The sequence below is a fragment of the Photobacterium lutimaris genome, assembly GCF_003025555.1.
GTDB lineage: Bacteria > Pseudomonadota > Gammaproteobacteria > Enterobacterales > Vibrionaceae > Photobacterium > Photobacterium lutimaris.
This window is the reverse complement of sequence record NZ_PYMH01000018.1, coordinates 1-92,588: the sequence shown is the minus strand read 5'-3', so window position 1 is coordinate 92,588 and position 92,588 is coordinate 1. Positions and strand designations below refer to the sequence as shown.

General features: G+C 46.3%; 88 protein-coding genes and 2 pseudogenes. 74 read left to right on the top strand and 16 right to left on the bottom strand.

Features of this window, described 5'->3' with window-relative positions; translation table 11 throughout:
• Positions 1-80: pseudogene (locus C9I99_RS27735) on the bottom strand (hypothetical protein); the annotation flags it as partial.
• 78 nt (positions 81-158) lie between these two features.
• Here C9I99_RS27735 and flgB point away from each other — a divergent pair.
• The 9 genes from flgB to flgJ all read left to right on the top strand — a co-directional run bounded on the left by flgB (position 159) and on the right by flgJ (position 7,850).
• A complete protein-coding gene (gene flgB / locus C9I99_RS24630; protein ID WP_107351476.1) occupies positions 159-554 on the top strand; it encodes a flagellar basal body rod protein FlgB in 396 nt (131 codons plus the stop codon).
• Positions 555-557: 3 nt separating this feature from the next.
• On the top strand, positions 558-974 hold the full coding sequence (gene flgC, locus C9I99_RS24625) for a flagellar basal body rod protein FlgC (protein ID WP_107351475.1): 417 nt from the start codon (positions 558-560) through the stop codon (positions 972-974).
• Between the two features lie 17 nt (positions 975-991).
• Entirely contained in the window at positions 992-1,717 is a 726-nt protein-coding gene (locus C9I99_RS24620) for a flagellar hook assembly protein FlgD (RefSeq protein ID WP_107351474.1), read from the top strand.
• Positions 1,718-1,723: 6 nt separating this feature from the next.
• Positions 1,724-3,016 carry a flagellar hook protein FlgE gene (flgE, locus tag C9I99_RS24615; protein ID WP_107351473.1) on the top strand — a complete coding sequence of 431 codons (1,293 nt, stop codon included), beginning with the start codon at positions 1,724-1,726 and terminating at the stop codon, positions 3,014-3,016.
• 259 nt (positions 3,017-3,275) lie between these two features.
• Positions 3,276-4,028 carry a flagellar basal-body rod protein FlgF gene (flgF, locus tag C9I99_RS24610; protein WP_107351472.1) on the top strand — a complete coding sequence of 251 codons (753 nt, stop codon included), beginning with the start codon at positions 3,276-3,278 and terminating at the stop codon, positions 4,026-4,028.
• Between the two features lie 17 nt (positions 4,029-4,045).
• Positions 4,046-4,834, top strand: coding sequence for a flagellar basal-body rod protein FlgG (gene flgG, locus C9I99_RS24605; protein ID WP_107351471.1), 789 nt, complete (start codon positions 4,046-4,048; stop codon positions 4,832-4,834).
• Positions 4,835-4,847: 13 nt separating this feature from the next.
• A complete protein-coding gene (locus C9I99_RS24600; protein ID WP_107351470.1) occupies positions 4,848-5,627 on the top strand; it encodes a flagellar basal body L-ring protein FlgH in 780 nt (259 codons plus the stop codon).
• Between the two features lie 3 nt (positions 5,628-5,630).
• Positions 5,631-6,749 (top strand): flagellar basal body P-ring protein FlgI, encoded by a 1,119-nt coding sequence (locus C9I99_RS24595; protein ID WP_107351469.1) that lies wholly within the window; start codon positions 5,631-5,633, stop codon positions 6,747-6,749.
• Between the two features lie 12 nt (positions 6,750-6,761).
• Complete coding sequence (flgJ, locus tag C9I99_RS24590) at positions 6,762-7,850, top strand: flagellar assembly peptidoglycan hydrolase FlgJ (RefSeq protein ID WP_107351468.1); 1,089 nt, start codon at positions 6,762-6,764, stop codon at positions 7,848-7,850.
• Positions 7,851-7,870: 20 nt separating this feature from the next.
• On the opposite strand, the gene C9I99_RS24585 is transcribed toward flgJ, so the two are convergent.
• The 7 genes from C9I99_RS24585 to C9I99_RS24555 form a co-directional block, all read right to left on the bottom strand.
• Positions 7,871-8,053 (bottom strand): hypothetical protein, encoded by a 183-nt coding sequence (locus tag C9I99_RS24585; protein WP_107351467.1) that lies wholly within the window; start codon positions 8,051-8,053, stop codon positions 7,871-7,873.
• 291 nt (positions 8,054-8,344) lie between these two features.
• Positions 8,345-9,466 (bottom strand): polysaccharide pyruvyl transferase family protein, encoded by a 1,122-nt coding sequence (locus C9I99_RS24580; protein WP_107351466.1) that lies wholly within the window; start codon positions 9,464-9,466, stop codon positions 8,345-8,347.
• A 24-nt stretch (positions 9,467-9,490) separates the two neighbouring features.
• On the bottom strand, positions 9,491-10,651 hold the full coding sequence (gene neuC, locus C9I99_RS24575; protein ID WP_107351465.1) for a UDP-N-acetylglucosamine 2-epimerase: 1,161 nt from the start codon (positions 10,649-10,651) through the stop codon (positions 9,491-9,493).
• Entirely contained in the window at positions 10,648-11,901 is a 1,254-nt protein-coding gene (locus C9I99_RS24570) for a cytidylyltransferase domain-containing protein (protein WP_107351464.1), read from the bottom strand. Before C9I99_RS24570 ends, neuC begins: the two co-directional genes overlap by 4 nt.
• Before the next feature lie 5 nt (positions 11,902-11,906).
• The gene (gene neuB / locus C9I99_RS24565) at positions 11,907-12,947 is read right to left on the bottom strand and encodes an N-acetylneuraminate synthase (protein WP_107351463.1); all 1,041 of its coding nucleotides are present in this window, start codon (positions 12,945-12,947) and stop codon (positions 11,907-11,909) included.
• Positions 12,944-13,576, bottom strand: a complete 633-nt coding sequence (locus C9I99_RS24560) for a NeuD/PglB/VioB family sugar acetyltransferase (protein ID WP_208113405.1) — start codon at positions 13,574-13,576, stop codon at positions 12,944-12,946. The genes neuB and C9I99_RS24560 overlap by 4 nt, the downstream gene beginning before the upstream one ends.
• Positions 13,577-13,657: 81 nt before the next feature.
• Entirely contained in the window at positions 13,658-15,781 is a 2,124-nt protein-coding gene (locus C9I99_RS24555) for a tetratricopeptide repeat protein (RefSeq protein ID WP_107351462.1), read from the bottom strand.
• Between C9I99_RS24555 and flgK the strand changes: the two genes are divergently transcribed.
• From flgK to C9I99_RS24280, 55 genes are all read left to right on the top strand, one after another.
• Positions 15,747-17,900, top strand: a complete 2,154-nt coding sequence (gene flgK / locus C9I99_RS24550) for a flagellar hook-associated protein FlgK (RefSeq protein WP_243734549.1) — start codon at positions 15,747-15,749, stop codon at positions 17,898-17,900. The genes C9I99_RS24555 and flgK overlap by 35 nt on opposite strands.
• A gap of 14 nt (positions 17,901-17,914) precedes the next feature.
• Entirely contained in the window at positions 17,915-19,135 is a 1,221-nt protein-coding gene (gene flgL / locus C9I99_RS24545; RefSeq protein WP_107351461.1) for a flagellar hook-associated protein FlgL, read from the top strand.
• Positions 19,136-19,422: 287 nt separating this feature from the next.
• Positions 19,423-20,616, top strand: coding sequence for a flagellin (locus C9I99_RS24540; protein ID WP_107351460.1), 1,194 nt, complete (start codon positions 19,423-19,425; stop codon positions 20,614-20,616).
• Positions 20,617-20,684: 68 nt separating this feature from the next.
• On the top strand, positions 20,685-21,098 hold the full coding sequence (locus C9I99_RS24535) for a flagellar protein FlaG (RefSeq protein ID WP_107351459.1): 414 nt from the start codon (positions 20,685-20,687) through the stop codon (positions 21,096-21,098).
• Positions 21,099-21,107: 9 nt separating this feature from the next.
• On the top strand, positions 21,108-22,505 hold the full coding sequence (fliD, locus tag C9I99_RS24530; protein WP_107351458.1) for a flagellar filament capping protein FliD: 1,398 nt from the start codon (positions 21,108-21,110) through the stop codon (positions 22,503-22,505).
• Positions 22,506-22,514: 9 nt separating this feature from the next.
• Complete coding sequence (locus C9I99_RS24525; protein WP_107351457.1) at positions 22,515-22,808, top strand: flagellar biosynthesis protein FliS; 294 nt, start codon at positions 22,515-22,517, stop codon at positions 22,806-22,808.
• A gap of 13 nt (positions 22,809-22,821) precedes the next feature.
• Positions 22,822-23,223 carry a flagellar export chaperone FliS gene (gene fliS / locus C9I99_RS24520; RefSeq protein WP_107351456.1) on the top strand — a complete coding sequence of 134 codons (402 nt, stop codon included), beginning with the start codon at positions 22,822-22,824 and terminating at the stop codon, positions 23,221-23,223.
• Between the two features lie 266 nt (positions 23,224-23,489).
• On the top strand, positions 23,490-24,929 hold the full coding sequence (locus C9I99_RS24515) for a sigma-54 dependent transcriptional regulator (protein WP_107351455.1): 1,440 nt from the start codon (positions 23,490-23,492) through the stop codon (positions 24,927-24,929).
• A gap of 231 nt (positions 24,930-25,160) precedes the next feature.
• Positions 25,161-26,252, top strand: a complete 1,092-nt coding sequence (locus C9I99_RS24510) for a sensor histidine kinase (protein ID WP_107351454.1) — start codon at positions 25,161-25,163, stop codon at positions 26,250-26,252.
• Entirely contained in the window at positions 26,249-27,691 is a 1,443-nt protein-coding gene (locus tag C9I99_RS24505) for a sigma-54-dependent transcriptional regulator (RefSeq protein WP_107351453.1), read from the top strand. Before C9I99_RS24510 ends, C9I99_RS24505 begins: the two co-directional genes overlap by 4 nt.
• Before the next feature lie 84 nt (positions 27,692-27,775).
• Positions 27,776-28,087, top strand: coding sequence for a flagellar hook-basal body complex protein FliE (gene fliE / locus C9I99_RS24500; RefSeq protein WP_107351452.1), 312 nt, complete (start codon positions 27,776-27,778; stop codon positions 28,085-28,087).
• 16 nt (positions 28,088-28,103) lie between these two features.
• Positions 28,104-29,855, top strand: coding sequence for a flagellar basal-body MS-ring/collar protein FliF (gene fliF, locus C9I99_RS24495; protein ID WP_107351451.1), 1,752 nt, complete (start codon positions 28,104-28,106; stop codon positions 29,853-29,855).
• The gene (gene fliG / locus C9I99_RS24490; RefSeq protein WP_107351450.1) at positions 29,848-30,888 is read left to right on the top strand and encodes a flagellar motor switch protein FliG; all 1,041 of its coding nucleotides are present in this window, start codon (positions 29,848-29,850) and stop codon (positions 30,886-30,888) included. The genes fliF and fliG overlap by 8 nt, the downstream gene beginning before the upstream one ends.
• 35 nt (positions 30,889-30,923) lie before the next feature.
• Positions 30,924-31,778: a flagellar assembly protein FliH gene (gene fliH / locus C9I99_RS24485; protein WP_107351449.1), complete on the top strand. Its 855-nt coding sequence runs from the start codon at positions 30,924-30,926 to the stop codon at positions 31,776-31,778.
• Positions 31,778-33,100, top strand: coding sequence for a flagellar protein export ATPase FliI (fliI, locus tag C9I99_RS24480; protein ID WP_107351448.1), 1,323 nt, complete (start codon positions 31,778-31,780; stop codon positions 33,098-33,100). Before fliH ends, fliI begins: the two co-directional genes overlap by 1 nt.
• A gap of 66 nt (positions 33,101-33,166) precedes the next feature.
• Positions 33,167-33,616, top strand: coding sequence for a flagellar export protein FliJ (gene fliJ, locus C9I99_RS24475; RefSeq protein ID WP_107351447.1), 450 nt, complete (start codon positions 33,167-33,169; stop codon positions 33,614-33,616).
• A 111-nt stretch (positions 33,617-33,727) separates the two neighbouring features.
• Positions 33,728-35,308: a flagellar hook-length control protein FliK gene (locus C9I99_RS24470; protein WP_107351446.1), complete on the top strand. Its 1,581-nt coding sequence runs from the start codon at positions 33,728-33,730 to the stop codon at positions 35,306-35,308.
• A gap of 58 nt (positions 35,309-35,366) precedes the next feature.
• On the top strand, positions 35,367-35,891 hold the full coding sequence (gene fliL / locus C9I99_RS24465; RefSeq protein WP_275937925.1) for a flagellar basal body-associated protein FliL: 525 nt from the start codon (positions 35,367-35,369) through the stop codon (positions 35,889-35,891).
• Between the two features lie 7 nt (positions 35,892-35,898).
• Complete coding sequence (gene fliM / locus C9I99_RS24460) at positions 35,899-36,951, top strand: flagellar motor switch protein FliM (protein ID WP_107351444.1); 1,053 nt, start codon at positions 35,899-35,901, stop codon at positions 36,949-36,951.
• Between the two features lie 25 nt (positions 36,952-36,976).
• Entirely contained in the window at positions 36,977-37,369 is a 393-nt protein-coding gene (gene fliN, locus C9I99_RS24455) for a flagellar motor switch protein FliN (protein ID WP_107351443.1), read from the top strand.
• Positions 37,370-37,371: 2 nt separating this feature from the next.
• On the top strand, positions 37,372-37,707 hold the full coding sequence (fliO, locus tag C9I99_RS24450) for a flagellar biosynthetic protein FliO (protein WP_107351442.1): 336 nt from the start codon (positions 37,372-37,374) through the stop codon (positions 37,705-37,707).
• On the top strand, positions 37,694-38,551 hold the full coding sequence (fliP, locus tag C9I99_RS24445; protein ID WP_107351441.1) for a flagellar type III secretion system pore protein FliP: 858 nt from the start codon (positions 37,694-37,696) through the stop codon (positions 38,549-38,551). Before fliO ends, fliP begins: the two co-directional genes overlap by 14 nt.
• On the top strand, positions 38,548-38,817 hold the full coding sequence (gene fliQ / locus C9I99_RS24440; RefSeq protein WP_107351440.1) for a flagellar biosynthesis protein FliQ: 270 nt from the start codon (positions 38,548-38,550) through the stop codon (positions 38,815-38,817). The genes fliP and fliQ overlap by 4 nt, the downstream gene beginning before the upstream one ends.
• A 2-nt stretch (positions 38,818-38,819) precedes the next feature.
• Positions 38,820-39,602, top strand: a complete 783-nt coding sequence (gene fliR / locus C9I99_RS24435) for a flagellar biosynthetic protein FliR (RefSeq protein WP_107351439.1) — start codon at positions 38,820-38,822, stop codon at positions 39,600-39,602.
• Positions 39,602-40,732 (top strand): flagellar biosynthesis protein FlhB, encoded by a 1,131-nt coding sequence (flhB, locus tag C9I99_RS24430; RefSeq protein WP_107351438.1) that lies wholly within the window; start codon positions 39,602-39,604, stop codon positions 40,730-40,732. The genes fliR and flhB overlap by 1 nt, the downstream gene beginning before the upstream one ends.
• 270 nt (positions 40,733-41,002) lie before the next feature.
• Entirely contained in the window at positions 41,003-43,102 is a 2,100-nt protein-coding gene (gene flhA, locus C9I99_RS24425; RefSeq protein ID WP_107351437.1) for a flagellar biosynthesis protein FlhA, read from the top strand.
• An 81-nt stretch (positions 43,103-43,183) separates the two neighbouring features.
• On the top strand, positions 43,184-44,899 hold the full coding sequence (gene flhF, locus C9I99_RS24420; RefSeq protein ID WP_107351436.1) for a flagellar biosynthesis GTPase FlhF: 1,716 nt from the start codon (positions 43,184-43,186) through the stop codon (positions 44,897-44,899).
• A complete protein-coding gene (locus C9I99_RS24415; protein ID WP_107351435.1) occupies positions 44,892-45,782 on the top strand; it encodes a MinD/ParA family protein in 891 nt (296 codons plus the stop codon). Before flhF ends, C9I99_RS24415 begins: the two co-directional genes overlap by 8 nt.
• Positions 45,775-46,497, top strand: coding sequence for an RNA polymerase sigma factor FliA (locus C9I99_RS24410; protein WP_107351434.1), 723 nt, complete (start codon positions 45,775-45,777; stop codon positions 46,495-46,497). Before C9I99_RS24415 ends, C9I99_RS24410 begins: the two co-directional genes overlap by 8 nt.
• Before the next feature lie 53 nt (positions 46,498-46,550).
• Positions 46,551-46,922: a chemotaxis response regulator CheY gene (gene cheY, locus C9I99_RS24405; RefSeq protein WP_166645442.1), complete on the top strand. Its 372-nt coding sequence runs from the start codon at positions 46,551-46,553 to the stop codon at positions 46,920-46,922.
• 34 nt (positions 46,923-46,956) lie between these two features.
• Complete coding sequence (locus tag C9I99_RS24400; protein ID WP_107351433.1) at positions 46,957-47,676, top strand: protein phosphatase CheZ; 720 nt, start codon at positions 46,957-46,959, stop codon at positions 47,674-47,676.
• Between the two features lie 9 nt (positions 47,677-47,685).
• A complete protein-coding gene (locus tag C9I99_RS24395; protein WP_107351432.1) occupies positions 47,686-50,001 on the top strand; it encodes a chemotaxis protein CheA in 2,316 nt (771 codons plus the stop codon).
• 117 nt (positions 50,002-50,118) lie between these two features.
• The gene (locus tag C9I99_RS24390) at positions 50,119-51,327 is read left to right on the top strand and encodes a protein-glutamate methylesterase/protein-glutamine glutaminase (RefSeq protein ID WP_107351431.1); all 1,209 of its coding nucleotides are present in this window, start codon (positions 50,119-50,121) and stop codon (positions 51,325-51,327) included.
• Between the two features lie 10 nt (positions 51,328-51,337).
• Positions 51,338-52,117: a ParA family protein gene (locus C9I99_RS24385; RefSeq protein ID WP_107351430.1), complete on the top strand. Its 780-nt coding sequence runs from the start codon at positions 51,338-51,340 to the stop codon at positions 52,115-52,117.
• On the top strand, positions 52,107-53,195 hold the full coding sequence (locus C9I99_RS24380; protein ID WP_107351429.1) for a chemotaxis protein CheW: 1,089 nt from the start codon (positions 52,107-52,109) through the stop codon (positions 53,193-53,195). Before C9I99_RS24385 ends, C9I99_RS24380 begins: the two co-directional genes overlap by 11 nt.
• A gap of 63 nt (positions 53,196-53,258) precedes the next feature.
• Positions 53,259-53,753: a chemotaxis protein CheW gene (locus C9I99_RS24375; protein WP_107299340.1), complete on the top strand. Its 495-nt coding sequence runs from the start codon at positions 53,259-53,261 to the stop codon at positions 53,751-53,753.
• The gene (locus tag C9I99_RS24370) at positions 53,753-54,181 is read left to right on the top strand and encodes a DUF2802 domain-containing protein (protein ID WP_107351428.1); all 429 of its coding nucleotides are present in this window, start codon (positions 53,753-53,755) and stop codon (positions 54,179-54,181) included. The genes C9I99_RS24375 and C9I99_RS24370 overlap by 1 nt, the downstream gene beginning before the upstream one ends.
• Positions 54,182-54,852: 671 nt before the next feature.
• Complete coding sequence (gene ccmA / locus C9I99_RS24365) at positions 54,853-55,503, top strand: cytochrome c biogenesis heme-transporting ATPase CcmA (protein ID WP_107351427.1); 651 nt, start codon at positions 54,853-54,855, stop codon at positions 55,501-55,503.
• A 6-nt stretch (positions 55,504-55,509) separates the two neighbouring features.
• A complete protein-coding gene (ccmB, locus tag C9I99_RS24360) occupies positions 55,510-56,175 on the top strand; it encodes a heme exporter protein CcmB (protein ID WP_107351426.1) in 666 nt (221 codons plus the stop codon).
• A 567-nt stretch (positions 56,176-56,742) separates the two neighbouring features.
• On the top strand, positions 56,743-57,474 hold the full coding sequence (locus C9I99_RS24355; protein WP_107351425.1) for a heme ABC transporter permease: 732 nt from the start codon (positions 56,743-56,745) through the stop codon (positions 57,472-57,474).
• A 7-nt stretch (positions 57,475-57,481) separates the two neighbouring features.
• Complete coding sequence (gene ccmD, locus C9I99_RS24350) at positions 57,482-57,688, top strand: heme exporter protein CcmD (protein WP_107351424.1); 207 nt, start codon at positions 57,482-57,484, stop codon at positions 57,686-57,688.
• Entirely contained in the window at positions 57,685-58,170 is a 486-nt protein-coding gene (gene ccmE, locus C9I99_RS24345; protein WP_107351423.1) for a cytochrome c maturation protein CcmE, read from the top strand. Before ccmD ends, ccmE begins: the two co-directional genes overlap by 4 nt.
• Positions 58,170-60,173 (top strand): heme lyase CcmF/NrfE family subunit, encoded by a 2,004-nt coding sequence (locus C9I99_RS24340; RefSeq protein ID WP_107351422.1) that lies wholly within the window; start codon positions 58,170-58,172, stop codon positions 60,171-60,173. The genes ccmE and C9I99_RS24340 overlap by 1 nt, the downstream gene beginning before the upstream one ends.
• Complete coding sequence (locus tag C9I99_RS24335) at positions 60,173-60,727, top strand: DsbE family thiol:disulfide interchange protein (protein ID WP_107351421.1); 555 nt, start codon at positions 60,173-60,175, stop codon at positions 60,725-60,727. The genes C9I99_RS24340 and C9I99_RS24335 overlap by 1 nt, the downstream gene beginning before the upstream one ends.
• Positions 60,728-60,783: 56 nt before the next feature.
• On the top strand, positions 60,784-61,287 hold the full coding sequence (locus tag C9I99_RS24330) for a cytochrome c-type biogenesis protein (protein WP_107351477.1): 504 nt from the start codon (positions 60,784-60,786) through the stop codon (positions 61,285-61,287).
• Positions 61,287-62,498 carry a c-type cytochrome biogenesis protein CcmI gene (ccmI, locus tag C9I99_RS24325; RefSeq protein ID WP_107351420.1) on the top strand — a complete coding sequence of 404 codons (1,212 nt, stop codon included), beginning with the start codon at positions 61,287-61,289 and terminating at the stop codon, positions 62,496-62,498. Before C9I99_RS24330 ends, ccmI begins: the two co-directional genes overlap by 1 nt.
• Positions 62,499-62,756: 258 nt before the next feature.
• Positions 62,757-63,728, top strand: a complete 972-nt coding sequence (locus C9I99_RS24320; protein WP_243734542.1) for an MlaA family lipoprotein — start codon at positions 62,757-62,759, stop codon at positions 63,726-63,728.
• Positions 63,729-63,815: 87 nt separating this feature from the next.
• Positions 63,816-64,973 carry a CDP-glycerol glycerophosphotransferase family protein gene (locus C9I99_RS24315; protein ID WP_107351418.1) on the top strand — a complete coding sequence of 386 codons (1,158 nt, stop codon included), beginning with the start codon at positions 63,816-63,818 and terminating at the stop codon, positions 64,971-64,973.
• On the top strand, positions 64,970-66,079 hold the full coding sequence (locus tag C9I99_RS24310) for a glycosyltransferase family 4 protein (protein ID WP_107351417.1): 1,110 nt from the start codon (positions 64,970-64,972) through the stop codon (positions 66,077-66,079). Before C9I99_RS24315 ends, C9I99_RS24310 begins: the two co-directional genes overlap by 4 nt.
• A gap of 14 nt (positions 66,080-66,093) precedes the next feature.
• Positions 66,094-66,489: an FAD synthase family protein gene (locus C9I99_RS24305; RefSeq protein WP_107351416.1), complete on the top strand. Its 396-nt coding sequence runs from the start codon at positions 66,094-66,096 to the stop codon at positions 66,487-66,489.
• 5 nt (positions 66,490-66,494) lie between these two features.
• Positions 66,495-67,262 (top strand): ABC transporter permease, encoded by a 768-nt coding sequence (locus C9I99_RS24300; protein WP_107351415.1) that lies wholly within the window; start codon positions 66,495-66,497, stop codon positions 67,260-67,262.
• A complete protein-coding gene (locus C9I99_RS24295; RefSeq protein WP_243734540.1) occupies positions 67,259-67,999 on the top strand; it encodes an ABC transporter ATP-binding protein in 741 nt (246 codons plus the stop codon). The genes C9I99_RS24300 and C9I99_RS24295 overlap by 4 nt, the downstream gene beginning before the upstream one ends.
• A complete protein-coding gene (locus tag C9I99_RS24290) occupies positions 67,999-68,994 on the top strand; it encodes a glycosyltransferase family 2 protein (protein WP_107351413.1) in 996 nt (331 codons plus the stop codon). Before C9I99_RS24295 ends, C9I99_RS24290 begins: the two co-directional genes overlap by 1 nt.
• Positions 68,991-70,151, top strand: coding sequence for a CDP-glycerol glycerophosphotransferase family protein (locus C9I99_RS24285; RefSeq protein ID WP_166645441.1), 1,161 nt, complete (start codon positions 68,991-68,993; stop codon positions 70,149-70,151). The genes C9I99_RS24290 and C9I99_RS24285 overlap by 4 nt, the downstream gene beginning before the upstream one ends.
• Positions 70,152-70,179: 28 nt before the next feature.
• Complete coding sequence (locus C9I99_RS24280; RefSeq protein ID WP_107351411.1) at positions 70,180-72,825, top strand: bifunctional glycosyltransferase/CDP-glycerol:glycerophosphate glycerophosphotransferase; 2,646 nt, start codon at positions 70,180-70,182, stop codon at positions 72,823-72,825.
• A gap of 82 nt (positions 72,826-72,907) precedes the next feature.
• Here C9I99_RS24280 and C9I99_RS24275 read toward each other — a convergent pair whose 3' ends face one another.
• From C9I99_RS24275 to C9I99_RS24270, 3 genes and pseudogenes are all read right to left on the bottom strand, one after another.
• Entirely contained in the window at positions 72,908-73,570 is a 663-nt protein-coding gene (locus tag C9I99_RS24275; RefSeq protein WP_476742304.1) for an SGNH hydrolase domain-containing protein, read from the bottom strand.
• A 405-nt stretch (positions 73,571-73,975) separates the two neighbouring features.
• Positions 73,976-74,077: pseudogene (locus tag C9I99_RS27485) on the bottom strand (acyltransferase family protein); the annotation flags it as partial.
• A 38-nt stretch (positions 74,078-74,115) separates the two neighbouring features.
• The gene (locus C9I99_RS24270) at positions 74,116-75,987 is read right to left on the bottom strand and encodes a polysaccharide biosynthesis protein (protein WP_107351409.1); all 1,872 of its coding nucleotides are present in this window, start codon (positions 75,985-75,987) and stop codon (positions 74,116-74,118) included.
• 136 nt (positions 75,988-76,123) lie between these two features.
• Between C9I99_RS24270 and C9I99_RS24265 the strand changes: the two genes are divergently transcribed.
• Genes C9I99_RS24265 through C9I99_RS24250 form a run of 4 tightly spaced genes read left to right on the top strand, consistent with a single transcriptional unit; the run spans position 76,124 to position 78,508 of the window.
• The gene (locus C9I99_RS24265; protein ID WP_243734538.1) at positions 76,124-77,065 is read left to right on the top strand and encodes a UDP-glucose 4-epimerase family protein; all 942 of its coding nucleotides are present in this window, start codon (positions 76,124-76,126) and stop codon (positions 77,063-77,065) included.
• 1 nt (position 77,066) lies between these two features.
• Entirely contained in the window at positions 77,067-77,639 is a 573-nt protein-coding gene (locus C9I99_RS24260) for a sugar transferase (protein ID WP_107351407.1), read from the top strand.
• Between the two features lie 17 nt (positions 77,640-77,656).
• Positions 77,657-78,181 carry an elongation factor P hydroxylase gene (locus C9I99_RS24255; RefSeq protein ID WP_107351406.1) on the top strand — a complete coding sequence of 175 codons (525 nt, stop codon included), beginning with the start codon at positions 77,657-77,659 and terminating at the stop codon, positions 78,179-78,181.
• 60 nt (positions 78,182-78,241) lie between these two features.
• Entirely contained in the window at positions 78,242-78,508 is a 267-nt protein-coding gene (locus tag C9I99_RS24250) for a YfcL family protein (protein ID WP_107351405.1), read from the top strand.
• An 81-nt stretch (positions 78,509-78,589) separates the two neighbouring features.
• On the opposite strand, the gene C9I99_RS24245 is transcribed toward C9I99_RS24250, so the two are convergent.
• The 5 genes from C9I99_RS24245 to C9I99_RS24220 all read right to left on the bottom strand — a co-directional run bounded on the left by C9I99_RS24245 (position 78,590) and on the right by C9I99_RS24220 (position 83,676).
• A complete protein-coding gene (locus C9I99_RS24245) occupies positions 78,590-78,805 on the bottom strand; it encodes a hypothetical protein (protein WP_107351404.1) in 216 nt (71 codons plus the stop codon).
• A gap of 608 nt (positions 78,806-79,413) precedes the next feature.
• The gene (locus C9I99_RS24235; RefSeq protein WP_107351402.1) at positions 79,414-81,630 is read right to left on the bottom strand and encodes a YjbH domain-containing protein; all 2,217 of its coding nucleotides are present in this window, start codon (positions 81,628-81,630) and stop codon (positions 79,414-79,416) included.
• A complete protein-coding gene (locus C9I99_RS24230) occupies positions 81,630-82,472 on the bottom strand; it encodes a capsule biosynthesis GfcC family protein (RefSeq protein WP_107351401.1) in 843 nt (280 codons plus the stop codon). Before C9I99_RS24230 ends, C9I99_RS24235 begins: the two co-directional genes overlap by 1 nt.
• An 11-nt stretch (positions 82,473-82,483) precedes the next feature.
• Entirely contained in the window at positions 82,484-83,221 is a 738-nt protein-coding gene (locus C9I99_RS24225) for a YjbF family lipoprotein (RefSeq protein WP_107351400.1), read from the bottom strand.
• A gap of 143 nt (positions 83,222-83,364) precedes the next feature.
• Positions 83,365-83,676, bottom strand: coding sequence for a hypothetical protein (locus C9I99_RS24220; protein WP_107351399.1), 312 nt, complete (start codon positions 83,674-83,676; stop codon positions 83,365-83,367).
• A gap of 722 nt (positions 83,677-84,398) precedes the next feature.
• Here C9I99_RS24220 and C9I99_RS24215 point away from each other — a divergent pair.
• Genes C9I99_RS24215 through C9I99_RS24190 form a run of 6 tightly spaced genes read left to right on the top strand, consistent with a single transcriptional unit; the run spans position 84,399 to position 92,447 of the window.
• On the top strand, positions 84,399-85,547 hold the full coding sequence (locus C9I99_RS24215) for a polysaccharide export protein (RefSeq protein ID WP_107351398.1): 1,149 nt from the start codon (positions 84,399-84,401) through the stop codon (positions 85,545-85,547).
• A gap of 52 nt (positions 85,548-85,599) precedes the next feature.
• Positions 85,600-87,768 carry a polysaccharide biosynthesis tyrosine autokinase gene (locus C9I99_RS24210; RefSeq protein WP_107351397.1) on the top strand — a complete coding sequence of 723 codons (2,169 nt, stop codon included), beginning with the start codon at positions 85,600-85,602 and terminating at the stop codon, positions 87,766-87,768.
• A gap of 2 nt (positions 87,769-87,770) precedes the next feature.
• A complete protein-coding gene (locus C9I99_RS24205; RefSeq protein WP_107351396.1) occupies positions 87,771-89,066 on the top strand; it encodes an oligosaccharide flippase family protein in 1,296 nt (431 codons plus the stop codon).
• Positions 89,059-90,012: a nitroreductase family protein gene (locus tag C9I99_RS24200; RefSeq protein ID WP_107351395.1), complete on the top strand. Its 954-nt coding sequence runs from the start codon at positions 89,059-89,061 to the stop codon at positions 90,010-90,012. The genes C9I99_RS24205 and C9I99_RS24200 overlap by 8 nt, the downstream gene beginning before the upstream one ends.
• A 3-nt stretch (positions 90,013-90,015) precedes the next feature.
• Complete coding sequence (locus C9I99_RS24195; protein WP_107351394.1) at positions 90,016-91,149, top strand: polysaccharide pyruvyl transferase family protein; 1,134 nt, start codon at positions 90,016-90,018, stop codon at positions 91,147-91,149.
• A 2-nt stretch (positions 91,150-91,151) separates the two neighbouring features.
• Positions 91,152-92,447, top strand: a complete 1,296-nt coding sequence (locus tag C9I99_RS24190) for an O-antigen polymerase (protein ID WP_107351393.1) — start codon at positions 91,152-91,154, stop codon at positions 92,445-92,447.
• Positions 92,448-92,588 lie beyond the last annotated feature (141 nt).

The window sequence follows — 92,588 nt, the reverse complement described above, 5'->3', positions numbered from 1 at the left end:
CCCATCGCCCATCGCCCATCGCCCATCGCCCATCGCCCATCGCCCATCGCCCATCGCCCATCGCCCATCGCCCATCGCCCAAGTACCTAATTTTCTTCCCCCTCACATTTTTGGCACACCCTTTGCTTTCTATTCGATAACGAATTTCGGAGGCAGACATGTCCATTTCTTTTGATAAAGCATTAGGTGTTCACCAGCATACCGTTGGCGTACGCGCCAAGCGTGCAGAAACGCTGGCGAGTAACCTTGCCAATGCCAATACGCCGGGGTACAAGGCGAAAGATATCGACTTTCAGCGGGCTCTCAATGCGGCAACCTCGGAGGCAAAAGTTGGCCTCAGCCGCACAGATGGTCGGCACATTTCTGCCTCCAGTCAGGTTATGGGTGAGCAAAAGTACCGAGTACCCACCCAGCCGGATACTGGTGACGGCAATACCGTTGATTCCCAGTTGGAGCAGAATCTGTTTATGCAGAACTCGATTGAGTATCAAGCATCACTGGATTTCCTTGGATCAAAATTCAAAAACCTGAGCAAGGCACTGAGAGGGGATTAATGAATGAGCTTGTTTAATATTTTCAATGTATCGGGATCGGCCATGAGTGCTGAATCGGTACGCCTTAATACCACTTCCAGTAACCTTGCCAATGCCAACAGCGTTAGCAGTTCGGCAGAAGAAACGTATAAGGCTAGGCATCCGGTATTTGCCGCTGAGCTCCAAAGTGCCAGCTACAAGCGTAGCGACAGTGTGCCGGTTCAGGTCAAAGGGATTGTTGAGAGCGAGAAACCGCTGAGTGCCGAGTACAACCCGGATCACCCGTTGGCTAACGCCGAGGGCTATATCTATAAGCCGAATGTCAATGTGATGGAAGAAATGGCCAACATGATTTCGGCATCGCGTTCCTACCAGAACAATGTACAAGTGGCTGATGCCAGCAAACAGATGCTGATGAAAACACTGCAGATGGGTAAGTAGGCTAGGGAGTGATGACAATGAGCAGTATTAATGGTGCGGGTTCCAACAACCTTTCCTACCTCGACCAGCTAAAGTCGATGCAGGAAAAGAAGGTTCAGGAAGATCAAAAAGTAACCGGCCAGAACCAGTTGAAACAAGAAGACTTCCTGTCTTTGCTTACCAAGCAGCTATCGCAGCAGGACCCGTTTGAGCCGGTCGGCAATGATAAAATGATTGCCCAGATGGCATCGTTTGCCACCGTTGACGGCATCGGCCAGATGAACGAGCAGTTCGGTCTGCTAAATACCGCCATGACGTCTAACCAGGCGCTGCAGGCATCGACCTTGGTTGGTCAGGATGTACTGGTGCCGAGTGCGACCGGGATGAAAGCAGAAGAAGGCGGGTTAAGCGGCCGTGTACGCCTGAGCAACTCGCTTGACCAAGCCATGATGCGTGTTGAAACCCCACAGGGTGAGCTGGTGAAAACCATTAATCTTGGTGCCAAAGCAGCCGGTGACCACGATATCGAGTGGGATGGCAAGAACGAGCAAGGCAAAGTGATGCCGGAAGGACAATATACTATCCGGGTATCGGGTCTGGTCGGTGGCGAAACACAGAACTACGACGTATTCACCCATGCCAACGTTAACAGTGTGGTGATGGGGCAGGGGGATGGTCAGGTTCTATTGAACCTCGCCGGTCTCGATAAACAATTTAATTTGGCTGATGTACTTCAGGTCGGAAAAGCACAAGCGAAAGGATAATCAACTATGAGCATGAATATTGCCTTGAGTGGCCTGGGTGCAGCTCAGAAAGATCTCAATACTACCAGTAACAACATCGCCAACTCCAATACCTACGGTTTCAAGGAGTCGCGGGCCGAGTTTTCCGACGTGTACTCGAATTCGATTTTCTCTAACTCGAAAACCACAACCGGTGGCGGTGTACAAACGGCAACGGTTGCCCAGCAGTTCCATGAAGGCTCCAGTATTTACACCAATAACCCATTGGATTTACGGGTATCAGGTACCGGTTTTTTCGCCGTTGCGCCTAATAAGGCAGAGCCGGCGAACAACAACCTGACACGTAACGGTGCTTTTCATCTAAATAACAACAACGAGATTGTCAACTCCGACAACAATTACCTGCTTGGCTACGAAGTAAACCAGGATACCAATACGGTTACTTCCTATGAGCCGAAACCGATGACCATTGATGACACGTTTGGCCAGCCGAACATGTCGAAGAACATGAGCATTGCGATGAACTTACCAAGTGGGGAAACTCCGCCAAAGGTAACGCCGTTCGATTTCAATGACCCGGATTCTTATAACAAATCAACCTCTTCGACTATCTATGACTCCTTGGGTAATCCGTTGAAAATGTCAGCATATTACGTAAAAGCGCCGATTGATAATACATGGCAGGTGTATTATACGGTCAGTGACAGCGGCGGTGAAAAAGCCCTCGATGCTGTGAACGGTGTGGATAACGGTGCTGGCCACCTAGGTCATAATCTACAGTTTGATGCGGGAGGTCAGCTGGTAACTAATCCGCCAAACTTCCAAACCGTTGATTTCCAAACTGCCGGTATTCAATTAGGCGGTGCCGACGGCAGCCAGAGCCTGACGTTCAATTATGATGAACCAACCCAGTACGCCTCACCATTTGAAATTCGTAAGCTGGAAGATGAGGATGGAGCCACCACGGGTTACTTATCGAATGTTGATATCGACTCAGACGGTAACATCTTAGCTTCTTATTCAAACGGTAAAGATAAAGTGATTGGCCGGGTGGCGATGGCCCGTGTTGCCAACGAGCAGGGGCTAGCCCAGCTTGGTGGTACATTGTGGAACGTCACTCAAGATTCGGGCTCAGCCGTTTGGGGAGATGCCTCGCAAGGGTCATTCGGCTCGATCAAGAACGGTACCTTGGAGCAATCCAATATCGATATGACTCAGGAGCTGGTGGATTTGATCACTGCCCAGCGTAATTTCCAGGCCAGCTCCCGTGCCTTGGATGTGAACAACCAGCTACAGCAGAACATCTTGCAGATTCGCTAACGTTCTCTCCTTAAGCACAAAGCCCATAATACCAAGTGTTATGGGCTTTCGTCGGTTTATTGACGCTATCACTCCCATATTAAAAGCGATTGATTGTTTACTGAGCATAACCGCCAGTTAAGCGGCAACGTTTGTCCCCTTTATCTCCGTTACACTCCCTTTTTAGCTGCACATCTTTTAGAATCAACGACCTAACTAAATTTTTATTGATGGTATGCTTTTTGCATTAAAAATGCCTATCGATAGAGGGGACTGACAGATGGATCGCGCATTATTTCTAGCCATGAGTGGCGCCAAGCAAGACATGTACGGCATGCAGGTTGCGGCCAACAATTTGGCGAACGTGAACACCACCGGTTTTCGTGCTGATTTGCAGCAGGCGAGAAGTATGCAAGCGTATGGCGAAGGTTTGCCAAGCCGCGTATTTGCCATGACCGAACGTCCGGGCAATAACTTCGAGCAGGGCTCGGTAAAAATGACCGGCCGTGCCATGGATGTCGCCATTGAAGGTAACGGTTGGTTGGCTGTGCAAGATGCGTCGGGTCAAGAAGCTTATACCCGCGCTGGGCATTTGAAGATTGATGAGATGGGTATGCTGCAAAACAGCAACGGCCAGCTTATTTTGGGCGATGCCGATGCACCGATCTTTGTGCCGCTCCCTATCAACAAAATTGAAATTCAAAAAGACGGCACCGTCAGTATCTTGCCGCAGGGGGCACCACCGGAAGCCATGGTGGCAGTCAACCGGATCAAACTGGTCAGCCCCAACAACAGTGACTTGTTTAAGGATGTCGATGGTTTGTTCAAACCAACGACTCCTAACCCCCAGGGCTTGGAAGCCGATGCCGGTGTGAGCTTGCTCAGTGGTGCATTGGAAGGCAGCAACGTGAATGCTGTAGGTGAGATGGTCAGTATGATTGATCTTCAGCGCCACTTTGAAATGCAAGTCAAATTGATGAAAACCGCAGAAGACATGGATAAATCGTCTTCATCTTTAATGCGCATCGGATAATAGCGAGGAGTTAACGTATGCATCCAGCTCTATGGGTTAGTAAGACTGGTCTTGATGCCCAGCAAACCAATATTTCAACGGTTTCAAATAACCTAGCTAACGCCTCGACGATAGGCTTTAAGAAAAGCCGGCCGGTTTTTGAAGACCTTTTCTACCAGAATATTAACCAGCCTGGCGGTCAGGCAACGCAAGATACCACCTTGCCATCCGGCTTGATGCTGGGTGCCGGTTCAAAAGTGGTCGCGACCCAGAAAGTCTTTACCCAAGGTAATACCCAAACCACTGACAATGCGCTCGATATGATGGTCGAGGGCGATGGATTCTTCCAGGTGATGCTGCCAGACGGCAACATAGGCTATACCCGTAACGGCCAATTCACCGTGAGCAACGAAGGCCAGATTGTGACGTCTGGCGCAGGTTATGTGCTGGAGCCTGAAATTGTAGTGCCGGACAACGCGGTTGCGATTACGGTCGGTACCGACGGTGAAGTTTCTGCCCGTATTCGTGATCAGCAAGAAAATCAGGTGCTGGGTCAGATCAACCTGACCAACTTCATTAATCCAGGCGGCATGGAACCCATTGGCCAGAACCTTTATCTGCCGACAGGTGCAAGTGGTGATCCACAAGAGGGGATCCCGGGCCTTGATGGTTTTGGTAGCGTCCGCCAGTCAATGCTGGAAACATCCAATGTGAATGTTACCGAAGAGTTGGTCAACATGATTGAGGCACAGCGGGTTTACGAGATGAACTCCAAGGTGATTTCAACGGTGGATCAGATGCTGAGCTACGTCAACCAGCAGCTATAACAGGGAGTAGGGTATGGGTAAGTATTGGCCAGTATTTTGGGTGGCAGTGCTGGTGGCGGTTTTATCGGGCTGTGCGCAGAATTTTGATACCGGCTCTGATCTCGACAGCGCCGTCAGTGATGTTGATGCGGTTGAAGGCACGACTGAGCAAAGCGATGGTATTATTGGTTTGGTCAGGCAGCGGGAAGACGCGGTACAGGGTGATCCTAGTTGGTCTTCTGTTCGTCCGCCGGAAAAACCGGAGCACTACGCCACTTCTACCGGCTCACTATTTAATACCACCAACGCCATGGGGCTCTATAACGATTCACGCCCAACAGGGCTTGGTGATATTGTCACTGTTCTGCTTGAGGAGAAGACTCAGGCAAGAAAGAGTGCCAGCTCTGATTTAGGCAAATCGACGGATATGAGTATGGAGCCGATCATGATGGGCGGTCGCCCATTGAATATTGGTAGCTATGATCTGTCTTATGCCCTGACCAACGACAACTCATTCTCTGGTAGCCTTTCCTCGGATCAAAGCAACAGTTTTTCCGGCTCTATTTCGGTCGAGGTGATTGAGGTGTTACCCAATGGTAACTTGTTGGTACGAGGGGAAAAGTGGTTGACGCTGAACAGCGGTGATGAATATATCCGAGTGAGTGGAACCATTCGCCCCGATGATATCGATTCAGAAAACTCTATCCCATCCACACGTATCTCCAATGCGCGAATTCAATACTCGGCGACTGGCGATCGTCAGGATACCCAAGACCCAAGCTGGTTTGCTCGATTCTTCAATGCGGCGATGTAAGATATGAAAACGTTAATCCCGACCCTGTTATTTAGCCTATTGCTGGTCTCTGTTTTACCGGCAGTATCACCGCAAGCCCATGCCGCCCGTATTAAAGATGTTGCCAGCGTTGCCGGTGTCAGGGATAACCAATTGGTCGGCTACGGTTTGGTGGTTGGCCTGCCAGGAACCGGTGAGTCATCCTCGGCGTATTATACCGAACAAAGCTTTCGTGCCATGTTGAATAACTTTGGGATCAATATTCCTGAAGGCGAGCGATTCCGTACCCGAAATGTCGCCGCGGTTGCGGTTCATGCAACGCTGCCTCCTTTTTCCAAGCAGGGGCAGCAAATTGATATCACCGTATCGTCAGTCGGCTCGGCCAAGAGCCTGCGCGGCGGCACACTACTGCAGACCTTCCTCAAAGGTTTGGATGGCAATATTTATGCGGTTGCTCAAGGCAGTCTGGTGGTCGGTGGTTTTACCGCCGATGGTGCCGATGGCTCGCGAATTGTCAGCAATACCCCAACCGTGGGGACGATCCCTTCTGGCGCGATTGTCGAACAAGAGGTGCCAAATCCGTTTGGCCGTGGTGACTTTCTAACATTTAACCTCTTCGAGCCGGATTTCTCCACTGCGCAGAACATGGTGGATGCCATCAACAATTTCCTTGGCCCTGATGTGGCTTCGGCGATGGATGCCGCGTCGGTGCGTGTTCGTGCCCCGCGTGATGTCAGTCAGCGTGTTGCTTTTCTATCAACCATTGAAAATGTTGAATTTGAAACCGCTGACTCCGGGGCGCAAATCATCGTAAACTCCCGCACCGGCACCATTGTTATCGGCCAGCATGTTCGGTTGAAACCTGCCGCGATTACCCATGGTGGTATGACGGTATCCATCAAAGAAAACTTGTCGGCCAGCCAGCCGAATGCCTTTGCCGGTGGCCAAACTGTGGTCGTGCCCGATAGCGAAATTACCGTTACCGAAGAAGATTCGCGGATGTTCTTGTTTGAGCCGGGAGTGAGTCTTGATGATTTAGTCCGTGCTGTGAATCAGGTAGGGGCTGCGCCGTCAGATCTGATGGCCATTTTGCAAGCACTCAAACAAGCTGGTGCCATTGAAGGCCAGCTGATCATTATCTAACGGGAGAGCAAGATGAAAAGTCCGACTGACACCAGTTTTGTTCTTGATATCTCAAGCCTTGATCGCTTACGTGCTGGGGTGAAAACCGGTAAAGAAGGCGAGAAAGCGAGCCTGCAGGCTGCCGCCGAACAGTTCGAAGCTATCTTTACCCAGATGATGTTCAAATCGATGCGAGAGGCAAACTCTGCCTTTGAGTCGGACTTGATGAGTAGCCGTAACGCAAAATTCTTCGAGCAAATGCATGATGAGCAGATGGCCAGTGAGCTGAGCCGCAGCAATTCGCTTGGGCTGGCTGATATGATTGTTCAGCAACTCGGTGCCCACCAAGATGATAGCTCTCCTCAACTGAGTGATGGTACGCTAGCAAAAGAGCAACGATTTGTTGAGTTAGACAACGGTGGCAAGTATCTGCCGTTTGAGCGGCAAGAGTTTAATCCGGATAATTACACTGAGCTTAGTAAGCCACATTTTTCACCGGTAGCGCATCAGCATGAAGCGGCAAAGCCGGCGATGAGTGAAGAGCAAATCACCCAGATTGCCAATAAAGCCATCGCGCAGCGTCATGCTGCCAATAATGGCGTTTCTGCACCTTCAGTGCACGTACCGTCATCCCCACGGCCTGAGAGCTTTGATTCCCCGCAAGCCTTTGTTTCACATATGGCGCCTTATGCCCGTCGAACTGCGAGCGCATTAGGGGTAGATCCTGCCGTATTGATCGCCCAAGCCGCCCTTGAAACAGGGTGGGGTAAGAAAGTGATCAGCAATGCTGGCGGTAACAGTAATAACCTGTTTAATATCAAGGCTGATCCGAGCTGGAAAGGAGAAAAGATGGCAACGCAAACCTTGGAGTACCATCAAGGCATTGCGGTTCAGGAGCGTGCCGCATTTCGTTCTTATGATTCTTTCGATGCGAGCTTCAATGATTACGCACAGTTTTTAAAACAGAACCCGAGGTATTCGGTCGCGCTGGAAAATACGCAAGATCCGAAAGCGTTTATTAATGAGATCCATAAAGCCGGTTATGCAACCGATCCAAGATACAGCGAGAAAGTAATGCGGGTATTTGATCAGGTGAACGATTTAATGAGTAAAGAGCAGTAAAAGAAGAGGTCGAAAGTAAACTATACAAACACGTCAATAATTGATGAAATAATGTTCAGTGTGTCTTCGCTTTCAGACAATGCTGATTGAATTTCATTAGCTTGGACTTTTTCCTGATTTCCTTCCCGAATATTATCCAGCACCACAGGTGCAATGATCTCTTTGATGGCATAACCCAGCAATGTTGCAATACCAATGTTCATAATTACCACCAATGATTTTTATCGATTAGATATATCAATTATATATACAAGTTATACTGTTTATCTAGTGTAAATCGAAATAAATTATAAATGTTAGATATGGTTATCAGTTGTGGGTGGGGATGTTGATTTTTTGTGTTAGTGCATATAGGTGGTTGTCAAGCAATTGACGATATAGGACGTAAATCGATATGTATCGTAATCATTATTGTTTAATGAGTAATAACGCTTGTAACATAAGGTGCTATCTGGTAGGTCACAAGCGCTCTCTTTTATGATACTGGTTTATAGTTACTTATTGTTTTTTATATATGAAAAATATTCACGGTAAAAATCAATAGTCTGCTTTTTAAGATCTTCTAAAGTTTGAGAGTTAATCGATGTGGCATCATTCATGAGAGAAAGTACTTTATCTTTGAAGCCGGTTTCTATTGGAACATAGGTTTCAGAAGTTGATAATTGATTATGGATAAACTCAATTCTTTTCAGAGGTGAAAGGCCTATTGTTGGGCAATTTGCATTCATTGAACACACGTTAGCGTGATAGCGAGAACCAATCACATACTTACTATCGTGATATATTGAGAATAAATAGTCCGTTGCTAAATCTCCTTGAATGTAGGGTGCAACGATGATCTTACTTCGCTTGTATCTATCAGGAATAATATTGAGTAGTTCAGCGATAGCTTCCACATCACTATGTATATGAGGGACTAGAACGACTTTATATTTTTTTGAGTCTATAATTTCAATGACAAGTTGACTTAACTCATCGATATAAGCCGATTTGTCATAGATCTTTCTATCATTGTTGTACATCTCTATTTGGTCCGCCGTAATATTCAGAGCGACATATTCGCCAGAGATTGGCAGGTTACTTCTATGCTGTGGTTTATAAAAAAAACCATGATCAAGTATTTGAGTGATATGGGTAAGATAACTCTTTCCAAAGTTTTCACACAAAACGTCTGCTGAGCCATCATTTCTGATTGCAATCTGAATATTGGGGGCTGTCTTAGCGTAATCTAAGAAGGCTTTGAATTTTTCTTTATTTCCTTCAGGAACGACTCGGTGGGGATGGCAACCAATACTCGTAATTAAAATAGGCACTTTTATTTGCTTGAGGATATCTTCGCTAATATTAATTGTTGTACCATTTACACTATTTTCCACCCAATAATCAAGGAATCCACCACCCCCAAATACCACACAGTCATATTGGTTACATTCATTTGCAAATCGAGTATCAAAAACAAATTTGTCTTCTTGATTATAGTTGTTATATGATTTTCTTATCTCGATTTTTTTTATTGTTGTATTGATGTTTAAGTCTTTCAGTATAGATAGAAAACCCAAGTGACTCGCATTATCACCGATGTTTCCTTCAAATGCTGCAATATGTAATATTTTCATTGTTTAGCCTATGGATTAAGTTATTCATGATGGTTGTAAATCATAAAAATCTTTATATTTAATTTGTTCGCTTAATATGAATTTCTTGATTGTTAAATAGGCGTTCTTGAGTGAATCTTTTTGGTGATATGGGTTGATATATGTCTTGATTAAAGCTTGGAAAGCGTCTGACTGGGATATAATTAGTGACTTGTAAATCTCCTCGTTATTACAGTGGCAGTCAATAACTGTATTACCTCGAACTCGTCCTTTTTGGCGGTCTCCGATATTAACAGTAGGTACAAATAATGAAGGAACCTCAATGAGGCCAGAAGACGAGTTACCTACAAGCCCTTGTGAGTACTTGATTAACGATAAGTACTCCTCAGGGGCAACGGATGTCATGTACCTTAATTGATATTTTTCGCAGAAGATATGGATTTGATTGGTGATTTCATCTGAGCCGGTATCGGAGTTTGAGCCGATAAACACAAAATCGTAGTTTTCCTTTAACCGCTTGAGGGCTGTAAGTAGTTCTTTGATTTGCAGGCCAACAGGGAAGTCATTGAGTGTTTCTGGATGAAAAACAACCATGAAATAGGGTTTATCAAATGAACCAAATTTTTCGCTTAGTTCAAATTTGGTTGGCAGTGGTAAAGATAAGCTATTTTCAGCGCCAAGGGCTCCTATATTAAATACCGTTGCAGGGTTTTCGCCAAGTTGGATGATGCGGTTACGATAAACCTCGGTTGAGGCGAGGTGGAGTTTGCTCATTTTTGTTATAGCATGCCGAATAAATTCATCATAGTTACCTAGTGTTTTTTCACCACCATGTAAGTGAATAATTGGAATGTTATACATAGCAGCGGCAATGGCAACAGGTAAAATTTCGTATCTGTCGCCAAGTAGCATCACGGCATCATAATGGTGTTCATGAAAGTAGTGGCCAAAATGTGTCTGGCATAGAGACATTGATGACAAAATAGCAGCATTGCTTTTTGTATTTATATTTATATTGAAGCACTTGTGAAGAGGGAAACCATCGCTTTCAATTTGCTTGTATGTCGATCCGAATTTTTCTTCACAGTGCATGCCAGTTGCAACGATGGATAAATCAATGTCCTTATCTTGGTTAAGGACTGTCAGCAGGCGCTTCATGATCCCATATTCAGCACGAGACCCCGTGACATACAATAATTTTTTCATTGAAGGTGTTCCGTCAATTCAGTTTCTAATTGTTGATAAGCAGCAGGTGAAAAATGCAAACCATCAACGGTATATTCAGCTGGTAAATTTCCAAATGGGTCATAAAACTTATTACTAAGCGAAATCCACTTAGCATCTTGTATGTTATCTTTCAAATATGAATTAAGTTGCTGGATGACATGGTTGTTTCGGTCTATACGGCCTCTAACTGGTGGAACTGAAATAATATATATTTTTGTATGTGAGTGGATTTTTTTTATTTTTTCTATTGTCAGGGTTACCCATTTCAGAGTATCTTGCTGTTTCCACCCTTCTATAACGATGTCATTAGTTCCTGCAAAGAGGATGACATGCTCTCCTAGTGTTGTTAGGAGGCCCGCCTCTAAAATGATATCTAAATACTGTTTGGTACTGATACCTGCAATACCGAGGTTATTTACTGGTAGCCCGTTGAGAGTTTTGATATCCCAATAGTCAAAAATGGAATGGCCTAGCAAGGTTACGGGAAGTTTGCCAATTGGGTGCGAGAACTTTTCATCTATGCGATAGTTAATGGCATCCAATAATTGTACCTCTTTGTTTTTCTTATTTTGGATTGTAATTGCCAGCTCAAAGTCTAACTTGTCATCGATATCAACAGAGTCTTCTTTCGACATGATGTACGCGACGCTGTCTTTGCCGAAAAAGTGTTTTTTATCAATATACTGATTACAGTTAGCAATGAAGATTGCCCCATTAGGTGAGTATTCGCGTTTAGTTTGGCGGCGATATTGACTGAAATCCTCATTAAAATATTTTAGACTCAGATCGTCATCAATCGGTTTGATTAGAGCCGAGCATTTTTCCGTTTTTGCTACGGATACAAGAAAATTTGCTTCAGGGTGTTTTTCGAACTGGGTGACAGCTTCTTTGATGTGATCTGAAGTTCTAAATGGTGATGTTGGTTGAAGAAGGGCAAAGTAGTCATAGCCAGGGACTTTTTCTAATACGTCTTCGATAACCATAAAAGAGCTAGCAGTATCTGAAGCTAGGGCCTTATTTCGTAGAATAACTTCAGCGCCAAACTGCTCAGCAATAGCTTTATATTCAAGTGAATCAGTAGATACAATAATGCGCTCAAATTCTTCGGATTGAATCGCAGCCTCGATGGTGTAAGCCAGTACAGGCTTATCCAAAAGCATGAGAATATTTTTATTTGGCAACCCTTTAGAACCAGAGCGTGCTGGAATAATGGCAATTTTATTAGGCATAATATTCAAATTTCTTGTGCGGTAAAGCCCGTATGTTCAATTAACTGATCTTCTGAAAAGTCTCGTTCTGCATGTCGACCCAAGATGTCATACCAAGCCATTGGACTGATTCCATTGCCCGGCCGCTTGGTTGTAATATTTTCTAACGTGAAAAGCTCGCCTTTTTGGATGTTTGATTTGGCAACGATAGACTTTCTTGCCACAACCTTGTTCTTGCGTTCAGAATTTGTGACTTGTTTTATGTGGGAGCCCAGGGACTTTTCGACGGCACGGATCCCTTTGCATAACAGACTAAGCTCATCAGGGGTAACGGAGGCTTTGTGATCCGGACCATCGAAGTTTTTATCTAATGTAAAGTGCTTTTCAATTAATGAAATACCAAAAGGGACTGAGGCAATACCAGCAAAGTAACCGGGAGAGTGATCAGAGAAGCCAATTTTGTACTCGCTGAAAGTTTGCTTGAGCCCTGCAATACAATTTAAGTTCACGTCTTCAAATGGTGTTGGGTATTCAGTGTTACAGTGCAATATGGTGATGTCTGTTTGAGACATACCGTTTAGGTTTAAAACCTCAAGCGCCAAAGTAATTTCTTCAATAGTCGCCATCCCGGTAGACAGAATGATTTTTTTCCCAACAATCGGGAGACGAGCGATTTTTTCTAAATAAGGTAGGTTGAGCAATTCCCCAGAAGGAATTTTCCAGGTTTTCTGCTGCCTTGAAGCAAGAAAATCAATGGAATCCAAATCAAACGGTGTCGAGAACACATCTAGACCAAGTGATTTGGCATACTCTTCGAGCTTGATAAATTCTTCGTAGGGAAGCTCAAGCTTTCGCGTCATTTCCAGTTGAGATTCGGCATTGCCAGTCTGTTTAATTTGATATTCCGCTTTCGGTGCAATGCTCGAGATGAGTAAATCAGCCTTGAAAGTTTGGAACTTCACAGCATTGACTCCGGCTTTATGCGCTTCGTCGACCATTCGTTTAGCGAGTAGAAAGTCACCATTATGGTTACAGCCAATTTCGGCAACAATGTATACAGGGGTCATTCTGTTATTTCTCTTATTAGTCGTGTTGGTGAGCCAGCTACCACTATGTTATCGCCGATATTTCGAATAACAACAGAGCCAGAACCGATAATAGTGTTAGCACCGATAGTTATTTGGCCGTTGACGACAGTACAACTTCCGACGAAGGTACGTTTGCCGACAGTCACATCACCATTCAGTACGACATTTGTCGTAATATTTGAGCAGCATTGAATATCATTGCCATGCTCGATAAGGGAGCGGGTATTAACAACGACCCCATCGGCAAGTGTCGTCCCACTGTTGATAATGCACATTTTTCCTATATAAATACCGTTACCCAATTTTACGTCTTTGGCTAGCATGGCTGATGGATCGATAATATTGATTTGCTCAAGCCCCCTTTCGTTTAATTGTGTATAGAACTGATGGCGAGTATTAGGATCGCCAACGCCGATAAAATAGACATAATCATCTGGGAAGGCGATATCATCGATATTGTTGGCGATAATATCAAAACCAATATGCTGTCCTTTTTTGAAGGAGTCGATGAAACCGACAAGGTTATAGCTTTGGTGATCGAGGCTATCGACGATTGATTTAGTAAACCCGCCAGCGCCAATAATTATTAGCTGTTTAATTTGATTCATCGTGTTGCACTTCATGTTATTACCTGGCGACAGCAACAGTAGTGTCACCGTAGCTGTCGATTAGCACTTATAACTTTGTACTTACAAACCAAAGTCTCGCTTCATGTAGTTTGATATTGCTTCAACAATAGGGTATTTATTTTCGATAAGAGGAGGATAAGCGAACATTTTTTCATGGCGCTTATCTTTTCCTTTACCATAAAACTCTATTGGTTTCATGAAGTTATCACTCTGCTCTCGTGCTACGTAGACATAGCACGGTTTTCCGACTGCAACGGTTAAGCGGAAGACGGAACTACCAGAAGTGAAAACACCATCCAACGAGTTTATCAGTGCTGCAGTTGATAAGAAGTCATCTTTAAGATCCAATTCTGCAAAGGTGATGACGTCTATACCGGTCAGTTTTTTCAGCTTTTTGAGCTCTTTATCGCAATCGCCGTACTGCAAGTTGTAAAAGGTTGCGCCTGGAAATTGTTTCATGAAGTGTGCAACATCATTGATGGATAAGTAGTTTCGGTTTCGTGCACCAGAACGTAAGCCACTTCGCCAGCTAATACCAATTTTTAGAGAATGCTCATTTGAATGGTCATTGACTTTACATAGCCAAGTTTGCTGCATCTCTTTAGGCAGTCGAACAAATTTTTCATCATGCCAGTGAAGGCTGGTCTCATTGTATATGTGTTGACCAATACTTCCCATCGGAAGCCAGCTGTCAATATCTTCGAGTAGCTTGAGTTTTATTTGGTTCTGGATAGTTGATGAATTGGCTTTGATAGGAATTAACTCTAAGGATGGAAAAGCTAATTGCATCATAGGTACAAGACGTTCATCACAGGCAAGATAAACTTTATTAACTTTTTCAATTATATAGTTTAAATTGTGGCCAAATAGCAATTCATCACCTACCCCTTGTTCTCGAACGATTAATACGTTGTCAGATGAAGGGCGTTCGGGTGTCCAATAGGGCTTATTGGGGGAATAGCTAATTCTGTCTCCGCTGGCAATACCGCTTTCATAGGCTTGATAGTATTGATCCCAGTCTTTTTTGTAGCGAAGCAAAAACTGTTTGTTCCAAAGTACTTTATGATCTGCTGGATAGTGTTCGGATATTGAATCCAGATACTCTCCGGCTTGCTGGAAGTCACCATTATAATATGTCAAATCAAACAGTCCTTTTGATAAGCGAACTGCTCGTTCATGATCGTGAATATTCGCGTCTAGGGCTGTGGTCAACTTCTCGGTGGCAAGTGCTACCAATGCACTGGTAAATTGTTGTCGTTCAGTGATTTTTTTGTAGTATGAAATGCCGTTAATCCAAAGTAATTCGGCATCAGCTGGAACTTCACGGAGTAAGTGCTTGCTGGTTTCATAGGCGTCGTGGTAATCGCCTTTCAGCATTAGAAGTTCCGAGAGTAATTTCTTCAGTTCAAAGGACTGTAATTGCTTGTTACGCATCATTGTTTTATAGACATCAATACCTTTACCGTGTTGCTTGATCTGGCGGTATAGCTTCATTAGCATCAAGGCGATGTTTTCATTATCAGGGCTGAGTTCTAGAGCTAGTTTAAGTTGGTGAGTCGCGTTAGTGTACTTTTCTTGTAGGGTATACACCGTTGCTAGCTTGAGCTGTAAATCCAAATGGTTAGGACACAGTAACAACATCGATTGCAGTAATTGCTCGGCTGGAAGGTAATTCTGACCGGCCAGTAGCAGAGCAACGGTTTCTAGTGTTTTCTCAATCTCTTGTTCAAGTTGTTGTTTTTGTTTTTGAGTAACCTGTTCAAGGGCTTTATTTGATTGCTGGCTTTGTCCCCGGTTGCCCATTGCTTGATGTATTTCACCTTGTAATTGGAGCGCCCCTTGATGCTGCGGGGATACGTTTAGAATCTCATCCAATTTGGAAAGTGCATCAATATTGCGCCCTTGTAGTTTCAGGGTATGGGCAAGATCCAGTTTTAAGGCAATATCATCAGGGCACAAGGAGAGTGCTGTGTTGAGCTTTTGCTCTGCTTTTACGTAATGCCCATCCTCCGAATCAAGTACGGCTAGAACTTGCAATACATCGACAGCTTCTGGGGCTTTTTCAAGAATAGATTCGAATATTTCACGCGCTTTTGCTTTTTTACCTTCTTGGTAGGTATTCACGCCCAACTGAAAGGCTTGTTGGAGCGTGAGCGTCGCGGTTGGGGTTAAGTCTATCTTCATTGCAAACTCTTTTCGCTTGGATGGTCACATCATGGATAGCAGCATTGCTGCAAAATTCATGCCCATCATTCGTTTGGTATGGATATTGCATCTGCATAGGCAGGGTTTGTTATGGACAGCATGTTCGCTGTTTATTTTGCTTGGCTGGAGAGAAACAATGGCGTTGGATTTACTCAATATTGGTATGAGTGGGCTGAGGACATCTCAGAAACAGCTCAATGTGACCAGTCACAATATCAGTAACGTTAACACGCCGGGTTATAGTCGCCAGAGCGCTGAGCAAAAAGCAGATGATGCCCATTGGATTGGCGGAAGCCAATACGGAACAGGTGCTTACATCGACAATGTAAGACGTGCCTATGACCAGTTTGCAGCAAGGGAACTGACCCAATCGACTACCCAGTTGCACCAAGCCAATGAAAGTCATGCCCAGCTTGCCGTGATGGATGAGTTCATCTCCAACAATGCCAGCAAAACCATTACCAGTATGAATGATTACTATGATTCGGTAAAAAGTTTGGCGGATCACCCCAATGATCTGGGGTCGAGAAAAGCCGTGCTGGAGAATGCCTCGCTTGTCAGCCAAACCGTGAATAGCACTTACGATACGCTCGCTGGTATGCAGCGTGATGTGAATGACCAATTGGTGGCAACAGTTGACCGAGTGAATACCCTAGGGCAAGAAATTGCCACATTGAACAAACGTATTCAGGAAAACCCTGCCGGCGAAAAAAATGACTTGTTCGATAAACAGCAAAGCTTAATCAATGAACTGGCCCAGTACACAAAAGTGACGGCGCTAAAGGGCAGGGATAACCTCGCCAATACTGTGATTATTGGCGACGGTCAAACACTGGTTTCAGGGACGGAATCGTCTCGTTTAGCGGTGATCCCCGGCGAGCCGGATCCACTGCAAACACAGGTCGCGGTTGATGATGGGCATAACACCACCCCTATCAGTACTGATAGTCTGGGGGGGAGATTGGGCGCTATGGTTGCTTTTCGCCGTGATGTGGTTGAACGCAGTCTTGATGAGGTCGGCAGGATGGCTATCGGTTTTGCCGGTCAGGTCAATACCATTCAGCGCCAAGGTTTAGATTTGAACGGTGAGCAGGGGCAAAACCTGTTTGCCGATATTAATGACCCTAGAGCCATGGCTCAGCGAGTAATCAAGCCCCTGGGTAGTGCAGCAGACTTGGCTGTGGCCATTGATGATGTGTCTAAGCTTCAGGTGGGTGATTACCAGCTAAAGGCAAGCACGGATGGTGTGAACAATACCTATCAAATGTTTAATGCAAAAGGTGATGAGGTCTTGAATCAAAGTATTCAAGCCACTGACCCACAAGTTATTCAAGTTGATGGGATGACCATTGATGTCAACAGCTTGTCTGCCGCGCCCTCTTCCGAAACCTTTACTATCCGCCCTGTCCGGTTAGGTGGTGCACAGATGTCGATGAATGCGACCGAAGCATCAGATATTGCAGCCCAGCGGGTGGTATCCGCTGCAGAGAGTAACCAAGGTTCTGCACAGTTAGAGCCGCTATCGTCAGCGCAGGTGACGGGGAACTATCAGGTTATTATTAGTAATACGGGTGACACGCTGTCAGTATTTGATGATCAAGGCACTAAGCAGATTTTGATCGATGAAAATGGCGCGCCAACGACCGATTTGAATTACCCAGTACAAGGCAATGCCATTAACTTTGCTGATGCGATGAATAACGGGGTACCGACGCTGGCGCTCTCTAGCGGTGCCTTGGCTGGAGATGCGTTTTCCGTTCAGCTTGGTGCGGCAAAAGCCGAAGGCGACAACAGTAACCTAATGGAAATGCAGCACTTACAAACGAACAAATCGATGAATAATGGCCGCTCTAGTGTCATTGACTTGTTTCAGAATCTCACTACTGACGTGGGAATTCAAAAAATGAATGCCGAGAAGTTTGGTCAAATCAGCCAGCTTGATATGGATGCGGCAACAGAGCGAGTCGCGAGTGTCTCTGGGGTGAACTTGGACGAGGAAGCGGCCAACCTGATGAAGTTCCAACAAGCCTACATGGCATCATCGCGTATTATGAGCGTGGCCCGTGAAACCTTCGATACGCTGATGCGTGCGGTGTAAAGCGAGGAGCAATTATGATTAATCGTGTATCGACATTCTCTCAGTACCAGAATCTGACCTCCAACCTGATGCGTAAGCAGGGAGCGGTGAACAACACCAATGAGCAACTGGCAACGGGCAAGCGTATCAAAACGGCTGGTGATGATCCTATTGCGTCGGTGTCCACCCAAAACTACAAGCAGCAACTGGTTCAGATAGAACAGTTTCAAAAATCGATCACTCTAGCCAATAACCGATTAGGTACCTTGGAAACATCACTGAAAAATGTTGAAAACCATGTCGACAGTGCCAAGCAAAAAATGATTGGTATGATTAATGGTGCGATGGCAGGTGATGATAAAACGGCGTTTAAAAGTGAGCTGGAAAGCCTTTACGAAGGATTGCTGAATCTAGCTAATACTCAAGATGAGGGCGGCAATTACGTGTTCGCCGGCCATCAGGTACGAACCCAACCGTTTATCGAAGATGCCAATGGTGATGTGCAATATAAGGGAGACAGTGGTTCCCGCCAAGCACGTATCGATACCTCTGTGCATGTGGATACCAGTCAGCCCGGCGATCTGGTCTTCATGGGCATTGATAACCCGTTTGGTGACTACCGACCGGATTATGCGGGACTTCAAGCTGAATCAGAGCTATCACTGCTCTCAGCGACTAACCAAGATCTCAATGACCCAACCACCTATAGCGTGACGTTTGTTGATGATGGTCAAGGGGGCTTGAACTACGAGCTATACGGAAATAACCAGCTACTTGATACCCAAGGCTACGATCCTGCTCAGGGTATTCAATACACAAATCCTGACCCGGCAAGCCAAATCCATCTTGATTTGCAGTTCAAGGGGGATATCAAAGCTGACGATAGTGTCACGTTGGACAAGACCTCGACGATTGACCTGTTCCAGACATTGAATGATGCAATCAAGTATTCAGAGTATCCTACCTCTTCATCTGAAGCGAGGGCTAGCCTGCAGCGCTCAATAAAAGAGCTCAATGGCAGCTATGTCCATATGAACCAGCGACGGGCAGAAGTCGGTACCGAGTTGAAAACCCTCGAAACGTACGAGTCCCAACACAAAGATTTTGAACTGAGTCTCAACAAGGCCAAGGGTAGCTTGGAAGACTTAGATTACAGCAAAGCCATTATTGAGTTGAACGAAGACATGCTCGCACTGCAAGCCTCCCAAGCGGCATTTAACCAAACCAAGCAGCTTAGCCTGTTCAACTATATGTAATCAGAAACCATGTCGTTAAAGCGGCAGTGTCTTGCCGCTTTATCAACATCTTTCCGTTTAAACGATTAAAGCGGCAAAAAATCTTTGCTAGTTCGAAATGGTGATTGATACTTTCTCGCCCATCGCCCATCGCCCATCGCCCATCGCCCATCGCCCATCGCCAGCAAAAAGTTTTTTAAAAAAAAGCCTAAAGGTATTTTTCTTTGTGCCGTTAATAGAAGTACTTAAAGAAAAATAGATATTTACCCCCTGCTAAGGCTGGGTTGTAACTCAACAAGGAGCGAAATATGTCTGTTACCGTAAATACTAACGTTTCAGCGATGACGGCCCAGCGTCACCTAGGTTCTGCTACTAACAATGTAAGCGGCAGCATGGAACGACTATCTTCTGGTTTGCGTATCAACAGCGCAAAAGATGATGCGGCGGGTCTACAAATCTCTAACCGTCTAACCAGCCAGACTAACGGCCTAGACGTGGCAATGCGTAACGCCAACGACGGTATCTCTATGGCCCAGACGGCTGAAGGGTCAATGCAGGAATCAACCAACATCATGCAGCGTATGCGTGATCTATCGTTGCAGGCGGCGAACGGCTCGAACTCTGACGATGACCGTGGTGCCATCCAAAAAGAAATGGATCAGCTAACCACTGAACTTAACCGTATTTCTGAAACCACCACCTTCGGTGGCCAGAAGTTGCTTGACGGCTCGTTTGGCACCCAGCAGTTCCAAGTTGGTGCGACGGCGAACGAAACTATCAGCATGACTCTAGGTGATATCTCTGCTGATAACCTTGGTCAAGTGGGTGCTGATGCAACTGCGGGTGAGATTGACGCAGCAGCAGCGGCTGAACTACAAGGTGGTAGTATTACGATTAAACACAATCCTGCGACAGGTGGTGCTGTAGCTCTTGATAAAACCATTGACCTAAGTGGTACCACTGACTCTGCAGGCATCGTGGATGCGATTAACTCGGGTATGAGCGGTACTGGTATGGTTGCAACGCTGGATGAAACCTCTGGTGCTATTTCGATTGCTGGTATTGCAGAAAATGAGCTTGCAAGCTCAACGCTTTCAATTACAGGCACACAAAAAGGTGGTGGTAGCCTAAGTACTGCCGGTCTAGCTGGCCTAACGGATATCGCTGTTGGTGCTGCTGATAGTGGTAAAAACATGCTAAGCGACCTAGACGTGACAACGGCAGCGGGCGCGCAGCAAGCGGTTTACGCGTTGGATGCCGGTATCTCTTCGATTGATGACCAGCGTGCAGAGTTGGGTGCGGTACAAAACCGTTTCAACCACACTTTGAACAACCTAGCTAACGTTAACGAGAATGTGACGGCGTCTAACAGCCGAATCAAAGATGTTGACTTTGCCAAAGAAACCACGGATTTGACCAAAAACCAGATCCTTCAGCAGGCGTCAACCTCGATTCTTGCTCAGGCTAAAATGAATCCTCAGGCGGCATTGAGCCTACTGTAATCATCTAGTCCTCAAAGGCATGGTGCGCAAAGCACCATGCCTTTTTACCATTGCATGAGGGTGAAATAATGGAGATCCCACCTGACAGCCATGTACGGCCGATACCGGTAACTGCCTCCACCAATCCTAATAATACCTCTTCTTCTGGTCGTGATGGCCGTGACGTGATTGCCACGCAAAAAAATAGTGTGACGACCAACCAAGCTGATCCCCCCCTCGCTACGGATAAAACGACTAAGCCTCAAGATGAAACGGCCAAGCCCCAGTTGGATGAAGCGTTGGCAGAAAAAATGGCCATGTACTTTCAAAACGTTAATCGTGAACTGAAGTTCCAAGTCGATAGCGAAGGCGGCGATCCCATCGTAATCATCATTGATAAAGAAAGTGGTGATGTGATCCGCCAAGTTCCGGCACAAGAATTGCTAGATATAAATGAAAGCCTGGCAAAATATCCGCCAGTCTCGTTGAGCCAAAAGGTGTAAAGGAGTCGCATGGGGTTATCGGTTGGTGGTTTAGGATCAGGGCTAGATGTTGCTGGCATGACGGATATGCTGGTGGCGGCTGAACGTACGCCGAAACAGCAACGTATCGACAAGCAGATGCAGGAAGTGGAAGTGAGTTTGAGTGCCTATGGGCAGGTCAACTCATCCATGTCTGATATGCAGGAGATGTTTGAAGAGTTCGATGAAGAAGAGGTGTTCCTCAGTAAGAAAGCCGTAAGTTCAGAGGGTAGCTACCTGAAAGTCAGTGCCGAAAGCCATGCCCAGAACGGTAACTATTCGATCGAAGTCAACCAGCTGGCGCAATCTCACCGTTTGGTGAGCCAAAATGGTCTTGATGCTGATCCCGATGCGAGTTTGGGTGATGGTGAATTGGTTTTCTCTTTGGGGAGCGAAACCATGTCGGTCACTATCGACCCGGCCAAGAGCAGCCTCAAAGATGTTGTTGATGCGATTAATAATGCCAATGGCAACCCTGGTATCAATGCAACCACCATTACCGTAGGCACAGAAGCACACATAGTCTTTACCAGTGATAAAACCGGTGCGGCCAATACCATCACCATTGATGCCTCAAATGCCACCGGTGAATTGTCAAAGCTTGCTTTTGATCCAGCGGACCCTGCCGCCGGTGAAATGGATGTTATGCAAGAAGCGCTCGATGCGGAAATCATGATTGATAACTTCCTGACCGCGACCAGTGATACTAATGAGTTCGATAATGTCATCGATGGCGTCAAGCTCAATGTCGAAAAACTGACGGGCACGCTCAATGGCGGGCGCGACGATATTGATGTCAAAAAAGTGAACATTACGATCAGTAATGACACTGACAAAGCCAAAGAGTCTGTTGAATCATTTACCGAGAGCTATAATGCGTTTCTCGAAATGGTTGAAGAAATGTCTAAGTATGACATTGAAGAGAAAACCGGTGGACCACTAAACGGTGATAGTATCACCCGCTCCTTCACCGGTCAGATGCGTACTTTGATGAACACACCGGTAGAGGTCAATGGTGAGCAGCTTTATTTGTCAGATTTTGGCGTAACGACGACCCGAGAAGGCGTCCTCGAAATCGACGATGAAATGCTTGATGATGCGCTTGCCGATAACTTTGCGGCTTTCAATCAGTTCTTTGCCAGTGATAACGGTTTCTTGAAAGAAGTTGATAAGCTGATGGAATCCTATGTTGGTCGTGAAGGTACATTGACCAACCGGGAAGAGTCACTGGAAGGCCAGAAGAGTCGTTTGGAAGATGACCAACGAGAACTTGACCGCCGAATGGAAGCCTATGAAGAGCGGACCTATAAACAGATGTCGGCAATGGATGCGGCTATCTATAAAATGAATAATGAACTGAATACTATGATGAGCTTGCTGGTGTTCTAAGGTTGAAACATGAAAGAACTAACCCTTTTAGAGAAGCAGATACAGGCTCTTCTAGCACTTGATGAGTATCCAGATGATTTTCCCGAGCAGCTCGAGCAACTTGTCGCTGCAAGGCATGAGCGGGTCAAATTAATTCTGGCTGACCAAGAAAAGCTCAGCCGGGAAACGTTTGAGGATGTCCAGCAACGTACCCGCGATTTGAAAGCATTGCTGGAGCAAAATAAAGCCCGTATCAGGCAGAAGTTACTGACTGCCAAGCAAGGTAAAAAATCGGTCTCTGTCTATAAAATGTATCAAAAATAAATAGGAAATAGCCATGCGTGGTTCACTTCAGGCATATAAACAAGTCTCCGTTAATTCTCAGTTGGCCAGTGCATCGCCGCACCGTGTAGTGTTGATGCTACTGGGTGGCGCGATTGAGCGCTTGGTTCAGGCCAAAGCGGCAATGGAAATGGGCAATGTTGCAATGAAAGGCGAGCGAGTGTCTAAGGCGCTGGCGATTATCGGTACATTACGTGATAGCTTGTCGATGGAAGATGGCGGTGATATCGCAACCAACCTCGATAGCCTGTATGACTTTATGATGCGCCACATTATTGATGGTAGCTCTGGCAATAAACCAGAAAACTTCAACGAAGTGGTCGATTTGCTGCGTGAAATCAAGTCAGCGTGGGAGCAAATCCCTGCCGAATTTCATCATCTCGCAGAGGAATCATAAAAACCTGACAATACGGTTGTGAGGTTTTTTATTGCTCTCTCCAGTATAAAATCCATTCGATAGCTATCCCAGCCTCCTTTTTCACTGGGATAGCTTCACAGCTTTTGCCCACCGTTGGTTGCCTTATTCTGTACTTTAATTACAATGGTCTAATAAGATTTGAAGTGGTTTCTCGTTGCATCAGGCAGTGTTTTCATAGTTTTGAATATGAAAGTCAATAATACCAGCACGAAATAACTCTTAAGTAGGCAGGCAAACTCTTTTCTATGCAAGTTCATACCCTCATTATTGATGATGACCAACAGCATCGCCATGATTTAAGCGTGATCCTTTCCTTTATTGGTGAGCAGTATGAGGCATATTCGTCTCCAGAGGTTAACAGTACGCACGGTGAAAAAGAGTGGGGGGCATGCTTACTTGGCAAGATCAGTTCCAGCCAGTCATTGAGCACACTGCTTAATTTTCTGCGCACCCATCACCATATTCCCGTGATCTCCATGGGCGATCATGAAAGTGAGCTGGCGTCTTTACCCAACTATATCGGTAATATCGACAAGCCATTGCACTATGGCCAGTTGATGGATGCCTTCCGCCATTGCAAAGAGTTTTTAGGCAAACAAACCTTTCAACTACCTTCGCTCGGCCGTAAGAATACCTTGTTCCGTAGCATGGTTGGGCGCAGCGAAGCGATAAGCCAGATCCGCCATTTGATGGAGCAAGTCGCCTCAACAGATGCTAGCGTGTTGATTTTTGGTGAATCAGGCACCGGTAAAGAGGTCGTTGCGCGTAACATCCATTATCATTCGACACGTGGCAAAGGGCCGTTTGTTCCGGTGAACTGTGGTGCTATCCCACCCGATCTGCTGGAAAGCGAACTGTTCGGTCATGAGAAAGGGGCGTTTACCGGTGCAGTTTCTGCACGTAAGGGCCGTTTTGAACTGGCCGAAGGCGGTACCTTGTTCCTGGATGAAATTGGCGACATGCCAATGTCTATGCAGGTGAAATTACTACGCGTATTGCAGGAGCGCTGCTTTGAGCGTGTCGGTGGAAGCGAAACGATCAAAGCTGACGTGCGCATTGTGGCGGCAACGCACCGCGATCTCGAGTCAATGATCGCCGACGAAAAATTCCGTGAAGATCTGTACTACCGCCTGAACGTCTTCCCGATTGAGATGCCGGCACTGCGCGAGCGAATGGAAGATATTCCTTTACTGCTGCAAGAGCTATTGGCTCGGATGGAAGCCCAGGGGGCCAAGCCTATCCACTTTACTCCTCGTGCTGTCACCTCTTTGATGGAGCATGATTGGCCGGGCAATATTCGTGAGTTGGCTAACTTGGTTGAGCGTTTGATCATTCTTTATCCGGGCGAAATGGTCGACATCAGCCATCTGCCAATGAAGTATCGCTATAGTCAGTTTCCTGAATTCCAGCCAGAAGAAAACTTCCTGTCGGTAGACGATCATGAAAGGTTGGCATTGGCTGATATGTTTAGCAGCCATAGCGCAGAGCTGGACGATGATCAGAGTCACAGTGATTTACCGCCGGAAGGAGTCAATTTGAAGGAAATGCTGGCAGAGCTAGAAATTGACATGATTAGCCAGGCCCTAGAGGCACAGGGCGGGGTTGTTGCCCGGGCTGCAGACATGCTGGGAATGCGCCGCACCACATTGGTTGAAAAAATGCGCAAGTATGGCTTAAGTCGCTAGTCAAAATACCATCACATCTAAGGCGCCAAATTGTTGGCGTCTTTTCTTATCTCCCTCTCTAGATAACATGCTGATAATAAAGATATAATCTTGGCATCATTCATGCATATATCTAGTTTGTCGCTTTTTAATGGCACTTTTTGACAGCGTACTGTTAGACGCTCTGCATCGAATTCATAGCAATTGCTCTGCGCGCCATGAAGTGCTCATTTTCGTTTTATTAGGTTTTCCATGGAAGATAATCAGCCAGATCAGAGTCTCCCGCTTGCTTCAAGCTCGGCTTTGGGGACATTGTCACAGCAAGTTAGCCGCTATCAGCAAGTGCTGGAAGTGATGCCATCTGGGGTGATCTTCTTGGATCCGGGGGGGATAGTCCGCGAGGCCAACCCCGAAGCGATTCGTTTGCTTGGTGAGCCGCTACTGGACCAACGCTGGGTCGATGTTATCCAGCGGGCGTTCTCTCCCCGCGACGATGACGGTCACGAGATCTCTTTGAAAAATGGCCGCAGGGTGAAATTGGCGATATCGGCATCGAACAGCGGTCAGCTGATTTTCATCACCGACATGACAGAGACTCGCCTGCTCCAGTCGCGGGTCAGTGAGATGCAGCGGTTGTCCTCGCTTGGCAAAATGGTTGCCTCGTTGGCCCATCAGGTAAGGACGCCGTTATCCAGTGCCATGTTGTATGCCTCTAATCTGGCTGCACCCAATTTGACCGCACCAATGCGAGAGCGTTTTCAGGGCAAGTTAGTCGACCGCCTGCACGATTTGGAAAAGCAGGTCAATGATATGCTGTTGTTTGCCAAGGGCGGCGACAACAAAGTGGTGGAGTGCTTTAGTCTTGAGACCCTGCTCAACGAGCTCGATAGCATGGTCGAAGCACAGGTGCTTAATAGCCAGGTTGATTTCAGTATTGATTGTGACGATGAATCGTTGCAGCTACTGGGCAACGCCAATGCACTGGCGAGTGCGATCAGCAACTTGATCACCAATGCCATCCAAATGGCGGGTAAGCAGTGTCGGGTTGCGGTGAAGGTTATCGAGCAAGGTGGTTTTATTCACTTGGCTGTATTGGATAACGGACCGGGTATTGCCCCTGAGATGCAACAGAAAATCTTGGAGCCATTTTACACCACGCGCCAGCAGGGAACCGGACTTGGGTTAGCCGTGGTACAAATGGTCGCCAGTGCTCATAAGGGGCGGTTGACCGTGGAATCAGAGCTCGGCAGAGGAGCCTGCTTTACTTTATCATTGCCGCAGGCTGATGCCGTTCAAGCAGAGCATAATGAACAACAATTGGATCCGACAGGAGTAACACAATGAATCCAAACCGTGTTTTGGTCGTCGAGGATGACGAGGGATTGCGCGAAGCCTTGGTGGATACGCTGGCGTTGGCGGGTTATCATTCGCTGGAGGCTGACAGCGCCGAGCAGGCCCTGCTGATGCTCAAAGCCAATACGGTCGATATCGTCGTGTCGGATGTTCAAATGGCCGGTATGGATGGTCTTGGTCTGCTACGCAGCATCAAGCAACACTGGCCCAAACTGCCGGTTTTGCTGATGACCGCGTACGCCAATATCGAAGATGCCGTATCGGCGATGAAGGACGGCGCAATTGATTATATGGCCAAGCCGTTTGCCCCTGAAGTGCTGCTCAATATGGTCAGTCGCTATGCGCCAGTGAAAAGCGAAAATGGTCATACCGTTGCCGCTGACGAAAAGTCACTGAAGCTACTGGCACTGGCCGAGAAAGTCGCCAAAACAGATGCTAGCGTGATGGTACTGGGCCCGAGCGGTTCGGGAAAAGAGGTCATGTCGCGCTATATCCACCAACACTCTAACCGCAGTGACGGTCCTTTTATTGCGATTAATTGTGCAGCCATTCCGGAAAATATGCTGGAAGCAACCCTGTTCGGTTATGAAAAAGGGGCATTTACCGGAGCCATCCAAGCGTGTCCCGGTAAGTTCGAGCAAGCCCAGGGCGGGACAATTCTGCTCGATGAAATCAGCGAAATGGACTTGAACTTACAGGCCAAACTGCTGCGGGTACTGCAGGAGCGTGAGGTCGAGCGTTTGGGGAGCCGTAAGAGTATCAAGTTGGACGTTCGCGTACTGGCAACCAGTAACCGTGATTTGAAACAGTACGTTACGCAAGGGCATTTCCGTGAGGATTTGTATTACCGCCTCAATGTGTTTCCGCTGTTGTGGCCTGCACTGTGTGAGCGCCCGGGAGATATCGAGCCGCTTTCTCAATACTTGATGGAGCGCCATTGCAGCAAGCAGGGGCAGCCGGTACCCGAGTTTTCATCCGCGGCAATGGCTAAGCTCAAGCACTACACCTGGCCGGGCAATGTCCGGGAGCTCGACAATGTTATCCAGCGGGCATTGATCTTGTGCCAGGGGCAATGGGTGACAGAATCAGATATTTTGCTCGAAGGGTTAGACTGGTTGCAGGCTGATGGATTGCAGACCTTGCTCGAACCGATGGCAAGTACGCCGTTGGGAGATGATGCAACCGGCGCACCACATGCCAGCCCGAATGTGGCGACAGAGCAACAGGTTGTTGAGAAGGTAAAAATGGCAACGCCAGCGGATGGATTAGGAAATGAGCTGCGGGAACAAGAGTTTTCGATTATTCTAGACACCATTCGGGCTTGTGATGGCCGGCGCAAGGATGTCGCGGAAAAATTAGGGATCAGTCCAAGAACGCTGCGCTATAAATTGGCAAAAATGCGCGATGCTGGAATCGATATCCCAGTTTGAACACCGTAATGATGGACGAATTCCTTCATACTTTACGTAATAAAATTATTCCGCTGACAACATTTTGACGGGTAGGAGAGAGTAATGAAAGTAAATGGACTTCAGGCCGAAATGCAGGCCATGCAACTGGAAGCCACCAATGCGTCCCGCCCGGCAACCGGTCAACAGGTCAGCGCTGATTTCGGGGCAATGCTGGGCGATGCCATCAAAGGCGTCAACCAGATCCAGTCACAATCTAGCGAGCTAGCAACACGTTTCGACCAAGGTGACCGCAGCGTCTCCCTGTCTGATGTCATGATTGCGCGTAACAAGTCCAGCGTTGCCTTCGAAGCAACGGTACAGGTGCGCAATAAAATGGTCGAAGCGTACAAAGAACTCATGAATATGCCAGTCTAATTTAGGAATATAGTGCGTGTCGGAACTATCAACTAACAACGAACTCGCGGTAGCTGGCAATTCATCATCGACAGCGGTGATGGCGGACAGCGAATCGGCGCTTCAGAACCCAGACGTTGAAGAAAAGGGTGCCTCGCGTGTTGATAGCATGCTGGGGAATCTGGATGTGCTGCGTCAGGTTGTTCTGGTTCTGTCGGTCGCTATTTGCGTCGCTTTGATCGTCCTTGTCATTTCTTGGATAAAAGAGCCGGAAATGCGGCCTCTAGGAACCTATGAAACGGCTGAGCTGATCCCCATTCTCGATCATTTCGATCAGAAAAAAATCAACTATACCCTTGATGGCAACACTGTCCGTGTACCTGCCGACAACTTTTCCGCGATTAAGCTGGAATTGACCCGGGCGGGCTTGAACCAAGCAACGGCCATGGGGGATGACATCCTGCTGCAGGATATGGGGTTCGGGGTGTCTCAGCGCCTTGAGCAAGAGCGCTTGAAGCTCAGCCGTGAGCGCCAGTTGGCGCGGGCTATCGAACAAATTCGCCAGGTCCGCCAAGCCCAAGTGCTGCTGGCGATGCCTAAGCAAAGTGTGTTTGTTCGCCATAATCAGGAAGCATCCGCTACCGTATTTTTGACCCTGTCGACAGGTGGCTCATTGGGTCAACAAGAAGTCGACTCGATTGTGGATATGGTTGCCACGGCAGTGCCGGGACTCAGACCGACCCGTGTCACCGTGACTGATCAGCATGGCCGTTTACTCAGTTCGGGCACCGCTGATCCGCAGGCAACGGCCCGTCGCAAAGAATACGAACTGGAACGCAAGCAAGAGCAGGCTCTGCGCGAGAAAATCGATGCGATTCTTATCCCGGTGCTGGGGCTTGGCAACTATACCGCGCAGGTGGATGTGTCGATGGACTTCAGTGCAGTGGAAGAAACTCGTAAGCAGTATGATCCGGCGTCCCAATCCACCCGCAGTGAATATACGCTAGAAGATATCAACAACGGCAGTATGGTCGCAGGTATTCCGGGGGCCTTAAGTAACCAGCCTCCGGTAGACAGCGCGATCCCGCAGGAAGTGGCTGAGTTGCAGTCTGGCGGCCGTGGCGGGAACAATTCCGTTCACCGTGAATCGACCCGAAATTATGAGCTGGATACCACTATCAGGCACCGCCGGGCACAAACCGGTACCGTTGACCGCCAAACCGTTTCGGTCGCGATTGATTACAAGCAGGTACTAAACCCAGAAACCGGAGAGCTAACCCGAGTTGCACTGAGTGAGGCTGAGATAGCAAAAATCTCCCGCTTGCTCAAAGGTGGCGTCGGTTTTTCTGAAATGCGTGGCGACATGCTGGAAGTCATTTCGGTGCCGTTTGCCGTACCAGAAGAGCAAATGGTCGCGGACCTGCCGATATGGGATCACCCGAACTTCAACACCTGGGTTCGCTGGTTGGCTGCAGCCCTTGTGATTATTGTGATCATGGTGGTGATGGTGCGCCCGGCAATGCGCAAACTGTTGTATCCGAACCAATCGGCTGACGGTACACCATTGGATGAAAATGGTTTGCCAGTGCCGTCTGGTGGTCATGAGTCTATTGATCTGATTGGCAGCGAGCTTGACGGGGCGGAAACCCTCGAGTTGAGCAGCAGCAATCTGGATCTACCAAACCTGCATAAAGATGAAGATCTGCTGAAAGCGGTGCGTGCCCTTGTGGCTAACGAGCCGGATCTGGCAGCGCAGGTTGTTAAAAGTTGGGTAACTGAAGATGGCTAATGAAGTCGCAACCACGGACAACAAGAAATTTGATATCACCACCCTGACCGGGGCGGATAAAGCTGCGATTTTGCTATTGAGCCTCAATGAGCAGGATGCCGCCAGCATTATCCGTCATCTTGAACCTAAGCAGGTGCAGCGGGTGGGTGGCGTGATGGCACAAATGGCAGATCTAAACCAAGAAAAAGTGTCTGCTGTTCATCGCCATTTCCTTGAGGATATCCAGAAATACACCAGTATCGGTATGGGCAGCGAAGATTTTGTCCGTAATACACTGATCGCGGCATTGGGTGAAGACAAGGCAAATAACCTGGTCGATCAGATCTTGATGGGCAGTGGCTCGCGGGGTCTTGATTCCCTCAAGTGGATGGATCCAAGGCAGGTTGCCAGCATTATTCTCAACGAACACCCGCAGATCCAAACCATTGTTCTGTCGTACCTCGAGCCTGAGCAGTCAGCGGAAATTCTGGCGCAGTTCCCAGAGCGGGTGAGACTGGATTTGATGATGCGAATTGCCAACCTTGAAGAAGTTCAGCCGGCGGCACTGCATGAGCTGAACGATATCATGGAGAAACAGTTTGCCGGTCAAGCCGGAGCCCAGGCGGCGAAAATTGGCGGCCTGAAGGCGGCTGCCGAGATCATGAACTACCTCGACAACAATGTCGAAGGCGCACTCATGGATCAAATTCGTGACAATGACGAAGACATGGCGACCCAGATTGAAGATCTGATGTTCGTCTTCGACAACCTGGCCGAAGTGGATGATCGCGGAATCCAGACTCTGATGCGTGATGTTCCGCAAGATCTCTTGCAGAAAGCCCTCAAGGGTGCTGATGACACGCTGCGCGAGAAAATCATGCGTAATATGTCCAAGCGTGCCGCTGAAATGCTGCAAGATGATCTTGAGGCGATGGGGCCAATCCGTGTGGCTGACGTTGAGTCTGCCCAGAAAGAGATCCTGTCGATTGCCCGTCGACTATCAGATGCCGGCGAGCTGATGCTGACCGGAGGCGGTGCCGATGAATTCCTGTAATACGTTACTGTGCTTGAGCAGTATAATGGCTAGTTATGTCTTCTGATCGCCCGATGGAGCGCCGTCGTGGCTTCCTCCGTGTTCCCGAACATCAAGCGCAAGAGCTTGAGCGTTGGGCCTACCCGGATTACACCTCCGAACAGGAAGGCATGACGGAAAATGCCTTTAATTACGAACCCGAGTGGCAGGTTGAGCCGCTTGATGAAGAGCCTGAACTGCCGCCGCTTACTGCCGCCGACTTGGATGACATCCGCCACTCTGCCTATGAAGAAGGTATTGCTGAAGGCCGAGCTGCCGGACATAGCGAAGGCTTTGAGCAAGGTTCGCAGCAGGGGATGGAACAAGGTCTGCAGCAAGGGCTTGAACAAGGTTTGGCCCAAGGTCTGGCGCAGGGTCTAGAACAAGGCAAAGCGATAACAGATGAGCAGGTTGGCCACTTAACCCAGCTGGTAGAAAAGTTGGCAACCCCGTTGCGGCAAGTTGATGATGCGGTTGAGCAGCAGTTGGTTCAGCTGGTAACCAGCTTGGCCCGTGAATTGGTTCAGGTCGAGCTGAAAACCAACCCGCAGGTGATTTTGCAAACCCTGCGCGAAGGGATTGCTGCGCTGCCGATGGCCGGGCAAAAAACCACGATTCAGCTTCACCCCGAAGATCTGGACATTATCAAGCAGGCTTACGGTACCGAGAACTTGGCAGAGCGGCAATGGACGCTTCAGGCTGAGCCGGCAATGAACCGTGGGGATCTGTTTGTCGAATCAGGCAATTCGACCATCGACTATCAGATGGAAACCCGATTGCGCCACTTGCTTGAGCAGTTTGTTGGTCTTAACAGCCAGCCTTCCCAGCCGTCATCTTGTCAAGAGTCTGACCAAGCGCACGGAGAAGGGTGATGGCCAATCTGGCTGAACGTTTATCCCGCTATCAAACAACCAATACGTCGTCCCGGCCGGTGGCATCCGGCCGTTTAGTGCGTGTCGTTGGGCTGACACTGGAAGCGATTGGGTGCCGGGCACCCGTTGGCAGCCAGTGTAAGGTGGAAACCCTTACCGGCGAGATGGAAGCCGAAGTGGTTGGCTTCTCTGGTGAAACCCTCTTTTTGATGCCCAGCGAACAGCTGACCGGCATCATGCCCGGCGCCAGAGTGACGCCGATCACCGAAGCTGGGGGGATCCCGGTCGGGATGGAATTGCTTGGCAGGGTGATCGATGGTGTCGGTAATCCCCTTGATGGCCTTGGTGATATTTATACCGGCGAGCGGGCGGCGTTCAACGCCGAACCCATTAACCCGCTGGCCAGAAAACCGATCAAAGAGCCGCTGGACGTTGGTTTGAAGGCCGTTAACGGTCTGCTGACTGTCGGCAAGGGGCAGCGTATCGGCTTGTTTGCCGGATCGGGTGTCGGTAAGTCGGTGACGTTGGGGATGATGACCCGGGGTACCACGGCACAGGTTGTGGTGGTTGGCCTTATCGGCGAGCGGGGCCGTGAAGTTAAAGAATTTATTGATGAGATCCTTGGCACGGAAGGGCGCCAGCGAGCAGTCGTCGTGGCGGCACCTGCCGATGCTTCACCGCTGATGCGACTGAAAGGGTGCCAAACGGCCCTGACGATTGCGGAATATTTCCGTGACCAAGGGTTGGATGTTCTATTGCTGATGGACTCACTGACCCGCTTTGCCCAAGCTCAGCGGGAAATCGCCCTCTCTGTCGGCGAGCCACCAGCCACCAAGGGTTATCCGCCTTCGGTCTTTGCCAAATTGCCAGCACTTGTAGAGCGGGCAGGCAATGGTGGCGAGCATCAGGGATCTATTACCGCTTTTTTCACCGTATTGACGGAAGGTGATGATCTACAAGACCCTATCGCCGATGCGTCACGGGCGATTTTGGATGGCCACATCGTGTTATCACGGGAACTTGCTGATGCGGGTCATTACCCGGCAATCGATGTCGAGCGCTCGGTAAGCCGCGTGATGCCAGCCATAGTGAGCGAAGAGCACCTGATGATGTCCAAAGCGGTGAGGCAAGTGTTGTCGATTTGCCGCAAGAATCAGGACTTGGTGTCAATCGGCGCCTATAAACCCGGTACCGACCAAGCCATCGATCAGTCGTTTGCCCTCAAGCCTCGATTAGATGGTTACATGCAGCAATCAATGAAAGAGGCCGTCCCCTACGAGATGTGCGTCAACATGTTACGCTCCGTACTTAGCGGACAATAGATAACGATGACACCAGCGAACAGCCATTGCTAAATTGATGGTGGAAGAATTTGCCAGGAGAAAGCGATGGCAGCCGAAAATGCACTAGCGTTGATTTTAACCCAGACTGCCGATGCCGAGCACAAAGCATCGCTGGCGCTGAACCAAGCGCGTATCGAGCGTGAAAACTACTTACAGCAATTGCGGCAGATAGAACAGTACCGCCTGGACTATTGCCGCCAGTTGTCTGAGCGAGGCCAGCAAGGGCTGACGGCCAGTGCATATAATCACCTGCAAAAATTCTTAAACCAGCTTGATGAAACCTTGGTTAAGCAGAGGAGTGCGGGGGCTCATTTCGACCAGCAGGTGGAGCAATGCAGCTTGCACTGGCAGGAAATGCGCAAACAACGGCGCTCGATAGAGTGGTTAATTGAAAAGAAACAGACCGAGCGGCAGCGCTTGCTGGACAAGCAAGAGCAGAAAATGATGGATGAGTTTGCCACCATGCAATATGCCCGTCGCTTGATGACTCGTTAGCAGAAGGCGTATCCGCCAGTAGCTCGTATTTAATGGGGTATAAACTGGTGTGTTGGCGTATTTTTTGCATCATTATCGTCTATAGGCCACTGTCAAAGCGCGATCTTCATTATGTTTTTATCTCAATTATTCAAAACGGATACCGTTCCGGCAGCATCGGCGGGAGCTTCAAAGACCTCTGCGGCAACAGAAAGCCAGCCGGGAAAATTGGACGCGGTGCCGGACAAAGGCTTCAGCCAAACCCTGCAAGGGTTGATGGGCAAAGAGCCTACAGCGGAACCGACTTCGCTGGACGCCGAGGCGAAAACCACAGATGAAGATGGCAAACTCTCTAGCACGCAGCTGTCTGTGGGAACAAGTGACACTACTGATGATGTAGCACAGAATATTGATAAAAAAGAACTAATTCAGGATGGCAGTCTGGAAGCTGAAGGCTTAGAAGAGTCGGATGGCAAAAATGCAGGGTACTCAACAGGCAGTCAAGAAGGCAATCAAGCCGGCGATGAACTATCCGGTGATGATACGGTTGCAATTGCTGTTGCAGGTCAACACCCGGGATCATCGATAGCCAATCCTGACAGCGTCAAGTTATCCATGAGCGAAGGCGAAGATTTCCTCCAGCGCTTATCCGCATCACACAGTCAACTTGCGGGTACAGATGGCAAGTTGTTGCCGCCTGATGCAGAAGCATTAACCCAAGAGGCAATGACCGAAAAAGGCGGCGCTGTTGGTAAAGAAACCGTGACGGGTAAAGAGACCTTAGTTGGCAAAGACATTGCCATGGGTAAAGATCTTGCGGGTAAAGGGGCTGGTGGCATTGAAGGGCTAGTGGCACAAGAGCAAGATGGCGCGGCAATGACCGATGGCAAGCCGGTAAAAGGCGAGCAAGCCGGTAAAATGGCTTTATCGGGAATGGCGATGACCAACGGTGAACTTAAAAGCGCTCAAGGAACGACACCGCTATCATCGAACCAGGTAACGTCCAATGGTGCATTTCATTCATCGCCGACCAGCGAATTGGCGGCGTTGATGGGCCAATCATCGTCATCTGAGGTGCTGAAAGGAGCACCGCTAGTGAAAGGCAGTACGGGAGCATTGGCAGCGACGTCGCTGGATGACGGTTCAAGCGCAAGTTTGGGTGAGACCCACGGTCCACATACCACGCAACGAACAGCGGCTGCGGGGATGTTGGCTACTGAGGGTGAAAAGCCTGGCACGGCTCAGTCTCCTCTGCTGTTGAGCAAAGAGCAAGCCGGAGACCAGCTGGCGGACAGGGTTCAGATGATGATGTCGAAGAACCTCAAGCATGTTGATATCCGCCTTGACCCGCCAGAGCTGGGTAAATTGCAGATCAAATTATCGATGAATAACGATCAGGCATCGGTACAAATTACCGTGGCCAATCAGCAATCGCGGGATTTGGTCGAACAAGCCATGCCCCGTTTACGTGAGCTGTTGCAACAGCAAGGGTTACAGTTAGCCCAAAGTACCGTCCAGCAGGACAGCAGTCGCCAGTTTGCCGGCGGTTCGCAGCAGCACCCGAATGGTCAGCCAGACTCTTCACCTCAGCGTGGTGAACAAGGCTCAGGTCAGATAGCCGCTCATGAGCTGGCTGCTGACAGTAATCAGACGGCCAGTCGCACGGATTTGTGGATGGCAGCACCAAAAGACGGTGTTGATTACTATGCCTAGGGTAGGACTCTGGTAAACTGGGCAAAAGCGATACCCACATAACTTTAAATGTTTGGCTATAAAACTCACAACAAAGGATAAATCAAGCATGGCAGATGAAGGACAAGGCGGCGGAAAGAAGAAGTTAGTGATCATTGCCGTATTGGCCGTTGCTCTGCTTGCAGGCGCTGGCGTTGGCGCATGGTTTTTCTTTGGCGGCTCGTCTCCGGAGCCGGAGACTGCACAGTCGGGCTCGGCGACCCCATCAGCTCCGGCAGTGGTGGAATCCGCCTACTATGTTATTTTGCCCCAACCTTTTATTTTCAATGTTAGCGGTGACGCCCGAGACAGGTTGGTGCAGGTTAAAGTTCAGCTTATGGTAAGGGGAGATAGCAATGATGCTGCCGCCCGTCAGCATATTCCGCTGATAGAAAGTACGTTGTTGCAGACCTTTGGTGCTGCAACCGTTGAGCAATTGAGAACGCCGACAGGACGATTAGAGCTTCGTAGTCAGTCGTTGGCGGCTGTTCAAGAGGCTCTGCTTAAGGTATCCGGCCGACAAGCGGTTGAGCGGGTACTGTTTACTGGTTTTGTAATGCAATAGGTTTTATGTGAGTGACTTATTAACTCAGGACGAAATTGACGCCCTCTTACACGGTGTCGACGATGTCGATGATGATGATGACGGTGGCCAGAGCGACACTGGCGTCATGGCTTTTGATTTTTCATCACAAGACAGGATAGTCCGTGGGCGGATGCCTACACTGGAGCTGATTAACGAGCGTTTTGCCCGCCATATGCGGATAAGCCTGTTTAATATGTTGCGAAAAACAGCCGAGGTTTCTATCAACGGGGTGCAGATGCTCAAATTTGGCGAGTATCAGAATACCCTGTATGTCCCGACCAGCTTGAATATGGTGCGCTTTCGTCCGCTCAAGGGGACGGCACTGATCACCATGGAAGCCCGACTGGTCTTCATTTTGGTCGAGAACTTCTTTGGTGGCGATGGGCGTTTCCACGCCAAGATTGAAGGGCGTGAATTTACCCCGACTGAGCGTCGTATTGTTCAGATGCTGTTGAAATTGGTGTTTGAAGATTACCGCGAGGCGTGGTCACCGGTAATGGGCGTCGAGTTCGAATACCTCGACTCTGAAGTCAACCCAACGATGGCCAATATCGTCAGCCCGACCGAGGTGATTATTGTCAGTTCGTTCCATATCGAGGTTGACGGTGGCGGTGGTGACTTCCATGTGGTGATGCCTTACTCCATGGTAGAGCCCATTCGCGAATTGCTTGATGCCGGTGTCCAGAGTGACAAGATGGACACCGATGTTCGCTGGAGCAAAGCGCTGCGTGACGAAATCATGGATGTGCCGGTGAATATGCGGGCTAAGTTGCTCGATGTTGACCTGACCCTGCGTGACTTGATGGAGCTTCAGCCGGGAGATGTGATCCCGATTGATGTGCCGGAAGCGGCAACGGTCTTTGTCGAAGACTTACCAACCTACCGCGCCAAAATGGGTAAATCGGGCGAGAATATCGCATTGAAGATCACCGAAAAACTAAAGCGTCCGGATATGGTGAAAAGCGATTTGGCTTTCCTCGATCGCGATGAACTAGGCTCGGCACTGTTGAATCTTCACGGTGACGATACAGACAATTAAGGACGAGATCCGAATAGGTACAAACATGTCTAATAATGATCAACAAATTGCCGACGACTGGGCGGCGGCCTTGGCTGAGCAGGCCAGTGATGAAGTGGCGCAGCCGGCGCCACTGGAAGAGCTGACCGATGAATCGGCCCCGATTGGCGAAGATGAACGCCGCAAGCTCGATACTATCTTGGATATTCCGGTGACCATCTCGATGGAAGTTGGCAGGACGCAGATCAGTATTCGAAACCTGCTGCAACTTAACCAGGGCTCGGTTGTAGAGCTCGATCGTGTGGCCGGTGAATCGCTGGATGTGATGGTTAACGGCACGCTGATCGCCCACGGCGAAGTCGTGGTGGTCAATGACAAATTCGGTATTCGTCTGACAGATGTGATCAGCCAGACCGAGCGGATCAAGAAGCTACGTTAATTATGGCGCCTGAATTGAATTTGGCGACCACGCTCGCCTCGTTGTTGTTGGTTCTGGCGGTCATCGTTTTGCTTGCTTGGCTCATCAAAAGGATGAAGCTACCCGGCTTGCAAGGCGGTGATAGCGCTATTCGTATCTTGCGCCAACTGCCGGTTGGCCAGCGCGAACGTATCGTTTTGTTGCAGGTCGGTGAAGAGCAGATGCTGGTCGGGGTGACCCAACATAATATATCGCTGCTCGGAAAACTTGATAACCCGATTGCCTCTGATCAAGGTCAGGATGGCGGGGAATTTGCCAGCCAGCTGGGAAAGCTGTTGAGAAAAAATGAGAAGAACTAATTTCATTGCCGCCGTACTGGCGGTTTTTTCGCTTTTGTTGGTGTTTCCTGCCGCGGCAGAAACGGCTGCGGACTTGGTTGGTGGCACCGCTGCGCAGCCGGGCGCGACATTGAGCGAGATGCAAAACGAAGCCGGTTCAACCGCGATGGCACTGACCCGAAGCGGTGGCAGTGGTATACCGGCCTTCTCGGTGACCGTCAACCCGGATGGCAGCGAGGATTATTCGATTACCCTGCAGATCCTTGCCTTGATGACCGCATTGGGGTTCTTGCCGGCTATCGTGATCCTGATGACCTCCTTCACCCGAATTGTGGTGGTCATCTCGATATTGCGTCAGGCGATGGGTTTACAACAGACGCCATCGAACCAGGTGATTATTGGTATTGCCATGTTCATGACCTTTTTCGTGATGTCGCCGGTACTCGACAAGATCAATACCGCTGCCGTTCAGCCCTACATCAACGAACAGATGAGTGCTGCCCAGGCGCTGGAAGCCGCCCAAGATCCGCTGCGTCAGTTTATGCTCAACCAGACTCGGGTTAAAGATTTGGAAACCTTTGTCGAAATGTCGGGCTCGAACGCCACCGATCCGCAAGAGGTACCGATGACGGTACTGATCCCGGCTTTTGTGACGTCAGAGCTGAAAACGGCGTTCCAGATCGGCTTTATGCTGTTCTTGCCCTTTTTGATCATTGATTTGGTGGTGGCGTCGGTCCTGATGGCCATGGGTATGATGATGCTTTCGCCGATGATCGTTTCCTTGCCGTTTAAGCTGATGTTGTTTGTGCTGGTGGATGGCTGGAACCTGATTTTATCAACCTTGGCGGGGAGTTTTGGGACGTGACGCCGGAGTTTTTTGTCGAAATCTTCCAAGATGCACTCTACATGGTACTGCTCATGGTCTGTGCCATTGTGGTGCCGGGCTTGCTGACAGGTTTGGTGGTGGCTGTCTTCCAGGCGGCAACCTCGATTAACGAACAGACCCTGAGCTTTTTGCCGAGGTTGATCGTGACCTTGCTGGCCCTGATGTTCTTCGGCCATATGATGACCCAGATGCTGATGGACTATTTCCATCAGATGATTGACTACATCCCGCAACTGCTGCACTGACGATGAATTATCCTGCACCCTTGCTATTGGAGTGGCTGGCAACGATTTTCTGGCCGCTGACCCGGATCTCATCAATGCTGATGGTGATGACGTTCTTTGGTGCCCGCTATGTCGCGCCTAAGATTCGTCTCTATGTCTCATTGTTGTTTACCTTTGCGTTGTTGCCTGTCTTGCCGGTTGCCCCGGTCGATATTCCCTTGATGTCGTTGCAGGGCTTCATTACCACCGGCCAGCAGGTGGTCATCGGCGTGGCGATGGGGATGGTGACGACCTTTGTCACCCAGACTTTTATACTGCTGGGGCAGATCCTCGGTATGCAGTCGAGCTTGGGCTTTGCCTCTATGGTAGACCCGTCCAACGGGCAAAATACCCCGGTACTGGGCCAGTTCTATATGTTTCTGGTGGTGATGATTTTCCTGGCTACTGATGGCCATTTAATGATGCTCAAGCTGGTGGCGATGAGTTTCCATACGCTGCCTGTGGGTGAGTCGATGCTCGATGCTGCGGATTACTATCAGATGGCGCAGTGGTTTGGTCATATGTTCAAGTTTGCGCTAAGCATCGCCATTGCCGGCGTAGTGGCCTTGCTGGTGGTCAATATGTCGTTTGGTGTGATGACTCGGGCAGCCCCCCAGTTGAATATTTTTGCTCTCGGCTTTTCTTTTGCCCTGTTGCTGGGCTTTGTGATCAGCTGGTTTTTGATTGCAGGTATTTTGCCGCACTATGAAGCGATCTGGCAGGTTGGTGTCGAGCAAGTGTGTAGTTTAATTCGGTTGGATTGCTAATGGCAGAGTCTGACGGACAAGAAAGAACCGAAGAGGCCACGCCCCGAAGGCGGGATCAGGCCCGCGAGAAAGGACAGGTTCCCCGGTCGAGGGAGCTCGCATCGATTGCGGTACTGGTGGCTGGTGCCGTCGGTATGATGTGGTTTGGTGAGGCGATCGGCCGGGGGATCGGCGAGGTCATGACAAGACTGTTCAGCCTAACCCGAGAGGAAATATTCGATCTCTCACAGCTGTTTGGCTTGATTGTGTCGGCGCTCGGTAACGTGCTGTTTCCGTTATTTACCTTCCTGTTGTTTGTCTATGTCGCGGCGTTTATTGGGGCTACGGGTCTCGGTGGGATCAGTTTTTCATCACAAGCCGCTGCCCCGAAGTTGTCCAAAATGAACCCGATCAGCGGCCTCAAGCGGATGATGGGCAAGCAGAGCTTGGTTGAGTTGATAAAGTCGATCCTCAAGGTTCTGTTAGTGATAGGGGTTGCCTTCTTCCTGCTCAAGGCGAACCTGACCGATTTCTACCAACTCAGCCGTGAGGTGTATCCGAAAAATATCGCTCACGCATTGGATATTTTACTCAATTTCATTTTTTTGATCAGTTGTTCTCTGCTGGTTGTGGTAGCCATCGATATTCCGTACCAGATCTGGCAGCACAATGAACAGCTCAAGATGACCAAGCAGGAAGTGAAGGACGAGTTCAAGGACTCGGAAGGTAAGCCGGAAGTGAAGGGGCGTATTCGTATGCTTCAGCGTGAAATGGCACAGCGGAGAATGATGGCGGATGTCCCGCAGGCCGATGTTGTCATTACCAACCCGGAACACTTCTCGGTCGCTCTGCGCTATGACGCCAAGATTGACTCGGCACCGGTGGTTATCGCCAAAGGGACAGACTTTCTGGCACTGAAAATCCGTGAAATTGCCAACGAACATCAGATAGAAATTGTGCCTGCGCCGCCACTGGCAAGGGCTCTGTACCACACGACCGAGCTCGAGCAGCAGATCCCCGATGGGCTATTTGCTGCCGTGGCGCAAGTGCTAGCGTATATTTACCAGCTTAAGCAGTACCAGAAAGGCCGTGGGCGCAAACCTTCTTTGTCTAAGGAAGTGTCGGATATCCCCAACGAGTTGCGCCACTAGTCTGCGAGGCTAGAGGCCAGCGTTTGGGCCTCTCTGCCCGCGTAGTATCCCACCAAGAGCGTCAAAAATATGGCAAAAATAGTGGCGTGATAATTGCTGTTAAGTTGCAGTCGGTTGCTTTTTGTTTTCCGGCGAAAGCGGTACAATAACAAATACCATACTTCTTATAACACCCCTCGCAGATCCCACACGATACAGTGTCGTCGCAGTGACTACCGGTATATTGAAGGTGTCTTGGTTTAGCGGGAACAGAACCATTAAAGACATTGCATGAAGCTATCTTTACCTTTTACCGATAAGTTTAATCCTGCTCGTTTACAGTCGATGCCGGCGATAGGTGCGCCTGTTTTGGTACTGGCAACCTTGGCAATGATTATATTGCCCATGCCGCCATTGCTGTTGGATATGGCTTTTTCCTTTAATATCGCGCTTGCCCTCGTGGTACTGCTGGTCACAATTTATACTCGCCGTCCCCTTGATTTTGCGGCCTTCCCGACAGTATTGCTGATAGCGACCTTGCTGCGTTTGGCGCTGAACGTTGCTTCTACCCGAGTCGTCTTGCTGTATGGTCACGACGGGCCGGATGCTGCCGGTCAGGTTATCGATGCCTTCGGTTCGGTGGTGATTGGTGGTAACTATGCGGTTGGTTTGGTGGTTTTCCTGATCTTGATGATTATCAACTTCATGGTAGTCACCAAAGGTGCCGGCCGTATTTCCGAGGTGAGTGCTCGTTTTACCTTGGATGCTTTGCCGGGTAAGCAGATGGCGATTGATGCAGATCTGAATGCCGGTTTGATTGACCAGGATCAGGCCCGTACCCGCCGTTCTGAAGTCACCAAAGAAGCGGACTTCTACGGCTCGATGGATGGTGCCTCCAAGTTTGTGAAGGGGGATGCGATTGCCGGTATCCTTATCCTGTGTATCAATATTGTCGGCGGCCTCGTCATCGGTATGAGCCAACATGGCCTTGGCTTTGGTGACGCAATTGAAATCTACAGTTTGCTGACTATCGGTGACGGCTTGGTCGCCCAAATTCCATCGTTGCTGTTGTCCATTGGTGCCGCCATGATGGTGACGCGTCAAAATACTGACGAAGACATGGGCCAACAGATGATTTTCCAGATGTTCAACAACCCGCAGGCGTTGATCATCACCGGTGGGATCCTGTTTGTGATGGGTATCGTACCGGGTATGCCACATATCCCCTTCTTGTTACTGGCCTTGCTTATTGGCGGGGTGGCTTATTGGCGCATCAAGTCACAGCGTGAAGCGGCTGAAATCAAAGAGCAGCAAGCCTCAACCGATGTGGTGGCTCCGCAATTGCCAAAAGAGTTGTCTTGGGATGATGTCAAACCGATTGATGTCATTGGCCTTGAAGTGGGTTACCGCCTCATTCCTATGGTCGATAAAGATCAAGGGGGAGAGTTGCTGGAACGAGTCAAAGGCGTGAGGAAGAAACTGTCGCAGGACTTTGGTTTCTTGATCCCTGCTGTTCATATCCGCGATAACCTTGAGCTACCGCCGAACACCTACCGTATCAGCTTGATGGGGGTTGCCTGTGGTGAAGCTAACATCCATCCTAATCGTGAGTTGGCGATAAACCCGGGCCAAGTCTTTGGCAATGTGGATGGCGAGCGCACGGTGGATCCGGCCTTTGGCCTTGAAGCAGTATGGATCAACGACTCCCAACGCGAACATGCCCAAGCCCTTGGCTACACCGTTGTTGACTCCTCGACGGTACTGGCGACTCACCTCAGTCAAATCCTGACTAACCGTGCTGCCCAGCTGATTGGCTATGAAGAAGTCCAGAACTTGCTCGACTTGCTGGCCAAGGCTGCACCACGCTTGGTGGAAGGGTTGGTACCGGATCAGCTTAGCTTGGGTGTTATCGTTAAAGTGCTGCAGAATCTCCTTAACGAGGCCATTCCTATTAGGGATATCCGAACAATCGTGCAGACGCTGGCTGAATACTCCAGCAAGAGTCAAGATCCTGACATATTGACGGCGGCGGTCCGTGTTAGTTTGAAACGACTGATTTGCCAAGAAATCAATGGCATAGAGCCAGAATTACCTGTTATCACTCTTGTTCCAGAGTTGGAGCAAATCTTGCATCAAACTATGCAGTCTTCCGGCGGTGAGTCAACCGGTATTGAGCCTGGCCTGGCTGAACGCCTGCAGCGTTCACTGGTTGATGCGACCCAGCAGCAAGAATTGAAAGGCGAACCTGCCGTATTGCTGACATCGGGTGTGCTGAGGCTGACACTCGCGAAGTTTGTAAAAAATACAATCCCTTCATTACGTGTGTTGTCTTATCAGGAAGTGCCTGACGAGAAACAGATCCGTATTGTCAATGCAGTAGGGAATTCTTAATGGCGGCAATGGCGATGACGATGGGGGAGGTAGCCACGAGGCGACCATCACCCCATGGCCTGATATAACGGGAATGTTACATTGAAAATAAAACGTTTTTTTGCCAAAGATATGCGTGCTGCGCTCACCCAAGTGAAGGAAGAGTTGGGTGCGGATGCGGTTATCATGTCGAATAAAAAGGTCACCGGTGGGGTGGAAATTGTTGCAGCACTGGACAGTGAGGATCCTCGCGGCCAACTGTCGGCGGCTGCCAGCAAAACACGCGAAGATCTCGCCGAACGACTCGATAGCGCCAAGCGTCAGCTGGCTGATGATAAAGTCCAGATCCAGTCGCCAGCTAGCCGGTTTGCCAAAGTGCTACACAATTTCACCGGCCAGTCTGGTGATGCCGAGCAGGGCAACGGCCAAGGTCATGAAGCCGATTCGTTGTCAGCCCTGTTGCAGCGTCAGTCTAAGCATTATGGTGATGAGCCCCAGCATCCTGCCAGCGCTTCATACGGTGAGCGCAGCTATGCGGCTGGCGGCGGCAGAGCACAAGAGCCGCAGCGTCGTCAGTCGGAGTCGTATTTCAACGACCCTGCCGCCCGTTACCAAACCAGTCGACAGTCAGGCCAGCAGCAAGCAGGTCGTCAACAAAATCGACATCAGCTTGATATCGGTGATTACCGTCGTCCGGCGGTACCCAAGGCTGAGCCTTTGGACGTCTCCCGTTCAGCAGGGCGCAGTTCGACAGGTCATCGCCAGGCAGAAAGCCGTTTCGATTCAGCGCAATCAGAATCACGTTTTGGTTCATCGCAGCAGCCGAAAAACCGTTTGGATCCTAGTCGCTATGATCCCAAAGCACACAACCACAGCGCCGGTGAAATCGATGCGATGCGCAATGAAATGGCCTCGATCCGCCGCTTGCTCGAGCACCAAGTTTCTGGCCTGATGTGGCAGGAAATGGAACGTCGCGAGCCGATGCGGGCGATGATGATCAAACGGCTGGAAAAAATGGGGTTGTCGCAAGAGCTTTCAGACCAGCTGGCGTGCTACATCCCTGAAGATGTACCCGCGAACGAAGCATGGCCATCACTGCTTAACCTGCTTTCTGATCAGATTATTACCACCAAAGACAGCATCTTGGAAAACGGAGGCGTTGTCGCGCTGCTTGGGCCAACCGGCGTGGGTAAAACCACCACGATTGCCAAGCTGGCTGCCCGGGCAGCAATGGAGTTCGGCCCCGATCAAATCGCCATGGTGACGACGGATACATTTCGTATCGGTGCCCATGAACAGCTGGCCACTTACGGACGAATTATGGGCTGTCCGGTAAGAGTCGCTAAAGATGCCGAGGAATTGGCCGATATATTACATCAGCTACGTCATCGTCGCCTGGTTCTGCTTGATACCGCAGGAATGGGACAGCGTGATATCAGGCTATCGGAGCAGCTCGACACCTTGATGCAAAACAGTGGATCGCAGATCCGCAGTTATTTGGTGCTGCCTTCGACAGCGCAGCGCCGGGTGCTGCATGAAACCGTTGAGCACTTCCGGCGTATCCCGCTATCGGGCTGCGTACTGACCAAGCTGGACGAATCGTTGAGCTTGGGTGAGGTGATCAGCGTATCGATACAACACGCACTGCCGATTGCCTATCTTGCTGACGGGCAACGGGTACCGGAAGACATTAAGGTCGCCACGGGGAACTATCTGGTTGCTCGGGCAAACGAATTACTTGAACAAGAGTTAAGCCAGCAAACCCACTTCTGGAGTAGCGAAAGCGCTGAGAACCAGGGGGCAGACTTTTATGACTGAGAACGCCATGTACGATCAAGCTAGCGGTTTACGCCGTATGACCCAGCTAACCTCAACCAAAGTGATTACCGTGACAGGCGGTAAAGGCGGGGTAGGGAAAACCAATGTGACCCTGAACATGGCGATTTCAATGGCCCGCCAGGGTAAGCGAGTCATGGTACTCGATGCCGACCTCGGGTTGGCGAATGTCGATGTCATGCTTGGCCTGCGTGCCGTGCGTAACTTATCGCATGTGCTGGCAGGGGTGTGCGAACTGAAAGATATCATTGTCGAAGGCCCATACGGGGTGAAGATTGTTCCGGCGTCTTCCGGCACTCAGAATATGGCTGAGCTGACTGCCGCCCAGCACATGGGACTGATCCGGGCGTTCAGTACCCTTGAAGATGATATCGACGTGCTACTGGTCGATACCGCCGCAGGCATTTCCGATATGGTACTGAGCTTTTCCCGCGCCGCTCAGGATGTGGTTGTCGTGGTCTGTGATGAGCCAACGTCGATCACCGATGCCTATGCCATGATTAAGATCCTCAGCCGTGAATATGATGTTCAGCGCTTTAAAATTGTGGCTAACATGGTGCGCAGCTACCGCGAGGGACGCGAGCTGTTTATCAAGCTTACCCGTGTGGCTGAGCGCTTTTTGGATGCCAACCTTGAGCTGGTGGCGTGTATTCCACTTGATGATCGGGTCCGCCAATCGGTGAAACGCCAGAAACTGGTGGTGGAAGCTTTCCCGCGCAGCCCGGCTGCGTTGGCTTTGGGGGCGTTGGCCAACAAAGCGGCCATGTGGCCGGTCCCGCAGAGCCCTGGCGGTCACTTGGAGTTCTTCGTGGAGCGGTTGTTGGTGAATACCCGACACCCACGGGAGGAGCCGGTCAGTGAATAAAGCATTAACCTATGGGCGCTACCAGCAGAGCCCACAGGCTTTTATCGAGCGCTATTCGTCTTTGGTCAAGCGTATCGCCCATCATCTAATGGGCCGTTTGCCACCCAGCGTGATGTTGGAAGATCTCATTCAGGCGGGTATGATTGGCCTGCTTGAGGCACAGCAAAACTACGATCCGGCCAAGGGCGCGAGTTTCGAAACCTTTGCCGGCATCCGTATTCGCGGGGCCATGCTGGATGATATCCGCCGTGGGGACTGGGTTCCCCGCTCTGTATACAAAAACAACCGACGTATTTCTGAAGCCATTTCGGTTCTTGAAGGCACACTCGGCCGGGATCCTAACGATCAGGAAATTGCGGCATATCTCGAAATGACGCTAGAACAGTACCACCAAGCCTTAAATGATGTTAATTGTGGTCGTTTAGTGGGTATGGATGATCTTGGGGTTGCGGAAGACACTGTCGCAAATGAAGAATCGGTTGAAGAAAATCTTCCCTTTCAGGGGGTTGTGGATGATAATTTTCGTCAATCCTTGGCCGAAGCGATTAAAACCTTGCCTGAAAGAGAAGCATTAGTTTTGTCCCTGTACTACGACGAGGAGCTAAACCTCAAAGAGATAGGGGCGGTTATCGGGGTGAGTGAATCCCGAGTTTGCCAGATTCACAGTCAGGCGATGCAACGTTTGCGGTCCAAGTTGACTGCGTGGACTTCGTAATAAACACACTATAAAACACTGATAATTCAGTGGGGGCAACTTTGAATAAAAACATGAAAATCCTCATTGTTGATGATTTCTCAACAATGCGCCGAATCGTAAAGAATTTGCTGCGTGACTTGGGCTTCAACAATACCCAGGAGGCGGATGATGGATTGACTGCGCTACCGATGCTGAAAAAGGGCGATTTTGACTTTGTCGTGACGGACTGGAACATGCCGGGCATGCAGGGTATCGACCTACTTAAGCATATCCGTGCCGATGCCGAACTCAAGCACCTGCCTGTACTGATGATCACGGCGGAAGCCAAGCGAGAGCAGATCATCGAAGCTGCCCAAGCCGGTGTTAATGGCTATATCGTGAAGCCGTTTACTGCTGCAACGCTAAAAGAGAAGCTTGATAAGATCTTCGAGCGTATGCAGTAAGACACTTTTCGGGCATCAAAGGACAATAATAACAATGATTACACTCGAACAGGCGAAACAGCTTGTCAGTATGCTTGAATCCGGCGATCGAGATGGAGCAAATACACTATTTACCCACTTGGTATCAGATAGTCGTGATCCTGTCTTTAAAGAAGTGGGCAAGCTAACACGTCAACTTCATGATTCGCTGGCTAATTTCCGCCTTGATCCCCGTGTTACCGATTTAGCAAAAACGGAAATCCCTGATGCACGCGATCGGTTGTCTTATGTGATAGACAAAACCGAGTCCGCCGCCAATAAAACCATGGATGCGGTTGATAGCATCCAGCCTGTGGCTGATCAACTCGGGGATACCTTGCAGCAGGTTTATCCACGATGGCAGCGTTTGATGGGCGGACAGATTGCACTGAATGAATTTAAGTCGCTCTGTCACGATATCGATGGGCTGCTCACTCAGGTCGAGAGTGATAGCACGATACTGCGTACCCAGTTGACAGAAATTCTCATGGCTCAGGATTTCCAGGATCTAACCGGCCAAATCATTCGCCGGGTGATAGAACTGGTCCATGAAGTTGAAGACCAATTGGTCGAAATTCTCAAAGCGTTTGGCATGGAACAAGAAGACCGAACCGACGCGCTGCGTGAAGAGCGGCTCCTTGCTCCTGAAGGGCCTATCGTCAACAGTGACAGTCGTGAGGATGTCATGTCCACTCAGGATGATGTTGACGACCTGCTGTCGAGCCTCGGATTTTAAGGGAACAATATGAGCTTTGATTTAGACGAAGATATCCTACAGGACTTTTTGATTGAAGCAGGGGAGATCCTTGAACTGCTCTCGGAGCAGTTGGTTGAGCTAGAGCGCAGTCCGGATGACTCGGAGCTACTCAACGCGATTTTCCGTGGTTTCCACACCGTAAAAGGTGGTGCAGGCTTCCTTTCTCTGACCGAGTTGGTAGAAGCCTGTCACGGTGCTGAAAATATTTTTGACTTGCTGAGAACAGGTAAGCGTAGCGTCACATCCGAACTGATGGATGTGATCCTTGAAGCGCTGGACACCATTAACGTGATGTTCGGTCAGGTCCAAGAGCGCGAACCGGTCGTTCCGGCGGAACCATCGTTGCTTGACGCCCTGCACCGATTCAGCCTGCCGCCCTCTGAGCAAGAGTTGGCTATGGCTAACCCGGTCCAGATGAGCGCCCCGGAAGTCGTCGTTGAAGTGGCTATCGAGTCTGCTATGGCTGCATCAAGCATGAAACCGGTAGCGGCACCTATCAGCGAGCCTGTTGCCGCCTCGCCGAGTGACGTGGCGATTGCTGGCGATTCTGTTGATGATATCACCCAGGATGAATTCGACCGTCTTCTTGACGAGTTGCACGGTAAAGGGCGAGGTCCTTCCGATGCGGGAACTGGCCAAGAAATGGCCCCGGCTTCTTTTTCCCCTGTTGCGGATACCGATATCGTCAATCAAATTCAGTCTGAAAATGGCGATATCACCGATGATGAGTTCGAACGTTTGCTTGATGAGCTGCACGGTGCCGGCAAAGGTCCTGGAAGCAATGATTTCAGCTCGCCAGTGGCAAATGAACCGGTAAGCCAAGCCCCAGCTAGCCGACCTGCCGCCAATCAAGGGCCAGTGAGTGCTGCTCAAGGTGATAGCGGCAATGACGACCTGATGAGCGATGATGAGTTTGAGCGTCTGCTGGATGAGCTTCACGGTGTAGGCAAAGGGCCGTCCGAAGATGAGCTGGAAATGGCCACCAAGTCGGTTGCCGATATGCTGGGTGATGACATTGTTCAAGCGCAGACTCAAGCGCCAGCTCAGGTTCAAGCGCAACCTGAGCCAACGCCAGCCGTTCAGCCGGTTGCTGAGCGACGGGCTAAACCGGCGCCTGGCAAAGAAAAAAGTAAGGCGGGTGAGGCAACGGTTCGAGTTGATACCTCGACGCTAGATACCATCATGAACATGGTCGGTGAGCTGGTCTTGGTACGTAACCGTTTAGTCAGCCTGGGCCTCAATACCAACGACGAAGATATGTCCAAAGCGGTTGCTAACCTTGATGTGGTCACCGCCGATCTCCAGGGTGCGGTAATGAAGACCCGGATGCAGCCAATCAAGAAAGTATTTGGTCGCTTCCCCCGTGTGGTTCGAGACTTGGCGCGCAACCTCAATAAAGATATTGTGCTGGAAACGCGCGGTGAAGAGACCGATTTGGATAAAAATCTGGTTGAGGCGCTTGCCGATCCGTTGGTCCACTTGGTACGCAATTCGGTTGACCATGGTATTGAAATGCCAGCTATCCGTGAGAAAGCGGGTAAACCAAGGGTCGGGACGGTATTGTTGTCTGCTTCCCAAGAAGGCGACCATATCTTGTTGACCATCGAGGATGATGGCGGCGGTATGGATCCGGATAAGCTGCGTGGCATCGCCGTTGAACGCGGTGTGATGGATGCCGATGCGGCATCGCGCCTGACCGATACCGAATGTTATAACCTGATTTTTGCCCCTGGCTTTTCAACCAAGAAAGAGATCTCCGATATCTCAGGCCGCGGCGTTGGCATGGATGTGGTGAAAACCGGGATCAGCCAGCTGAACGGTTCAATTTCGATTGATTCGGCATTGGGCAAAGGCACGCGGATTGATATCAAGGTACCGCTGACGTTGGCGATTCTGCCAACGCTGATGGTGGGAGTGGCAGAGCAGCCATTTGCCCTGCCGCTAGCGAGCGTTAATGAGATTTTCCACCTTGATCTACGTAAGACCAATACCGTTGATGGTCAGTTGACCATTATTGTTCGCGACAAGGCGATCCCGTTGTTCTACTTGCAAGACTGGTTATCGGGTGTCGGTGTGCCGAGGCGTGAGCGTGAGCATGGCCATGTGGTGATTGTCCAGATTGGCCACCAGAGGATTGGCTTTGTGGTGGATACCTTGATTGGCCAGGAAGAAGTGGTGATCAAGCCTCTGGATGAGTTACTGCAAGGTACGCCGGGAATGGCGGGTGCAACGATCACCAGCGATGGTCATATTGCGTTGATCCTTGATGTGCCTAACCTGCTCAAGCACTACGCTAGCCGTTAATAAAAAAACAAATAAGACCTAAATGGCTTCCCTATCAACGGGAAGCCATTGCTGTTAAAAAAAACATAGAAAGCCTGTCCAAAGGCACAAGGTTTGTCATCTACAGGATAAATTAACATGGCAGTAAAAGTATTGGTGGTGGATGATTCAAGCTTTTTCCGCCGGCGCGTTAGTGAAATTCTCAATGCTGATCCAAGATTGGAAGTGGTCGGCAATGCTGTCAATGGCAAGGAAGCGGTCGAGATGGCAGAACGCATGCACCCTGATGTGATCACCATGGATATAGAGATGCCAGTGATGGATGGGATCACGGCGGTGCGTGAAATCATGCGGGCCAATCCGACCCCGATATTGATGTTCTCCTCCCTGACTCATGAAGGGGCAAAAGCGACGCTTGATGCCCTTGATGCCGGCGCGTTGGATTTCTTACCGAAGAAATTTGAAGATATCGCCCGTAACCGGGATGAAGCGATTACCCTGCTGCAAAAGCGAGTGACGGAGCTCGCCCGCAAGCGGGTGTTGATGCGCCGTCCAGTGCGTACAGCAACGATGGCGGCTACAGGGCGCGACTCATCTCGTGAGACACCCCGTGCGTCTGCCTCTGCGTTATCGACGCGCAATACGCTGGCCGGCAGAAGCGTGTTACCGCAGGGTAATAGCAAGCCTGCGGCTCAGTTATCAGCCTTGCGTCAGCCGGCTTCTCGTCCTGTTGCGGCCAAGCCCGCAGCTCGTTTCAAGGCTTCCGGCAAAAAGTATCAGCTGATGGCTATTGGTACCTCGACCGGTGGCCCGGTTGCACTGCAGAAAATTCTCACCGCATTGCCAGCAAACTTCCCGGTACCGATTGTACTGATCCAGCATATGCCTGCGACATTTACTGCCGCCTTTGCTGCCCGGCTTGATAACCTGTGCAAAATTGGCGTTAAGGAAGCGCAAGATGGCGATGTCCTGAAGCCGGGGATGGCTTACCTTGCGCCGGGGGGGATGCAGATGATGCTGGATGGCCGTCCGGGCTCGGCACGACTGCGTATTATTGATGGCGGTGATCGAATGAATTACAAGCCGTGCGTCGATGTGACATTTGGCTCTGCCGCGAAGGTTTATCACGACAAAGTACTGTCGATGGTTCTGACTGGTATGGGGGCCGATGGCCGCGAAGGTGCGCGGATGCTCAAGAGCAGCGGTGCAACGATTTGGGCGCAGGATGAGGACAGTTGTGTCGTTTACGGTATGCCTCAGGCCGTCGCTAAGGCGGGGATCTCATCAGAAGATCTGCCGCTTGAGCGTATCGCCGAGCGTATTATCGTCGAACTTGGGCTAGCGTAGGGAGCGTACCTTGATAGTCTGGAGTATTGCTAACCAGAAAGGGGGCGTGGGCAAAACCACGACCACCGTCGCTCTGGCTGGATTGCTGAGTGAGCGCAACAAACGGGTTCTGCTAGTGGACACCGATCCGCATTCATCGCTGACTACATACCTGAACTTTGACGCCGATGGCGTACCAGCCAGTTTGTTTGATTTGTTCCAGCTGACCGAGATCAAGCGCGATACGGTTAGACCGGTGATCCTGCGCACCCAGTTCAACAACATCGATATTATTCCTGCCCATATGTCGCTGGCGACTTTGGACCGGGTGATGGGGAACCGCGGTGGTATGGGACTGGTTCTCAAAAAAGCGCTGCTGTGTTTGGCTGACGATTATGATTATGTACTGATTGATTGCCCGCCTATTCTCGGGGTCATGATGGTCAATGCGCTGGCAGCCAGCGATCGTATCCTGATCCCGGTACAGACCGAGTTTCTTGCGATGAAAGGCCTTGAGCGGATGATGCGCACTTTGGAGATCATGCAAAAATCACGTCGGTCACCGTTTAAGGTCACGATTGTACCGACCATGTATGACAAGCGGACGAGGGCATCGCTGCAGACCCTGCAGGAGCTGAAACTGCGCTTCCCTGAACAGGTTTGGGCATCGGCAGTACCGATTGATACCAAGTTCCGTGATGCGAGTATCAAACATATGCCACCGTCACTTTACTCACGCAGTAGCCGTGGGGTTTTTGCGTATAAAACGCTATTGAATTACTTGGGGCGCCTGCAACAGGATGACCGATAACAGCCGTTTATCCAGCAATCAGGCGCTGGAAGATTATTTTGTTGATTTACTGCTAGAGCCAGAGCCAGAGCCAGAGCCAGAGCCAGAAGCGGCCCCTGTACCTGTACCGCAGGAAGTCGAAGCGGCTATCGCCGAGGTTAATGCCGAGGTGGATGGTGAGGTAACGCCCGGAGAGGATCCCAGGCCAGGTCGCCCGTTACCTCAAGATGCTGGGCTGCTGACAGCCAGTCCTGAGCCGAAGCAGAAATTGATACCGGTAGCCAAGCCGTTCGACTTTGCCAGTTTGGACGATAATGCTGAACTGGCCGCGCGCAGTATGCCATCGCCGGTGCTGGATAACGTTCAACGCCTGCTGAATCAGATCAGCCGGAATATCCCACCAAGCTCAAGCGACATCGACGACGCTGAAAAACGTCCTATTGATACCGAGTTGGCCGACGAATGGCAGCAGGTCATGGCGTATGAACAGGCGCATAAAAAAGCGCTCGTTCTGCCCCAGCAGCAAGTAGACGAGACCGTTGCCTCCCACATCGAGGCGGAGCCTGTCACCGAGACCACGCTTGAAACGCAGACCGGTGAAGATCTCCCACCGGACCTGTGGACCCAGCAAGTCCAGCAGGGCAGTGAATTTCAAGCCCTGTTTTTTGAGGTTAACGGGGTGACGTTTGCCGTTCCTTTGACTGAGCTTGGGGGGATCCACCAACTTGGCGACATGAACCACCTGCTAGGTCGGCCAGCATGGTATTTGGGGCTGATGAGTAGCCGCGATCACTCGCTTGATGTGGTTGATACTGCATGCTGGGCGATGCCTGACAAACTCGACGGTGAGGCGTACCGCGAACAGTACAAATATGTGGTGGTCTTAGGGGATAGTTCGTGGGGACTGGCCTGCAATAGCTTGCTCGGTACCGAAACGTTATCTGAACACAGTGTCCGCTGGCGCGAGAAAGCCGGTAAGCGTCCTTGGTTGGCGGGCATGGTAAAAGAAAAAATGTGTGCGCTAATTCATGTTCATGAGCTAATCTCCATGCTCAAAGCGGGATTAGATGTTAATACCAAACTTAGGCAGTCATGTTAGGTGCCTGTATTATCACAGTCGCTAACGCGTTGAATGCAGAAAATAGATCAAAGAGGAAACAGCATGTCACAGGTGAGTGTCGCTGAAATACAAAAAGAAGACAGCAATGATCAAGTCCTGCAGTGGGTGACTTTCCAGCTGGAAGATGAAACCTACGGTATTAACGTGATGCAGGTGCGCGAAGTACTGCGCTATTCTGAAATCGCGCCAGTACCGGGGGCACCCGATTACGTTCTTGGCATTATCAACCTTCGCGGTAATGTTGTAACGGTTATTGATACGCGCTCCCGTTTCGGCTTGATGCCGGGCGAGATCTCAGACAATACCCGCATTGTGATCATCGAAGCCGAAAAGCAGGTGATAGGTATTCTGGTCGATAGCGTTGCTGAAGTGGTGTACCTACGCAGCTCCGAAATTGACAGCACGCCAAGCGTTGGCACGGAAGAGAGCGCCAAGTTCATTCAGGGTGTGAGCAACCGTGATGGCCAGTTGTTGATCTTGGTCGATCTCAATAAGCTATTATCAGATGACGAATGGGACGAGATGGCGTACCTATAATGCTTGAAGTGTTGTTGCAATGGTTACCGCTGGCTTTGTCGTTGTTGGCGATTGTGGTCGCATGGTTGATGGTAAGGCGCGAGCGTCTTGCCCGGCAGGCCCTTGAAACCAAATTTGCAGCGACGGAGCTGGTATTGAAAAATGCCCGCCAGCAGCAGGAAAGTTTGGTGAAGCAATTTAACGAACTGCGTGCAGGCACTATGGGAATGAGCCAGAAGCTGGGCGATATGGCACGGCATCTGGAAGAGTTGTCTGACCGTCAAGGCGAATTGGCCATGCACGATCCTGATAGCCGGTTATACAGCCGTGCCAGTAAAATGGTCGAACTGGGCGCAGACGTCAACGAGCTGATGCGTGAATGCGATCTGCCAAAAGCCGAAGCGGAATTACTGCTACGGCTGCAGCAAATGCACCATTCACGGCGGTAGTTGAATTTCTCACTGCGCTTTAATGACTTAGGCCCTTCCTGTAATGGAGGGGCTTTGTTTTTTAGAACCTAGAACCTAGAACCTAGAACCTAGAACCTAGAACCTAGTTCCTAGTTCCTAGTTCCTAGAGAAAAGTAGAAACGAGAAAAAGCTTAAAAGCTCACAGTTCCTGACTATTAGTTCTGGTCTAGGTTTTAGCTTTGGCTTTTAGGAACTAGATTCTAGGAACAGGATCTGCTCTTCCTGTTTCTTCTAGGAACTAGGATCTAGTTTCTGCTCTTTTCGCTCTCCCCGCACTTCCCTGGAACTAGGAGCCAGGATCTAGACCCCGCTCTCCCGCTCTTAACATGTAACGAGTCTTTTCATTACTAATATAAATGTTAATTACGGCGAAATGGCCTCTGCGAATGGGGATGGTATTGTTTTATCTTAAGAAATAGCAGCTTGTAATGAAAATATGCCTTTTGCGATAGAATTTGCTATTTTTTAACTTGTTGTGGCACTTTTTTATCGCCTGCATGTCCATTGTGACTATGAATGTTCGTTGGCGGTGGGGGCTTGGGTTGGGCTCAGTATAGAAGTCACAATTACAGCCTTTAGTCTCTAACAACAGGGAGGGGCGCTGTGGTATTATTCTTGGCTAATTGTGACACTTAGGATGCATCATTTTTATGTTGTCTGTTGAAGCGTTAAGTTGTACCCGTGACGAAAGGGTATTGTTTGAGGACCTGGGCTTCTCGGTCTCGTCGGGTGAACTGGTTCAAATAGAAGGCCACAATGGTGCCGGTAAAACAACCTTGTTGCGGATCCTGGCAGGACTTGGACGTGCAGACGACGGGCGGGTTTGTTGGCTTGATGAGGACATCGAGTTGGCACGAGAAGATTATCACCAAGAGCTCTTGTTCTTGGGGCACCAGACTGGCGTTAAGCGAGAGCTGACCGCGTATGAAAACTTGGCCTACTTCCAGTCGATGCACCTGTGTAACGAAAAGTCGGATTTAACCGGTATGCCTCAGGTCTCTGGTGAAAATACCTTGTGGCAGGCATTGGCCCAAGTCGGTTTGGCTGGTCGTGAAGATGTCCCGGCTGGTCAATTATCAGCAGGTCAGCAACGCAGGGTTGCCCTGGCAAGGCTGTGGTTGAGCAACCACAAACTCTGGATCTTGGATGAGCCGTTGACCGCCATTGACAAGCAAGGGGTGAAGGTACTGGAAGGGTTGTTCCTTGCCCATGCCAAACGAGGTGGAATTGTTGTGTTGACCACCCACCAGGATATGTTCACGGACAGTGATCAGCTACGAAAAATCAAGTTGGGGCGGTAACTGACGATGAATGCAATATACCATGTTATACGTCGTGAGCTTCTGATCGCCTTTCGCCGTCAGGCCGAGATTTTTAATCCGCTGTGGTTTTTTATTATTGTTATCACCCTTTTCCCACTCGGTGTCGGGCCCGAGCCAAATCTGTTGGCACGCATTGCACCGGGTATTGTGTGGGTTGCTGCGCTGTTGGCCGCATTGTTGTCGATGGAGCGCTTGTTCCGTGATGATTTTGTTGATGGCTCACTCGAACAGATGCTGTTGATGCCAACACCACTGTCGATTTTGGCCTTTGCCAAAATGCTGGCGCACTGGATGCTCACGGGGTTACCACTGATTTTGATCAGCCCGCTACTGGCCATTTTACTCTCACTAGAGTGGGAAACGTGGAAGGCGGTGGTTCTGACCCTACTAATCGGTACACCGACGTTGAGTTTTCTGGGGGCGATTGGGGTCGCCTTGACGGTAGGACTACGCAAAGGTGGCGTTTTATTGAGCTTGCTCATTTTGCCGCTCTATATTCCTGTGCTTATATTCGCGACCTCAGCGATTGATGCAGCCAGTTTAGGCGTGCCATATAACGGTCAGCTGGCACTGATGGGAGCCATGCTGGTGGCGTCAGCGACACTTTCTCCCTTCGCTGTCGCAGCTTCACTACGGATAAGCGTGCAATAACTGATTACAATTAACTGATATTTGTCCTATCTCATGAGAAGGGATCTCATGAGACAATTTGAGCAAGAACAAGGAAGCCGACGATCGCCCGCCCATTAGCCCTTAAGAGGTATTTAGGTTGGCGTTGCATTCTGGATGATGGGGAATATAAAGCCTTATTAGACTATATGCTTATACCAAGGTAAACAAGGTATATATTCGTCAAACGATAAGCAGCACCTTAGGCGGAGCCTAGACTGGATTTTGAGCCAAGTGTTGTTTAGATACGTAATACCAAACTGAGTAATAGTATGGCCATATCAGAGCCTTCTCTGCCGTTTGAGAGCAATTCAAATTGATGAAGGTATAGTTGCTCTACACCAACGCAATTTGAAGCCGGTATCGAGCAGCAGAGAAGCTCCCGAAGGGCGAGTTTAAAAGGAACAGCTACTGTGTTGCTTAATTTTGATGGATATGAAGACACCAGCAATCAAGCGCCTTGTATCTGTCCCTTTTCATTCTCGCTGATAGGCCAGAGTATTACCCAGTTTGGTATCAATATTCTTATTAAATGAGTAGAGCAGAATTATGTGGAAGTGGTTACACCCCTACGCGAAAGCTGAGAACTGCTACCGTTTGTGCGGTACCTTACTGCCTTGGTTTTCAATCATCGCTTTGTTATCCATTTTAACTGGTACGGTTTGGGGGTTGATGTTCGCCCCGACGGATTATCAGCAGGGTGACAGTTTCCGTATTATCTACCTGCATGTGCCTTCGGCAATCTGGTCGATGGGAGCCTACATGTCGATGGCTATCGCGGCCTTTATTGGTCTGGTGTGGCAGATCCGACTATCCAATATGGCTGCCCTTGCCATGGCGCCGATTGGGGCGGTGTTTACCGTGATTGCTCTGTTGACAGGGGCTATCTGGGGTAAGCCGATGTGGGGTGCATGGTGGGTATGGGATGCCCGTTTGACGTCAGAATTGATTCTGCTGTTCCTCTACCTGGGCGTGATCGCGCTTTACAATGCCTTCGATGATGAGAAGACAGCAGGTAAAGCGGCCGGTATTCTAGCGATTGTCGGTGTGATCAACCTACCGATTATCCATTTCTCAGTGGAGTGGTGGAACACCCTTCACCAAGGCGCGACCATTACCAAATTTGCTAAGCCTTCTATCGCGACCAGCATGCTATGGCCTTTGTTGCTCAACATCGTTGGTTTTGCCTGTTTCTTTGGTGCGTTGACCCTGGTGCGTCTGCGTAACGAAATTATTGCCCGTGAAAGCCACCGCCCTTGGGTGCGTGCCATGATGAAGTGAGGCCATTATGCATTTTGACTCTTTTAGTGACTTCTTGGCGATGGGCGGTTATGCCCCCTATGTATGGAGTGCCTACGGGATCTCCTTCGCTGCCTTGCTGTGGTTGATGGTTTCAAGCCTGAATACTAAACGCCGTCAGACGGCAGAGATAAAGAATAAGATTGCGCGTGAAAAGCGCATTAAAGAAGCTGAAAAACTGGAGAACACATTATGAACCCGAGACGTAAAAAGCGCCTAACGTTAGTGTTGGCGTTGGTCGTTGGCCTCGGTGCAACCGTCGGGTTGCTGCTGTATGCATTGAACCAGAACATGGATCTTTTCTATACCCCGACAGAGCTTGTCAACGGCAAGAAAGACGGGTCTAAACCTGAAGTCGGCCAGCGCTTGCGCATTGGCGGTATGGTGGTTGAAGGTTCAGTCGTTCGTGATCCTCTGTCTTTGCAGGTAACGTTTGATGTGGCTGATATCGGCCCGGCAGTAACGATTCAATATAATGGCATCTTGCCGGATCTGTTCCGTGAAGGGCAGGGGATTGTGGCGCAGGGTGAACTGATTGACGCGACGACCATTCAAGCTCATGAAGTACTGGCGAAGCACGATGAAGAGTATTTGCCACCCGAAGTGGCAGAAGCGATGCAGAGAACTCACGAACCGCTTCAGTACACCGACGAACAACTGCAGGGTAGTGCTCAATAATGATTGCAGAAATAGGCAACTTTAGCCTGATTGTTGCACTGGGATTATCCATCCTAGTCAGCATCTATCCCCTATACGGTGCTTCCGTGGGGAATCAGGCGCTAATGCGAATGGCCCGTCCGCTGACGTATGGCATTTTCGGCATGACCCTCGTGTCGTTTGTTATCCTCAGCTGGTCATTTTATATCAATGACTTCACCGTAGCGTATGTTGCCAGCAACTCGAACTCGATGTTGCCTTGGTACTACCGCTTATCGGCAGTATGGGGTGGCCACGAGGGGTCGTTACTGCTTTGGGCTCTGATCCAGGCTGGCTGGGCGGTCGCGGTTGCCGTGTTCAGCCGTGGTATGCCACTGGAATCTCTGGCGCGCGTACTGTCGGTGATGGGGATGATTGCGATTGGCTTCTTGCTGTTTATTATCGCCACCTCAAACCCATTCCTGCGTACACTGCCTTTCTTCCCAGTTGATGGTCGTGACCTGAACCCGCTTTTGCAAGATCCGGGTCTGATCATTCACCCACCTCTGCTGTACATGGGCTATGTGGGCTTCTCGGTAGCCTTCGCTTTTGCGATTGCCTCACTGATGACCGGCCGTCTGGATACCGCTTGGGCACGTTGGTCTCGTCCTTGGACTATCGCAGCATGGTCATTCCTAACCTTGGGTATCGCACTAGGCTCTTGGTGGGCTTACTATGAACTTGGCTGGGGTGGCTGGTGGTTCTGGGATCCGGTTGAAAACGCATCCTTCATGCCATGGCTTGCCGGTACCGCATTGATGCACTCGCTGGCCGTGACCGAAAAACGCGGTACGTTCAAGGCGTGGACAGTACTGCTGGCGATCTCGGCATTCTCTTTGAGCCTATTGGGTACGTTCCTTGTCCGTTCCGGCGTACTGGTTTCGGTACACGCGTTTGCGTCCGATCCGGCGCGAGGCATGTTCATCCTTGGTTTCTTGGTTGTGGTTATCGGCGGTTCACTGCTGCTTTACGCACTTCGTGGCGGGCAAATCCGCTCTCGGGGTAACTACAGCCTGTTCTCCCGCGAGAACTTGTTACTGGCAAACAACCTGTTGTTGGTCGCGGCCCTGCTGGTAGTACTGATTGGTACCCTGCTACCACTGGTTCACAAACAAATTGGTTTGGGTTCGGTGTCGATTGGTGTGCCGTTCTTCAATACGTTGTTTACCTGGCTGATGATCCCGTTTGCTTTCATTCTGGGTATCGGTCCGTTGGTTCGCTGGAAGCGCGATCAGCTTTCTAGCATCAGCAAGCAGATGATTATCTCTGCCATTGTAACCATCCCGTTCGCCTTCTTGTCGGTATGGCTGTTTACCGAGGTCCTCGAGCCTATGGCGGTTCTTGGTATGGCAATGGCGGTGTGGATCATTGTTATGCACGGCTTTGAACTGTATGAGCGTGCGACGCATCGCCATACCTTGTGGAAAGGCTTGGGCAAACTCGGCCGCAGTCACTGGGCAATGGTACTCGGCCACTTGGGCCTGGCCGTCTCCGTTATCGGTATTGCCTTGGTGTCGAATTACGATATCGAGCGTGATGTCCGAATGGCACCGGGTGAGACAGTGCAGGTTCAAGGGTACGACTTCTATTTTGCCGGCTTGCGTGATGCTGACGGCCCTAACTACGACGGTTACATTGCAGACTTCAACATTACCCGCAACGGTAAGCGTGTGACGACCCTGCATGCCGAGAAGCGTTTCTATACTGTCGCTGGCTCGATGATGACGGAAGCGGCGATCGACAGCGGTGTTACTCGCGATCTATATGTGGCAATGGGTGAGAAGCTGACCGATGGCGCTTGGGCAGTCCGTATTTACTTCAAGCCATTTGTAAACTGGATTTGGTTCGGCTCAGCCTTGATGGCTCTGGGCGGGGCATTTGCCATCAGCGACAAGCGTTACCGCTTCCGCAAGAAGGCAGAGAAAGCGCAGCCCGCTGAAGCGAAGGCTGAGAAGGTAGCGAAGCAGGAGGCGAAGGCAAACTGATGATCAAGAAGTTACTTTTTATTCCACTGGTCCTTTTCCTTGGACTGGTTGTGATGTTCATGATTCAGCTGAGCCGCAATGCCGATGGCGACGATCCCACCAAGTTGGAATCGGTACTGGTCGGCAAGCCTGTTCCTCAGTTCAAGCTTGAAGACTTGGTCGAAGCCGGCAAGCTCTACGAGCAAGATATCTTCACCGGTGAGCCATTGCTACTGAATGTATGGGCGACGTGGTGTCCGACGTGTTACGCCGAGCACACTTACCTCAATCAGCTAGCCAGCGAAGGGGTGAAGATCATTGGCCTTAACTACAAAGATGAGCGCCTAAAAGCCGTTCGTTGGTTGAATGAATTGGGTAACCCTTACCTGCATAGTTTGTTTGATGGCAATGGCATGCTGGGGATGGATCTGGGGGTTTACGGCGCACCGGAAACCTTCCTGATTGATGCTAACGGTATTATTCGCTATCGCCATGTGGGTGATGTCAACAACCGCAACTGGAACGAGACATTGAAGCCGATGTACGAAGCCTTGATTGAGGAGGCACAGGGATAATGACTATTTCTCGTCGAATGGCCCGTTTCTTCACCGGGCCGGTTTTAGCATTGGCCATGGTGCTCGGTGGAACGGCGTTGATCACAACGTCTGCTCCGGTGCAGGCATTCAATGATGTGTACGATTTTGATTCTGCCCAGCAGGAAAAAGATTTTCAGGAGCTAGCGGCAACCTTGCGTTGTCCGAAGTGCCAGAATAACAACATCGCTGATTCAAACGCGGCACTGGCACAGGACATGCGTCAGAAGACCTACGAACTGCTTCAGGAAGGGAAGAGTAAGCAGGATGTCGTGGACTACATGATTGCCCGCTACGGCAATTTCGTAACCTACAATCCACCGGTGATGGCCTCTACCTTGATCTTGTGGCTAGGTCCTCTGTTCTTTATCGTTGCTGGTTTCACTATTTTGGTGATGCGCTCGCGCAAAAGCACAGAAAAAGTGACGGACACCGAGCTAGAAGCCGATGAACAAGATCGCTTGAAAGCCCTGATGACGGAAATCGGCACTGATGCTGACAATGTTTCCAAGCAGACTAACCAAGACGGTAAGGTGAAATAATGACGATGTTTTGGGTAATTTCCGCCCTCTTGGTACTGGTCGCGATGGTCATTTTTGTCGTGCCAATGTATACCGGCAAAGAGCAAGATGAAGTCGCCAGCCGTGATGAGCTGAACAAAGCTTTCTTCAAAGATCGTATGGACGAACTGAAAGAAGAAAGCAGCGAAGGCTTGGTTGAAAACAAAGACGAACTCGTGGTTGAACTGCAGCAGTCGCTACTGGATGATGTACCAGCCAATACCGAACAGGCTAAAACCCAAGTCAGCACCACCATGCTGATCCCAGGGCTTATCCTGCTTGTTGGCGTAAGTTTTGGTATGTACATGAAAGTCGGTAGCCTGGATAAAGTTCAAGCATGGAACGAAACGGTAACCCGCCTGCCAGATCTCTCTCAGCGCTTGATGGATGAATCCAATCCGCTAAGCGATCAAGAGATGGACGACTTGACCTTGGCGTTGCGCACTCGTCTTCACAGCAATCCAGATGATGCAACAGGCTGGTTGCTGCTGGGCCGTATTGGCATGGCTAACCGTGATGCAGAAACGGCACAAGATGCGATGAGCCGTGCTTACCGCCTTGATCCGAACAACCCTGAAGTCATGCTGAGCTTTGGCCAGACCCTGATGATGATTGGCGATCCGGCGCAGAGTGAGCGTGCGCGTTTGCTGCTTCGTAGTGTGCTGCGTGTTGATCACACCAACATCCGCGCGTTGTCGCTATTGGCATTCGATTCATTCGAAGGTGGTAACTTCCAGCAGGCGATTAGCTACTGGCGTATGATGCAGCAGATCATCGGTGTCGATGATCCGCGTGCAGAGATGCTTGACCGCAGTATTGCCCGCGCCCAGTCACAACTGGATCGCGGAAAGAATACGGCTACGTCCGTATCGGTCACGGTAGATCTTGACCCATCCGTTGAATTGCCGGAGCAAGGCTTAGTGTTTGTGTCGGTTCATTCCGCTGACGGTGCACCGATGCCAGTAGCCGCACGACGTGTACCGCTATCGGCCTTTCCGTTCACCCTGACACTGGATGACAACGACAGCATGATCCCAGAACGTCCGATGACCTCGCTGCAGGATATGATCATCAAAGCCCGTATCGATACCGACGGCAACGTGATGACCCGTAACGGTGATTGGTACGGTCAGAGTGACGTCATTTCTTTAGGTGGCTCGACAAACGTATTGATAAATACAAAATATCAATAAAATCTTGCACTTGATGTGGTAGAGATGAGAAAGGCCAGATACTATTAGTATCTGGCCTTTTTTTTGGCCGCAAAGGATATTGCAAATATCAATCACCTTTAACCTGTAGTGAATAGTAAGCAGTGATGCCGGCTTTGTGTTCACAGTCGCTATTAATTTATGCTATCAATGAGCCGCTAGCATAAAACTGCTAGATGTTTACGGTTGACGGTATTAGTATTTAGCGCGGTTTCAGCCTGATATGCCATGGATAGAACATTGAACAAACACCTATTGCTACTTGCCATCTTATTGACCGTGACAGCGTGTGCCCAGTCTCCAGAGCAACGGTCCCCTGAAGAGCTGACGCCTAGCGACTTATCTACTGGTGACTTATCCTCTGGCGACTTATCTTCTGACGACTTATCTTCTGACGAATTGCTCTCAAGTAACGGTGAGCCATCTGTCGACGACATTGTTATCGCTGATGACTCGGCTATAGACGATGCCGACTACGACGAAGACTTAGCCGCCGTGCTGGAAGAGGTTGAGCAAGGCGAGGGTGGATATGGGGTACCGGGTGTGTACGATCCGTTTGAAGGCTTCAACCGGGCCATGTGGAACTTGAACTATGACTATCTGGATCCGTATTTAGCGCGTCCGGTGTCTTTGGCCTACGTCGATTACACGCCGTCTTTTATGCGAACAGGAATCAAGAACTTTCTTGCAAACCTGGATGAGCCAGCCAGCATGGTCAACAGCCTTCTGATGCTGAACGGCGAAGAGGCGGTACGCCACTTCAACCGTTTTTGGATCAACTCCACCTTTGGCGTCTTCGGTCTGATTGATATTGCGTCGGCGGCTGACATCCGTAAACCAGTCGACAAGCAGTTTGGCGATACCATGGGTAAATACGGCGTTGCCAACGGCCCGTACTTCATGTTCCCGGTTTACGGTCCTGTAACACTGCGTGAAGGTGCCGGTGATGTTGTCGACGGTCTATACCTGCCACTCAGCGCACTGAACTTTTGGCAGAGCCTAGGCAAGTGGGCGTTCGAAGGCATGGAAGACAGAGCCGCCTTGGTTAAGCAAGAAGCTATCTTGAAAGACTCGCCTGATGCGTACATCTTCACCCGCGATGCCTACATCCAGAACAAGAACTTCCGCGCCACCGGCGGCAACGTTGAGCTGCTAGAGCAGGACGACGAAGCGTATCTGGATGATTTTATGGATGAGATTGATGGGGAATGAACTGTATTATTGCCGTAATGATTCATCGAGATCGGATATGAAGGATGTGATAATATGCCACCTTCGATGCTAGTAGTGGTTTAAAGCATGTCTCGTGGTTTTAATAACAAATATCTGCGTTTTATATCGCAGGTAACTTTAGCTGTGGCCTCTTTTCCAATGAAGTGGGTATCGTTGCTTATACCTGTAGATAAAAAGATATGGGTTTTCGGTAATGCATATGGCTATAAAGATAACCCGAAATATGTATATGAGTTCTTATTAAAGAATGAAGACCACACGGTTAGGCCAATTTGGATATCAAAGAATAACGCAGTTTCAGATCATGGTATTCTCGGCGAAAGTTATTATTACTTAAGCCTAAAGGGACTGTATTATCAGTACCGTGCATCTGCTGCGCTATTGGCGACAGGAATGAATGATGTTGCCTCGTTTACATTAGGAAATAAACAAATTATTCAGTTGTGGCATGGCATTCCAATAAAAAAGTTGTTGTTAGATTCAGTCGAAACATCACCGATACCTCCACGCTTCAAGTATCTTAATAAAGTGTTTTTTCAGTTGCTAAAGAAAAAGTTGAATAGATATGGCATGGTTTGCGCTGTTAATGAACACAATCAGCATTGCTTGGCTCGAGCGTTTGGCTTACGTCTGGACAAAGTGAAGGTAACTGGCATGCCACGGCATGACGTTATTCTTGAATCTGCTAAGAATGCTGTTAAAAAAACAGAAAAAAGTAAGCGTATTCTTTATGCACCTACTTGGCATGCATCATTAGAAGATGCAAGGAACTGGTTGTCCCAAGTTCTTAATCCTGAACTTTTACATTATTGCCAATTGAATGGAATATCTGTGGATGTATCGATACACCCTTTAAATCAAGCATTAGCAACAGATACTTCACTCTTTCATGATGTAACATTGCTGCAGTGTGATGACATTAATGAACAATTAAAAAACTATGATTTACTGATTACCGATTATTCTAGCATTGCATTTGATTTTTCTATTTTAGGTCGCCCGGTGATTTTTTCGTGTGCTGAAATTGAAAAGTATGCAAAAGAACGTGGTATTTATGAAGATTTCATATCTTTATTACATGAGCAAAATGCAACAGGTAAATCACTGATTGAAAAAATTGATGATAGTTTAATGGATGGGCGAAAAGTTGCATCAATATATGATTATCCTCAATTAGGTAAAGCTCGAAGCAAAGTTATTGAAGAAGTAAAAAAATTAATATGAAGAAGCTATTATTTGCAATTAATGTTGGATGGTATTACGATTTGCATTGGCAAGAAAGGGTCAAATCCGATATGACAGAGGGCTTTGAGACTCACCTATGTATGTCTAAGCCAACGAACCCAACAGAACCTAATATGCATAGTTTGTCATTGACGCGTTCTTCTGTTGGCTTGTTGGATAACCTGACCACGTTCTATCAAGCGCTAAAGATTTTCAACAAGATAAAGCCTGATACTATCCATTCGGTGACCATCAAACCAAATATCATGTTCGGATTAATTGCTTTGTTTGCAAGGCTACCTATTTTTCTGACGATTCCGGGCATGGGGTCGATGTTTAGCCAAAATACGTTCAAAAGTAAGGTGATTGCAAAAGCTATTTTAGCCATATACCGCTTGGTTGGAAAAAACCGCCAATCAGTGTTTATTTTCGAGAATAAAACAGATCTGCAGACGTTCGTTGACCAAAAAATTTGCTCAGAAGTGAACGCGGTGACTGTTCCTGGCTCTGGTGTCAATATCGATGAGTACTCTGCTCCAGAGCTAGATACCACCCCACAGCCACTGAAGTTGCTTTTTGCAGCGCGTCTTCTTGAAGGGAAGGGGCTGCGTGAACTTGTTGAAGCGACTCAAAACGTGAAAGCAAGCGGCATTGATGTGGTGCTGAACGTTGCAGGTATTATCGATGATGATAGCAATGAATCTATTCCATTGTCGCAGTTAGAAGAGTGGCATCAGCAAGGAAAAGTGAATTGGATGGGGCAGATTAATGGCGGGATGCAAGAGGTTATTGCTGCCAATGATGTCATCGTGCTTCCAACACGCTATGGCGAAGGTCTTCCTCGAATTCTGATTGAAGCGAATGCGTGCAGACGTCCTGTCATCACGACCGATATTGGTGGCTGTAGGGATTTTGTTATCAATGGTGAAACTGGTATACTTGTACAAATTTGTGATCTAAAAGCATTAGAAGACGCGATTAAAAAATTAAGTGATCGTGAGTACTGTGCAGGGCTTGGTGAGTATGGAAGGCGACGTGTTGAAGCTTTTTATACTGATAAGCATGTGATTGATAGCTATATCGAGGTTTATAAGCCTCATCGTTAAGTAGTGAGTATACAATGCGGGTGATTACATTCGGTACCTTTGACGTATTTCATATTGGTCATGTGAATATTTTAGAACGAGCAAAGGAGTTAGGAGACTACTTGATTGTGGGTGTTTCCACTGATGACTTGAATTTTTATAAAAAACAGCGCTACCCTATATATAACGAAAGAAGCCGAGCACAAATCGTAAATGCTATTCATTGTGTTGATGAGGTTTTTTTTGAAGAGTCATTGGAATTGAAGCGCGAATATATCCTCGAGCATAAAGCTGACATTTTAGTGATGGGCGATGATTGGAAAGGAAAGTTCGATGAATTTTGCGATATTTGCCAAGTGGTTTACCTTCCGAGAACAGCTGAAGTCTCGACTACGGAAATCATTAAAACCGTACGTGATAACATAGAATAAATAACATGATTGAAAAAAGCGTTTTATCTCGGCATGCATATGTTTTATATACACTTGCACATTTGAAACAAAAAGCTAATGTCCGAGGTACATTTTTAGGCTATCTTTGGTGGTTTATTGAGCCAATGATGTTAATCGCCTTGTATAGCTACGTAGTGGGTGTGATTTTTGGTCATTCTGGTATCGACCGAATTTTAATGATAGCCATTGGTGTGACACTTTGGAAATGGTGGAGTACATCATTAAGTTCTGCGACAACGTCGTTCAGAAGGTATAAAGGTATTGTAACTCAAGTTAAAATGCCATTACCAATATTGCCATCATCGGAAGTATTTGGTCAAACGTATTTGTTTACATTTGGATACCTATTACTTCAGGCTGTGCTTTTATGTTTAGGTTATATTCCTGATGTAATGGCTTTACTCTATACGATGATTATTAGCCAAATTACAATTACAGCATTATCTTTAGGTTTAGCTATCCTAAATGTATTTGTTAGGGATACCGCTTTTCTTGTGGGTTTTGGTTTGAGAATTTTATTTTATATTACACCAATTATTTACTCGCGAGAACGTGTTCCTGAGAATTATCAAATATTAGTGGACCTTAATCCGTTTGCTCATTTAATTGAATACTTTAATAATGCGTTGATTTTTACAGATAAAGTAAATTACTCGACGATGACTCTTGCGCTAGTTTTTTCAATTTGTGCACTAACTAGCTTGATTGCACTGTGTAAAAAGATATCACCAGCTATTGTAAGGAATGTATGATGCAGCGTAATAAAGTTGTAGAGTTGCAGAATGTTGCCTTTGAATACACAGCTGCAAAAAGTTACTCGCTGAAAAAATTGTTTCTTTCAAAGTATGAAAGAGAAAAGGTGTCAATAGAGTCGAATTCATTCAGAAAGTCAGCTTTGTCTGAGGTTAACCTCTCATTTTATGAAGGCGATATTGTCGGTATTGTTGGCAGAAATGGTGCTGGAAAATCAACTTTGTGTAAAGTTCTGTCGGGGGTATTAAAGCCAACAGACGGTAAGTTCATTTCAGATATACAAATCGGTGCACTTCTGTCGCTTAACTCTTTTTTTTCTCGTGAACTAAGCGGTCTAGATAATATATATTTGTCAGGGGCGTTACTAGGAAAGAACAAGAAAGAGATAGAATCAAAAATAAAAGATATTATTGAGTTCTCTGAATTAGATGAGTCAATTGAAAAACCTGTTGAAACATACTCAAGCGGTATGGTCTCTCGTTTAGCTTTTTCAGTTGCGACATCATTTAGAAGTGATATTTTGATTATCGATGAAGTCCTCAGTGTTGGTGATAAATACTTTAGAGCGAAGTGTTTGAAAAGAATGGATGAAATAATAAAAGATTCGAAGCTAATCATTGTTGTTTCACACTCTGATTCAGATATACGTCGGATGTGTAATAGAGCTGTTTATTTAGATAAAGGCAAAGTTATTCTTGATGGCAGTGTTGAAGACGTTCTTGAGATGTATAAATAATGGCAAAATATTCTATAATTGTACCTGCATACAATGTTGAAGTAGAGATTGAGCGCTGCATTCAATCTATCTTTGAGCAGGATTATAGTGATTTAGAGGTCATTGTTGTTGATGATTGCTCCACGGATAACACTCTTAAAGTACTAGAAAGTCTACTTGATAAGTGGAGTTTTAAACTAATAAAGCTATCTACTAACCAAGGATTGGCAAATGCTAGAAATGTAGGTTTTGCTGAGGTGTCTAGCGAGTTTGTTCTATTTATAGATAGCGATGATTACTTACAGCCAGGGTTATTAACTCATTTTGAGCAGTATAGTGACTATGATGTGTTAGTTTATAACCACCAAAGAGTATGGGCTGATGGTAAAGTTGCCATAAATCTTAAGTCAGATTTGCTTTTGGACTTGTCACATACTGTTATTAGTAAGCTAGACACTGATAAAAAGCGTGCATTATTCAAAAATTTGAATGTTGCTTGGAATAAATGCTACTCAGTTTTATTTTTGAATAATTTCGCATTGTCATTTGAAGATGGTTATTATGAAGATATAACATTTAATTATAAAGTATTAGCTTTAGCAAACAATATTCAGGTTACAGATTATATTGGAATTAATTATTATCAAAGAGATGGTTCAATTCTAAACTCTAAAAGTAATAAGCATAAAGATATAACTCTACAGTATAGACGATTATTTGAGTACTTTGTTAATAATAATGAAATAGACTCAGGGTATAAATCTTCGGTGTATATTATTTTTATCGAACATGTATTCAATTTAATGGTTAAACAAAACTATCGTTTAACAACCCTAGCGACTAAAAAAATAAAAAGTGAGTTTATAATGTTAACCCAGAGGTATGAATTCACTGGTAAACTTCCTAAGCCCATTTTTATAAAGAAGGGCTTTATTAAATATTGTCCGTATTTTATGTTGGGAGTTTTATCGAAGGCGATTCTGATAGGTATACAGCTAAAGAGGCGTCTATTTTGATTAATTCATATATTGAAAGGTTGCTTCTTTTACCAAAGTATATTTTGTATAAAATATTCTTGTTTGTTCTTCCCGTAAAAAATGATGTGGTTGCTTTTGAAGCATATTGGGGTAAAGGCTATTCTTGTAACCCTAAAGCAATTTCTGATTTTTTAGAGTCGTTCGATAATATAAAAAGAGTTTGGTTCTTTACTCAATTGCCTTCTGAAATTAATGAAGGAATTATACCGGTAAAGAAATTCTCATTAAAATATTTTTACTACTTGGCTGTTAGTGGCTGTTTTATTTCTAACGCGAATCATCCTAATTTTTTTACAAAACGTAAAGGAGTCGTTTTTGTTCAAACGAAACATGGCACTCCATTAAAAAAGATGGGAATAGATGAGCTTGAAACAAAACAAAGCTCAGAATCGGCTTATAAAGCGCTAGAGAATCGATGTAACAATTGGGACTATGTCATCTCATCAAACAAATTTTCAACGGTTCAATGGAAGTCATCATTTCCGTTTGACTATAAAATATTAGAAACAGGGTATCCAAGGAATGATCTTCTGTTTAACTATTCCTCAGCGGATATTGAAAAAGTAAAGGAAAATTTAGGTATTGATGTATCTGATAGTCGAAAAATAATACTATTCATGCCAACATTTCGTGAATACCATGAAAAGCCTGAATATTATATTGATTTTAATGATTTGGCAGATAAGGTTTCATTGGAATATATTATATTAGTACGAGCACATTATTTTAATGATGGAATGTCTAATATTCCTAGTTTGCCTAGTGTTTTAGATGTTACTTTATATCCAAATGTTGAAGAGCTCTACCTTATTACAGATGTTATGGTGACTGACTATTCATCCAGTATGTTTGATTATGCTTGTTTAAAACGAGATACTATCCTCTATGTTCCTGACTATAATGAGTACAGTGAAAAAAGAGGGTTAAATTTCGATATCACTGCAGACGCACCTGGGCTGATCGTTTATAATTATGAAGATTTGATTAAATCATTGACGGAAAAAAGTTATAATAACGCTGATCAAAAGCTTCAGGCTAAGAAATTCAATCTTAAGTTTTGTAACTTTGATGACGGTCAAGCCAGTAGACGCGTTGCTGAGCAAGTATTTAAATACATTATAACTGATATAAAATAATCAGCTGAATATCTAATTTGGTTAAATAATGAAAAAGATTCAAAATATCAAAAAACTATACTCATTAGCGAAAGAGTATAATAAAAATAAAGCGTTCAATATGCGTAAATCCTCATATGAGGCAAGCTTGATTGATCCTTTCTTATTACCAAATACAGTTACTTATGGTGAGAATAAGTTCTCAATAATTTCAGCTGTTTATGGTGTTGAAAAATACCTTGATAAGTATATTTCAACACTTGTTAAGCAGTCATTGTCATTTTTAAACAATATTGAACTTATTCTAGTCGATGATGGTTCTGTTGATGGTTCAGCTGATATTTGTAAGAAGTGGGCTGAAAAGTTTCCAAATAATATAATTTATCATCGCAAAGAAAACGGTGGGCAAGCGTCTGCTAGAAATGAAGGCTTGGAACTTGCTAGCCACGATTGGGTAACTTTTATTGATCCTGATGATTTTGTCGATCAACATTATTTTGAGAATGTTGATGATTTTTTAATTCGAAATAAAGGTGATGACATTTCTTTAGTGTGTTCTAATTTTATTTTCTTCATTGAGAATGAATATGCTTATAAAGATAATCACCCCTTAAAATATAGGTTCACTCAAGGTGAACGTATTATAAAATTTAATAAATCCTTCTCTGACATACAAATGTCAGCTAGCGCTGCATTCTTTAAAAAATCGCTAATATCAGATCTTAAGTTCGAGCTAGTTAAACCAGACTTTGAAGATGCGTTGTTTGTTGCAAAATATATACTAAACAATAGTGATTCTAAAGCGGTATTCTTGCCTAAAGTAAAGTACTTTTATCGTAAGAGAGAGGACTCATCCTCAACGCTTGATACCGTATGGAAAAAAGATGAAAAGTATTCAGCTGTAATTAAAGATGGATATCTTAATCTAGTAAATTATGCATTGGAGCAAGTTGGATATGTTCCTAATTGGTTACAAGTAACTTTGGTTTATGCGACCTCTTGGTATGTAAAGTATTTTCATCAGAATCATAGTCGCCAGTCAAGCGTAACTCCTGAACTTCAGGTTGAATGCCTAACCCTTCTTCGAGATTTATATCGTCATATTGATAGAGATATTATTTTAAGCATTAAACAACCTTCAATCGGTTTATTCTGGTTGTCTGGGATTTGTAACCTGCTTAAGTGCTCTAATTTTGAACCAAATAATGTTATTGTTGCTGATTTTGATCCACTGTATAAATTAATTTGCCTGAAGTTTAACTCTAGTTCAGACTTAAATACAATCACCTTCTATTCAGCGGGTGAGGAGGTTGAGTCTCAGTTCTATAAGTGCCAGAAGAAGGAAATTTTTGGGGATACTTTTGTATATGAGCATACTTGTTGGGTGGAGTTACTCGACGGTAATGAATTGAAAGTCTATAACACTAACAAAGAGCAAATTAATTTATTATTAGACGGTTTAACTTTTTCAAGTATAACCAATTCAACTATATTGGCTAAACGTTTAAAATTACCAAAACATGCCAATAGAAATATTGTAACGAAGTTGTATCGTAATTTAGCAAAAAGCACAAGGTATACCAACAGATATAAAAATGCTTGGTTGTTGATGGATCGCGACATACAAGCTGATGATAATGCAGAGCATTTATACCGTTTCATGATGAACTCTCATGTCAAAGAGAATTTTTATTTTGTATTGAGAAAAAATTCACATGATTGGAACAGACTTTCTAGTGAAGGTTTTAATCTTATCGAGTTTGGATCTCTTGATCATATAATGGCGATGCTAAATGCTGACTTTTTGATTAGCTCGCATGCCGATAGGTATGTTACGAATTTACTTAATAGCTCTTTTTATAGTGACTTGTTAAAATTCAAGTTCATATTCCTGCAGCATGGAGTTACAAAAGATGACCTGTCTGAATGGCTGAACTCAAAAAATATAAGGCAATTTATTTGTGCTGCGAAACCTGAGTATGAATCGATCTCAGGTATGAAAACAAATTATAAGTTTACTGAATATGATACGGCCTTGACAGGCTTTCCTCGCCATGATTCTCTCTTGTCATATAATAATCAACAGTCAAGAAAAATTGTCATTATGCCTACGTGGAGACAGAATTTAGTTGGCTATTCTACATCTACTTCAAATATAAGAGAAAAAAATAACAGCTTCGAGCAATCAGACTACTATAAAACTTGGATGAGCTTTCTTAGGTCACCTAGATTGATGAAGATTGTCAGTGAGTATAATTACGAATTGATATTTTTCCCTCATGCTAATGTACAAGCATATTTTAAGTCGCACTCAATTGATGGTGTGAAAATTTTAGGGCATGATGATATAAAGAGTATTCAAATGCTCTTTGGTGATTCAGCCCTAATGATAACAGATTATTCTTCTGTTGCCTTTGAGTCTGCATACTTACGAAAGTCTATTTTGTACTATCAATTCGATAGAGACGAATTTTTTGGTGGGGGACATGTTTACCAACCTGGTTACTTTGATTACATTCGTGATGGATTTGGTCCTGTGTGTGTAGATGAGGCTTCGATACTAGATCAAATTGAAAGTTTAGTAAAAAATAACTGTGAGCCGTTATCTCCATACCGGGAAAGAATCGAACAGTTCTTTCCTTTTAGAGATGGTAAGTGTTCAGAGCGTGTTTATGAATTAATTAGAAAGTCATAATAGCTTTAATTCTATAAATAGAAAACCAGCATAATTGCTGGTTTTTTAATGCTAGTAAAAAATAAAGATTATTTCTCTCGACCTATTTCATTTTATCTAAGATAAATTTACCAACTACATCAGCACCATCTTTGGAAAAGTGGCGGTTATCAGAATAAACTGGTTTATTTTCATCAGTTATGATGCGACATTTATCTTTAGCACAAAGCGTCTCGTTGGGATCAATGTAAACTAAATTATTGTATTGACTAGATAACTGTTTAATTACATTATTAATTTTTATGTCACTAGATTTCTGCCACTTTTCGCAATCATTTTCATTCAACTTTGCTAAAAGTGGAAGTGAGCTTTTTGCTTGACACTGGAAAACATTATAGCTACTTCCTTGTGTACTTCCGAGGATGTAGCCTTTACTGTCATCCCCTACGATTTCAGAAAGAGATTTTAAATAATTGTTTATTTGCTCTTCTGACTCTTCAGGTTCAAGAGTGATATTATCATCTTGCTTTGATTTTAGGTTTTTCGTATTCAGCCAGTTTTGGCCAATGACTAGATCTGCTTCGGGGTATTCAGAAGCAGCTTTCTTTAGATTATCTAGTCTATTTATGCATCTCTCTCTCAAAGAGTGGTGCCAAACCGTATAATATCTCTCATTAGAGAAGCAACCATCTTGAAAAATACCTATGAAATTAATCTTATTTTCGTTAAAAAAACACCAAATTGCCTTGAATAGCTGTCTCCAGATAGAATAATAGGTGTTTTCTTATCATCTATATTGTAATGTTTAACACCTTGGGCTATTCCCGCTCAACCATAGTATTTGCTATGATATTCTTTAGCCGTTAACTTATATTTATCATCAACGCGGTTACCAGCGCCATCCAGCTGATATAAAATGCGAATAGCATTGAAACAGATAGAGCTCCAGCGATCTTGCTAATGCTGTATTTTCTATTTTCAACTAATCTATATGAAATAATGGCTAGCGATAGTGTAATTACTATATGTTCAACAAAGTTGCGCTTGATTGTACTGCTTCCAGTTCGTGATTTTCCGATGCGGTTTGCTCATGGTGTTATTCCCAAAATAAGTGCTTATGGGATCAGATCACCGATACTTCATAAGGTTCAATCGATTTGTTCAACAACGCCCCTACACCCCCCCCAGGTAGCCATTGGTGGTTAAAATGAAATATGATAACAGTTAGTACTGCAATTGCTCTTAAACCATTTATATCTTTTCTAAATTTCACTGCTTTTCCATTAAATTCAATTGATTATAGTAAATAACTCAGATTTTAGGCATATACCCAGTCGGCGCTTCAAGCAATATCCGTTTAATGCACTCATAATCATAGTCATGACAGCAGATATCTAGTTCTTTTAGGATGATATCCATTTCATTCCATGAGAGTTTATCTTCTGCAGCGGTCATGATTTTAGGGTGATCAGTACCTTCTACATTCTCACCAATCAATAGTTCTTCATAGAGTTTTTCACCTGGTCGTAACCCAGTGAAAATGATTTCAATGTCACCATCTGACTCTATGCCTTGTTCAGTTATCTTTTCTGTTACACCCATCAGGTTGATCATTCGTTTTGCCAGGTCAAGAATTTTTACTGGTTGGCCCATGTCTAATACAAATACTTGACCATTCATTCCCATGGCACCGGCCTGAATGACCAACTGTGCGGCTTCAGGAATTATCATGAAATAGCGAATGATATCTGGGTGGGTGACGGTGACGGGGCCGCCTTTTCGGATCTGCTCTCTGAATAGAGGAACAACAGAACCTGACGAGCCTAGTACATTGCCAAAGCGTACCATGGTGAAAGTCGTGCTCGACTGTTTGTCGGCAAGGGCTTGAAGAACCAACTCTGCCATTCGCTTGCTGGCCCCCATAATATTGGTTGGGCGTACGGCTTTATCGGTTGAGATTAAGGTAAAGTTCTCTACCCCAGACTCAATGGCAGCCTCGGCAACCATCAAGGTACCAAAGACATTGTTACGGATCCCTTCAACAATATTGTCTTCGACAATGGGTACATGTTTATAAGCCGCAGCATGATAAATTGTCTCTATCTTGAAATTTTCAATGAGTTTCTTAACTCGGTTCTTATTTTGAACTGAGCCAAGTGCACTCACGACAATGCAGTCAAGTTTGCGGTGTTTTACTGTTGCGCTTATCTCTCGTTCGATTTGATAAAGGTTATGTTCATTAAGTTCAAACAAGATGATCAGCTTAGGACCTTGAAGTACAATTTGGCGGCACATCTCTGAGCCAATAGAGCCGCCTGCGCCAGTGACCAGAATACTTTTATCTGTGATATTTTTGGCGATCAATGCTTTGTTCGGCTCCACAGGGGGGCGTCCTAGCAAGTCAACAATATCCAAATCCCTAATTTCGGTTAAACGTGCCTTACCAGCGGCAATATCTTCGACTGAGGGTACTGATTGGACTTCGATAGGCCATGATTGAACCTTATTGAGTAGTCGTAAACGAGCACCGATCTTAATGTTGTTGATAGCCATTAGCAGCTTAACGGGTTCGTAGAGCGCCTGAAGCCTGTCAAACTCGCTGCTATGGTGAACGCGAAGACCAAAGATGATTTGCCCTACTTTTGTTTTATCGTCATCGAGAATAACAACAGGATGGTATTCCTGGCCATGGATCAGTGCGTAAGCTAATTCTCGTCCCGTTGCACCTGCACCGTAAACAAAGACATTGGGTTTTTTGCGACGGTAATAGTAGTAATAAACTGTTTTGATCAGCACGCGAGGAGCGCCGAGTGTGACAATAGCCAGCAAGGCATAAATCATCGGAACGCTGCGAGGCACAAACGAGTGAAAGAAGAAACTCGATAAGGCAAGGATAACGGCTGAGGAGACGACAGCTAAGACAATATGCCCGATAGCTGGCAGCATGATATAGCGAAGGATAGCACGATACATGCCAAGTTTGGCAAAAACCAAAATGGTGATAAACGTTGTTAGGACTATGCTGGCATATTCTTGAATACCCAGAGAAAAGTCCCAAGTCCCTAAACGCAGTGCGTTTGCTGCATAGAGAGAGAAGGCAACAGCAAAGATATCATAAGTAATGGTAATGATACGTTTGTTATAGCGCTTAGCATAGAATAGAGATTTGAGAATGCGTATCATGAGATGGCTTCAGTGTAGCTTTACAGCATTTTAGTATTATTGAGTAATTAAGGTTATCACACACCTTCAAAGCATACCTATGATGTGTCGACCTCTTTTGTAATAATTTTATTTTTTTAGCTAGATAGGTACTTTTTTGAGCAAGGTTATCGTGACAGGTGCAACAGGATTTTTAGGTAAACAGCTCATTCCTGTATGTACAGAGCGGGGGTACAAGGTATACCCAGTTCAACGCCAGGCTACGGCTTCCCCTGAAATCATTGTGATGGATATTGCGCCTGACTCAAACTGGCACCCTCACTTAGATAATGTGGATGTCATCATTCACTGCGCTGGGCGTGCCCATGTGATGAGTGAGTCTGCAGTGGATCCTATTACAGAGTACCGTGAGGTAAACACAGCCGGTACATTGCAACTGGCCGCCCAAGCTGCAGAAGCTGGTGTAAAGCGCTTCATCTTTATTAGCAGTATTAAAGTTAATGGTGAGGCGACAGAGCCAGGGCGGGCTTTCACGACAAATGTAGAGCATGCGCCTGAAGATCCTTACGGTCTCAGCAAATACGAGGCTGAACTGGGTTTACGTCAGCTTGCAGCGCAAACAGGGATGGAAGTCGTCATTATCCGTCCACCTTTAGTTTATGGCCCAGGTGTCAAAGCCAACTTTGCATCACTGATCAAGTTGGCAGGCAAAGGATTACCGTTGCCATTAGGTGCGGTTCAAAACCTGCGCAGCATGGTTTTTGTGGGCAACCTGATTGATTTGATTGTCACCTGCATCAGCAACCCCAACGCAGCCAATAAGACGTTTTTGGCCTCAGACGACGATGATCTTTCAACGACCCGGCTGCTTGAAGAGCTTGCCTATGCGATGAATAAGCCGAGTCGCTTGTTGCCCGTCCCTTCATCATGGCTGCTAACCTTGACGAAATTGATTGGCAAGCCTGCCATTGGTCAGCGCTTGTGTGGTAACCTTCAGCTCGATATCAGTCATACCAAGTCATGCTTGGGTTGGACGCCGCCATACAGTGTGGCCGAGGGGCTGAAACAGACCGTAACTGATGAGAGCCGACAGAAGTAGTATGCAATCTCCATTAATCCGTTTCTTAGACCGCTTTTTTGCCTTGTGTGGGTTGATTTGCCTCGCGCCCGTATTTGCAATCGTTTATGTACTTGGCAAGCGTGATACCGGCCAGCCTATTTTTCGTCAAGAGCGTGTCGGCAAAGCTCAAAAGCCGTTTATCTTAGTGAAGTTCCGCACCATGCCGGTAGCAACTGCGTCGGTAGCGACTCACCTTGTTGATGCCAGTTCAGTGACTAAGCTGGGTGATTTCTTGCGCAAAACCAAGCTTGATGAGTTGCCTCAGCTGATCAACGTCGTTAAAGGTGAAATGAGCCTGGTTGGTCCTCGTCCGTGTTTGTTTAATCAAACTGAACTCATTGAAGCGCGTCAGCAGCGAGGCGTGCTGGATGTTTTACCCGGGATCACCGGCTTGGCCCAGATCAATGGGGTAGACATGTCGACCCCGGTGAAGCTGGCCGACATGGATCGTGAAATGATTCAAACCTTCAACCTGAAGGCGTACTTTGCTTATATCCTGCAGACGGCGATTGGCCGTGGGGCAGGGGACAGAGTAAAAAACAGTAACTCCTGATTATTTATATAGAAAAAATGCACCACAACAACGATGACATTATTGCGATTTTCAATCGCTGCTTTCTTGAACATTACAATACCGAACTGATCCTCGGTGGTGATGAGCCTATTTACCTGCCTGCTGATGAGAGTAACCGTCATCATCGGGTGATTTTTGCCCGTGGTTATTTTGCTTCGGCGCTACACGAAATTGCTCATTGGTGTATTGCTGGCCCCAAGCGACGCTTGTTGGAAGACTATGGCTATTGGTATGAGCCTGACGGTCGCACGGCCGAAGTGCAGGCCGAGTTTGAAAAAGTCGAGATAAAGCCGCAAGCACTCGAGTGGATTTTGGCGGCCAGCTGTGGTTTTCGCTTTCAGGTCAGCTGTGATAATCTCAGTGGCAACTGTGAGCCGGATAGGTTTGGCTTTACCAACAAGGTACGCGGCCAAGTGTTGCAATATCTTGAATACGGTATTCCAGACAGGGCCAAGCAGCTGTCAGAGGCATTACGGGCCCATTATGGAATAGCGGTATTACAGCCTGAGATGTTTGAATAAAGCGGCATAGAGAACAACGTAGGCCACTAGCTAATAGCAACCAGCCAAAGAAAGAATATTATGATCCAGCAATACGAAGAAAAGTTGTTAACCTTGATTGACCAGATGGTAGAAACGGCCTCAGACGACGAACTGTTCGCTGGTGGTTACCTACGTGGACATATTTCGCTATCTGCCGCTCATTGTGAGCTGGAAGGTACATCGAGCATTGAAGTGATGGATGCCAAGGTCGTTGAAAGCATGGCTGATGCGCAGTCAGAGCTCAACCCGGCCGATCAGTTGATTGTCAAAGAAATGTGGCAACAGCTCCAGCTGCAAGCTAGGTAATAAACAATAAAAAAATCGGCATCTAGGTGCCGATTTTTTTGTATGGGTAATATAACGGGTCAATGATTAGCCCATGCCTATTTAACTGTTCGTACTTAAATACTTGCGCTTATAGTCTGACGAGCGAGCAAACACGATTGTCGGTAACACAACAAACAGTATGCCTGAAGCAAATGTCAGATTTTCATTCGCCAGCAATTGGTAGCAGCTGGTAATAAATACCGCTAGCACAATCAATAGGTTAGTGTAATGCATCAATGGGTGGTTCACCGAAAAGTGTGCATATGCCCTGAACATGCCCTTTCCCTCTTCTTTATCTTCTGTCGTCAAAAAAAATGAATTATTAATATTGTGATGTCAATATATTGACAATCTTGTTATTTACTTATGATAGCCGATAAACACCACTGGTGTATGTCACCGAAAATTATTTACGTACAATGTCACATAAATGAGACGACCCCATTATATATAACCTTAAATATTATGTGCGGAAGTGAATATAATAAAAAATATTCAACGGCTTAGCTGGAATGATGGCTTGCTTGGCGTGTCTGCATTTGATGTGTTTTGTGTGGGATAATTAAGGCAAATCAGGTGCTGTCTCACCGTTTTGCCTGATATTGCGATAGCGATGGCCAAGCAGATGTGCGCGTATGTCAGACGATTGACGCAGAGTGGGCATTGTCTCTCTTGCCCTTCGGTGCGGACCAAGTTGTCTCATGAAAGACACCAGGCCCCAGAGCCTTTAGCATCCCTGGCCTCTTGAGCGCCGGAGCGATGAGAAAAGAGGACCAGCTATTTGCACACTTCTTTTCGAGAGCACAATTTTTGAGTTGAATGATAAAAGAAAACCCCATCCAACTCTGGATGGGGTTTGTTGTTTTCGAGAAGGGGAACCTTATCTAGTTCATCGCTTTCTTGCCGTACCAAGGCGAGCGTGCATCGGTCACACTGTACAGCTCGTATTTGCGGTTCAGCATCTGGCCGCCGTCACGGGTCAGCGGTAGCCACGAAATCGTCGCGCGGTTGGTGCTCGGTTTCACCGTCATCACATCGAATGGAATCGACAGGTAGAAGCCCTTGTTGTAGCTGCCTTCACCAAATTCATCCGCCGACAGGTTGGTCTGGGCAACAAAGGCCCCGGCAATCACGCCGCTGTCAAACTGCTTGGAGAAGTCGACCGTCACCCCATAGTCTTCCGTTAGGTATTGACCGGCACTGACCTTAAACAAGGTATTCGGTAGCCATTCCCACTGTGGCTGATAGTACAGGGTCGCATGGCCCGTTGGCGCACCGGTTTGTACTCGGTAGTTACGGTTTGTGATAGGATCATACTGCACTTCTTCGGTGAAGAAGCCGAACTGTGAATCCGGATCACGCTGGACTACATAGTTCAAATCGACACCCAAGGCCCAGTTGCTGTTCTGCGGGCGGTACATCACCTCACCACCGACACCACCGAACATCATTTCCAGATAGCCGCCGTACGCTTGGGCGTACCAGTTATCTGTAATGCGATCCATCCAGGTCAGCTGGAGGTTATCCATCCGCACCGGGTTGTCATTAATATATTGACGCACCAGAGTACGGACACGTTTCAGATCGGTACCATCGGGCGGTACATCATAAAGGAACTTGTCGTAGTTATCGTAGATGTTGAAATACAACGAGCCGCCAAGCTCGAAGTTATCACTTAACCAGTAGTTGGCTCCGGCGGTGACACCGATATTGAACAGGTAGAAGTTTTCTGAACCCCCGATCGACTGCTGCCATACCGGGGCAAAGTTGATGTCCCAGTCTTTGTTGGACTTGGCATACAGTTGGCCTTCGGGCGCAGTGGGCTCACCAACGTCAGTCGCGTCACTGACTTTAGGATCGAAATACTCGACATTGGCCACTTTGGTAAACTGCTCAGGATCGAATATCGTTTCGGTCATCGGTTGGCGGTTGGCGGTTTCGATAATCGTGTAGCTCTCAACATCGAGGTTCTGATTCGCTAAGATTGTCCCTGCACGCTCGTGAGCTTCATCGCGATCACGGTACTTGGTTTGCGGCGCAACCACGGTGATAGATTTCTTATCCGCATACAGTTTTGGATCTTCATAGCCCGCAATTTGGTGCAGATCCTGTGCTAACTGATTCCATTCGGCATTGCTGAGTTCATCGGCCGATTTTTTGTTATCTGCTTTCGGTTGGAAGTCAGGGGCTGGGTTATTGTACCAATTGGCCTTGAGGTCATTGACGTTGGTATTGAGGTTAAAGCCGAAGGTCCACGTCGTCCCGCGCTCGTAGCTTAAACGTAAGTCGCCCCAGTTGCCCAGTTTGTAGAGGGCACCATAGTTGAGCTTGCTGTCTTGTGACATATCAATGCCACCACGCGTGACTGGATAATCACTTGTATAATCATTACTGTCATATTCAGCTTTGAATCGCAGTGGTGCCCAAGGGCTTTGATATTCGACTCCACCGAACACGGCACTACAACCGGTAAACCAGCGCTCAAAATCCACACTGCCACCAGTACCTTTAAAGCCAGTATCACGTCCACAATCGTTACTCTGTGATTTATCACCAGAAAGGTTGGCACTATTACCGAGGTAGCCCCAGCCAACACCCAGGGTGAAATCAAACGGGCCAATGTGCTTACTGGCCGCAATGTACTCACCATCGAAAAGGCCAGTCCCGCCAAAATCACGGACTCCGATGGAGGTTTCAGGTATCCAGTAACTTTCTTCTAAAAGGCGAATTTTAAAGTCAATACCTTTATCGGTAAATTTTGTATTACCACTAAAATTAGGGTCTTCACTATAAAGTAAATCTTGCACTAAGGTGTAGCGAATGGTGGTTTCCAGCCATGGCATCAATTGCAGCGAGATGGTGTAATGGTGGTACTCGTCATTAAATGTACCCGCAACATTAATTTCACCCTCGCGAGCCACACGGCCTGAGGGCATTTGAATCAACCCAACACCACCGAAGTCCGTTTGTGAGGGGGTGAATGCGGGGTAGTCAAATGGATCTGCTTGGTTTTGGGCCTGGGCATAAAATACAGGTATCAAAGCGAGTGCAATGGCTGATAGCTTAATACCTGAAAAGGAAGTGTTTACAGCAGGTTTCATTACAGCGCCTTATTCCTTAGCAAGTTGATGATCTCATCATTGAGGGATTGATAGCCAGCAGGTAAGTTATTAAAGCCTAAATAGATGATGGCACCAGGTGCGATATCTTTGTGGCCTTTATTCCAATAAGCAATAGGGTGTTGCTCAATAACGCCGTCTGGCTGAATAACCGTCGCGATACTGTTGTCACCATAAGACGTAGTGCCAACTAGCTTTAAGTACTGACTTGCGCTTGAACGTGTCGCCCAGGGTTGCTCAGAATTGTGTTGTACGGCACCGAGCACCCAGACAGAGTCAGGGCGTGAGGGCAACACAAGGGTCATCGGTTCAGATACGAGTGGGTTAGATGCTTTATTAATACGTACCAAGTCGTAATCAAGTGGCGTAAATACACGCTCACCAATCTCAAACTGACTAAGCTGAGTGGCCAATTGTTGAAAGCCGCTATTTTCATCAGCGTCGACTAACTCAGAGACTTTTTCAAGTTGGCTAATCACGTTGGCTTTGTTGGGGTGCGGGAAGTGCTTATAAATCCCAGTCCCAGTCCAGTATATTGATTGTTCGGGTTCTTGTTGAGCTGTTGGTAACTGAGCTTTTGGTAGCAGCGACAAGTTTGCCACCGTGCCTATAAGGATTTGTTCAAGGCGTACCGGCTGTGGGTAGTAAAGCTGCAGATGTTCAGCTTGGTGACGACTGTTAAACACTTCAATGGTAAAAGCTGATGTTGGTGCTGTGTCTACCTTTTCGTTGTCGTTGGCTAAGACTTGCGGAGCAGCAAGCAAAGCGAGAGCCAATATAGCCGCTAAGGACTGTTGATATAAGTGTTCAAGTGAATAGACCATTATCTACTTCCCTATGCAAATGGCTTTAAAATAGTCAGCTCAATGTATGGCAGGTTAGGTGCTGGCTTTTGGCGAGATTTAATCACTTGGCCATTATTCGGGGAGAGCCAGTACTCATTTTGATAAGCGATATTGAGCTTTTCTACCGATACAGTTTCTACAAAATACAACACATCGACAGGTTGCTCATTAACCGTAACGACCTGTTTTCCTTGAGGCTCGAACTGTGAAAGGGCTTGATAGCCATAATGATAACCTGGTTGCCAATCGAGGGTATATTGCCAAACCGTCGGTGTGTCAGAAAGGTGTAAGCCTAAGGCTAGCGGGTCGGTAAAATCACTCTCAACAGCGACAAGGTTTCCTTGTGGCAGGTTCAAAGTTTTCACCAAACGGCCCGCTTGAGTGACTAACATACCTTTATCAGAAGAAAGCCATTTCAACTGCAGGTTTTTTTCTGTCTTTGTGCTGCTATCGTTGGGGTTCGATGTGAGGCTTGGCTTATCTTCGGCTAATGCGAGAACCATAAAGGCTTGTGGTCCGTCTTCTATCTGTGCGTAGAGGCTAGCATAGGGCAGTTGATTAATATCGGCAGCATTGAGGCTCGCGTCATCCTCACCCCAAAAAGCCAAGCTCATGGTGTCGTTAACGTCTTTAAAGTTCTGGCTGCAACCGGCAGTGAGGGAAACTAAGACGGTGAAGGCAATTAGGGCAAATAAAGACCATGAAGATCTTACTCGGTGATAATCCATTATGAGTGTGACTCCCTAAAAAGTGTACTGACAGAAATCAAAATACAAAACGCTATGATGAGAATAAAGAAAATAACCGCACAGATGTGCGGTTATGAGTAGATGTTTGCAGTTTTTATGCAAGTGACTTAGCTAATTTTCAATTATCCTTGTGCTGCAGAAACGGTAGTCGTGTTGTTGTTGCTACCACCAGAACTTGCTGCAGCAACACCTGCAACTGCAACTGCAGAAGCAACCGCAACGGTTGTTGCAGTAATACCGCCAGCAGCAGCAGCTGTAGCACCCGCAGTGCCGGCTGCTGCACCTGAAGTGGCTGTTGTAGTCGTAGCAGTTGTAGCTGCCGTCGAAGATGCACCTGTACCGCCAGTTGCACCAGCAGTCGAACCTGTTTCAGTTGCAGCAAAGGCTGTGCTTGCCATCGATAGAGCGGCAAGTAGCGCAAGTGTTTTTTTCATCCCATTCCCTTACTTGTAATCGAGAGTTTATAAAAAGGTTTCATAAAAAAACCTAAAACAAGCATTAGTTGCTCTCTATGCAATGATATGGCGATTAACATTTTTCCGCAATGTGTCTAGCTAGCTGTCATAAAAGTATTTTATTAATGGACTGTGCCCCTTCTGCCAGTAAAAGTGTCAAAACGTGACATGGGTGCAAATGTTAAATCGGTGTTTATGATGGCTGAGTGTTAGAAAGCGTGAAGGAAAGATGAAAACATCAAAATGGCTCTAAACTCTTTTTGAAAGTTTTTGATCTGAAGGTTAATTATTAAAAAACAGTGAATTAGGTTGGTGTTGGCTCGTTGTTATGTAATTAGGTTACAAAATTCATATTCCTATCAAAAAGGTTTCGGTGTAAACTGATCATCGCTTTTTTATGGTTGACGCCCATCATCAGAAGGGGGAGTTAGAAAATGACTTAAAAGTGGTTCTAGCTGCTTTTGACCATAAAAGCCTCAATATTGTCAATCTACGGTCATTGGGAACCATAACCTAAGGGCGGTAGCATATCTAAAAGCAAGCCATCTCATGGCGTTTGCATGAAAAATACGCTTAAGGGATAAGCTCCCTCACGGTAGTTGAAACAGTTATACCTACTGTAGCTGATTCTAACTATACCCTCATTCTAAAACTGGCCCTCTCATCAGGTTATTGTTTTTAATTTATACGTATAAAAAAATATGCATTTTACTAAGAAGCTTCTAATCAGCACCATGGCGACGGCTATGCTGGCGGGCTGTACAGTGCCTGGTTCACACTTGAGTGTAGACGACAAAACAGTTGTCTCGATAGGTGATGAACAAGCATTGTCACAACAAATCAATGTTTATCCGCTTACGGCTAGTCAGGTAAACCAGTTTAAAGCACCAAGAGTGTATTCACAGATGAATACCGCGCTCGATGCTGAAATTGCACGGTATCAATATCGTATTGGTCCGGGTGATATCTTGAATATCACCATTTGGGATCACCCGGAATTAACTATTCCGGCCGGTTCTTACCGTAGTTCGGCAGAGGCGGGTAACTGGGTACATAGTGACGGTACTATTTTCTACCCCTATATTGGCCATGTGAAAGTCGAGGGTAAAACCGTCACTGAAGTGCGCGATGTAATCGCCAAGCGCTTGGCGGAGTATATTGAAAGCCCTCAAGTCGATGTAAATGTTGCCTCATTCCGCTCGCAAAAGTCTTACATTACCGGTGAAGTAAATAAGCCCGGTCAGCAGCCGATTACCAATGTTCCATTAACGTTGCTCGATGCAGTGAATGTAGCTGGTGGCCTAGCTGAAGATGCAGACTGGCGTAATGTGACATTAACCCGCAATGGTAATGAAGAAATTATATCATTGTACGCCTTAATGCAACGTGGAGACTTAACTCAAAATCGCCTACTGCGCCCTGGTGATATTGTTCATATCCCACGTAATGACAATCAAAAAGTATTTGTTATGGGAGAGGTTAACGATCCCCAATTATTGAAAATTGACCGCGCGGGCATGAGCCTGACCGAAGCTTTGAGTAATGTGGGTGGTATTAACGAGCTTTCTGCTGATGCGACAGGTGTATTTGTTATTCGCAGTAATATTTCGGATAGTACTGGTGTTGATAACAATCAAAACTCATCCATTGCAGATGTCTATCAATTAAATATTAAAGATGCCTCGGCCTTGGTGATTGGTACTGAGTTTGATTTGCAGCCTTACGATATTGTTTATGTTACTGCTGCACCGCTTACTCGTTGGAATCGAGTAATGGCGCAGTTACTGCCAACCATTAACGGCTTTAACAACCTAACGGAAGGCGCGCTACGTGTTCGTAATTGGCCGTAAGAAATTACGACTTTAAGTACTTATTATTATTTAAATTAGTTATTGGGAAATTATGAGCGTTCCTCACAATACACAAGTTAAGCAAGATTTAGATGAAATCGAGCTGGGTAAACTGTTTGGTATATTAATTGATAATCGCTGGATGATAATTGCGGTTACATTTACCTTTGCACTTGTCGGCATCACTTACGCGTTGCTCGCGACACCGATTTATAAAGCCGATGCACTGATTCAGGTAGAACAGAAAAGTTCGGGTATGCCCGTGTTAGGGGATATGGGGGAATTTTTTGCTGGTGAATCGTCAGCGACAACAGAAATTGAGATCATTAAATCACGAATGATTTTGGGCAAAACGGTTGATAAGCTTAATTTGATGACGGTAGTGTCACCGAGTTATCTGCCTATAATTGGTAAAGGGTTGGCCCGGATCCAAGGTGATAATCGTGAATTAATTATCTCACGCTTTGAGATGCCAAATTATATTGGAGAGCCAGTATTTACCCTTAAGGTGGTGAATATTGAAACTGGTAGCTTTGAGTTTATCGATAACGATGAAAAGCCTGTACTTAGTGGTAGAGTGGGGGAATTGGCTCAAAAAGGAGACTTTAAACTGTTTGTTACCTCCATTAGTGGTGAAAGTGGAGATACATTTACCGTTACGAAACGCTCTCGACTTGATTCAATACTGTGGTTGCAGCAAAACTTAGTTGTTACTGAGCGAGGCAAGCAAACGGGTATTTTACAGTTGAGTTTCATAGGTGAAAACCGCAGAAAAATCGAAAAAATTCTAAATGATATTAGCCAGAATTACTTTTTGCAGAACGTAGCACGTAACTCGGCTGAGGCTGAGAATAGCCTTCAGTTTTTGCGTACTCATTTACCTGATATTAAAACGCAATTAACCGCCTCGGAAGACGCACTAAATCAGTTCCGTCAAGAAAATGAATCGATTGATTTAGGTCTTGAAGCTAAGTCAACGTTGGATGTAATGGTAACAATTGAAGCGCAAATTAATGAGCTAACTTTTAAAGAAAGTGAAATTTCGCAGCGTTTTACCAAAGAACATCCAGCCTATGTGGCATTGTTGGATAAACGCAAAACCTTACTAGGTGAGCGTGAGCGCCTAAACCAGCAAATTCAAAAGTTGCCGAAAACTCAACGTGAAGTGCTTCGCATGACTCGTGATGTTGAAGTAAATCAACAAATTTATGTTCAGCTGCTTAATAAAGTACAAGAATTAAATATTGTTAAAGCCAGTACTGTCGGTAATGTTAGAATATTAGATTCTGCTCAATCATTTACAAAACCAGTAAAGCCTAATAAGCCACTTATTGTCATAATGGCAACTATTCTAGGTGTTGCATTGGCTGTTGGTGTATCTTTATTACGTGCAGTCTTTCACCGTGGAGTTGAAAATCCAGATGAAATTGAAGCAATTGGTTTGCCTGTTTATGCGAGTATACCAATGTCAGACTGGCAGATTGAGCTAGAGAAAAAGCAGAAAAGTAAAAAAATGTTAACAGTGCACGATACTTTGCTCGCTGTTTCTAACCCTGCAGATTTATCAATAGAAGCATTACGGAGTCTTCGTACCAGCTTGCATTTTGCGATGATGGAGGCAAAAAATAATATATTAATGATATCTGGTCCAAGCCCTGGTATTGGTAAGTCCTTTGTCTCAGCTAATATGGCTGCTGTTGTTGCTAAGTCTGGCCAAAAAGTGTTGGTGATTGATGCTGATATGCGAAAGGGGCGGATGGAAAAACAGATGGCTGTTAGCCCTAAGCCTGGGCTTTCTGATTACTTGAGCGGCCAAGCAACGATTGAAAACTTAATTAAAGAACCTGGTGTTGATGATATGGACTTCATCGGCCGTGGTGAAGTACCTCCAAACCCATCAGAGTTGTTAATGCACCCTCGTTTTAAACAGCTAATGGACTGGGCTGCAGGTAATTATGATTTGGTCATAGTTGATACGCCACCTATTTTGGCTGTGACTGATCCTGCGATTGTTGGTGCGCATGCTGGTACCACTTTGCTTGTCGGTCGTTTTGGTCAAAATGCAGTAAAAGAGATAGAAGTGGCTAAACAGCGGTTCGAACAGAGTGGTATAGAAGTAAAAGGCTTTATTTTGAATGCTGTTGTAAGAAAAGCTAGTAATCATTATGGTGGAAACTACGGTTATTATAACTATAGTTATAATAATGAAACGAGTAAATAACGATGAAACAATTCATAAAATATGTCTCATCATTATGGTTAAGCTCGCTATTAACATCATTATTAGCATTTTCAATACAGGCCAGTTTAGCAAGAACGTTATCGCCTTCAGAACTAGGAGAGTTTAATGGAACGCTTTCATATCTTTTAGTTTTTGGAGCATTAGCAGGATTTGGCGTTGATAATGCTTTACTTAAAATATTTGGGAAGGGTAAAACATTTGGAAACAAGTTCGGTAAAAGTGTTGTAATTTATTCTATTTCCACTACTGTAATTAGTTTGCTTTTATTGGTGTTTTTTTCCACTTATATTTTTTCAGGTGTTAATAAAGATAACTTATTTATTCTTGCTCCTATTCTTATTTCTCTAGTCTCATTTAATGTGCGTTCTGCTGTTTTACAAGTAGAGCGGAGGTATCATGAACTTGCACTTTGGCAGATTATAAATAATGGAAGCAAGCTGTTTTTTATTCTTTTTATTTTTTCTGATTACGCTAAACCAGATGATATATATTACCTTTATTCATTGTCGTCATTAATGATATTTCTGATTTCAATTTCCTCATTTACAAAATTATATAAAGGAAAGGTATCAAACTATGAACCTGTAGCGATTGGTATTAGTCCTTATAGAGTCAAGAAAGTAGGCCTTTTATCAATTCCATTTGGATTAGCAGGTATTGCACATACAATATACTTCCAAAGTGATGTGTTTTTGTTGTCATATTTAAACTCATCTGAACTGGCTGGTTTCTATAGTATTTCTCTAAGCATAATAACGGCTGTTTATCTTTTTCCAGCCGTTATTTATCAAAAAATACTTCTGCCAAGAATTCATGAATGGTCAAATAATGATGGAAGAAAGATGCTGAATGTCTTTCAAGTTGGAAATGGAGTTATGTTGATAACTGGGTTTTTAGCTGCAATAGCCGTGTTTATATTAAGTGAACCAATAATTAAAATATTATTTGGCAGTTCTTATGAGGCGTCTATAAAGTATCTGAAGTTATTGTCAATATGCATACCATTAAGGTTTGTCATTTCAGGCTTCGGATCGGTGCTTTCAACGGGGAATTTAATTCGATATAAATTAATATGTATGATTGTTGTCGCAATATTTAATGCGGTTTTGAATGTTGTCTTTATTCCAGAGTATGGTGTATATGCAGCAATTACATCTACTGTTTTATCTGAAATTTTCCTCTTATTACTTTTTGTATTTACTGTGTTTTATAAACTTTTTGGTATGGATACTTTTAAAGGCTGGTTTTATTTTAGCCGAGGAACTCTGAATGTTTGATAAAATTAAAAATGTTGGCCGATGTATATTAGCTCTCTATGGTTTTTTTTATGACTGGATAAGGTATATTAAATATAATGGGTGGAAAAAAAACCTTAGCGATAAAAATTTTAGAAATTATTATATATCCAAAGTATATCATACCCTTGAAAAAAGTATGAGCTACAAAGAAAGACGCAAAGGTGCTGCATATAGTAATGCACTACTTTTATTAGATACTCTTTCTTACGTTGATGTTAATGATCCTGGTTTTCATGACTTAATTGCTGTTGAAGTATTAAGGAAGTTTTGTCAGTTAGAAGGAAATTCTGACGATATTCGTTTTATTGAAATAGAAAAAAAGATTCCATTACTAAAATCATCAAAATTTGAGTCAGGGGCAAGAAATTTATCTTTAGAGGAATTGTATGCTGGCAAGTTAGAAGACCCAGAGGCGTTTTTTAACTCTAGGTTTAGTTTGAGAGAGTATTCAACTGAGCCGGTAGCTGAAAAAGTGATATTTAGAGCGCTTGAATTAGCCCAAAAAACACCATCTTCCTGTAATATGCAAGGTTGGCATACTTATCTAATATCTGATCCATCAAAGCTAACTAAATCTTTAGATATTCAATCCGGTAATAGAGGCTTTGGACATAAAGTTAAAGGACTACTGATATTAGCTTGCGATCAAACACCATTTATATCTTCTTCAGAGAGATATCAGCATTGGATTGACGGGGGGCTTTACTCAATGTCTGTTGTATACGCATTTCATTCACTTGGTGTATCAAGTTGTTGCTTAAATTGGAGTGAAGACCCCAAAAGAGATATTTTGCTAAGAAGAGAGTTAGGCATTAAGGATGAGCACTCAATAATGATGATGCTGTCCTTTGGTTATCCAGAAAAAGAAAATAAAGTTTGTGTATCCCCGCGTCGCCCTCTGAATGAGTCAGTAACGGTAATATAAGAAATGTCAGATAAAAAAATTGGATTAATAACAATACACCGAGCTAATAATTATGGAGCATTTTTACAAGCTTTTGCAACCCAAGAATTTCTAAAGAAATTTGGTGATGTTGAAATAATTGATTATAAAAATTCTAAATTAGAAAGTAGCTTTGATTTAGTTAGAGTTAACTCATACTCTCTGCGAGGCTTGATGGGAATAATAAAAGATTTATTGCGGTTAGTTCCCCGAAGCAGAGTCATTAAAAAGTTCAAATTAGATATAAATGAAAAGTATAACTTATCAAAAAGATTAGATTTTAAAGAACTTGATTTTTATGCAAAAGAAAAATTTGACGTCTTAGTCTCTGGTAGCGACCAAATATGGAATCCGGTATGTGTCAGTAAAAATGATATGCTTGACCCTGTTTATTTACTTAACTTTGGAAAAGTTACCGCTAAGCGTATATCATATGCTTCATCTATGGGGGCATTTGAAGTAGATAATAAAAATCATCCTTTATTAGTGGAGTCTCTTAATAACTATAGTAGCATTTCCGTTAGAGAGATAGAGAGGAAAAAAGAGATTGAAAATTGGATTGATAAATCAGTTAGTCATGTATTAGACCCAACTCTCTTACTTAGTAGCTCTGAATGGTTAAGTAGATTTCCTCATAAATCACTACGAGTGAGTCAGCTTTCAAAGAAAAAATATATATTGTTTTATTCTGTTCCTAAAGTAAAGCAAACAAGAAGGGTGCTTGAATACTTTTCAAAGTTGACAGGATATGAGGTTGTTTCAATAGATCAAGATATCTATCCTTTTTATAAGGCAAAAAACAAACTTCGTGATGCTAGTATTGGTGAGTTTTTACATCTATTCAATAACGCAGAATATATAATAACAGATTCTTTTCATGGGGTTTGTTTTTCGTTGATTTTTCGGAAAAACTTTTTTGCGGTATCACCGGGCAAGCTATCAAATAGAATTGTCAGCTTACTAAGTGTTGTAGGCCTTACAGAGAGATTGATAAAAGGTGCAGATTGCATTAATAAAAATAATATAACAAGTATTGACTATAATTCAAATAACATCGAAGATAAGATTGAATTGGCTATAAATAATTCAAAATCTTTTTTAGAGTCTGCGTTTAAATAAATATGTCTAGTACTTTTTTTTGGAGTTGGATATCAATCCAACTCTTATTAATTTTATATGTAAACTATAAAAGTAAGAGTGTTATAAATGCTTTTACTCTATCTACCATTGTATACTTTGGTAGTTATGCATACCCTTATTTATATGTTCTTGGTTATACAGAAACATTATTTAATGAATCTCTTTTCTATTCTGACTTCGCATCATCGGCAATTTGGTCTTATTTTTGGTTTAAGAGCTCGTTAGATTTTGCCTATTTCCTGATGGCTAATTTTTACCAGAAAAGAAATAATATAATACATTATAATGATGTTTCTGAAGTGCTTAAATTAGAAAAAATCACACGTCTTTATAAAATGATTGGGGGGGGGGTTGTATTAACTCTGTATTTCTTATCATTTATTATGTTTATTATTGGTGCTGGTGGGATTAATGAGTTTCTATTTCCAGTATCTAGATTTAATTTTAGTAATGAAAAGATTGTAAATCTTGCATATATAATATCCTTACTTACATATTTTTATTCTTTACTTAGACATTACAATTATAGAAAGAATCATGTTTTGGTTATATTTGGTATGTTATATGTTCTTATATATCCAATGTCGCTTTCAGGTAGAGCTGTCGTCCTGCCTTTTGTTATGATGATTATTGCAGCTTATTTTTCAGATAATGGACTTGGTAAACTTAAATTATTATTTCTATTTTCTTTAATTTCAGCATTTTATATAAATGCTTTATATGTAAGAAATAATGGTGTGGGCATTGATAACTTCATTATTGGATTTGTTACAACTTATGAGGACATTCCATTTTTATTTGACTTCTTTTTTGCAACCGTATCAGGGTTTGCTACTACTACAGTAACACATTCCGGATTATTTGATGGAACTATAGATGTTATTCCAAATCCTATATTGTTTTTGATATATATATCACCTATACCGTCATTGTTCTTACCGACTGAGTTATTTGTACCATATCAGTCTTTAACACCTCATTTTGGCTTTAGTATAGGTATTAATTCAGATATAGTGAGCGAATCTATGTTATGGTTCGGTATGAATGGTGTCATTTTTATTGGTTTTATACTTGGATGGGTGACAAGATATGTTGATTGGAGAACGCTGTCTAAAGATATGATTGCAAAGTTGATTTTCTTTTCTTATACATATCTTATATTGATGTCTAATATTGCTTCTATGAGAGCATCGTCTAGATTTATCATCCTTTTCTTAACTTTTATTTTGCTTAGATGGATTCTTATTAAGTTTACGCGAATAACAAAAGGCTCTTAATGAAAGTTGCTATACATGCCGTCAATGTAAATACAGGTGGAGCATTGGTATTGCTCAATGAGTTACTTAGAGTAATATCAAATAAAAATATTGTAGTAGATGTTTATGTTCATACTAGTTTTAACATAACAAGCTTATATA

Bases quoted from the DNA above. Each gene is read 5' to 3' on its own strand.
- fliI (WP_107351448.1), top strand. From the start codon at position 31,778: ATGGCCAATCTGGCTGAACGTTTATCCCGCTATCAAACAACCAATACG.
- C9I99_RS24400 (WP_107351433.1), top strand. From the start codon at position 46,957: ATGATTACACTCGAACAGGCGAAACAGCTTGTCAGTATGCTTGAATCC.
- neuB (WP_107351463.1), bottom strand. From the start codon at position 12,947: ATGACCCCTGTATACATTGTTGCCGAAATTGGCTGTAACCATAATGGT.
- C9I99_RS24190 (WP_107351393.1), top strand. From the start codon at position 91,152: ATGTCTAGTACTTTTTTTTGGAGTTGGATATCAATCCAACTCTTATTA.
- C9I99_RS24230 (WP_107351401.1), bottom strand. From the start codon at position 82,472: ATGGTCTATTCACTTGAACACTTATATCAACAGTCCTTAGCGGCTATA.
- C9I99_RS24195 (WP_107351394.1), top strand. From the start codon at position 90,016: ATGTCAGATAAAAAAATTGGATTAATAACAATACACCGAGCTAATAAT.
- C9I99_RS24300 (WP_107351415.1), top strand. From the start codon at position 66,495: ATGATTGAAAAAAGCGTTTTATCTCGGCATGCATATGTTTTATATACA.
- C9I99_RS24215 (WP_107351398.1), top strand. From the start codon at position 84,399: ATGCATTTTACTAAGAAGCTTCTAATCAGCACCATGGCGACGGCTATG.
- fliR (WP_107351439.1), top strand. From the start codon at position 38,820: ATGAATTATCCTGCACCCTTGCTATTGGAGTGGCTGGCAACGATTTTC.
- flgJ (WP_107351468.1), top strand. From the start codon at position 6,762: ATGAAAAGTCCGACTGACACCAGTTTTGTTCTTGATATCTCAAGCCTT.
- C9I99_RS24620 (WP_107351474.1), top strand. From the start codon at position 992: ATGAGCAGTATTAATGGTGCGGGTTCCAACAACCTTTCCTACCTCGAC.
- fliH (WP_107351449.1), top strand. From the start codon at position 30,924: ATGTCTTCTGATCGCCCGATGGAGCGCCGTCGTGGCTTCCTCCGTGTT.
- C9I99_RS24395 (WP_107351432.1), top strand. From the start codon at position 47,686: ATGAGCTTTGATTTAGACGAAGATATCCTACAGGACTTTTTGATTGAA.
- C9I99_RS24390 (WP_107351431.1), top strand. From the start codon at position 50,119: ATGGCAGTAAAAGTATTGGTGGTGGATGATTCAAGCTTTTTCCGCCGG.
- C9I99_RS24335 (WP_107351421.1), top strand. From the start codon at position 60,173: ATGATCAAGAAGTTACTTTTTATTCCACTGGTCCTTTTCCTTGGACTG.
- C9I99_RS24290 (WP_107351413.1), top strand. From the start codon at position 67,999: ATGGCAAAATATTCTATAATTGTACCTGCATACAATGTTGAAGTAGAG.
- C9I99_RS24540 (WP_107351460.1), top strand. From the start codon at position 19,423: ATGTCTGTTACCGTAAATACTAACGTTTCAGCGATGACGGCCCAGCGT.
- C9I99_RS24305 (WP_107351416.1), top strand. From the start codon at position 66,094: ATGCGGGTGATTACATTCGGTACCTTTGACGTATTTCATATTGGTCAT.
- C9I99_RS24555 (WP_107351462.1), bottom strand. From the start codon at position 15,781: ATGAAGATAGACTTAACCCCAACCGCGACGCTCACGCTCCAACAAGCC.
- C9I99_RS24355 (WP_107351425.1), top strand. From the start codon at position 56,743: ATGTGGAAGTGGTTACACCCCTACGCGAAAGCTGAGAACTGCTACCGT.
- flhA (WP_107351437.1), top strand. From the start codon at position 41,003: ATGAAGCTATCTTTACCTTTTACCGATAAGTTTAATCCTGCTCGTTTA.
- flgL (WP_107351461.1), top strand. From the start codon at position 17,915: ATGATTAATCGTGTATCGACATTCTCTCAGTACCAGAATCTGACCTCC.
- C9I99_RS24415 (WP_107351435.1), top strand. From the start codon at position 44,892: ATGACTGAGAACGCCATGTACGATCAAGCTAGCGGTTTACGCCGTATG.
- C9I99_RS24235 (WP_107351402.1), bottom strand. From the start codon at position 81,630: ATGAAACCTGCTGTAAACACTTCCTTTTCAGGTATTAAGCTATCAGCC.
- C9I99_RS24470 (WP_107351446.1), top strand. From the start codon at position 33,728: ATGTTTTTATCTCAATTATTCAAAACGGATACCGTTCCGGCAGCATCG.
- C9I99_RS24330 (WP_107351477.1), top strand. From the start codon at position 60,784: ATGGTGCTCGGTGGAACGGCGTTGATCACAACGTCTGCTCCGGTGCAG.
- neuC (WP_107351465.1), bottom strand. From the start codon at position 10,651: ATGAAAAAATTATTGTATGTCACGGGGTCTCGTGCTGAATATGGGATC.
- C9I99_RS24515 (WP_107351455.1), top strand. From the start codon at position 23,490: ATGCAAGTTCATACCCTCATTATTGATGATGACCAACAGCATCGCCAT.
- flgF (WP_107351472.1), top strand. From the start codon at position 3,276: ATGGATCGCGCATTATTTCTAGCCATGAGTGGCGCCAAGCAAGACATG.
- C9I99_RS24595 (WP_107351469.1), top strand. From the start codon at position 5,631: ATGAAAACGTTAATCCCGACCCTGTTATTTAGCCTATTGCTGGTCTCT.
- flhB (WP_107351438.1), top strand. From the start codon at position 39,602: ATGGCAGAGTCTGACGGACAAGAAAGAACCGAAGAGGCCACGCCCCGA.
- C9I99_RS24370 (WP_107351428.1), top strand. From the start codon at position 53,753: ATGCTTGAAGTGTTGTTGCAATGGTTACCGCTGGCTTTGTCGTTGTTG.
- C9I99_RS24205 (WP_107351396.1), top strand. From the start codon at position 87,771: ATGAAACAATTCATAAAATATGTCTCATCATTATGGTTAAGCTCGCTA.
- ccmD (WP_107351424.1), top strand. From the start codon at position 57,482: ATGCATTTTGACTCTTTTAGTGACTTCTTGGCGATGGGCGGTTATGCC.
- fliG (WP_107351450.1), top strand. From the start codon at position 29,848: ATGGCTAATGAAGTCGCAACCACGGACAACAAGAAATTTGATATCACC.
- C9I99_RS24295 (WP_243734540.1), top strand. From the start codon at position 67,259: ATGATGCAGCGTAATAAAGTTGTAGAGTTGCAGAATGTTGCCTTTGAA.
- C9I99_RS24310 (WP_107351417.1), top strand. From the start codon at position 64,970: ATGAAGAAGCTATTATTTGCAATTAATGTTGGATGGTATTACGATTTG.
- C9I99_RS24375 (WP_107299340.1), top strand. From the start codon at position 53,259: ATGTCACAGGTGAGTGTCGCTGAAATACAAAAAGAAGACAGCAATGAT.
- C9I99_RS24255 (WP_107351406.1), top strand. From the start codon at position 77,657: ATGCACCACAACAACGATGACATTATTGCGATTTTCAATCGCTGCTTT.
- ccmE (WP_107351423.1), top strand. From the start codon at position 57,685: ATGAACCCGAGACGTAAAAAGCGCCTAACGTTAGTGTTGGCGTTGGTC.
- fliE (WP_107351452.1), top strand. From the start codon at position 27,776: ATGAAAGTAAATGGACTTCAGGCCGAAATGCAGGCCATGCAACTGGAA.
- fliD (WP_107351458.1), top strand. From the start codon at position 21,108: ATGGGGTTATCGGTTGGTGGTTTAGGATCAGGGCTAGATGTTGCTGGC.
- flgB (WP_107351476.1), top strand. From the start codon at position 159: ATGTCCATTTCTTTTGATAAAGCATTAGGTGTTCACCAGCATACCGTT.
- C9I99_RS24525 (WP_107351457.1), top strand. From the start codon at position 22,515: ATGAAAGAACTAACCCTTTTAGAGAAGCAGATACAGGCTCTTCTAGCA.
- fliJ (WP_107351447.1), top strand. From the start codon at position 33,167: ATGGCAGCCGAAAATGCACTAGCGTTGATTTTAACCCAGACTGCCGAT.
- fliO (WP_107351442.1), top strand. From the start codon at position 37,372: ATGGCGCCTGAATTGAATTTGGCGACCACGCTCGCCTCGTTGTTGTTG.
- C9I99_RS24200 (WP_107351395.1), top strand. From the start codon at position 89,059: ATGTTTGATAAAATTAAAAATGTTGGCCGATGTATATTAGCTCTCTAT.
- ccmI (WP_107351420.1), top strand. From the start codon at position 61,287: ATGACGATGTTTTGGGTAATTTCCGCCCTCTTGGTACTGGTCGCGATG.
- fliP (WP_107351441.1), top strand. From the start codon at position 37,694: ATGAGAAGAACTAATTTCATTGCCGCCGTACTGGCGGTTTTTTCGCTT.
- C9I99_RS24220 (WP_107351399.1), bottom strand. From the start codon at position 83,676: ATGAAAAAAACACTTGCGCTACTTGCCGCTCTATCGATGGCAAGCACA.
- C9I99_RS24280 (WP_107351411.1), top strand. From the start codon at position 70,180: ATGAAAAAGATTCAAAATATCAAAAAACTATACTCATTAGCGAAAGAG.
- ccmA (WP_107351427.1), top strand. From the start codon at position 54,853: ATGTTGTCTGTTGAAGCGTTAAGTTGTACCCGTGACGAAAGGGTATTG.
- C9I99_RS24225 (WP_107351400.1), bottom strand. From the start codon at position 83,221: ATGGATTATCACCGAGTAAGATCTTCATGGTCTTTATTTGCCCTAATT.
- C9I99_RS24250 (WP_107351405.1), top strand. From the start codon at position 78,242: ATGATCCAGCAATACGAAGAAAAGTTGTTAACCTTGATTGACCAGATG.
- C9I99_RS24585 (WP_107351467.1), bottom strand. From the start codon at position 8,053: ATGAACATTGGTATTGCAACATTGCTGGGTTATGCCATCAAAGAGATC.
- cheY (WP_166645442.1), top strand. From the start codon at position 46,551: ATGAAAATCCTCATTGTTGATGATTTCTCAACAATGCGCCGAATCGTA.
- C9I99_RS24570 (WP_107351464.1), bottom strand. From the start codon at position 11,901: ATGCCTAATAAAATTGCCATTATTCCAGCACGCTCTGGTTCTAAAGGG.
- C9I99_RS24340 (WP_107351422.1), top strand. From the start codon at position 58,170: ATGATTGCAGAAATAGGCAACTTTAGCCTGATTGTTGCACTGGGATTA.
- flgG (WP_107351471.1), top strand. From the start codon at position 4,046: ATGCATCCAGCTCTATGGGTTAGTAAGACTGGTCTTGATGCCCAGCAA.
- C9I99_RS24560 (WP_208113405.1), bottom strand. From the start codon at position 13,576: ATGAATCAAATTAAACAGCTAATAATTATTGGCGCTGGCGGGTTTACT.
- flgE (WP_107351473.1), top strand. From the start codon at position 1,724: ATGAGCATGAATATTGCCTTGAGTGGCCTGGGTGCAGCTCAGAAAGAT.
- C9I99_RS24210 (WP_107351397.1), top strand. From the start codon at position 85,600: ATGAGCGTTCCTCACAATACACAAGTTAAGCAAGATTTAGATGAAATC.
- fliN (WP_107351443.1), top strand. From the start codon at position 36,977: ATGTCTAATAATGATCAACAAATTGCCGACGACTGGGCGGCGGCCTTG.
- C9I99_RS24315 (WP_107351418.1), top strand. From the start codon at position 63,816: ATGTCTCGTGGTTTTAATAACAAATATCTGCGTTTTATATCGCAGGTA.
- C9I99_RS24380 (WP_107351429.1), top strand. From the start codon at position 52,107: ATGACCGATAACAGCCGTTTATCCAGCAATCAGGCGCTGGAAGATTAT.
- flgC (WP_107351475.1), top strand. From the start codon at position 558: ATGAGCTTGTTTAATATTTTCAATGTATCGGGATCGGCCATGAGTGCT.
- C9I99_RS24580 (WP_107351466.1), bottom strand. From the start codon at position 9,466: ATGAAAATATTACATATTGCAGCATTTGAAGGAAACATCGGTGATAAT.
- C9I99_RS24505 (WP_107351453.1), top strand. From the start codon at position 26,249: ATGAATCCAAACCGTGTTTTGGTCGTCGAGGATGACGAGGGATTGCGC.
- ccmB (WP_107351426.1), top strand. From the start codon at position 55,510: ATGAATGCAATATACCATGTTATACGTCGTGAGCTTCTGATCGCCTTT.
- C9I99_RS24510 (WP_107351454.1), top strand. From the start codon at position 25,161: ATGGAAGATAATCAGCCAGATCAGAGTCTCCCGCTTGCTTCAAGCTCG.
- C9I99_RS24245 (WP_107351404.1), bottom strand. From the start codon at position 78,805: ATGTTCAGGGCATATGCACACTTTTCGGTGAACCACCCATTGATGCAT.
- C9I99_RS24535 (WP_107351459.1), top strand. From the start codon at position 20,685: ATGGAGATCCCACCTGACAGCCATGTACGGCCGATACCGGTAACTGCC.
- C9I99_RS24600 (WP_107351470.1), top strand. From the start codon at position 4,848: ATGGGTAAGTATTGGCCAGTATTTTGGGTGGCAGTGCTGGTGGCGGTT.
- fliS (WP_107351456.1), top strand. From the start codon at position 22,822: ATGCGTGGTTCACTTCAGGCATATAAACAAGTCTCCGTTAATTCTCAG.
- C9I99_RS24260 (WP_107351407.1), top strand. From the start codon at position 77,067: ATGCAATCTCCATTAATCCGTTTCTTAGACCGCTTTTTTGCCTTGTGT.
- C9I99_RS24270 (WP_107351409.1), bottom strand. From the start codon at position 75,987: ATGATACGCATTCTCAAATCTCTATTCTATGCTAAGCGCTATAACAAA.